We start from the raw sequence: 115,343 nt of genomic DNA, 5'->3' as shown, positions 1-115,343 counted from the left end.
TACTAAATCTGCACGTTCTACTTCAATCAAATGCCCTTTAGATAGTACGCCCATCTTCTGAAACAGCTTCGCGACAATTCTAGCGATGGTTGTTTTCCCGGTACCAGGATTACCCTTGAAGATCATATGATAAACGTGACTAGACTGACTTAATCCCATCTCCTGTCGCATGCGACTAATATGCAATAACGCATAGATCTCATAAACAATTGCTTTAACCTGCTCCATTCCTACCATGGCGTTCAATTGTTCTTCGAATTCCGCAAACAGATGATGTGTGTTCGTCTTCTCTTCTTGTATGGTACGCTCCTCCAGCGATGGAGGCTCAGATATGACCGGTGTAGGCTCAGGGTTACGCAACACAACATTAATTTGCCTTGATGGCCGAGAATGTATGATGGAATCGCTAGCTATCACTTTACTGCTCATAGTATGCATCACCTTTCCTTATAAAGCTGAGCAAAGAAATCGTAGTAAAAGTGTATTCTAGCTAGTACCAACATATTAAAAGATTCCGTTACTATAATGCAACATGACCTTCAGGGCATGATATCATAACGTAATTCCAAGTGGTATAAGCAGCTTATTAAGCTGCCACTTTGTATAAGCTAGCATTTCTCTCGTGTAATGATAGCCTTCATTCAGAACCTCCGTCTCGAAGCCTGCTGTTTGCACATGTCCAAAATCAACAAAGCTCGCAATATCTTCTGCACGCTTTGTATGGTAGTGATGTGTAATAATCATAACGGAATGAATGCCATGTAGATCAGCAACTCTTTTACTGAAGCTTAAATTCTCATATGTATCTCTAGAATGACTTTCTAACAGCAATCGGTCCTCTGGAATACCGCCGTTAAGCAAATAATTTTTCATGCCCTCTGCTTCCGTTAAGCCTCTGCTTTGTTCAGGCTTTCCCCCGCTTAATATGAGAGAATCCACATAACCGTCCTCATATAGCTGGATCGCATAATCTAATCTTTCCTTCAACGCCGGGCTCGGCTGGTTATTCCACATTGCTGCTCCTAATACAATACCCGCATCGGCTTTTACTAATGGCTTCTGTTCATTAAATACAATCATGTAATAGGCGAACAAGCACCAACTCAGAACAAGACATGATGCAACAATGATCAATTGCACTATCCTCGCTAGAGGACCACGTTTACGCTTGCCTTTGCTGCGCTTTGACTTGGCCTTGCTGCGTGCTACAGCAGCCTTTCTTGGCTTTGCTAACGACTTCGCTGACTTTGCTGTCGTCTTACTGTTAGCAGCTTCAGAACCAGCCGCAGCTTTGCCGTTTACAGCTCGCTTGCTCTGATTGCTTGGCTTACGAGACTGTACTGCTGCTGCAGCCTGTTCATCGAAAAACTCATCAAATTGACGACCAGCCTTCGCTTTAATATTCCCTTTATTATGCTGCGGCCTAGATTGCTTACCTGCGGCTGCTCGATAGGCAGCATGTTGATTTTTCTTTTCAGCAGGTGGTCGCATCGTCATGATTCACTCAGCTCCCACGCTTTATCATATAGGCGCTTATGCTTCATGCTTAATGTGAAAAACCTAAATTTCCCGTTGCGAATCATAGACATTACTCTTGATGCCGTTTTTTGCGCAAGTACAACATCCTTATAGGAAATATCCCCCGCCTGATAAGCTTCTTCTAGCTCATCCTCATCCATAAGAAATACTTCGCCACTTGGCAGCACAACTACATCCAAATACAAATCATCAAACCATGGCACCTTCTGCTCGGTTAGCCCCTGGTTTTTACAAACATCTATGTACCACTGTACCACTTTCCCATCCTGATCAAACATCGTTGTAACGACATAATGCTCTCCTTTGGGGAAATGCTGCATCCATACATATCCCTCATCAGCAAGACATAGCTCCTTACCTCCATACACTTTATATAACGGTTCTCTGAGCTCGTGGATACGATAAAAGGTAAGAAGGCCGTGGAATTCTTTCTGATCAACCGACATACAGGAGTAACTTTTGCGAATAATCCTTCTCCAATTTGCGCGATCTGAGAATTTTCTTTTCATAGTTTGCTTACCTTTCTTTTTGATCAATAAACATCATATTTAAAGCTTACCATAGTCAGAAGCAATATCCAACATTTACGACAAAGAGAGCGCCAGAAATTGTTCTGGCGCTCCTGATGAGTATTATTGTATAACATATTTCAGCCATTACTCTTTATTCCTACTTTATTGCTGTGCCTCGTGATTCCCTTCCATGTTCAGAAGCTCATCTATCAAACCACCGATATCATTACCTGAGCTTTGCCCTTCAGCGCCTGTATCTGTTGGCTCCGTAGGCTGTTCCGGATTATCGACTGGTGGTGTCGGTTCAGTCGGTGCAGTTTCCTGCGGTAATTCTTCAACTGGTGGTGTTGGCGTAGGATCTGTCGGCGGATAAGGATTTCCTTCCACCCATTCCTCATCCTCCGGTAATTCATTGTCTCCATCCATTGGAAGCTCCGGAACTCCAAAATCACCATCAGGAATATCAATAGATATCGTATTCGAAGGCGCGCTTGATATTTCGTTTTCTAGATCATGCGCAACAACATAATACTGATAGTTGTAGCCTGGGAATACACTCATATCTTGGATCGTAAGCGTTCCTTCCGTTTCTGCGAAATGTGTAAAGCTTCCACTATTTTGCTCCATACGGAACACTTCGAACGTTACGTCCCCTTCATAATTAATACTCCAATCAAGCGTTACGATACCATTCATCTCATCGTACGTATACGATAAAGGCCCCATTTCAATGGAAGGCGGCTCTACAACCTCTTCCTCAACGACTGTAAAGTTCTGTTTAGGAATGGAAGCAAGAGCTGGCTTCATCACTTTCGCAAACAACGAAGTAGCCTGTGAGCTTCCTTTCTTCAATAAGTGATCTTTATCGGTATTGTCATAGCCCATCCAAACAGCTGCCGTCCACTCAGGTGTATAGCCTACAAACCATACATCGCGGTTTTCGCTTCCTTTGTGACCTGGTATACCGTGCTGAGTCGTACCTGTTTTACCTGCAACTGGACGATCAATTTGAGCTCTCTTCGCTGTACCTGCCTCTACGACCGCTTGCAGCATTTGAGTTAGATACGCTGCTGTTGATTCCTTCATGAGGCGTTCAGCTTTTGGTGCAGAATATTCTTTTGAATAGTTGTTACCTTTAATACTGCGAATCGTATGAGGGTCAACACTCATCCCATCATTAGCAATGACACTATATGCTGTAGCCATTTCCAGTGGAGAGAAGCCTTGTTCTAGACCCCCTAATGCACTGGATAAATTATATTCATTCTCGTTCAGGCCGACGCCGAGCTTCGTTGCAAATTCATTGGCTTTCTTGAAGCCTACTTCATTCAACAACCAAACAGCTGCGAGATTTCGCGACTCCTGTAATGCTAATTGCATCGTTACAGGTGTTGCTCCCCATTTATCACGTGGACAATAATCTCCAAAGCAGGTGCGATCAATATTTAAGATGCTTGAAGGTGATAAATTATCATGCTCTAGTGCTGGTCCAAAAGCAATCAGCGGTTTATAGGATGAGCCCGGTTGTCTTTTCTTCGTGACGCGATTCCAGCCCTTCTTCACATAATCGCGACCAGCAGCCATCGCTTTAATCTCACCCGAGCTATGATCCATAATAATCATTGCTCCCTGTGCGAGCTGATCATCTACACTTTCCTCAAAGTTTTCAGCATTAGCAAATTCTGCATCCATAATATCTTGAGCCTTCGTATCTATCGTAGTATAGATATGAAATCCACCTACACGAAGCTCTTCCTCTGATAGCCCTGTCATCTCGATTGCTTCCTCGACGACATAATCAATAAAGGCAGTATATTTAGAATTCGAATACTTTTCCGCATGATCTGGCTGAACATATTCTACTGTCTTCGCCTCGTTCATTTGCTGCTCTGTAATGTAGCCTTGATCATACATAAGCTGAAGCACTACTGCACGACGTTCAAAGGAAGCCTCAGGATTGTTAATCGGATTATACCGATTCGGTGCCTTAGGCATCGCCGCCAGTGTTGCTGCTTGCCATAGCTCTAAATCCTCAAGCTCAGTATCAAAATAGTACTCTGCTGCAGATTTAATCCCGTGTATACCTTTCCCGTAATAAATTCGGTTTAGATACATCGATAAAATTTGTTCCTTGGACATTTGATTTTCGAGTGCTACCGCAATCGAAGCTTCTGTCGCTTTTCGGAAAATCGTTTTATCGGCACTTAAGAATACGTTTTTTGCAAGCTGCTGCGTAATGGTACTACCGCCTTCAACCGCACTTCGTGCAATAATATCCTTAACAACCGCACGTCCAATTGAGATAAAGTCAAGCCCAGAGTGCTCATAGAATCGTTTATCCTCTGTTGCAACGAATGCATCGAGCACGACCTTAGGAATTTCAGAGAACTCTGCTATTTCTCTATTTTCATTCACATCGACTAGTCGGGCAATTTCAATGCCCTCTGAATCATAGATAATCGATGCTTCACCAAAGTTAAGCTTATGACCATGCTCATCCAAAATTCTTTCACCATTAATGATAATGGCAGAATATCCAAGTATTGCGGCTACGATACCGAATACAATGGCGAAGAATAAACTGTAAAACCAAATTTTCCCTCTATTTTTCTTTTTCTTTCTGGGCTTTTGCTTTGTTTTTCCTGATTGCTGCCCACGGTCCTGAGCTTTACCGTTAGCATTGCCTTCGCGATATTCACTCATGCTGACCCCTCCTAATCCCATCAATCTCTCTAATTTGATGCCTAGTATAAACTTTAAAGCAAACAACTGACAACTTTTACAGCAAATACAACGAATAAGCAAAACAACATAACAACAACAATGAGGTGAAGTAACGACCAACGACAAAAGCAACCGAGCCTAGGCAAGGTTGCTCCTGCGAATCGCTATTAACATAGACGAAACAGTAAGAAAAAAAGTTTCAGTTAAATTAAGCCGCTCAACTATTGGCTCAGCTCTTGCTGCATAAGCGTAACGTTGCGTTGAGGTACAAACGTTGAGATCGCATGCTTATAGACCATCTGTTGACGTCCTTCGACTTCAATAATTATCGTAAAATTGTCAAACGCCTTAATAAGGCCTCTAATTTGAAATCCGTTAATAAGAAAAACGGTAACTTGAATTTGATCCTTACGCAATTGATTCAAAAATGTATCTTGAATATTGATAGATTTGTTCATGTGAACGTTACCCCCGTCTACTTAAAAGATTGATTAGTACTATATTCAAGATGGTCTTGAAACTTTCCTGCTATTATAGCATGAATTGATTGTAAAATCTCCTCAAAATTTTGATCCATGTCCACGAAGTGAAGTCCCTGCATATGACGGAACCAAGAAAGCTGGCGTTTGGCGAAGCGTCTTGTATCCCGTTTTAGTAGTTCTACTGCACGCTCATAGCTTATTTCCCCTTGCAGATAAGCGATAATTTCCTTATAGCCAAGCGCTTGTCTTGGGACAGCATGCATCGGCAGCTCTCTAGCCAGCAGCGCACGGACCTCATCAACCAAGCCTTCCTCTAGCATAAGATCTATGCGCTGCTCGATTCGTTCATATAGCTTGGCGCGATCACGTGTTAAGCCTAGAATAACTAAATTGTATGGACTTTCCTTCTCTTGTCCTCTTTCCTGACCACTTTGATGCTCGCTATAGGGCTTGCCTGTTAAATGTTGAACCTCTAACGCACGAATTATCCTGCGTGTATCGTTAGGGTGCAGACGTGCTGCAGCCTCGGCGTCAACTTGACTCAGTTTTAGATGAAGCGCTTCGTTTCCGTGCTGCGCAGCATATTTCTCCATCTCTGCACGGAACTTATCATCTGATCCATGATCAACAAAGCGAAACTCATAGCATAGAGACTCTATATATAACCCAGTACCGCCAACGACGAAGGGGAGCTTTCCACGTGAATGAATATCTGCAATGAGCGCTTTTGCCTTTGCTTGAAAATCAGCAGCAGAAAAAGATTCCTCCGGATTGCAAATATCAATTAAATGATGAACGATACCTTCTCGTTCTTCCTCTTTTATTTTAGCGGTGCCTATATCCATCCCGCGATAAACCTGCATGGAATCACCAGAAATTATTTCAGCATTGTACCGTTTTGCCAGCTCAATGCTTAATGCCGTCTTCCCGACAGCCGTCGGGCCAACAAGCACAAGCAGTGGCAGCTTACGATTGCTAGCCTCTTGCTGCATCTCATTACCTTGCTGCATTGTACGAATGATCTTCACTTCCTTCACCAATAACAGCCTGCACACAGCAGGCAGCTTACTATATGATTTGTATTTTACCGTAGGCTACCCGATGACCGCGTGCTTGCTGGCATCTTTCAAAGCCTAAACGCTCAAACTCATCACTCATACTGTGCTCCTTTAAGAGCACGCATTTACGAGCTACGCGCTTAGCCTGGTCAATCACAGCATGAGAAAGCGCGTGCTTATTCGCTATATTGCGAATTGAGCCTATGGCACTTGATTCATGCAGCGGCTGACGGAACATGGGATCAAAGTAGACAATATCAACACTTCGATCCGGTAGAGATGACAAATATTGCTCGTGATCAGCAAGCTTCAGCTCAATTCGCCGCATCGCCTGCTCAATGGCTGCTGGCTCAATCCTATAGTTTGCTAATCCTTCTCGAACAACGATATAAAGCAGCTGTTCACTTTCAAGTGCAATCACTTGACCGTCTGAGCCCACTGCCTGCGAAAAAAGCAGGCTATCACTGCATAGGCCAGCCGTACAATCTAACACTACATCTCCTTGCTCGCAGCCACTATATTTGATCAAGCTTTCCTCCGCACCGTGCAGCATCGCTTTAAGCTTTGGCAGCGCCATGCTCGGATGGTAAATAAATGGTTTATCTAGCTTGTCACGCTCATATAAACGTAGTTCATGTTCTGTAGCGACCAGCATAAAAGGAGCACCGCTGCGCTCCATTAGCTTACGCACGCTCATCTGCCTGCGCGGTATTAGCTGCGCATTCAGCTCCCGAGCCAAACCTTGCGCATATGCAAGCAATTGCTCGTGCGGCGCCTGCGAAGTCGTAACGATCAAGACATCACCCGCTTAAACATTTTTTCCAGCTGATAGGTAGAAAGATGCACAATGATCGGACGACCATGCGGACAAGTGTATGGCTGCTGACAAGCAGCAAGTCTGCGAAGCAGCATCTCGCCTTCCTCACGATTCATTCGATCATTTGCTTTAATTGATGCTTTGCAGGAGCACATGATCGCAGCCTCTTCCCGGAGCTTCGCGATATCAATTTGCTTTCTTTCCTGCAGCACGTAATCGATCATTTCTTCAACGACAACTGCTTCTTGCCCTTGCGGCAGCCACTCTGGATAAGCTCTCACCAAATAGGTTTGCTGACCGAAAGGCTCCATATATACGCCGGCCTGTTCAAGATAAGGCAGCAAATCCTTTAAGCTCTGCGCTTCACCTGGTGTAAATTCCAGCGTAAGCGGCACTAGCAGCTGTTGGCTAGCTGCTTGCGGCTGACCGAATTTCACCAAATAATACTCATAATTGATTCGTTCATGTGCTGCATGCTGGTCAATAAGATATAGTCCATCCTCTGACTGCGCAATAATGTACGTACCATGATGCTGTCCAATCCAGTGCAGCTCCGGAAAAGCATGCAACGATTGCTTCTGTTCAACTTCCTGATCGTTTGCTGCGGCATGAGCTGTAGTAGACCAGCCCTCCGATTGAGCTTCTGCAGTTGAAGGAGCGACTGTATTTATCGGAGACACGCCATAAGCAGGGGCGTCTGTCGCTGACGGTATAGACGATATATGTGAAGCTGTTGCTGCATATGCTTCACGTTCAGCTGTGTCATAGCGCTCATGAGCACTCTTCGTCGCTTCCGTCTCATATGCAGTTGCATTCTGCTCATTCAATGCGTTATGCTCCCGTCTCTCATCACGCCCTCCAGTATAGCTGCTGAAGCTATCAGGCTTACGGTATAACCGCTCTGCGGCATCCTTCGGAATGCTCAAGGAATCTCTCCCTGGTGCACCCATACCGTATTCTGATGCTCGTCCTTCAGAGTAAGCAGAGCTCTTCTGCTGAGCAGCCCCCCTCTCCCCCGCTCTATTAAACGAGAGGGGGGAGGTTCCAGAGGGAGCATGCTCGCCCTGTTTATAGGATATTCCACCATCATCCATATGGAATGAGATAGCTTCCTGCACAAAGGAAGCACCCTTACGCTCAGCAGGCTTGATCGAGTCGAGACCTGGCGTATAGCGCAAATTGCCAAGCTTTTCTCGCACGATCCTCTCTATTAAAGCCTTCAATTCCTGCTCTTTGCTAAAGCGTACCTCGAGCTTAGATGGATGCACATTCACATCTAGCAGCGCAGGATGCATTTGAATTTCAAGAATCGCAAGAGGAAAGCGATTGATAGGAAGCAAAGTATGATAGCCCTCAAGCAGTGCGTGATTGCAGGCAATGCTCTTAATATATCGACCATTGACGATAACCGTAATCCCATTGCGGTTCGCACGCGTAAGCTCGGGCTTTGAGATATAGCCTAGCACCTCATAATCGGGGTCCGAGCCATCGATGGCGAGCATTTGCTTAGCTGCACTCGTACCATAGATTGCTGCTAACACCTGTAGTCGATCTCCCGTTCCTAGCGTTCGCAGCAATACATTACCGTTATGCTTCAGTGTGATCGCAATGCCAGGATGTGCAAGCGCCATTCGGTTCATATAATCCGAGATATGACCGAGCTCTGTTTGCACTGTTTTCATATATTTTAATCGCGCAGGCGTGTTGAAAAACAGATCCTTCACCGTAATACTCGTACCTTTCGGCGCATTATACGGCTCATTCGCCGTTAACTTTCCGCCTTCAATGGCGATCCGATGGGCTAACCCCGATGCCTCAACAGAGGAGATACATTCTATTCTTGCGACCGCTGCAATACTCGGCAGCGCCTCACCTCGAAAGCCAAGACTCGCAATTCGGAACAGATCGCTGCTCGTAGAAATTTTACTAGTCGCATGCCTCTCAAAAGCTGTTAGCATATCCTCCTGCTCAATCCCATCACCATTATCGACAACACGGATGAAGGTTAATCCACCCTCTTCAATCGATACGTCAATCGTTGTGCTTGAAGCATCTATCGCATTCTCCACTAGCTCCTTCACGACCGATGAAGGTCGCTCCACCACTTCACCTGCAGCGATTTGGTTCGATAATTGCTCATCAAGCAGCTTAATTCTAGCCATCGTCTTCTCCTCCTCTCCTTGCATTCATCTCGTTGCGGCATATATTAAAGTATTAATGTAGCTTTTGTTTAAGCTCGTTCAACAAATTCATCGCCTGCATAGGTGTCATATTGAATAGATCGGCAGTCTTTAGCTGCTTCAGCACCTGTTCTTCATGCTGTGGCAGCTTTGTCTTCGTAGTAGGTGTTACAACTGGCTCCTCGAATATCGACAGCTGAACGACTTCACCCTGCGGTAAATCACCAGTCGTAGTCTGATTAGGCATCTCTGGCGCCTTGTCAGCATCCATCTCCTTTACAAGCACAGCCGTTCCAGCTCCCTGCAACGCTTCGTATGCCGCCTGTGCGACATGAGGTCGTAAGCCAGTCGTCACGGCCGCATCATTGTCTTCGCCTAGGTCAAATGGCAGATCGAATCGTTCCTCATCATGATCATCAATGACAGACAGCTTTGCAGCTAGCTCTGCCGAGTTTGATCCAGAGGCAACACTTTGTTGCTTCGATGAAGACCGCTCTTCTGCTTGTCCACCAATCTCAGAATCAAGCAGACCATAAGCACGCTGTATTATTTCATCTGGTAATCCTGCAAGCTGAGCGCAATATATACCATAGCTTGTATCAGCAGCACCTGGAACAAGCTTACGTAAGAAGGTAACCTGATCTCCACTCTCCTCAACCGCCATTCGCGCATTCGTTAACGTGCTTAACGAATCAGACAGATGGGCCAGCTCATGAAAATGAGTAGAGACAAGCGCCTTGCAGCCAATCGTCCCATGTACATACTCAATGACAGCCTGTGCAATAGCCATTCCTTCTGCCGTTGACGTTCCTCTTCCAAGCTCATCTATGATGACCAGGCTGCTTGCTGTGGCCTGCTCTGTCATCACTTGAATATCCTTCATCTCCACCATAAAAGTGCTTTGTCCGCCGATCAGATCATCTGCAGCACCGATTCGTGTAAAGATGCGATCCGTTAACGGAATGACCGCTGACTGTGCAGGAACGAAACAGCCGATCTGAGCCATGATGACGATTAAGGCAACCTGTCTCATATAGGTGCTTTTACCCGCCATATTCGGTCCAGTAATGAGCAAAATCGATTGCTCCTTGCGATCAAGATGCGTTGCGTTGGCAATAAAGGAAGCACTGTCCATCATCGCTTCTACGACTGGATGTCTGCCTTCCTCAATATTCATATGATAGCCTTCATGCATGGCTGGCTTTACATAGCGCTGCTCGGCACTAACAAGCGCGAGACTTTGATATACATCCAGCTCAGCGACAACGGCAGCGACCTTCTGTAATCTTGCCAGATGCTCCATAAGATGCTCTCGCAGCTCTAAAAATCTGCTGTACTCGAGATCAACCATCTTTTCCTCAGCCTCTAGGATCAGTCTCTCCTTCTCCTTAAGCTCAGGCGTTACGTAGCGTTCTGCGTTAGCTAGCGTCTGCTTTCGTTCATATCGGCCTTCCGGTAAGCTGCTAATGTTCGCTTTGGAAACCTCAAGATAATAGCCAAACACCTTGTTGAACCCGATCTTCAGCGTTCTAATCCCCGTTATCTCACGCTCACGATGCTCCAGATCAGCTAACCAGCGTTTACCGTTAGAGCTCGCTTCTCTTAACTGATCGAGATAAGCATCATAGCCAGCTCGAATTAAGCCACCTTCACGCAGCGATAACGGTGGATCATCGACAAGCACTGTATCAATAAAATCAGCAAGGTCCTCGCAGCAGTCTAGCGAGTTGACTACGCCAGTTAGAACCGAATGACCTGACTGCTGACAGAGCTCTACAAGCGACGGCACACGGCGCAGAGACAGCTTTAGCGCATGAAGATCCTTCGCATTCGCATTTCCGTATGAGATACGCCCTACTAATCGCTCCAGATCGTAGATCGGCTGCAGCTCTCTACGTAGATCGTCACGCAGAATCATATTTTTATATAGTATTTCAACTGCATCCTGACGCTGCTGTATTTCTTTCAAACTAAGCAATGGCTTATCAATCCAGCGGCGCAGCAGCCTCGTACCCATCGCCGTTTGCGTACGATCCAGCAGCCATAGCAATGAGCCCTTCTTGCTGCGATCGCGAACGGTTTCTGTAAGCTCCAGATTACGACGCGTATAATAGTCCAAGATCATATACTGCTGTGGCTCATAGCTTGTCAGTATCGTGAGATGCTTCAAGCTCCGCTTCTGTGTGTCCTCAAGATAGCTAAGCAGTACCTTAACCGCACGACGGCGAGCACCCTTCAGCTCACTAAGCTGAGAGGCAGAGAACTGCTGTTGTAGCAGCTCCTCATCACATTCTGGCCAGCCTGTTAGCGGCACATTGCGATTCCAGCTGCTGCCGCCCTTCAGCTGCTGCAGCACATGCTCATCACCAACGAGCTCGGAAGGACTATATAAATTTACTTCATCAAGCAGGGAGCTGAGTGACCCAGGAAAGGAAGTTACATACAACTCTCCTGTTGACAGGTCACTGCTAGCTATACCATATACGCCATCAAGCTCAACTACTGCTCCTATGAAGTTATTGCCTTTACCGTTCAATGTTTTTTCTTCCATCACGGTGCCAGGCGTTATCGTTCTCACAACCTCACGACGTACGACGCCTTTCGCCTGTGCAGGATCCTCTACCTGCTCACAGATCGCTACTTTGTAGCCCTTCTCAATTAATCTAGCGATATAGGTTTCGGCAGCGTGGTAAGGAACACCGCACATCGGAATTTTCTCTGCTGTACCTCCATCACGACCAGTCAATGTTATTTCTAGCTCACGAGAAGCATTAACTGCATCCTCGAAAAACATTTCGTAAAAATCACCTAATCGAAAAAAAAGAAAGGCATCAGGTACCCCTTTCTTTATCTCCAAATATTGCTGTATCATCGGTGTATAGGTTGCCACACGACTCCCCCCATTGCATTCCTATTATTAAAACGGAAGCTCTTGTCCTGCAGCTACGAGCTGCTCAATCCGTTTCGTTATTGCATACTCAGTTAACTCATTATCTAATATTCTTCCATACCATGCTTCCATCTCACGTCGCTCAAGCTCTATATGCTGTTCATTGTAATCGAATTCTACTTTGTTAATATTGCTAGCTGCCGAAAATAAGCATATGGCATTAAATAGCATCGTTATTTTTAGTTCATCCTCTTCGCCTTCAAGCTCATCATAAAATGATAGTGCTAGTCTTGTTGGCTCCTTGTCAGAAGTGAATCCTTGATTGGACACTTTGAAGCCTCCTTAATCGCTTCTTATAGATTCTACTATTTTATCATGAGTGGTGCATCTATTCGAGTTTTTTTGCAAAATAAAAGGATTGTCTCGCCTGGAATAACAAGGCGAAACAATCCTATGTATAAGCTTTATCTATCTCGCCAGCCTCTAATAAAGACCAGCGGTTGCGTATATCATCCTGTTCATTCCATGTTTTACGCTGCCTAATAGCATGCTGCAGCGGAGCAATAGCCTTCTCGAGCTTATACTCTGGTGTATTCGAGGCTAGCTTAGAGAGTAGCTGAAGCATATCTAGCGCCTTAGCGTGTAATTGTTCTCTGTCTTCCCCTGCATATGCATCATCTAGCCAGTCAGCTGACTTTAGCTGGATTGCCAGCTCCTTATTATTCTGTACAGCAATATAACAGCATGCTATGGCTGCTTTCGTTAACGCTGGCGAAACTAGCCAGCTCGGAAGCGTGCGGTATTCGAAGCCACCATGAAATTGCCTACGATAATCACCCAAGCCGCCAAATTTGCGAAGACGTCCAGCTCCATTTTGATCTGCAGCAGCTGCAAATGGAATGGCAAGTGCCGCATCCAATATACGCAAAACTCTTGGCGTAAGCTGGACACCGCTAATATGGAGATGTCCGCCAAGCGCAATGCCTCGTACCGGCATACCTCCAGCAAGCCATCGTAAGCGTTTATCTGTAATCGCTGTCGCTGTCTCCTTCAGCAGACGATACAGAGAAGCAAACAAACGGTTTGGATCGGTCTCTGGCGGCGGTCTAAGCTCCACAATTGGATGGATTAGTTTATTTCTATACCACAGTGCATCAATGCCCACATACATACTGTCGCTCTCAAGCAAGTATTCTGTCGCTGAAACAACGCGCTGCTGGTCATTGACGAGAATAAATTCTGGATCTGCTCCAAGCTGAATTCTTTCATTACGCTCGTTATGATCCACTGCTTCTGCTTCCCGCTTCCAACGCTTCAACCACGCTGTAATTGCCTCACTAAGCAGCTCTCTGTCAATAGGTAGCTGCTGCTTCGCAATAGACCATACACCTCTTATGGCCATGCTGCCCGTACCACTAACCGCGACAAGCACGGAACCGACATCTAGCCATAACGCGTACAATGCACGGCAGGCTGCTACCTCCAAAGCACGAAGCGTCCATTCAGACAGCTCAAAACCGGAATGCTCAATGAGATGCTCATCATTACGTATAGCAGGGTAAGCGGCTCCTAATGGCTTTAATGCTTCATCTACCCTTCTCCAGCTAAGCATCATATGGTCAATGCAATGGACAAGGTATAATCTCTCATCATTAAGTCTCTGACTGACTCTTAGCCTTGCTGACTTCCATCGAGACTGCATATCGGCTGCTGAATAGCTTTCATAACGTCTAATTCCAGCGTTGATCTTGTTATGCTTCAATGAATAATCGCTGCCGCTATTATGCTGTAGTACAATACACGGTGCATGCTCTGTATGCTCTAATCTATCTCCATCATTCAGCGAGCCTGCCAACTCAACTTGGTGCAGAGCTTGAGCATGCTCCATTGCCAGACTCCCATCAAACAGTCTAACAGGATCTCGCAGCACCATCAGCCGCCCATTACTGTCCACTTGAAGCAGCATGTGCATAAGCATTTCTTCCTTCTTATTGGAATTACATTCAAATAAAAAACGAAGAGGGCTTTCGCCCTCAAGTTTTGCCGCCAAGCGACATATGCTATCGATAACTAACGTTAGATCTCATCCTCGTCAAGTAGATCTTCCAGATCGTCGAATTCCTCTTCGGACTCATCAACCTCTTGATCGTAATCGAAATCCTTGCCATCAATATCTGGGCAACCACCAGGTACAACAGCGACAGAAACCTTCGTCTCAGCAATCATCTCAACTGCGAATTCGCGCTCAATGCGAACAACGACAGAATCACCGTTGGACGATATATTCGCCTCAATACAGTTTGGCTCCGTAATCGATTCTGCGGACACCTCCGTCGTTGAGGCGCGATGCTTAGGATCTAAGTAATATAAAGGTACATTTTCTACGAACTTTACACTTTCCTTTGCTACATCTGTTTGAGAATTGTTGTTGTACGAGTACCAAATATTAATGTCATAAGTACCGATAACTTCAACTCCACCATTTGACTTGACCGCCTCATACTTAGTGTTTATAACCCATGCACCAAGAATACTTGTTGGTCGATGCGGTGGGGTTACTGTATGAGTAGATGTACTAAACTTACGACCTTTCCCGCAAACAGCCTTTGTAATAATTTCTCTGCATCGGAGCTGTTTATTTGCTTTAGACATCGACTTAACCTCCTCCATACAATCATTCACTTAAGTGTATGCAAGTGCTAGGCGTTTGTTGATTACTGTAGTCCAACAATTGCAAACATTTTTTATTCAAGTATGTAATATGGAGTCGTAGCCTACATCTACGCCTATTCGATTCGACCCAAAACTCCTTTTACATGTTACTTCATGAATATGAAAGAAAAGCTTATTCTATGACACATCTATAAAAATGTGCACGAATAAGCTTTTTACCATGATATTTTTATTATCCTATTATATGAAGCCAACTATTTCAGCCTGTAAGATTAGACTTTTCTAGCAGGCTTTGATCTGTATTTCCTCTCTTTTTATAGCGTTTCGCTATATCCAGGTAGCGATTCATTTCATGCATCAGCATAAGCAGAGAAGCTCTGATCTCAAATTCATCACGCGTCTTTGGCAGCTCCATTGCACGGAATTTTTCAGCAAGCTCTTGCAGCTTAACTCTAACCTCTCCTACATATACGTCAGATTGCGTGTCTCGTCCAAGCTGCTCCAGCAGCTCTGCCACTGGCTCGGCATGCTTTAGTTGACCATGGACTCTCGCAACCATTTCCATCATTTGTCCTATCGTATCCAGCTGCTGTCTTCTCATCTCAAAATATGTAAGCCAATATCCTTCATTGCTCCACAGCTGGTTTTCCTTACTGCGAATAGCAATCGTTATTCCTTTTTCGATGTCACGATGTGCATCGAGCAGCTCTTCCCCGCTCCACACGTAGGTAGGCTCGCGAAGCGTCTTAGCCAGCGTATAACAAATTTGATAATAATTCGATTCAACCGCTTCTCTAAGCTTCATAAGCTCACGTTCAACATTAGGCATGTACAACATATTAATAATTGTCGCCGAGCCTAGACCTACTAGCAGTAAACAGACTTCATTCCATATAATACCGGTAGTTACTTCACCATAGGAATAAATATGAAACACAGTAACACAGCTAGTAACGATGCCTTCCTTAAGCTGGAAACGTGCCATGATCGGAAACGAAACGAGTATAAAAATCGCAACGGTCCAATGATAAAAGCCAAGTGTAACAAAAATAATCGAGGCAAAGCCTAATCCTAGCACCGAGGCAACGAAGCGAGAAGCTGTTTTCGTAAGACCTTGCTTTCGCGTTACCTCGACGCCAAGAATAGCTAATATTCCTGCTGATAATGCAGGCTCCAAATTAAAATAATGTGCGACATAGATTGCAACGATAGCTGCAATCGCTGTTTTAATGACTCGAATCCCCATACTCATGCTCCTAGCTGTTAAGATGTCATTAGTATAGCGATTGTTTAACGATCTTTCCAGCCAGAAGTCACTTTTCGTTCTAAGAAACTGACAGCCTGATACATAAATGTCGCAACAAAAGCAATAACGACAAGCGTTGACAGCACTAAGGTGAAGTTAAACACCTGGAAGCCATAAATAATGAGGTAGCCAAGCCCTACTCGAGCAACTAAAAATTCACCAACGATAACACCGATCCATGCTAAACCAACGTTCACCTTTAACGTGGAGATAATCACTGGAAAGGCAGCAGGCAGAATAACATAGTAGAAGGTTTGAAAGCGAGTTGCGCCGAAAATCGTTGCAACCTTAAGCAAACCTTCCTCCGTTTCTCGAAAACGATTATAAATATTAATGGTCGTTATAATGACTGTCACAAGAAGCGTAATGGCTACGATCGAGCCAAAGCCTGGTCCTAGACCTACAATAAGCAGTGGACCGAGCGCAACCTTCGGCATACTGTTCAGCACAACTAAAAATGGATCAAAGACACGTGCAACGAATGGAAACCACCATAATAGTGCAGCAATAAGGGTTCCAAGCAGTGTACCGAGCAGAAAGCCCGCAATGGTTTCCGCCACGGTTATACCGATATGCGGTAGAATGCTACCATCTAATAGTGAAGTATATAGATGATTAGCAATTTTGCTTGGCGAACTAAAAATAAGTGGGTCGACAATGCGGGCTTTACTGCTCCATTCCCATATCGCAATAAACCCAACGAGTAAAATCATTTGTGTTAGCAGCACTAGCATGCTTTTTCTACGCATACGATCCTTATATTGCTTATGAAGAGTTGTTAACGGCGCAATCATGTTATTCGACACCCCTTTCCACCCCTTTCCATCTCTTCATCGAGCTCATACCATATTTCATCGAAGCAGGCTTGATAGGAAGGATGCTTTCTCGCTTCGATAGGACCAGCAGCTCGCAGCTCACGTGGAATGGTCACGATTTTACGAATATGGCCTGGGTTACGTCCTAATACAACGACTCGATCACTTATCGCCACAGCCTCTGCCAAGTCATGTGTAACGAGAATAGCTGTTTTGCCTAGACGATCTAGCGTGGATTGAACAAGCTCCTCCAGCTGCATTTTAATATGAAGATCAAGTGCGGAAAACGGTTCATCTAGCAAAAGCAAGTCTGGATCGGTAATTAAGGTGCGCGCAAGCGCGACGCGCTGCCGCATCCCTCCTGACAGCTGATGAGGATACTTGTCTGCGGATTGCTCCAAGCCAAGCTCATCAAGCAGTGAAATTATTTTTTGCTTAGACTGCGCATTCGCTTCTTTGCGTATCTCTAAGCCTAGCATTACATTTTGCAATATGGTGCGCCAAGGATATAGATAATCCTGCTGCTGCATATAGCCTAATCGAGAAGAGGGCGAGGTGATCGCCTCGCCCAACATCGTAAGCTCTCCATAGGTTGGGGCTATTAGTCCTGCGATCATGTTAAGAATCGTCGTCTTTCCGCAGCCACTAGGACCGACAAGGCTAATAAATTCACCCTTATATACCGTAAGATCAATATGATCGACAGCAAGATGGGCACCAGACGCGTTGACATAAATATGAGACAGCTCCTTGAGCTCTAGTACCTTTTGTCTACTCATAATCAGATCTCCTTATCGACAGACTATTGGATTGCTTTCTCTGCAAATGTCGTATTTACAATGTCAGCATGCTCCGTACGCTCAGTCAGTTCACCTGCACTCGTCATTACATCGATTAGATTGTTCCATTCCTCTTCATCAACAATTGGATCCGTTGCGAATGATCCTTGAGCCTTGTAACGTTCAATGGAGCTAGCCATAATGTCTAGATCCACATTCTCAAAGTAATGTGCGACAACCTCTGCGATTTCCTCTGCTGAATGCTCCTCCACCCATTGCTGCGCCTTGAATACAGCATTCGTGAAGCTTTGGACAACATCGCTATTTTTGTCAATATAGCTTTGCTTCGTCATAAATACGGTATAAGGCAATAATCCACTTTCTACGCCAAAGGAAGCAACAACATACCCTACACCTTCTTTTTCAAATATCGATGCAGTTGGTTCAAACAGCTGAACATATTCACCCGTCCCTGAAGAAAACGCTGGTGCAATATTGGCAAAGTCAACATTTTGAATCAGCTCTAGGTCAGCATGTGGATCGATGCCGTGCTTTTTAAGTGTGAATTCACCTGCCATTTGCGGCATACCACCTTTGCGTTGGCCAAGGAATACTTCACCCTTTAACGACTGCCAATCAAAATTATCGATCTTTTCGCGTGATACTAAAAACGTCCCGTCCGTCTGTGTAACCTGGGCGAAATTGATGACCGGATCATCGCTTCCTTGCTGAGCAACATAAATCGATGTTTCAGACCCAACTAGTGCAACATCGATGACATTTGAAAGCAGCGATGTCATTGTTTTGTCCCCGCCTGGTGTCGTTATAAGCTCAATATCGATGCCTTCTTCAGCAAAAAATCCTTTCTCAATCGCTACGTATTGCGGGGCATAAAAGAGTGAACGAGTCACTTCCCCTATACGTACAACTGTATTTCCCTTCTTATTATTGCCGCAGCCTGCTAATATCGTGGCTGAGGCAAGTATAAGCGAGAGCAATACTAGTAACGTTTTACTCCTTTTCATTACTACTCCTCCTTGTATTGTCGTGCTATAGCTTATTCACTTCTCAATAATGTGGTGCGTACATTGTGCAGCAGACCACTAGTAATTAACAAAAAAAGCCTCTCACGACAACATACTCAAATGAGCAGATTGTGGTGAGAGGCTATTGTTACTTAAGAGAGCTTATAGATCTCTTCGTATTTTTCTTTCAGATAGTTTATCAAGTACTTAGGATTCAGAGGCTCATCTGTAATCCCTTCTACAAGCTCCTGAGGAGTTTTCATACGACCAAATTGATAGATGCGCTCAGTCAGCCACTCTTTAATGGGTAGGAGCTGTCCCTCTTCGACCTGTTTCCAAAGATCAGGCATGTGTTGCTCAAGCGTATGCGCAAACTGCGCCGCATACATATTGCCTAGAGAATATGAAGGGAAATATCCAAATCCTCCGCCTGACCAATGCACATCCTGCAGTACACCTTCTGCGTTGGTAGATGGTGTTATCCCTAAGTATTGCTCGTATTTTTCATTCCACACACGCGGTAAATCCTTAGCCTTTAAGCCTTCGTTGAATATCATTTGTTCGATTTCATAGCGAATTATGATGTGCAGATTGTAGGTCAATTCATCTGCTTCAATACGGATTAGTGACGGTTGAACAACATTGTTACCTCGGTAGAATGTATCTACTTCAATATCATTGAATTGTGGAAATCGTAACTGTAAATCTCGATAGTAGCGATTCCAGAATGACCGGCTTCTTCCAATCATATTTTCCCAGAAGCGAGACTGTGACTCATGAATCCCCATTGATGTGCCTGTCGCGAGTGTTGTACCTGTTAATGTATCGCTTATGTTTTGCTCGTATAACGCATGACCGCCCTCATGAATCGTTCCAAAGAGCGCACTCGTTACATCATCCTCTAGATACCGCGTCGTAATACGAACATCATTTACATTTAGGCCTGTAGCAAATGGGTGCACACTTTCATCTAACCGACCCGCTTCAAAGTCAAAGCCCATCTCTCTAAGTATGAATAAGCTGTAGTCCTTTTGTGCCGCAATATCAAAGCTACCATTAAGAAACTCAGTATTAGGCTGGTGCGGGCTAGCAGCAAGCTTCTCTGCAAGCGGGATAAGCTCCTTCTTCAGCTTACCGAACAATTTATCCAGCTGCTTCACCGTCATTCCTGGCTCGTACTGATCAAGCAGTGTATCATAGCGAGTTTCATGAACGCCCCATAGGTCAATCATTTCATTCGTAAGATCAATAATTTGCTGTAAATATGGCTCAAAGCTATCGAAGTCGTCCTTTTCCTTGCATTCCTCCCACATCGATTCGGCTTGCGTTGTTAGCATAACATATTTGTGATTAAGCTCAGGAGGGATTTTAACACTGCGATCATAATCCTTACGTGTTTCAGCAACGAGCCTTTGATCTACCTCAGATAGCTGACTCCACTGTTCCTTGCTTTCTAATTCAGTAAGTAAAGTGCCAAGCTCTTGGGAGGTAGATAGCCGAAACATCTCAGCTGATAGCGTTCCAATAACCTCGGAGCGGGTATCCATACCCTTTCGTGGAGCTCCAGTTCGTAAATCCCAATACAATACAGCTAATGCCTCATCATACTGTTTAATCGTTTTATTAATGCTGCGAAACTGCTCAATGAGTGTCATCTCGATCTTCCCTTCTAGTCATAATTGATCATACTAATTCGGCTTAGCTTGCTTCTAGTCAGCGATCATTCTATAATTTACTATATCCTAATCGGCATAATGAAAACAAAGGTGATGAACGAATGCGTATTACATTTACAACAGAGGCAGTACATAAACTGCAGCTACTGCTTAAGGATAAGAAGCTTAAATTTCTACATGATATTGAAGGCTGCGGCTGTGTTGTTAGCGGTGTGCCAACATTAACAACGATCGATTCACCTACTGAGGATGATCGTGCGGGGGAAGCAGATCCACTTCCTTTTTATTATGAGCCAAGGCATAAGGTGTATTATGAAGATCATATGAAAATCCACTATGATACAGATAAAAATGCCTTTAGCTTAAAAAGTGACGCTCAAATTTATACGTTGAATTTGCGATTTGTTCCATAAAGAGCTACGAAAGGAAGGCAGCTTTTGTATTGTTCATCAACATACGAAGCTGTCTTCTTTTCTTTGTAAGACCATACTCGTTGCAAACGCAATACAGTTTATTTTATGTAATCCATTACTTTCTATCCCTAGCCTTTGCTTTTAATGCTGCTTGGCGAGCTGCAATAACGTCACTTCGATCACGTAGCGTATGGCGATGAATAATAAAGTCCGGTACACTCGCACTCTCTTGACCCCAGCTAAGTCCTCTTGCTGCAGCTTCCTTCTTGCATAGCTCCAGCAGCTCCTTATCTAAAAACGGCAGCAGCATATCCTCATAGGCTTCTTGCTTCTCACAGGCTTCAATCCGTTGCTTAAGCATTACTGCAAGCTGTGTAGGATCCAGCCCAATTCGTTCGCTTGTCTCTTGCTGTAGCGCAGCTAACGCAGATTGATACATTCGATTTGCACCCCGCCGATTCTCTCTACGTTCATGATATTGTCCGACTGCCACCTGAATACACATGACCCATAGCTTGCCAAGCCCATCCTGTGGGTGTTCCTTCCAATATTCCTCTAATAGCTCATGACATTCAAAATAATCACGCGTAGTATGAAATTCTATTAAATAATCGATATATGTAGATGGATAATTCATCGCTTCACCTTCAAAATTTATTTAAATGATTAGGATTTTTTGAAACCAAACATTATAATAGACGTAATGTCTTACTATAGCAACATTAAGCAAAAAAAACAGGAGGGAATCAATTACATGAAAAAAGGCTTTTTTGTTATGCTGGCTCTAACAGTGTTTCTAGCACTGGGCCTTGGCTTCAGCGATACTGCTGATGCAAAGCGTGGTGGCGGCTTCAAATCGAACAAGCAGAGCTTCACGCAAAAAAAGGACAACACGACTCAGCAATCGAACAGCGGTGCTGCAGCAGGCACAACATCTGGTACTAAATCTTCAACAGGTTCTGCAGCTACAACAAAATCTGGCGGTCTATTCGGCGGCAGCTCCTTTATGAAAGGCTTAGCTTTTGGTGGACTAGCTGGTCTATTGTTCGGCGGTATGTTTTCCAATATGGGTGCTTTTGGAGAAATCTTCAGCCTACTCATCAATATCGCGGCAATCGTTGCCATATTCATGATTATTCGAGCAGCTTGGACTTATATTCGAAACAACAAGCCGGCTGCAGCAGGCCACAACAATCGCAACAACAATTATTACGATCAAGATCGTAATCGTCGTGATGAAGAAGATCGAAATGGAAGAGGTCAATTCTAATTATGCGAATCTACACGGATGAAATCATTAATGCGATTTGCCTGAATTTGGCAGATCGCCGCGGTGTAAAGCCAACGGATGTTGAGGTACAGCTTTCTTGGGAAGAGGAGTATGGCTATACAGCAGAGGTTTGGGTGAACGGTCGTTCACAATATTTGCTACAAGCGAACATTATGGAAGCTCTGGAGCAGTATTTTTACTCTGAATATCAAATCCGCGTATTTCGTTCAGATATTATTCTTGGCATTGATGAGGAAGCAGAGCAATTTTGGGCTGAAGCAAGAGCTTAAGCTCTACTACTCACTCGTTTAACAGCGCCATACGGTCAACCAGACCGTATGGCGCTGTTTTTTATTTTCCTTCCTTATTTACCTTCCTATATGCATTAGTGGCAATACTCTCCTATACTAGTTGAAAGCACCCTATATTCCTACTATTCTCATAAACTTCCACATTACAACACTTCTATATTCCATGTATACTAATGATAGATTCATATAAGGAGAGTGATGGTAATCTTGAAGCGTATGTGGAGATCCATGCTGCTATGCTTGCTCGTTGCAGTCTTGCTGCCCGTTGGACATTTTACTGCAGATGCAGCAAGTATGACACAATATCGTGTCTATCAAAACGACAAGCCATTAAAGGAATTTGCTAGGGTAAGTCAAGCCATTGCCTATGCGAAGTATTACAGCTACAGTCATGTAGAAAAAATTAGCAATCGCGAATGGGTGTGGCATAACCTTCCTAAGTATAAGGTGTACATAAACGGTGAGTCTTCATCGAAGCTTGAATATGCGACCTTAACTGAAGCAAAAAAGGCTGCTTCTTCTCATATTAATGCATATGTCCGTGACCTCGAAGGAATTGGCTGGGCTTATGAAAATTTTGCTAATTATGTGCTCTATCAAGGAGATAAAACATATGACCATTGGCAATTCTACAGCTTAGACGATGCTAAGAAGGAAGCAAAAAAGTGGACAAATGCGCACATCATGAACGTAAACTCTAAGCAATGGGTGTGGGATAATTTAACTGCACCGATGATTAAGGAACAACGTGATGCTACAGCAAAATACAGCATCTACAAAGATGGTGAGCTGGCTGCTGGCAGCAAATCGTACGCATTTCTGAAGGATGCGATCGAAGCTGCAAATAAGCTTAGCAATAGTGAGGTAATCAACACAGCTACGGGCAAATCAGTCCATCAAAATCTATTAAACTTTGAGGTGTACAGCCAAGGCAAGCTAGTTAAGCTTCATTCTACCCTTGATGCTGCTGTAAAAACAGCTAAAGGGCTGTATGCAGCCGAAGTGAAGCAAGATGACAAACTTCTTTGGAGCAGTGTTCATTATTTGTCTGTATATCAAGGTGAAAAGCTAATTAAAAGCTTCCACTCCATTAACGGAGCGCTCGCCTATGCGAAAAACTATAGTAACTCCTACATTATGAATCAAGACGGCCGCAAGCTATGGTCCTCCTCTAAAAATTTTGTTTTTATGGGTTGGAACGGCTCAAGCTCGGTCACTACAATTAAAAGTCACATTAGTAATACACAAGGCTTAGATATTGATTCGCCAACCTGGTACTACGTTGATAATGAAAACGGTGCTATGAATAGCAACGTTAGTGCAGCGCTAGTACACGAGATGAAGGCTCAGGGCATCGATATTATTCCGCTCGTTCACAATCAATTCGATAAAGAGCTTACAACAAAGTTTTTAGCGGATGAAAAGGCTCAGGATCGCTTTATCAAGGAATTGATAGACAGCCTTGTCTCAATTAAAGTCAAAGGTCTAAATCTTGACTTTGAAAACCTTGCTGCAAGCGACCGTAACCAATTTACAAGCTTTGTTCAGAAGCTAACGAAAGCGGCTCATGCAAAAAAACTAACCGTTTCCATTGATCTAATGCGTGGCGATGTTCGATGGAATCATCTCACAGCCTATGATTATGAAGAGCTCGGTAAAATCGTTGATACGGTCATTATGATGGCCTACGATGAGCATTGGACTGGCTCAGATACGCCTGGATCTGTAGGCAGCATCGGCTGGGTTGAGGAAGGCATTAAGCAGTATTTAGAATATGGAATACCTCGCAGCAAGCTAATTCTTGGAATACCGTTCTACTCTCGCGAGTGGCGCATAGACAGTAACGGCAAGCTCGTTGACAACCGTGCCATCCTAATGAAGGATATCGATAGCGTTGTTTCGAGCAATAAAGCAACCCGTACCTATGATGAGAAGGCTGGCCAGTACAAATATACGTATACAAAAGATGGATATACGCATGTGTTCTGGGCAGAAACAACGGAAAGTGTGCTTGCGCGTGTAAAGCTTGCTAAGGAGTATGATTTAGCCGGAGTTGCGGCATGGCGACTTGGCTATGAAGATTCTTCCTTATGGGAAGCGATGCTTAAAGTGAAAGAGCAATAATTATTTAATTATTTATTTTGTATTGTGCACGACAACCATTGCACTAGTTTCTAACCTTAATGCGCAAAAGGGCGGGTAATGAGCTTAACAGCTCACTACTCGCCCTTTTTCAATATTCGGTTTAAATGCTATCATTTGGATCATACTATTAAGCTTTAACTCATCGAACAAGGAGTGTGAATATGAGAAAAATAAAAATTACACGATTTGATAAGTTTATGCTTCTCACTTTTGCTTACGGAGGACTTGGATTCAGTTTGTACTCTCTCATTCGAAAAAGTACGTATTCAGATGATCTTCTTTCCTCTATCATCCGCATTGTACTATCAATCTCGTTGATACTAGCTGTGCATCATGGATTGAAAAAACATCGAAGTAATAATGACGAAGTAGAGTGAACAAAGCATTAAACTAAAATATTGATTTAAAGCAGTGTACTCTCGAAAATCGACAGACTTTAAGTGAAAATTAGCATCCTCTAACCCACATTTTCTTGATTATCGAATATATCAAAAAATGCTAATTAGTTCACTGCTGCTCGTAATGAGCAATTAACTGGTCTAACAGCTGCAGCTGCAGCTCATACTGATTATAAAGATTTTGGAACAACAGCTCCACTACTCCATCTACGTTCATGAATTCTTGTTTTACTTTAATCCCTGCCTTCTGCTGCTCCAGCTCCTTGGTCAATTGCTCGCGCTGAAGCTGTAAGCAAGCGAGTACCTCCTCACGACCAAGCTCCTGTATAAAGCTTAGAGCTGTATACAGCTGACTTGGCAGTTGTATAGATGAGGCCTGCAATGCTTCGCGAAGCAGCTCGAGAAAATGCTCCTCTCCTTGCTTCGTTATTTTATATATCGCTTTTGAACGATTCCCCGTCTGCTCTAGCGCATCAATCTCGACTAAGCTTTCGGATTCCATTTTTTTTAATGCGTGATAGATCGACCCTGGTAATATACCTGCCCAAGCATCAGTTTTGCTTTGAGATAATACCTGTTGAATCTCATATCCAGACATTGGCTTCATCTTAAGCAATCCTAACACCATCAATCTAGCCATATCATCACCTCAATATCAAATATTCAATATTGAGTATTAGTGTAGCATAAAGTATTCTCGTTCGCCAGAATCTGGAGCTGCGATCCTCTTATGCTGTACTTGATTTCAATATTACTTGATTCGTATCCCATCGGAACGTGATACTAGCGATCAGTATAGCAATCATAATATATATGACAAGGACGATTAAGCTAAGTATAGATATGGAACTACCAGCTGATTGCATCGTAGATATCAAATTCGTGTAATGCTCAAATGGTAGTAATCTACCTACAAATGCAACCCAATCAGGCGCACCATTCAACGAATAAAACGCACTACTCATGAAAATCATCGGCATTTGAAGCAAATTAGATAGCATATTAATTTGAGCTTCATTTCGCGCAGCATTGGCAATGACGAATCCGATGCTTGTAAAGCATATTGTCCCGATCACAATGACAAGCAGAGTAAGCCCGATAGACCATGCCGTTAACTTCATTCCAAAGCTTAGCATACCTATTAACCAAATACTCCAGTTCATTGCGACACCAATCACTGTTCGGGCAACAATCATTACAGCAATAAATTGCATTAATGGCATAGGCGTTAGCTTAAGCAGCTTGTATACGCCTCTACTGCGCTGCCAATGAACCTGAAATGCAATACCCTGCATCCCCCAAAACACTGTACTTATTGCCGTAATGCCGCAAATAATGCGAAGCTGCTGCTCCGGCTTATCAATATATATAGCTAGCCCAAACATAAGGACAATAGGCAGCAATAAAGAATAAAACAACGTAATTTTATCACGTAATGACGTAACGAGCATCGATCGCAATTGTACTTTAAGCATAGGATTCATCCTCCCTAGTCAATTTCATATACAGCTGTGTCAGGCTAGCTGCATCATACTTATTACAGAGCTCGGCAGGCTCACCTGCGGCAATGATTTTACCGTGATCGATGACCAGCACACGCGTTGCCAGCTGGTGCACCTCATCCATATCATGAGATGTAAATACTATCGTTTTTCCTTGCTGCTGTAGCTCAAGCATAAGATTATGAATGTCCTGTCGATTACGTGGATCGAGTGCAGCAGTCGGCTCATCCAAAAAGATAAGTGTAGGCTCATGCATGATCGCAACCGCAATTGCTAATCTCTTCTGCTGTCCTCCCGATAATTTTACTGCCTCTGTATGGGCAGCATCCTGAATACCACAAATCTCTAAGCAATTCATTGCCTCCTCCTTGGAAATTGACTTCTTATAAAAGGAGGCAAACAACAGTAAGTTTTCCATCGCACTCAGAGCCGGAAAAAAAGGAACCGCTTGAAGCTGAACGCCAATTTTCCCTTTAAAACCAGAATCCCAGTACCATATCGTTCCTGAGCTCGGCTTTTGCAGACCAATAAGCATTTCCAGCATCGTTGATTTTCCTGCACCATTTGGACCAATAATCGCTATAATCTCATTTGCTTGAATCGATACATCCATGTTGTTCACAATCGTTCGCAAACCAAACTGCTTAACCAAGGCTTTAGCTTCAATGTACATCCTTCATCACCCTTCAGTCATTGTTAATTAGTCAACGTTGAGTATTTATGTTTAATTATACAATATCCGATGATTAACACTTTGTAAAGTAGATTGTATTAGTTATTTTCAGTCAACAAAATAAGTAAGAAGACATGTGCAAGCTAACATATGATTAAATCCTTCGGCTGCCCTGTATCCTTCCACCAATAGCTAGAGCTATAAATGCCTAGCTCATACTCATCATCGATAAGCTGCTGTATCGCATCTGTAATCTCATATTCTCCTCTAGCTGAAGGATGAATCTTCGAAATAGCATCATAGATCGTATGCCGAAATAAATAAACACCATTAATCGCTAGATTACTTGGTGGATGTTTCGGTTTCTCTACTACTCTATGAATCGTATTACCGTTCATCTCCACAACACCAAATTGCTCAGGTGAATCTACTTGACTTACTGATATTAATCCATCAAGATTTTCCGACTGAAATTTCTCTATTAGGGGCAGCAATGAGCCATCTATTATATTATCACCCAAATACAATAGAAAATCGTCATTTTGAGTAAATGTCTGTGCTATACGCACAGCATCAGCTAATCCTTTAGGTTCATGCTGCTCAATTAATGTTATTCGAATGTTCCATGGTGCACCACCCTGCAATACTTCGTCAAAAACAGTTCGGAACAATGGCGCAACGACAACAGCAATATCCTTTATACCAGCTTGAATCATCCTTTCGATTCCATAGAATAATACTGGTTTGTTCATAAGCGGCAAAAGATGCTTAGGTCTAGAGAAGGTTAGTGGTCGTAATCGTGAACCTTTTCCAGCACACAATATCAAACCTTTCAATTATCCCCCCCCTTCTATTAATCAATGCTGGCATATAAACTGAAACTCTTCCAATTACTATATGTTAAACAAATGAAGTTGACACGGTATACGTCCTATTCTCATATATTCATTGCATAGTTGTTCTAACAAAATGAAAAAGCTGCCCTCTGTGCACGACAGAAAACAGCTTGTACAGTTTAAGACAAACGATGTTTCACATTATTGTATATGATTAAACGAAACAGCTTAGCGTCATTGACGTTCATTGTCTAAGCAAGGAGAAAAAAGCATTAGAGGTTGTACGTACAATCGAAATATCGTCCATCGTCTCCGCCAGCATCAGACTGCCCTCGAGGGAAGAAACAAATAAATAAGCACTTTGCTCTGGCGAAACCTTATTGCGAAACTCTCCACTAGCTATTCCTTGCGCAAGCAGCTCTGTAATGTACGTATGCAAGCATGCAAAAAATTGGTAGATGCGCTGATGAACCGCTTCTGCTTCGGCTGGACTTTGCTCATACATCGCGATGAACGGACAGTTCCCTTTATTGCCCCTATCTTCAATTTCCTTTTGTAGCAATTGAATAAAGCTCTCAATACGCAGCTGTGCACCTAGCTCACGTTGCCCAAGGGAAACCTCTAATGCGGATTCATACCGGTTGCCCCAGAAATCGACCACCGCATACAACAGCTCTTCTTTGCTTGCAAAATGATAATATAAATTGGAGCGGGATACTCCGCTTTGCTCCACTACGTCATCGATACTCGTATACTTAAAGCCCTTGCTTAGAAAAAGCCTTGCCGCAATATGTATTAATTGCTCTCGGTTTCTTGCTACCATATTCATTACACCTCACAAAACTAGGACTGAATAGTCCTAGTTTTATTTATATTCCTCATAAGCAGGCAATATATAGCGATGACCACAAAATTTACACTTCAGCATTATACTTTGTTCACCGAATGCGTAGCTAACACAGTCGTCATCTTCAATATCGAGCATCTCTCTGCCATGCTCATCATAGTCACTTGTTGCAAAAAAAGACGTTTTATTACCGCATTCACATTCAAAACGTAACATAATCTCAGACCCTTCTACTAAAAATATAGCTGGCTTCGTTGATTTTAGTATCGCAGCTTCGTTATAATAAGCGATGATATCATAACAAGAAGCGATTAGGAAGGAAACATCTGAATGTACATAGCTGATCAGTGGAAAGATTTTGAAGTAATTGATACAGGAGCAGGAGACAAGCTGGAGCGTTGGGGCAACTATATTCTTCGTCGCCCGGATCCGCAAATTATTTGGCCTATAGAAAAGGAAGACGAGCAATGGAGAAAAGCTGATGCTCATTACTTCCGCAGCTCCTCAGGTGGCGGTCAATGGCAAATCCGCAACAAAGAAATGCCTGAACGCTGGACAATTAGCTACAATGAACTTAGGTTTCATATTAAACCAACAAGCTTTAAGCATACTGGCTTATTCCCAGAGCAAGCGGTCAATTGGAGCTGGATGATGGATAAAATCCGTAAAGCCAATCGTCCGATCCGCGTGTTGAATCTATTCGCCTACTCTGGAGGCGCTACAATCGCCTGTGCAGCTGCAGGTGCAGAGGTATGTCATGTCGATGCAGCTAAAGGAATGGTTCAATGGGCGAAGGAGAATGCCGTGTTATCCGGTCTTGAGGAAGCACCGATAAGATACATTACCGACGATGTATTCAAATTCGTTCAACGTGAACAGCGTCGCGGCAGACAATATGATGCCATTATTATGGACCCTCCTTCCTACGGACGTGGACCAAAGGGCGAAACATGGAAGCTTGAAGAAAATCTATTTCCGTTTCTGCAAACCTGCATGACCATTATGAGTGACAACCCGCTTTTCATGCTCATCAACTCCTATACAACTGGACTTTCACCTACTGTTTTGCAGCATTTGCTAACGATGAGCATGGGTAGTAAGTACGGTGGGGAAATTAATTGCGGAGAGATTGGTTTGCCGATAACACGTTCTGGTCTAGCTCTTCCATGTGGAATATTAGGACGTTGGGAGTCGAAGTAGATGAAGCCGGCAATTCCGATATTGTATGAGGACAATCATATTATCGTTGTCGAGAAGCCACCAGGCATTCCTTCACAGGAGGATGATACTGGAGATGCAGATATGCTAACGTTGATTAAGGACGACATTAAGCTTCGCTATCAAAAGCCAGGCAATGTATTTCTCGGACTTGTACATCGATTGGACCGCCCTGTCGGCGGCGCGATGATCTTCGCTAAGACCTCCAAGGCTGCCTCAAGGCTTTCTGATGCTGTCCGTACCCGTACCTTCGGGAAAACATATATGTGCATCGTTGAGGGCATCCCAGTCGCTCAGGAGGCCGATCTGCTTCATTACATCCGTAAGGATTCAAAAAAGAATCAAGTGACCGTGTTTAATCAGCCCGTTGCTGAAGCTAAGGACGCCAGACTCAGCTATCGTGTCATCGCCTCGAACAATGGCACTAGCTTAGTCTCCATCCAGCTTCATACAGGAAGGCCGCATCAAATTCGCGCTCAAATGGCCTTTATCGGCCACCCGCTTCTTGGAGACGTTAAATACGGCAAAGCGGCAAAGCAGCGAGGTCACGGTACCATTGCATTGTGGTCGACAAGTGTTACAGCACCACATCCGACGTCAAAGGAAGTGATGAGCTTTACTTCCTTGCCGAACTCAGCTGAAGCTCCTTGGTCTCATTATACAGCCCAGCAGCTTCAACAAGCTGTACACTGGTACACGTAGCAATAAGCCGCTCAAGTGAGAATGTTTTACACATGAGCGGCTTATATACGTTCACTTGAGCCTCACGCAACATCTGAAGCTGTGTGCACGTCTTTATATTGGAAACTTAGCCTTTCTTACTATCTACTTTAATAGGACGTGATTATTTGAGACAAAAGCGACAATCAAAGCGAAAGCTGCTATGGATATTCAACAGTGTGCTGCTCATCTTTATAGCTGCGGGAGCCCTATTGATATTCATACTATTGAATTCAAAGGATGCAGCTCCACAAGACCCTAATAACAGCAGCCTTAACGAGCTATCAGCCCAGCAACCAGGCAGCAGCGTAGCTCCAACACCATCGCCTACTTCTACTCCAGAGCCTACGCCTACACCACCACAGTATACGGATGCTGTGTGGATCGGTGTTGGAGATATTATGAGCCACACCCCACAGCTCCCTGGTGCATACGACAAAGCGACAGACAGCTATAATTTTAAAGACGTCTTTTCACCGATTGCTGACATTGTTGCTGATGGTGATTGGGTAATGGCTAACTTAGAAGCACCGATGGCTGGCAAGGATTACGGTTATACTGGCTATCCGTTGTTTAACGCACCAGTTGAACTCGCACAGGCATTATGGGATAACGGCTTTAACATCCTCTCTACCGCTAACAACCATACGCTCGATAAGGGTGTAACTGGTGCAATGCTTACACTCGATCATGTTCAGCAGATTGGTTTTACAACAGTGGGATCAGCGAGAGATGCTGAAGAAGCAAATACGAGTGTCATCGTTGAGCATAATGGAATCGCGATGGGGCTGCTGTCTTATACGTACGGTACAAACGGCATTCCGATCCCTGAGGGTAAGGAGTATATTGTAAATTTGATTGATCAGGAACGTATCATTGAGGATATGAATCGACTACGTCAGGATGGCGCAGATGTTATTACGATTGCGTTGCATTTTGGTAATGAATATCAGACCCAGCCCTCAGAGGAACAGAAAACATTGGCTCGAGCTTTAATTGCAGCGGGAGCAGACATTATTGCGGGCTCTCATCCCCATGTATTGCAGCCTTACGAGCTAGTGACAACAGTGGATGAACTTGGAGCCGAACGACAAGGCCTAATCATATATTCCATGGGGAATTTCATCTCTAATCAACGTGGTGACTCTAAGGACTATGGTGCAATATTTCGCGTAGATCTTAGAAAGCACTACGATACAGGTGCTATCGAAATTAAAGATGTAACGGTCACACCAACCTGGGTTCATCGCTATAAGCCAGATCAATACTACAGATATCGTGTGTTACCAGTCGAAAGCACGCTAGCTGCACGTGATGACGTCTTGTTAAAGCAATCCGATTATGAAGCACTTGAAGCAAGTCATATGATGCTTACCGATCGTCTGTCCTCCATGCTTGATAACGAATAGATGATTGCATTGCCAGAACATAAAAAAGCTGCAGCCTAGAATCGAATCTAGACTGCAGTTTTTTTTATTCAACAAGAACAAAAAATTGATTAATTTTGTCCTCATCCTCTAAAAATTGTTGCATTAATTCTTGTAATTCATCCTCGCTAGTATACCCACCTAGCTCCATACCGTACCATTTTTGAACTGCCTGCTTCTCCAATTTATATTGGTAATCATCGCCAAAGATAAACGTAATCCAATCCACGTTTTGAATTAATGCAAATAGAAATGTTGCGTTATATAGGACCGTTTGCTTCACGCTCTTCTCTGACATTTCAGCATAATCACTATATGTTATTACTACCCCGTATGGTTCAGATTTCGTTATAAGCTCGAAGCGTTCTACTTCTTCTCCGCTCCGTAATTGTTGTAAAATATTGCCTACAGCACTATTATCACCAACATACGAGCCTTTGTAATGAAATAAATCCTCATTCGGCTTACTAGACTGACACCCACTTAAGACAAGTAACACACCTATTGACATCATTATAAAATTAATAAATTTCCGCACTCGATAACTCCTTTATGAACAGCTCATTAGATCAGTTGCTTTTGCTTTTTTAGATGTGTATACATCATAATGGACAATATTGCACACAGCAGTGCGCTTACACCAATAAACAAATATCCTGCTTGATATCCTCTAAGCACAGCAATCGCTGGTTCTGCACGATACATATGCTTAACCCCACTAATAATTAATCCGATTACATAATTACCTATTACTGTGCCGATACCCATAATCGTCACAATAAAGCTAATAACAACGTCACTGTCATTCGGATAGCGCTTAGCGATAAATGCCATAACTGTAGGATAGATCGGAGCTACACCAGCACCTGACAGGGCAAAAAATATGGCATAGCCTTCCCCTCCCAGGACAGCGAAAAACGTACATATTGCTGCAAACATTGACACGATAATTACCGAAAGAGTATAACCGATCCGATCAATAATAGGTCCAAGTAAAAGGCGAGCTAATGAAAAACCGATAAAGAAATACGACAGCATTGCCGATGCAGATAAAGTGCTCCACTCATAGCTTTTCTCAAGGTAGTTAACTAACCAGCCTCCGACTGACAGTTCGGCAATTACGCCGAATGTTAGTATGCCAACAAGCAGCCATAAGGAATAATCACTCGCTAACGTACGTAACGATTTACGATCCTCAGCCTTAATCTCATCTCCTGGAAATTTCCCTAGTACAGTTGGAATAATAGGAATAAGTGAAAAGGCAAGAACGATAAAATACATCAATCCCCATTCGACGGTGTAGCCCATAATCGTAATGCTCATTAGCCCCGTTGCTAATAGCGGAGCAACAATTGAGCTTAGCCCGTAGAAGAAATGTGCTAGGTTCATCATCGTACCTGTATTTCTAGTAAAAATACGCGCTGCGAGAATGGCCAGACCGATCTCCAGCATCCCGTTCCCAATATAGAGCAGGAAAGTCGAACCGATCAAGAAGGAATAGCTTTTCGAAATCCAAATCAATAATCCAGCAACGATCATTGACGAGAAAGATATGACCGAGGTGGCTTTAATTCCTATTTTACGAACAAGCAAACCAGTAAACATGCAAGCAATTAAATACCCTAGCGAATTTAATGACAGCAACGTTCCAATCTGCGCTTCATCTAAATCAAAAGACAGCTGTATGCGTGGTATGGCTGGTCCTTTAATATTTTCCGATAAACCAAAAATAATAAACCCTAAATAAACGGTTAGTAGCTGCCAAATATAATTTCGTTTTTTTCTTGGTGCTGGTATTGACGTCATCTGATTCTCCCTCTGTCATAAAATTCCCACGGAAAGACCGCTGCTCGTGCCAAAGCATGCCTTTAGCACGAGCAGCGGTCCTTTAACATGGTTCAATATATAGAATAGCTAGATTAGGATGAACTAGCAACCTTGCCTAGTAGATAGACAAGCAGCTGTTGGTTATGACTAGATATCCGGTCTAGTGATTGCTCGATGACTGATTTTCTTATGTTAGAGCCTCTTACAGCTTCCGCGAAACCCTTTTCAGTCACCTGAATCCATACTACACGTCGATCACGCTCATCACGCTCACGTGTAATCAATTCATTTCGCTCCATACGATCAAGTATTGTCGTAATCGCTGCAGGTGTTGTGTTCAAATACTGAATGAGGTCAGAAGGCTTCATCGCCTCTGATTCCAGCAATAGTTCTAAAATATGTAACTGTCCTTCTGTCAATGGTGCTAATTCCTGCTCTAAGGTAAGTTTCCAATCTCGTGACAGCTTGTTCCATAGCTTAGAAAAATCTTCGGCTACCATGCTCCACCAACTTTCTGACGTTCTTCTACTTTATATTATACTAATCCTAATTGTCGAAAGAAAGATTAATGCAATTAATAGTTTACGATAAAATATGCTGCATTGCGGAAGCTTTTCCTACAAATCAACATAATCGCCAGCATTCATTGTAGTATCTTGCGGAAAGGTTGGGAATTTTGCATGCGCCAAATAAATAAAAAAGCGCTCTGCATAGCATTTAGCTATGCTTACAATTCAGCTTTTGCTGAACAGTAAGCATATGACTAAAGCTCCTGAGCGCCACTTGAATCATAGTGTTTGTAGCTGGATTATTAGTTCTCAGCTTTCGGCTGCTGAATACGATCCGTTACTGAGAATAAAATTAACAGCTGCTCTTCCTTCTCTAGCTGGAAGATCGTTCGACCTGTTGATTTTCTTTCCTCGATGATTGTTTTCTCAGATTGAACAATTTGCATCAATCCTTTATCTGTAAAGCCAGCTAATTCAATGGGTTCACGGCAATAGAAAGCAGACAATAATCGTTGTCCGTTGCTTCTTACTCGTTTACCTTCCTTAAACTCAAACGTTTGGACGCCTTTACCACCGCGTCCTTGAATTGGATAATCAAGCAAGAGCGTACGTTTACCATGACCAGTATCGGAAACGACTAGTACTTCACCTTCATCATTCTCAACCCATAATGCGGCAATGATCTCGTCATCCTCCCGCAGCTGTATTCCTTTTACTCCACCAGCTGCACGGCCCATGGCATTTACCTCTGTTTCGTAGAAGCGGATCGACATACCAGAAGCAGTAACGAGCATAATTTGCTTGGACGAATCGCTAATTTTAACCTCGATCACCTCATCGCCTGCAGCAACCTTACAAGCTGCGATAGCGGTCGAGCGAGTTGTTGCATACTCTTTTAGCTCTGTTCGCTTCACCTGTCCTCGCTTCGTCACAAATACAAGGCTTTGGTCCATATTAAAGTCCTTCACCGGTATCACTGCAACAATGCTGTCATCCTTAGGCAATGGAATAATGTTGACAATTGCTGTCCCAGTATCCTTCCACTTAAACTCAGGTACCTGATGAACAGGCAATAAGAAATACTGTCCATTTTTCGTGAATAGAAGCAAGTTATCGAGCGTGTTCACCGACAAGCAATGGGTAATCACATCTCCGTCCTTCACCCCTGCACTATCCATCTCTCCGCCTGAACGTGTATAAGAAAGCATACTGGTTCGCTTCACATAGCCTTCATGGCTAAGTGTAAATAGCACATCCTCAGCATTAACTAGAACCTCGAGATTAACCTTCAGCTCTTCGATCTCAAGTTGAATGTCAGAGCGTCGCTCGATCATATAAGCTTCTTTAATTTCAAGCAGCTCTTTTTCAATGACTCCAATTAGCTTTTTGTCGCTCTCCAGAATCGATCGGTAATATTTAATCTTCTTTATCGTATCGGCATGCTCTTTTTCAAGGCTCGTTATTTCGAGATTCGTCAATCGATACAATTGTAATGTTAGAATGGCATCTGCTTGTCGCTCCGTAAACTGGAACTTCGCAATTAAATTATCGCTCGCATCAGCACGATTTTTTGAAGCTTTAATTGTTGCGATGACATCATCAAGCAGATTCAATGCTTTAACTAAGCCCTCCAACACATGTGCACGGTCTTCTGCTTTTTCAAGCTCATATTGTGTGCGATGTGTAACGACTTCCTTCTGATGCTCAATATAAGCTGAAATAATGTCAATAAGTCCTAGCTGCTTCGGTGCTTTGTTAACAATAGCTACCATATTAAAATTATACGTAACCTGCAGATCGGTTTTTTTAAGCAAATATGCGAGAATCCCGTTCGCATCAGCGTCCTTTTTTAGCTCAACAACAATACGCAGTCCATTGCGTCCACTCTCATCACGTACCTCGGCGATACCTTCAACCTTTTTTTCTAGTCGAATGTTTTCCATAGCGGTAACGAGACGAGATTTGACAACTTGATATGGAATTTCTGTAATGACGATTTGCTGCTTACCACCGCGAAGCGTTTCGATCTCCGTTCTGGAACGAATATAGATGCGTCCTTTTCCTTTTTCGTACGCATCACGAATCCCTTCTCCCCCCATAATAATGCCGCCTGTAGGAAAGTCAGGACCTTTCACTATATTCATCATTTCATCTAAGCTAATGTTTGGATTGCGCATATAGGCAACGCTTGCATCAATAACCTCTCCCAGATGATGAGGCGGGATTTCCGTTGCAAAGCCTGCAGATATTCCGCTAGAACCATTGACGAGCAGGTTAGGGTAGCGAGCAGGAAGTACAACCGGCTCCTTCACCGTATTATCAAAGTTATCTTTGAACAGCACTGTGCGTTTTTCAATATCACGCAGCAGCTCCATTGCAATCTTGGAAAGTCGTGCTTCTGTATAACGCATTGCAGCTGCCGGATCATCATCCTGTGAGCCCCAATTTCCATGTCCATCGATGAGTGGATAGCCCATTTTCCAAGGCTGTGCCATCCGTACCATACCTTCATAGATCGAGGAGTCTCCATGCGGATGATAATTACCCATTACATCCCCTACCGTCTTAGCAGACTTGCGGTAAGGCTTGTCCGGTGTATTCCCAGAGTCGTACATCGCATATAGAATACGACGCTGTACAGGCTTTAGGCCGTCACGCACATCTGGAATAGCACGATCTTGAATAATGTATTTGGAATAGCGACCAAATCTGTCTCCGACAACCTCTTCGAGAAATGCCGGTAAAAATTGCTCTAACGGTTCCATCTATTTCGCTCCTTACTCCTCATATTCTGTAAAGTCAACATTTTCAATGATCCAGCGCTTACGTGGGTCTACTTTATCCCCCATCAGCGTCGTTACGCGACGTTCTGCTTTAGCTGCATCATCAATATGCACCTGCAATAGCGTTCTCGTTTCTGGATTCATCGTTGTTTCCCACAGCTGGTCAGGGTTCATTTCCCCTAAGCCCTTATAGCGTTGGAGCTCGAAGCCTTTCATTTCCTTCGTATAGTTTTGCAGCTGCTCATCCGTCCACGCATAACGTACCGTATTCAGCTTGCCTGATTTTTTTGTAATTTTATAAAGCGGTGGCTGTGCAATGTATACCTTGCCACTATCGATAAGTGGGCGCATATACCGATAGAAAAATGTAAGCAGAAGCACTTGAATATGTGCACCGTCCGTATCCGCATCTGTCATAATAATAATTTTATTGTAATTACTTTCCTCGACAGAAAATTCCGAGCCGACTCCCGCTCCAATTGCTGATATAATTGCACGATATTCATCGTTTTTCATAATGTCAGCAAGCTTTGCTTTTTCAGGATTCATTGGCTTCCCTTTAAGCGGAAGAATCGCTTGATGCTTAGAATCTCGTCCTTGCTTCGCTGAACCGCCAGCAGAGTCTCCCTCTACGATAAACAGCTCATTGCGGCTGAAATCCTTTGACTGAGCTGGTGTTAGCTTGCCACCAAGATTCGAGGATTCACTTCTTTTTTTCCCTGATCGAATATCCTCGCGTGCTTTGCGAGCTGCCTCTCTCGCTTTAGCTGCTTGTACCGCTTTTTTAAGCAGTGATTGGCCAACCTGTGGATTCTCCTCAAGAAATACATTCATTCGCTCCGTGACAACTGCATCAACAGCACCACGAGCTGAGGAGCTGCCCAGCTGATCCTTCGTCTGACCGACAAATTCGACCTCAGCCATTTTGATGTTAATAACGGCAATCATCCCTTCACGGAGATCATTACCATCTAAATTCTTTTCCTTTTCCTTCAGGATGCCTGCCTTACGTGCATAATCATTCATAACCCGAGTGTATGCCGTCTTGAAGCCTGTCTCATGTGTACCACCACCGCGTGTCGGAATGGAATTGACAAACGAAACAATCGTCTCCGTATAGCCATCGTTATACTGCAGGGCGATCTCGACCTCGATATCCTCGCGCTCTCCAGTATAATGAATGACTTCATGCAGTACAGACTTTCCCTCGTTCAAAAACTCAACAAATTGACTCGCTCCGCCTTCATAATGAAAAACATCCGACGTATTGGTACGTTCATCCTTAATCATTACCTTAAGTCCTGAGTTTAAGAACGCAATTTCCTGCAGTCGATCTGCTAATGTATCATAATTAAAGGAAATGCCTTGCTGGAATACACGAGTATCCGGTTTAAATGTAACCTTTGTACCCGTACGATTCGTGTTCCCTATAATGTCTAGCCCAGTTACGGGCTCCCCGACATGCTCTTTTCCTTGCTCATCGATCCAATACTCAAATCGCTGCTTATAAATTTTACCTTCACGGAATATTTCTACTTCCAAATATTCTGATAGCGCATTCGTAACGGAAGCACCAACACCGTGTAATCCGCCTGATTTCTTGTATCCGCCACCGCCAAACTTACCACCAGCATGTAATATCGTAAACACGACTTGCGGTGTAGGTATACCAGATTTATGAATAGCTGTAGGTATTCCGCGTCCGTTATCCTGAATCGTAATCGAGCCATTTTTATGTATAGTGACATCGATATTTGAACAAAATTTCGCCAAATGCTCATCAACCGCATTATCAATAATTTCCCATACGAGATGATGTAGGCCCGAATTGCCGGTGCTCCCAATATACATCCCTGGGCGCTTTCGTACTGCAGATAAACCTTCTAATATTTGAATATCATCAGCGCCATATTGCTCTGATTTTGGAACGTCATTAAAAAGATCGATTTGCTCTGCCATGATCTTCCCCCAATCAACAACCAATCATTGTCACATCTTTTAGTATTTTAGTGTAATTCCTCGTCCACGTAAAGCTAACATATTTACACTATAAACATAAAACTGTAGTTTTAGCAAACGTATTCTAATAATGATACGCTTAATTGCACCTGCTATGATTCTCATCAGGCATTCGAAATGCGAACACACATTCTACTATAGAAGACTCTTTTTTGCAAGTTACGCAAGGTCTTGCACTATTGCAAATAAGAAAGCATGGCAAAGAAGCAAGTGCATGAGCTACTTACTGCCTTCTCACACTACTTGCTTCTCTTGATCATCATATATTACAACGCATTAGCTTTAACTCAGCTATAGGCGCTCTTCATCGCTTCAATAATAATAACATTTGCAGCACGTGATACAGACTGGAACTGTGACAGTGGTAATGGGTTTTGGCCTAGACCCAATTCAATGGTGAAACCTGGACGGCGCCAGTCCTGGATAAACCAATCCTTATAGCCTGCTGTACTGTTTACATAACGGATTGCACGGTAGCCGCTCGCCTGTGCCATTCGAGTTGCATAAATCTCAGACTCTGGCGGCTCCAAGCCCTCAAAGCCCCAATAAATTTCCTCGCCCTGTGTATGCAGCGCGAGAACACGATTAAAGCTACGCTCTCGCGTGAGCTGTGCGATCGCTTGAACCTCAGGCTCGGTAAGTGGAGCTGTTCCCGAAAAGTCTCTTGGCGCAGGCTCTTGTGGCCCTTTCACAGCATCCACCTCCCATAAAGCAGGAAATTGCTTATTCAAGTCAACGCCGCGTATGTTGGCTTTCCAGCCGGTAAAGTCGGTTGATCCGTTATTAATTCTAAGCACCTCTGAGCGGAAAGGCTCCTCCCATGGCGCCCCGTTTATGGCCAAATTAACTCCATCAGGATTAACCATCGGCACAAAGGACATCGTATTCATGGCATAGAGCGGAAACATAAACTGACCCTCAAGCGGGGTGCTATTCGTGACTGCCAGCATATAATCATTAATAAATGTCATTAATGCTCCTGTCGTGATCCATTCATTGGCATGAATCGCCGCATTTACATGAATCTCAGTTGGACCATTACCTACTCGTAGCTCGATAATATCTCTCCCCATTACACTTTTTCCAATAGTATGTGTGGAAAGATTAGGATAAATTCTGCGCAGCGTTTCCATATCCTGAAGCAGCTGCTCATATGTGTAATTTTTCTCTCCATTGATCACTCGACTTGTTACACGGCTTGGAAGTACAATCTTCGTACCGATTTGCAGCTGCTCGCTTTCCAAGGTAGGGTTGCTTTGCAATAGCAAATGTAACGATATATTGTTGCGTTTAGCAATTTGCCAAAGCGTATCCCCTGCTACAACCGTATATTCATTCCACGTATAGCCTGGTATATTGACCAGATCACCTACCTGTAATGTCGAGCCAAGTGAAGGATTACTATCTAATATTAGCTGCAAGGGGACATCAAACATTACACTAAAGCCCCACAGCGTATCGCCAGGACGTACGGCAATTTGCATCGTAATCACCCTCTCATAGCTTTCTCCACTAGTAGCCTATGACAAATGCCTATAAAACGTTCCTATAATATACGCAGTACAACAACGGCGCTCACGCTTAAACACATTGAAAAACAGCAATGAAGACGAAAAAAGCCGACTTTCCTAAGTTAACCGGCATCTTTCGCTCAAGTATTCCTTAGAAAAATCGACTTCCTTAACGCGCTCTATACGTTTATTGCTTATTTGTACTTGCTCCAGTTTGGATCGGAGTTCTCGAGCAAATAGTTAAAGTCATTCTCCAATCGTTTTCGTTCCGCTCTCTCTGCTTCAGCCTTGCGAGCCGCTTCCTCTTCCCTGCGCTGCTTCTCATTCTGCTCCATAGCCTCACTTTGTGCCTTAAGCTTCGCGAGTGTATCAGCATTTAACAGCTCTTTCAGACTAGCTCCAGAAGCTACCGTATCCTGACTTGCAGGCCGTGCAGCCTTTGTTCGCTGCTGTGACATCTTCTTTTGCTTCTTACCCATTTTCTCACCTTCTTATAATTCCTCTATCGATAGACTTGACGCTGCACGACTTGCCAGACTCCGTGCCTCTTCCACTGTACCTGCTGACGATAAAGCTACAGCCATCCTACGGCCAATCTTCGTCTCAGGTTTACCAAATACACGAACAGTTGTATTTGGAATAGACATCGCTTCCTCTAATCCACCGATTGCGAATTGCTTCAGCTCTGCATCAGATTTTAATGTATGCGTCGCTGCAGGCGTTAGCAAACGAATCGTAGGGATTGGTAGTCCCAAAATCGCACGAACATGAAGCGCAAACTGTGACCAATCCTGTGAAGCCATCGTGACCATCCCTGTATCATGCGGACGAGGCGATACTTCACTGAACAGTACACCATCCTTCGTTAGAAATAGCTCCACACCATAAATTCCATAGCCACCCAGCTCATCCGTTATGCTACGTGCGATATGCTCTGCTTGCTCAATCTGCACTTCACTCATCGCATGAGGCTGCCAAGATTCGATATAATCTCCGTCACGTTGAATATGGCCGATCGGATGGCAGAAGCTTGTGCCTGACACAGAACGAACGGTAAGTAGTGTAATCTCCGATTCAAACTCAACAAAGCCTTCCACGATGACACGACCCTTTTGCGTACGACCGCCTTCCATCGCATACGTCCAGCAAGCAGCGATCTCATCCTCGTTGTGGCAGATGCTTTGACCTTTACCAGATGAGCTCATTAATGGCTTAATGACGCATGGAAAGCCAAGCTTATGTGCAGCGGTTCGCAGCTCATCGAGTGAATCAGCAAAGGCATATGGTGCAGTTGGCAAGTCTAGTTTTTCTGCTGCTAACCTGCGTATTCCTTCACGATCCATTGTAAGTCTAGCTGCTCTAGCAGTAGGCACAACATGGAAGCCCTCTGCTTCAAGCTCAAGCAAAGTCTCTGTTGCAATGGCTTCGATCTCTGGAACGATATAGTCGGGCCGTTCCTGTTCAATTATCGCTCGAATAGCAGCCCCATCCTGCATATTCGTAACATAATGACGATGCGCCACCTGCATCGCAGGAGCATGCTCATAACGATCTACAGCTATCGTCTCAATGCCGAGACGCTGTGCTTCGAGTATTACTTCCTTGCCAAGCTCTCCTGAGCCTAGTAGCAGCATTTTTTTGGCATGCTGTGAGTACGGTGCACCATACATAAGAAAAGAACCTCCTTGGAATCATCGACCTCATCGGTCATTATTCTTCCATTATTGAGGTTCTTCTCTTAAAAATCAACTATACAAATCGATACTGCGCTTTAATTAAGCCGTGATAGACGCCTTGCTCCGCCATCAATTGCTCATGGTTGCCCTGCTCAACGATTCGTCCGTGATCGAGCACAATAATATCGTCAGCGTGTCTAATCGTTGATAGACGATGTGCAATCATAAACGATGTACGTCCTTTTAGCAGCACCTTAAGCGCTTCTTGAATCTTTAACTCCGTATCGGTGTCAATGCTTGCTGTTGCTTCATCTAGAATGAGTATCTTTGGATTCGACAGCAGCGCACGAGCGAAGGATAGAAGCTGCCGCTCACCCATTGACAGTACGTTACCACGCTCTTCGACCTGCGTATCGTATCCGTCCGGTAAGTTCATAATGAAGTCATGTGCATTAACCGCCTTCGCCACACTTACAATTTCATCATGCGTTGCATCAAGCTTACCATAGCGAATGTTGTCGCGAATCGTACCTGAGAATATGAATGTATCCTGCATCACGAGTCCAACCTGCTTACGCAAGCTTTCTAATGATACATCTCGAATATCCATGCCATCTATTAATACGCGGCCTTGAACAGGGTCATAGAAGCGACATAGCAAATTGATAATCGTACTTTTACCCGAGCCCGTATGACCGACTAATGCAATGGATTGACCTGCTTTTACATTAATCGAAATATTTTTCAATGCTGGACGATTCGGCTCATATTCGAACACAATGTTCTCAAAGGATACATCTCCGCGAATCTCAGGAAGTGGCTTAGCGTCCTCCTTCTCAAATACCGTCGGCTTCTCATCGATAAATTCAAAGATACGTTCAGAGGAAGCCATCGCGATCAACAGCTGCGAATAAAGCTGGCCTAAACGGTTAATTGGCTCCCAAAAATGCGCCATATAGGTAGAGTATGCGACGAGCAAGCCGACAGAAAACAGTTCTACGCTAATTAAATACGAGCCGTACCAGTACAAGATACATGCACCAAGTGCTGCGGTTACCTCAATGATCGGACCAAAGCTTTGGTTCATCGCCGATGCTCTATTCCAAGACTTAAGGTTAGAATCATTCATCTGCTCAAAAAACTTGATATTGTTTTTTTCCTGTACAAAGGCTTGTGTTACCTTCATCCCTTGAATGCTTTCATTCAAATGAGAGTTGATCCGAGAGTTTTTCATACGTACTTCCTGCCATGCAAAACGAATCTTTTTGCGCAAGGAGGTAGAAACGAAAAACATAATCGGTACAGTAACCATAACCGCTAAACCTAGCTTAAAGTTCATCACTAGCAGGATAACGATGATTCCCGCGAGCTGAATAATATCCATTAATAAGTTAACAACACCGTTAGTGAACAGATCCTGCAATGCATTTACGTCGTTCGTGACACGTACGAGCACTGAGCCTGCTGGGCGCTTATCAAAAAAGCGGAAGCTTAGCTTTTGAATATGTGTAAAAATATGACTGCGGATGCTTAATAGCACCTTTTGACCAATAATATTCGAATGCTTAATGCGATATTGGTTCGCGAACATTTGAATAATATACATACCTAGCATTGTCGCTCCCAGCAGCCACAGTGTAGACTTCTCTCCAGTTCCATCAACCGGATGGATAATATTATCGATTGCATAATAGATTAACAGTGGTACACCGAGCCTTGTTAGCGTTCCAATCAACATCATAATAAGAACTGGAATTAGCTCGCGATTATGAGGCTTCAAGTAAGTGTAAAGCCTACGCATTTGCTGCCAGTTAAAGCTTTTTTCTATCGCATCATCATCGGTGTAGACGAAGCGATCACGTTTTGTTGTTTCATTCGCTGCTGCTTTATTCGTTGCCAAGATCTCTCACCCCCTATTCCTGATTGCCCGCTGCAAGCTCAAGCTCGCCAGGAAAATCTGCATATTGAATTTGATACGTTTCACGGTATGGACCAGGCAGGTGCACGAGCTGGTCATGAGTTCCACGCTGAACAATATTACCTTCTTCAAGCACGATAATCTCATCAGCGAATCGCAGCGAGGAGATACGATGTGCAATAATAAACGTCGTTCTACCTGCCATTAATTGCTTGAAGCCTGCTTGAATCTCATGCTCTGTCTCCATATCAACAGCACTTGTTGCATCGTCGAGAATAAGAATTTTAGGATTTTTAATAAACGCGCGTGCAATAGCAATACGTTGCTTCTGGCCGCCGGACAATCCCATGCCTCGCTCGCCGACTACTGTGTCATAGCCAAGTGGCATCTCCATAATGAAATCATGTGCTTTGGCTAGCCTTGCTGCTTCCTCAATCTGCTCATGCGTCACACCCGAGATTCCGTAAGCAATATTATCGCGAATCGTTGCAGAGAACAGGAAGGTCTCCTGGAACACTGGTGCGATAATGGAGCGCAAGCTATGCACATCAAGGTGTTTAACATCAATACCATCGATAGTAATTGATCCCTGCTTCACATCGTAAGCGCGCATCAGCAATTGTATAATTGTCGATTTCCCTGCTCCTGTTGCCCCAAGTAATCCTATAACCGTGCCGGCAGGCGCGTGAATGTTAATATCCTTAATTGCTGGTTTTTTATCAGGGTAATTGAAGGTTACTTGGTTAAACGATACATCGCCTCTTGCTGTTCTTGGATCTAAAACGACAGCATTGGACTCACTTTTAATGTTAATCGGCTCGTTAAGTAGTGTTAACACGCGTTCACTTGATGCTTTAAACTGTGTGTAGTTGTTAATATGGAACCCTAGTCCCCATAAAGGACCGATAATGTACCATATCAAGCTAAAAAACGCTACAAAGTTGCCTAGTGACAGCTCTTTATTGATAACTAAAATGCCACCGACAATAAACAACACAATAACACAAAGGTTCGCAGCCGTTTCCATCGCTGGGAAAAATTTTGCCCACTTAGAGGAAGCCTCAATCTGATTCGTTCTGAATTGCTCGCTTCGTTCAGTAAATTTATGAACCTCATAGTCCTCTTGCGCATATGATTTTACTGTGCGAACGCCTGTAATATTTTCTTGCACAGCAGTCGTTAAATTACTCATTGCTTTACGCATCTCACGGAAGATCGGATGAATCTGTCCCTCAAAGCGAAACGCTAATAGTAATAGCAGCGGTATCGGCAGCAGCGTGATGAGTGTAAGCTTCCAATTCATCATAATCATTGCCGTGCCGCCAAGTACAACCATGAATAGTACATTCAAGAGCTGTGCAAAACCAAAGCCAATGAAATTTCGAATCGCTTCCAAATCTGCAGTTAAACGAGACATCAAATCTCCCGTTTTCGCTTTATCATAATATTGGAAAGATAACGTATTCAATTTCTCATACAGCGTGTTTCTCATTTTCGTTGCAACTCGGTTACCTAATCTGCCGCCGCAAAATCCGTGTAAAAATTGATTAATTGCCTTCAAGCAGACGACCCCAACAACCAAAAGTGAGATAGGTGCTACCAACTCGAAATTGCTAGGCATAATTACATTGTCGATCAAATAACTTACCAGGTAAGGCTGAACCAGTCCAATTCCAGTTGCAAGTACAAGAAAAAGTATTGCTCCGACAATAAACTTTTTCTCTGGTGCATAGAATCGCTTCAGCTGCCTAAATATTTCCAAAACGGTCACTCCTCACTTATTTTAGATATGAAGAATCTTATCAACTCGCTTGTTGTTGAGCAAACATCAATATAATGTAAATCTTTATTTTTTTACGGTTATTGTGGCAAATCAATGAACTAACCTCCCCTTTACTCTCAAATGATGGCATTCATTCGGCTTTATGTTCAAATTACTCCATTTTTGCACGTTTTCACACAAAAAGGCAAAAAAAAAGCTGCTATTTTCGATATCGAAAGCTAGCAGCTTCATCACGAACTCAGATCAATTATTTCGAAAGTTAATCAATCAAGCTCCATTGCTGAATTTTCTTATTTACAACCTCAAGCTTGCTTACATAGGATTCATCCTCAAGCAGCAGAAGTTGTTGCTTGCCATACTGAGTGATGCTGTGACCAAGCCTATCCAGCTGAGAAGCGAGAATAAGCTGCCACTGCTGCTCATAATGCTTCTGCCATTCACGCTGAACCTCGCTCATCCATTGCTGTAGACTTGGGAAGATTAGCTCCTCCAGCTCTTTTCTAAGCTTTGCTTTACCGTCCCCTTCAAAAAACTGCTTTGGAGACTTCATCCGTTGGCTAAGCCACTTCATCGTAATGCTGCGCTCCTGCCAATCAGTTGGCTGCTCAGGCTGCCCATATTGCGATTCTAATACGCCAGGTCTCTGATAGCCAGAAAGTCGTTTGGCAGCGAGCTCAGCAAGCTGATCTAACTGCTTGTGAACAGCCGCTTCAATCGCTCGCTCTACGCGCATGGTCGTAGCAAGCAGCTCTTGCTGAAGCTCTAGCGCTAGGGAACGCTGTAGCTCTAGCCATGCACTCCATACCGCTTGCGACATGGAGCGACCATCATCCTTCAGCAGTGCAGGATTGAACGCATAGTTATAAAAATCTCCGAAGCGGAATGATAGACGCTGTACAATATAATACATAAGCTCTTCGATTTCCTGCTTCATTGCTAGAGGCAGCTGAACAGCTGCTTCCTCCTCCAACGCTTGTGCTAAGGCATTCATGCTTTGCTTGATGCTAACTACCTGCTGCTCCGCATGAGCCTTAGCAGACTTCGCGTTATCCAGTAGCGCACTGACCATGTTAACCGCTCGTTGCAGCTCAAGCGATGCTGAGTTCAGCGCTAATGCACCAAGCTCATCATGTATAAACGAATGGAATACTTGCTCGAAGCTTGCAATGCCTGAAGCTTCAATAGCTTGGTCATCACTAGATTGTTTCGCTTCAAGCGCAAGCAGACTTGATATCGGAAACATTCTAGGTGACATGATGCCATGTCGATTTAGATTTGCCTCCACATGCTCCATAACGGAGCGCAGCTCCTGCTCGGTGGAAGCAAGATCCGCTGCATTAACAATAAAAAACATTTTATCCAGCTCAAACTGATCCTTTACACGTCCAAGCTGATCTAGAAACTGACTATCTGCATGTGAAAACGCATGATTATAATACGTAACAAAAAGAATAGCATCTGTACTTTTAATATAATTGAAGGCTACCCCTGTATGACGAGCATTAACTGAATCTGCACCTGGAGTATCAACTAAAATAATTCCGGCTTGCGTTAAGGTACAGTCAAAGTAGAATTTAATCTCTGATACAAAGCATGAGCGATGCTCCTGCGCAACATACGCCTCATATAAAGCATAATCCACCTCGCGATGTCTGCCGAGCCATTGCTCCTGCTCTGCCCAGCCTTCACGAGCCGCCTTAACGAAGCTGTAATGAGCTCTGCCACCGTTATGGATATGTTCAGGGACTAAAGCATCGATAAGCTTAAACAAATGCTGCTGATCCTGCTTCTGCTGCTCAGTCAGCTCTAAGCCTAGCAGCTTTAACGAATAAGCGATATCATCCAGCATCAGCTCCCGCGTCTTCATAAAGATTGTCGCGCTGTTATGCGGATGCTCCGAATCTGGCGGTAATAAGCTATTAATCGCTGCGGTAGTAGGATTCGGACTTACAGGAAGCACGCGCTCTCCAATTAGTGCATTTGCAAGCGATGACTTTCCAGCACTGAACGCGCCAAATAATGAAATGGTGTAGTTGCGACTCTTCAGCCGATCAGCCTTCACGGAAAGCTCTTCGACGACTTGCTCCATTCCATCAATATCTGACAGCAGCTCAGCACTTTGCAGCAGGGCTTCTGTAAGCTGCTGGGCATTATGTGCTGTTTGAACTGCTACAGCTCCTTCTTCACCAATACTTGATATAGCGCTTAGGTTGATCGCTTCTTGCTCCTCTACGAAGCTAACATCATTCCCAGTACGTAGATTAGCTACCTTAGGCAGTGTAGGTGCGTCGACTTTCGGTAATAAAAGCTGCTCAAGCTCCTTCCGATAGCTTTGTTCTTGCTGTATGACTGCACGATACTCCACAGCCTGCTGCAATTGCTCAGCAAGCTCTGTCATCTCACCCTTCAGCTTCGCCAGCTTGCTGTGCTCTTGCTCTGCGAACGATAGTGCCAGCTTATCTACAATCGTTAGTGCGTGTCTCCGATAATTTGATTTAATCGAAGCTGCTATATCCTTACAATAGGTTAGTGTATATTCATTACCAAGTACTGCACCGCTATGAATACTAGCTATAAGCTGCTGCTCGGTAGGTCGAGCCTGCTCCAGCAGCTTCAGTTCTTCCTCCAGCTGCTCTCGGTTATACGATATGCCTTCCCCAGCTTTTCGAAGCAGCGTTTGCATATGCCAGTGAATATTAGCTTCGGTGAGCTTCAATAGCTCAGAATAAAACGCTTGCAATCGTTCTTCTTGAACGGCAGCTGTTTTTTGCTTAGAGGCTAAAAATCCGGCACGAAAGCCTGGCTTGCGGCTGTCTAAAAATTGCTGGGCAAGATCTCGTAATGCCGCTGGCGTAATGTTCGCATTATCAAGCAGGCTTTCAATCTCCTTACGCAGCTTAACAGGATATTGCTCTACCGCTTCATTTCGCATATCGATTTGCCCTTGTGTCTGCTTCGCCACTTGCTCAAGATCTTCTAGCTTTTCTTGACCGCCAATCTGCACCAACAGCTGCTGCTTCAATGGCTCTGATGCTTGCTCCAGCTCAGTTAGATATGCTTTCGTCACATGCGCTAGAGAGCTCCAGACACTATAAGCTGTCAATTCACTTTGAGCATGCTGCAGGTCGTCGATGAGACGTAATACGCTTTCCCACTGATGATAGGGATGCTGAGGCTCACGAAGTGATAGATACATAATACCCGCAGGCTCTAAATGCCAAGCTTGGAAGCTGTCAGCTACGCTTTGCTGGTAGCTCTCGAAGCTCAGCTCTGCATCGCGATGCTTATCGATTTGATTAACGATAAAATATAATGGCTTGCCCCACTCACGTAATTCCTTTGCAAAGGTAAAGTTAATTTCAGACTGAACATGGTTGTAATCCATCACATAAAACACGACGTCAGCCATATGCAGAGCGGATTCAGTCGCCATTTTATGTGCCGCATCGGTAGAATCAATGCCCGGAGTATCTAGCAGCGTAATACCTTTACTCAATAATTCACTTGGATATTCGATATGTACAGAAATATATGATTCTCCGTCTTTACAATATGCATCCAATTGATCAATCGGTACTTCGTCGTAACGAATAATGCCATTTGACGATACCTTTACCTTTGCCTTGCTTTCCTCACCGTAAGCAATTGTTACAACGTTAGCACTCGTTGGTATCGGACTGGATGGCAATAATTTTGCACCGCATAACGTATTTAATAGAGTTGATTTCCCCGCAGAAAAATGTCCACATAAAGCAATAGTAAGCCGACCAGCAGTCAGCTTACTATTGAGCTCCTCTACCTTTTGAGCATGGAGATGATCGTTATGTGCGGACATTTCACTTGAGAATTTGTATAGCTTCTCTCGTAAATTGTCAGTCAGCATTGTCTATTTCTCCTTATTCACTAACCTCATCATCATCAGCCGATGGCAAGCAAATTTCAAACACATTTCCATGTTGCAGGATCATAATATCACGAGCTTTTTCTTTCATTACGACAACCTCTGGCTTCACACGCATACGCTCAATGTATTGCACGGGCACATGACCAGAGCCACTTACCGTAATTCCTTCAATGACAATATCCTCATTCTCCTGAGGTGCTGCTTCCAGCACTTGCTCGTAAATATCAGAAAACTGTTCAAAATTATTAGTGTACACGGAAATGCATTTCATCAATAATCATCCTCTTAACTTTTTGTAGTTTTACGTTTAGTTTTGGTTGAATCAGCAGCTTTCATACGCCGCTGGCCTTCTTTGCATATATCTAGCAGTCGACAGATGTCGCATTGAGGTCTTTGTGCCTTGCAATGATAACGCCCGAAGAAGATCAATCTGTGATGCGTGATTGTCCACTCCTCTCTCGGGACAAGCTTCATAAGCTTCTGTTCAACGACTAACACGGAGTCATCTGGTTTTGCAAATGACAAACGCTTCGAAACACGCTCTACATGTGTATCGACAGCAATTGCAGGTACACCAAAAGCATTAGACATGACGACGTTAGCCGTTTTCCGACCAACTCCAGGAAGCTCAACGAGTCCCTCGTGGGTATTCGGAACCTCGCCGTCATACTTATCAATTACAATACGACATAATTTCTGTATATTGGCCGCCTTGCTGCGAAACAAGCCTATACGTCTTATGTCCAATTCAAGCTCCTCTAAAGGTACTGCCAGGTAGTCCGCAGGCGTTTTGTACTTTTGAAACAAATCAACCGTTACTTTATTTACCGTTTCATCGGTACATTGTGCAGATAAAAGTACAGCAATCGTCAACTCAAATGGATTACTATGATTTAGCTCACAATGGGCATCGGGAAACATCTCTGCCAACACATCAAGAACATGCCTCATTTTATCCTTTGCTTTCATCTATAAGCCTCCTCTTCATAACCATCGTTCAAAGTTTAGCGAAAAACGAGTCTGTAGGCAAGTAACATTTCCCCAAAATGGAAAAAAAACTGCCCAAAACGGGCAGCTTTTCACAAAATGTTACTTAAAAGCAGCAAATTATTGTACAATGACTCGTAGTATGCGGTCTCCTGCGAAACTAACGATGACATTTTTATTAGATTTCAAATCGCTAAAGTTAATCACTTTACCATTATTGTCAACGAATTCAGCCTCGTCAAACAATACAGAATACGTATTGCCTTCTCGCTTGAAGGACACTTCCTTCGTTACATTGGATATGGAAGAGATCGACATGGAATGGATTTCATGTAGACGGAACTGAGTAATCGTACCATCTTCAGAAGATAAATCAACGGTTATCAAGTTGTCCTCTTTAATATCCAGATACGTTGGCTTTGATTTCGTTAAGCTTTCAATACCTGCGTTGTCATAGCTAAACTCAGCGATGACTCCATCAGGCAACTTAAGTTTTATCGTCTCCTCAAAATAATTGATATCTTCAACGTAACCACTAATTTCCGATATCATATCATAATAAACGACCTGTTTTTTTCCATTAGCCTCAACATAACGAAGCATTAGCCCTTTCCATTCCGTAGGATCCGTACTAATGTATTTTGGGTCAACTATAACTCCATCCAACAGGTATCTAGTGGAATCAGAAATAAATAGCGCTTCTGCACTCGTACCTGCCGCATCTAACACGGTAATCAACCCTTTAACATCATCGGAGCTTACGATCGTTGGCAAGTAAAGTGTCTTATATTCTCCTGATGGCACCGTAATAGAAACGACTTCATCTTTAGCATTCATTGTTAACGTTACCTTGTCCGCATTGACGATCAAGCTGTCCAGCGTTGCATGCTTAACATAAGGAATTGTTATCGTAGGCGTCTTCGTTAATAGCTTACTAACGAGTTGCCCATCTTCCGTTTTAACCGTAATCATATTACTCGAAGGCAAATAGCTAAAGTACGTTCCAGTTACAGAGGACACTGCTCCGTCACCTGCAGTAATGAGCTCGATTGAAATTACTTTTGGCGTACTACGGAAAGTGTCTGTCGTAATTTTAATTTTACTGTTTACTTTTAAATCATTAATTGCAAGTTTTTCTCCTGAAGAATCAATTATATTCGTTGTTTCATCATAGGCTATCGCTACTGGATTATTATCAACGACTACATAAATAATTTTTTCATTGGTGTTTAATATTCCAACAGGAGCAATTAGCTCTTCTGTGTAGATTTCCTCACCTAGCGTCTCAACGAATTTAGCTACGCCATCAATATGAATAAGTGATACGGCTGAATAAAGCTTAAATTGATCTCTCTTTACAGCTAGATCCGAATCGCTGCTATAGAAGCCAGTAGATTGATCAAAAGCATATGTCGTTTCCACATCATGCTCGTAGATCGTGATCGAATTGTCAGTCATATTCGTAATGACGCCATGCTGCTGATTAGCTACTTTTATTGGAAAATCCTTTTGTGCGCGACTAAGAATCGTAGCAAAGCTAGCACGATTAATCGCTGTTTTCGGAGCGAAGGTCGTTTCCGTATAGCCCTTCACAAGACCAAGCTCAACAGCAGCATTTACATACCCTGTATATTTGCTGTCAATTTTATCTCGATCGGCAAATGTAGACGGTGTTTCCTGTAGCTCTTTTGCTTTAGCTTGTGCACCAATCGTATGAATAATTAGCTTTGTAACCCATTCACGAGCTGCTGGCTTTGCTCCCCACTCTTCATCCGGCTCAGCGGCAGCAATTGCAAATTCTTGTTCTCGATCTAGCAATCCTTCATCAAATGCTAGTGATATGTAAGCCTTATAATCTTCTTTTACATCAAAGCCTTCTGGGAATATAAACACGCCATTTTTATCTACTTTGTGCTCAAGTCCGGCAAAGCGAATCGCCATAATAACCGCTTCCTGCTGACTAATTGTGTTATTGTATTTGAATGTAAACTCACCAGTCGCTTTATTCTCATATCCTTTTACAATTTGCTGCAAGGACAGACGGTAAATATGCTTCTCTGCATATAAGCCCGCTGGCACATCTGTAAACGGAGTTATTCCTTTTTCTGCAGCATGCACGATGGCCACCTGATTAGGAAGCACCGGTAAGGCTGCGCTGCTAACTAACGTAATAGCTACTGCTCCTGTAACTATTTTTTTCCAAGACTTATGTATAGGCAATTTTGTTCCCACCAATCATATAAGATTATCGCGGGTCTACACTTCCACTTAAGTGCGACCCGCGATTCTAGTAAACTATCAATATTATACCATTCTTCTTAAGCAAATTACCCAGAATTATTATTCAAGCTCTAAATATTTTTTGATCCCTTTTGTTAGCTCTTGTGCAAATTTCGTCTGAACATCGTTGTTGAACAGCACCTTTGCATCAGAAGCATTGCTTAAATATCCAACCTCAAGCAGCACGGCTGGCATCGTCGTTTCACGTATCACTTTGAATGAAGCTGTTCTAACGCCGCGATCATTCAATCCGACTGCTCCCAAGATGTATGGATGTAACGTATTGGCAAGCTTTTTACTATTTTCCCGAGTATAGTACGTTTCCGTACCGTTAATATTCGATGTTTTATAGCTGTTTGCATGGAATGAGATGAACAAATCTGCTTTTTTTCCTATGCCAGGTAGTTTCTCAGCGAAAGCTACGCGCTCAGACAACTCTAAGAACGTATCGTCCGATCTCGTCAAATGCACAGCAATTTGAGGATGCTTTTCCAGCTCAGCCTTGACCTTCAACACTGCACTTAAGTTGAAATCCTTCTCACGCAATCCGAGTGTTTTGTTAACGGCACCTGGATCCGAATCTCCGTGACCAGCATCTAGTACGATATGATAGATTGGTTTAGTGTCTTCAGTCTGATCAGGAGTTGTGCTTGGTGGTGTGGATGGGTTGTCCCCTGGTAAAGGCTCCTCTGTTGCCGGCGGAGTATCCGATGGCTCTGGCGTCTCAGTAATCATCCCATTAAAGCTAATAATTAATTCGCCTTCAGAATGAACAAGTGCGTAATTGGCTTGTTCATTCAACAAAACAACCACTCTTGCTGTTAACGGATTACTAGAAAACTGAGAAAAGCGATAGCCGGACAAATCCTTATAGCCATTAAGCGTTACTTCTGTTTGTCCTTTAATGAAGCTGTTCGCAAGCTCATATGTATAGCCGGTGTTATTGAGATCGACGACAAGCCTTGTTGGAGCTGTATCACTTGCAGGCAATAGCATCGTCTTCGGTTCAGTTAACACTCCTGTATAGGCAATATGAAGGTTGCCATCTTCACCTAAGTGAACCTGCGATACTGTGGCATCCTGTACTGGTGAAGGTGTAGGAGACGGCTCAGGCTCTTTGACCGGACTAGTTAGTAGCACTTCAGAGGTTTGCTGCTTCCATTCTACTTTAAGCCCTAACACTTCTGAGACAAAGCGTATAGGCACCATCGTTCTGTTTTTAACAAGACTTGGAGGCTGACTTAACTCATAGCTATCATCATTCACGTAGCCGACTTTTTCACCGATTGCAAGCTTTATCGTAAGCTCTTGATCCAGCACGGTAACTTGTTTTGCCTTGTTATCCCATTTCACTTCATACCCGAGCCCTGATGACAGTACGGCTAACGGTACTAAAGTAGTTCCTTGCTTAATAATAGGATCTACATCAGATACAATCTGTTTACCATCCATAAAAAGCTTGGGTGTGGTGGTTGAAGCATTAACATTACTTGCAAAACCTACCATTACGAATAAAACTGCGACAATAAACAAACTACTAAATATTTTCTTCATTTCCCACCCCGTTGATCAATACTTTCTAACAATCTATCATTTCATTAGACGTGATTTTCTAGCAAAAGTTGCGTTCATTCAACAACTATTTTTACAAGTGAAACATTATCACTATATTATCAAATTATCCTTTATTTTTGTACAATCTTCGCAATGTTTATTGTAAATTAATATCTAAAATTGCGATCATTCGTATGATCATAAAAAATAGAGTGCTCGGCAAATGCCTAGCACTCTATTACGTTCATTATTGATAGATAACAATCGTTTGGATGCCTAGTACGTTTACGAGATAGACTCCTTTTTCATTTAACTGGTAACGATGTGTGAACGAGCCATCGCCGTTAAAGGATTCCATATCGGAATAAGCGTTGCTTATACCTTCAACAGATATAGCAGGATTATGCATATCTCGACCAGTTACATTTAGAGAACCGTCTGTCGTTACAATGACATCAGGCACAACATCCATTCCATTCAATGCAACAAAGGACAGGCTTGAATCTGAGAACACTGTATTGTCGTCTACAAAGCTTTGCAGCTCAGCAGCTTGTTCTTTATTCATACTGCCGAATAGTCCCTTGTGGAAATAGGAGTCTGGATAATACAAGGATGCAAAGTCCTCAGCAAAGTTTTCTCCAACACGATTAGACCAGTCATTGGTAGCAGGCACATAATTAGAACGGTCACGAATAGCAAGATATTGCGAGTGATCGCCGAATTTGTGATCCCAGTTATGACCGAATTCATGTAGGAACGTGCCAATACCACCATTTACAACGTATGCACGATGTGTACCGCTTGCTAAGCCCGCATAATGATTGACCGTTACACCATCGTCCTCTGTAATTGTGAACGGCAATGAGAATACCTTTAACCCTTTCAACGCTTCAACTGGCAGGTCAGACATCGTTGCGATCGTCTGCTGAAGCTTTGTATCCTGCTCAATTAGGTCGCTATAATTATAGTCCTGAACGGTGTAGATCGAGCGGTGATATGGACTATTCAAGCTGGTGTCACTACTTTTATTCATTGCTGGATATTCATATGCCTTAGGCTCGTAAAGATGCATATATCTCGCTTCAAGAGCACGGCTAATTACATCCAGCTTTCCAGTTGTGAATGTGCTGTAGTACGTAATGTCGCGAATCTCTTTTCCTTCGCTTAATACGGACTTGTACTCCTTCATCAGCTCGTTCAATTCTTCACGAATCTTCTGCTCACTTACCTTTTTCTTACCTTGCTGCACCAGGCTCATATAATCCTCATCCTGCTTCGTCCAATTCCAGTATGGAAGCTTACCATGAACAGAAGCAACAGCAACTTGAGGCGCATCCTTAACTATCGTCGCATTTGTAATCGTTGGTGCCTCTACTGCGATAAGAAAATCATTAGGATAGAAAGTTAGCTTCTGCTCCAGTGCCTGCAATACCTCGTGTGCTTTAATATAGGGTTGTCCGTTCACAAAAATAACAGGCTCATTAACCTTAGCTGACGTATCCCCTATCCAGATCGTATCAGATCCGTCCTCCAGCTGAATGGTAGCACCTGCAACACTTGTCAATGTAAAGGAACGGCTTGTCAGCTCTTGTACAGCATAACCAAGACGTTCGAACAGCTCAATTGGAGCATACCAGCCGCTGCGTAGAACTAATGGTTGATCCAGACGAATGTACTGACCATTTAGTCTTAGATCATAGATTGTCCCTTCTGCATCGATGCCTTTATCCTCGAGTTTAAATGCCTCATTCATCGCACGACTCATAAACACGGCAAATTCTGCACGTGTTACGTTAGCATCTGGGCGGAATGTACCGTCAGAATATCCGCTTGAAATTCCGTTGCTAGCTAGTATTTGTATTTCCTTAAACGCTTTGTCTTCTCGCGTCACATCCTTGAATGTGCTTGCCTTGATCGAGTTTAGCTCAAAGGTTTTAACAAGGATCTGAGCCATTTCACCACGTGTTAATGGTTTATTCGGTTCGTACTTTCCTTCTGGCTTGAAAATGTCTAATTCGACTAACGTAACCATATCGTTATAAGCCCAGTGCGACTCTGACAAGTCTGGATATCCTGGATTTTCTTGTCCAGTAGCATTCCAACCAAAGTAACGCATAATCATCGTTGCAGCTTCTGCACGTGAGATTGACTTATCGTCACAGAACATATCTGTTGAACAGCCCTTAATGATCTCGCGATCAACTAAAAAATTTATTTGTTCCTTTGCCCAATGCTTGCTGGAAATATCCTTAAATGACTTAGCTTGTACCGACTGGGCACCCAGTAGCAACGTTAATGCAACCGTTGAAGCAATAATAGCTGACTTTTTCACAATGATGCACCCCATTCTATTGTTAGTATATGAATTATGTAATAAATGGTAGTAAACAAAAATAGCTAGCAAGCGAGCCTAATACTCACTTGCTAGCTAAGTTTACTAGCTGTTAACGACTAGCTGCGCACGTTTTTCCTCATATGCTGAAATCAAGTCTTCATGCTTAAGCGTTAGACCGATATCATCAAGTCCTTGAAGTAAGAATTGACGGCGATGCTCATCTAGATCGAAGGAAATATTTAAGCCGTGTTCATCAGTGATCGTTTTGCTTTCTAGATCAACATTAAGCTTATATCCTTCATGCTTAGCCGTACGCTGGAATAGCTCTTCAACCTGCTCTTCAGTAAGCTTAATTGGCAGAATACCGTTTTTGAAGCAGTTGTTGTAGAAGATATCCGCATAAGACGGTGCAATGACAACTTTAAATCCGTAATCAAGAATTGCCCAAGGCGCATGCTCACGAGATGAGCCACAGCCAAAGTTTGCGCGTGAAATTAGAACTGATGCCCCTTGGTAACGCGGTTTATTCGGTTCGAAGTCAGGGTTTACATTCCCTTCCTCGTCAAAACGCCATTCGTAGAACAAAAATTGACCGAAACCGCTACGCTCGATGCGCTTAAGAAATTGTTTTGGAATGATTGCGTCCGTATCCACGTTTACACGGTCTACTGGAGCGACAATGCCTGTATGTTTAATAAATGCTTCCATTCTCGTTACCCCTCTCTTATATGAGCTATTAGTTAGCTACTGGCTCTTTAATATCCCATTTGCGAACATCATAGAAATGACCTTTAATCGCTGCCGCTGCTGCCATTGCTGGAGATACAAGGTGCGTACGTCCACCACGACCTTGACGACCTTCAAAGTTACGGTTAGATGTCGATGCACAACGTTGACCTGGCTTAAGCACGTCTGGGTTCATCGCAAGACACATAGAGCAGCCTGCATCGCGCCATTCAAATCCAGCTTCCTTAAAGATAACGTCCAAGCCTTCTTTTTCTGCTTGCAGCTTAACGCGTCCAGATCCTGGAACGACAATAGCTGTAACTTTTTCAGACACTTTATAGCCACGAGCGATTTCTGCTGCTGCACGAAGGTCTTCAATACGACCATTCGTACAAGAACCGATAAATACATAATCGATTGCAATATCAGTCATTGGAGTGCCTGGTGTAAGGTCCATATATTCAAGCGCTTTTTCAGCTGCTTTACGTTCGTTTTCAGTTGCCATCTCAGCTGGGTTAGGAACAACCGCTTCAATGTTTGTACCCATACCCGGGCTTGTTCCCCAAGTTACTTGAGGGATTAGAGAGTCTACATCGAACTCTACAACCGTATCATACGTTGCGCCCTCATCTGTTTTAAGCTCAGACCATACTTTTACTGCTTCATCGTAATTCGTAGGCGCATATTGACGACCACGTAGGTATTCAAAAGTTGTTTCGTCTGGAGCGATCATACCAGCACGAGCACCAGCTTCAATAGACATGTTGCAGACAGTCATACGCTCTTCCATGGAAAGTTCACGGATTGCTTCGCCTGTATACTCAACAACATAGCCTGTTGCAAAGTCCGTACCATATTGAGCAATAACACCAAGGATCAAGTCCTTCGCCGTAACGCCTGGTTTGCGTTTACCTACGAAACGAACTTCCATTGTTTTAGGCTTTGCTTGCTGCAAGCACTGAGTTGCAAGCACGTGCTCAACCTCAGAAGTACCGATACCGAATGCCAAAGCACCGAATGCACCATGTGTAGAAGTATGAGAGTCACCACATACGATTGTTTTACCAGGTGCTGTTAGACCAAGCTCTGGTCCCATAACGTGCACGACACCTTGATCAAGTGTGTTAAGATCGTACAATGTAACGCCAAAATCTTTACAGTTTTGAGTTAGTGTATCGATCTGTTGCTTAGAGATAGGATCTGTAATGTTAAAACGGTCAAACGTTGGAACGTTGTGGTCCATCGTAGCGAAAGTCAAATCCGGACGACGAACTTTACGACCTGACAAGCGAAGTCCTTCAAAAGCTTGTGGAGAAGTAACCTCATGTACTAGGTGAAGATCAATATACAAAATGCTAGGTTTACCTTCTTCTGACTGAATGACGTGATTATCCCAAATTTTTTCGAACATAGTTTTTTTCGCCATCATACTCACCTCTATCGTTTCTAGCATTGCACCGCAACGCGTTCTTTAATTAACGTAATCATAACATGTCTTTTTTCACAATTCTAAGATATAATAACTATAGAGACTATAGGTAAAACCTATTAAGATTCTATTGTTTATTGATTTTGATAATCCTTCTCAATTAGCTATTGTAAACATGCATACATTTAATATTTTCTCTGAAAGGAATACTAGTTTATGGAATTACGCCAACTAAGCTATGTTATACAAATTGCAAAAGAAAAAAACTTTTCCCGTGCTGCTGAAAAGCTTCATATCGCACAGCCCTCTCTCAGCCAACAGCTCTCGAAGCTGGAGCAGGAGCTCAATGTTATGCTGTTCCGAAGAACGACTAATAGTGTAGAGCCGACCGAAGCTGGAGAGGTGTTTGTTGAGAAGGCTCAGCATATATTGGATGCTGTTGAGCAGCTGCGTCAGGAAATGGATGATATGGCACAAATGCGTAAAGGTAAGCTTGTCGTAGGTACATTACCCATTACAGGTGCTCATATATTGCCGCTCGTGCTCCCTCGTTTCGGCGAGCAGTATCCTCAGATCGAAGTTGTGCTTGTCGAGGATACAACATCGAAGCTAGAGCAGCTAACTGCTAGTGGCGGTACCGATGTCAGCTTGCTTACATTGCCGCTAATTGATGCGAATTTGAGCTGTGAGCCTTATATGGAGGAAGAAATTTGTGTAGCTGTGCCAAAAAATCATCGTTTAGCTAATGTAACAGAGCCGATTGAGCTTAGTGAGCTGAAGGATGAACCTTTTATTGCATTAAAGCGAGGACAAGGCTTTCGTCAAATAACAGTAGATTTATGTGCGGAAGCTGGATTTATCCCTAATATCGTATTTGAAAGTACAAATATTGAAACTGTGCAAGCGCTAGTCGCAGCAGAAATGGGAATAGCCTTTGTGCCTAATATGCTTATTAAAACAACAAGCAGTGATTATAGTCCCTTCTATCTTCGTTTGAAAAGTCATCCAACCCGCACGCTCGTTATCGCTAGAGGGAAAGGTCGATATCTCTCGAAAGCAGCGCAGGCTTTTATCGAAACATTAAAAGAAACGATTCAAGAACATACTCATTAAAAAAGCGAAGTTGCCCTTGCTGGCAGCTTCGCTTTTTATTATTCCCTATCTATCTTCTATTGAGTGCTACTTCTATCGAGCACTACTTCTATTCAATCACTCGATTGTAGAATTGTGGCCTACGATCCTCAAATATTGGAATGGTTGCTCGTACTTTCTCAACTATCGATAGGTCAATTTCTCCAGTTAATATCGTATCCTCATCCTGTGCTTCAGCAACGATCTCGCCCCACGGATCTATAACGATAGAATGACCAAAAAATTCTGAATCCCCACTCGTGCCCATTCGGTTGCAAGCTACGACATACATCTGATTCTCAATCGCTCTTGCCATAAGCAATGTGCGCCAATGATGCAGCCTTGGATTCGGCCATTGCGCAGGAACGAAGAGCACCTTAGCACCCTGCAGCGCTAACGAACGTGCTAGCTCTGGGAAGCGAATATCATAGCAGATCATCATCGCAGCTTGAACTCCGTCTATTTCCAGCTGTCCGAGTTTATCACCGGCTTGCAAATATTTCTCTTCTTCCATCAGACGGAACAGATGTAGCTTGGAGTAATCATTGATGAGCTTACCTTCACGATTAAAGGCAAAGATTGTGTTATATACTCCATCATCTTTTTTCTGAGCGATTGAACCGCCAATAATGTTAACATGATGGCGCTTTGCGAATTCTGAAAGCATCGCGACCGTTTGTTTCCCCTCCGGATCAGCTAATGTGTCAATTTCCGTTAACGCATAGCCCGTATTCCACATTTCAGGAAACAGTATGACATCAGGTTTTTCTGAACCATTGACTGCTTCATTGAGCTTTCCTTTCAGCACTTCTATATTATGTGCAACATCGCCAGCTTTTACATTCATTTGGATGATGGCAAATTTCAACTTTTGTGTCATGTGACGAATGCCTCCTATACTTTGGTACATTTCCCTAATCATACATCGTCATGACGACATGTCAAGATGGGTAAGCTAATGCACGTCAGGTTGATTTGAGCAGTTACTCATCTTGAATGACATACATTTCATATTGAAGGAGTGGTAGTAATGAAACGGTCTATTACAGCATTGCTCGTTCTGATGTCCTTCGTCATGATTGCGCCTGTAGCTTCACTAACAGCGTCAGCTCACGAGCCGCAGCAAGTATATGAAGACTACAATTGGGTAAGCATCCCTGCACAATTTATGATGGGCGAGTCGCAATCACAGGCACAACCAGTCAATAACAACATCCAAGTGTTTGATGTTGCGAAGGGAAAGGTTGTCCATGCGGTAGCCAATAATGAACAGTTTCAAAAAACCGCAGAGCAATGGTTAGGGCAAATCACAAGCTTAGCCCCTGAGATTCAACCAGATATGAAGGCGACTTATATCGTTCGTGTTCCGGTCGATCCGGCAAAACCATTGAATGTTGGACAGGTCACTCTAACGGTGAAGGAAATTTTTCTGTTTTATTATGCGGATCCGAACAAAGAACCGCTGCTGCTTATGTTTGATGACAATAAAAAACCGTATTTCTTCCACATTCATGAAGATATCACACCGTTCATTAAAAGCTTGAATATTCCTAGCTAGCCTGTTGGATTGGCATGTAATAGTTGTATAAAGCTCTTCATTTCTCCAACCATTCATGCTACATTAGTTCTATTGGTTAAGTTTAAGACTTGGAATTTTGAAGCGTGGATGGTGGAGATCATATGACAACAGAGCAACAAATTCATATTGAGCCAGCAGCTCGTATGACCGGGCTGCCAACTCAGTTTTTTTCTACTCTCGTTGCTAAGGCTAATAAGCAAATTGCAATGGGGAAAGATATTATTAATCTTGGACAGGGCAATCCTGACCAGCCTACTCCCTCTCATATCGTTGAAGCGCTGCAGCAGGCAGCGGCTAACCCTTTATATCATAAATACCCTCCGTTTAGCGGTTATTCGTTCCTAAAAGAAGCGATTGCTAAACGCTATCTTGAGGATTATGGTGTTGAGCTTGATCCAGCTACCGAGGTTGCTATTTTATTTGGCGGTAAAACTGGACTAGTCGAAATAAGCCAGTGCTTCTTAAATCCTGGGGATATTTGTCTCGTCCCTGACCCGGGTTATCCTGACTACTGGTCTGGTGTTGCACTTGCAGGCGGTAAGATGGAATTTATGCCGCTGCTAGCTCAGCATCAATACTTACCTGATTTTAAGGCCATCGCACCCGATGTTGCCGACCGAGCGAAGCTAATGTTCCTTAATTACCCGAACAATCCAACTGGCGCAACAGCAAGTACTGCCTTCTATGATGAAGCCATTGCTTTTGCACGCAAGCATAATATTATTGTAACGAGCGATTTTGCTTACGGAACGATTGGCTTCGACGGCAAAAAGCCGACAAGCTTTCTTCAATCGGCTGGTGCAAAAGATGTCGGTATAGAGGTATACACCTTGTCTAAGAGCTATAATATGGCTGGCTGGCGTGTAGGTTTTGCGCTTGGTAATGCCAAGATTGTAGAGCAGATTAATCTTATCCAGGATCACTATTATTGCTCACTGTTCGGTGGCATTCAAGAAGCTGCGGCCGTTGCATTAACGAGCTCACAGCAATGTGTGGATGAGTTAACGGCTACCTACGAACGTCGTCGCAATGCATTGTTCCAAGCATTGCATGAGATCGGCTGGAAGGCAGAAATGCCTAGCGGCTCATTCTTCTGCTGGCTTCCAGTACCAGATGGCATGACTTCATCTCAGTTTGCTGACATCGTGCTTGAGCAAGCAGGCGTCGTCGTCGCACCAGGCAATGGCTTCGGTACTTCTGGTGAAGGCTATGTGAGATTAGGTCTGCTTACGAATGAAGCAAGATTACAGGAAGCAATCTACCGTATCGGCAAGCTTTCCTTATTCAAATAGGCTGTGTCATTTCTTTACAGAGCAAGCCGATTCATGCTATTCTTAATACAATCAAATGATGAAACGTGTTGAAGGGACCAGTAAGAAGAAACGCTTTGTGCAGAGAGTAAATTCCACCGGCTGTAAGAATTTATCTAAGCCTCTTCTGAAACCTATCTCTAAGCGGCCGAGAAGATCGGACAGCGCCTCTGTTATCAGGCATTGAGCTGGGCACAACTGTGTCAACAAAGGTGGTACCGCGGGAGTTAACGACTTTCGTCCTTTATATAGGGACGAAGGTCTTTTTTATTATTTATCATAGGATACTAGGTGAGTATAATGGAACGTATTGTAGTTAAAATCGGCAGCAGCTCATTAACTTCTGCTGAAGGCGGTTTACATAAACCTAATATTGAATTTTTCGCATCAGAGCTTGCTCAGCTGCATCAGCAAGGCAAGCAAGTTATGCTCGTTACGTCAGGTGCCGTTGCAGCTGGCTTTCGTGAGATTGGGTATGAGAGTAGACCGAAGCTCGTACACCAAAAGCAAGCTGCTGCTGCTGTCGGTCAAGCATTGCTTATGCAGGCCTACCAGGAATGCTTTGCCCAATACGGTATTGTTACGGCTCAAATTCTATTAACTAGGCACGACTTTTCTAATCGCACGCGCATTAATCACGCATTAATGACGATAGAAGAGCTGCTCTCTCAGCGTATTGTTCCAATTATTAATGAGAACGATACAGTATCAACAGCCGAAATTGTACTGAAGTTTGGTGACAATGATCACCTCTCCTCTCTTGTTGCTACAATGACGAGAGCTAGTAAGCTAGTGATCATAACGGACATGGATGGCTTATACACTGCTGATCCTAGAAAAAATCCGGATGCAACAAAAATCGAACGCGTTGAGCAAATCTCTAATGAACTGTTAGAGCTTGCTGGCGGCGCGGGCAGTGCTGTAGGCACAGGTGGAATGCGTTCGAAGATCGAAGCTGCACGTATTGCGATGCGTGGTGGTGTTCCAACCTTTATTGGTCGTGTGCAGCAGCAAGGAGACTTAGTTTCTGCTCTTAACGGCAATGGACGTGGAACGTATTTTGATACGGTACAGAACTCTTTACCTATGAAAAAGCAATGGCTTGGCTTCCACTCCACTCCTAGCGGAACCATCGTCATTGATCAAGGGGCCGTCCTTGCCATGCAAGAAAAACATAAAAGCTTGCTTCCAGCTGGCGTCATTAGCTGCAACGGTGAGTTCCATCCAGGCGACGTTGTTGAAGTAATGGATGTTGACGGACGGATAGTCGGGCGAGGTGTCGTGAACTATGCTAGCTGGCAGCTCCAAGCAGCAGCTGGTCTATCAACAGAGGAAGTCCAACGGCGTCTTGATGTGCAGAGGATTGAGGTAATTCATCGTGATGAATGGATAACCCTTTAGGGGAAGTTTAAAAGCTGGGCTTTGATTACGATGTAACTCGTTGCAGCGTAATCGACAGCGAATATGTAACGCTACCGAAAACTCCGGTTCTCACGTACCTAAACCGTACGCTGCGATCCTCGTTCTCTAGTATCGTCCCATCTTCTTGGTACTGAAAGCTCAACTTTTAAACTCTTAACGGAATTGGGGACATTTAAAAGTTGAACTTTGATTACGATGTATCTCGTTTCAGCGTAATCGACGGCGAATAGCTCTTATTTATCATTTATTAATAACCAAACTTTTAATATAGGTAGTTATATCAAAGGAGGAATTGTAATGATTACTGAAGTGAAGCAAAAGGCGTTGCTGGCGAAGCAGGCGGCGGCGTTGACGAACAATGTATCGACGGAGCAAAAAAATGAAGCGCTACTTGCGATGGCTGATGCACTAATTGCTCATGCAGACCAAATTATAGCTGCTAACCAAATTGATCTAGATAATGGTCGCAGCAACGGAACAAGTGAATCCCTACTTGATCGGTTAGCCTTGAATAAGGAACGAATTGATGGCATTGCTGAAGGTCTGCGTCAGATTGTTGCATTAGATGATCCTGTAGGTGAAGAGCTTGCTCACTTTACTCGCCCTAACGGACTATCTATTACGCAGATTCGCGTACCGCTTGGTGTAATTGGCATGATCTATGAAGCGCGTCCAAATGTAACGGTAGATGCAACCGGACTTTGCTTGAAGACGGGGAATACGGTTGTTCTTAGAGGTGGTTCAGCAGCGCTAGAATCAAACAAAAAAATTGTTGAGATTATGCGTGATGCCTTAGCCTCTACAGCACTTCCAGCTGACGCCATCCAACTCATCGAGGATTCCGATCGCGCATCCGTTAACGAGATGCTAAAGGCTAATGGATTGCTTGATGTCGTCATCCCACGCGGTGGCGCATCGCTTATTCGTACGGTCGTCGAGAATGCAACAGTTCCTGTGATTGAAACAGGCTCCGGTATTTGCCATACATTTATCGATGAAACAGCACAGCTAGAAATGGCAAAGCAAATTGCTTGGAATGCTAAGGTGCAGCGTCCTTCCGTTTGTAATGCAATGGAAACATTACTTGTGCATAAGCAATTTGCCGCACAGCACTTATCAGAGCTGCTCGCTCCACTTGCCGACTCACAGGTAGAATTCCGCGGTTGTTCCGAGACAAAGGCTCTATATCCAGCAGCTGCTACTGCAACAGATGAAGTTTATGCGACGGAATACAATGATTATATACTAAATGTTCGTGTTGTTGACGATGTACATGAGGCACTTGCCCATATTAGTAAATTCGGCACGATGCATTCCGAATGTATCGTCACTGAAAATGAGCAGCACGCTGCTCTATTTCTACAAAGCGTTGATGCAGCCGCAGTATATCATAACGCCTCCACTCGATTTACGGATGGCTTTGAGTTTGGCTTTGGCGCAGAGATCGGGATTAGTACACAAAAGCTGCACGCAAGAGGACCTATGGGACTGCCTGCATTAACGAGCAGTAAATATATGATTCGAGGCAATGGACAAATTCGTAAATAATATAACCTAAAGAACATCAATGAGAAGCAATAGACAAGGAGGAAACCTAACGATGAACCTTCATGAGGATTCTAGTAGCATAGCCAAACAGCGTTTATGCTTTTATGGTGCAGGTGCGATGGCAGAAGCCATTGTGAGAGGAATTTTGAATCAAGAGCTTGTTCCAAGCAAGCAAATTGCCATGATTAACCGTTCCAACAAGGAACGCCAGCAAGAGCTCCATATGCAATACGGTGTACAGACTGCCATGCAAGGCAAAACCAATGAGCAATATTTACAGGAAGCAGACATCGTATTTCTTGCAATGAAGCCTAAGGATGCCGTTGAGGCAATTCGCAGCCTTAAGCCATTGCTGCGTCCTTCTCAGCTTGTTGTCTCCGTCATTGCTGGACTCAGCATTCAAGGCATGCAGAAGCTGCTAGGTAACGAAATACCAATTGTGCGTACGATGCCGAATACGTCAAGCACAATCGGTCTTGGTGTGACTGGAATTAGCTACTCTAGCACAGTGACTGAGCAGCAGCGATTTATGACAGAAACCATCTTCGATTCTACTGGTATTTATGCGGTAATTGATGAATCGATGCAGGACTCAATAACGAGTATTACTGGTAGTGGACCAGCCTACATTTACTATATTATGGAAATTATGATGAAGGGTGCTCAGCAGGCCGGCTTCACAGAGGAGCAGGCCTCTCAGCTTGTAACGCAAACCGTGCTTGGTGCAGCTTCAATGGTTGAACAAACACAGGAGGCTCCTGCAGACCTTCGTCGCAAAGTATCATCTCCAAATGGAACGACACAAGCAGCGATTGAGGCTATGGCAGAAAACGGTCTTGAGCATGCGCTATTGTCTGGCATTAATCGCTGTGCAGAACGCGCAGCAGAAATCGGACGTGCGATTGAGGAGGATATCTAACATGAGTATGTGTATTGCAACGTATCGTGCTTTTGATGAAAAAGCTGATTTTGATAAAAAAGCATTATCTATTGCAGTCGGCTTAACCGTTGGCAGCTGGACTGAGCTGCCAGAAGCTCAAAAGGCTTCAATGGAGAAGCATCTTGGCAAGGTACTGTCGGTAACCGTTCATGAACCAAAAGATGCAGCGCGCTATGCAGATATCGTTATCGGTTACCCAGATATTAATTTTAGTCGTGACATCCCTGCCCTGCTCGTTACAATCTTTGGCAAGCTATCGATGGATGGCCGTATCAAGCTCATCGATATTGATGTCAGTGAGGATTTTGCTTCCGCTTTCCCTGGTCCAAAATTCGGCTTGCAGGGTGTTAGAGATTTAGTTGGTGTGCAAGATCGCCCGCTGCTGATGAGTATTTTCAAATCCGTAGTTGGCTATGATCTTAATGGTCTACAGGAGCAGTTTTATCAACAGGCACTCGGTGGTGTAGATCTCATAAAGGATGATGAAATTCTGTTCGAAAACCCGCTTACTCCGATAGAGAAGCGAGCTGAGGTTTGTATGGAAGCAGCAAGAAAAGCTCAGGAGGTAACTGGACAAAAGCTCTTATATGCTGTAAATTTGACAGGGCCGACGAGCAAGCTAGCAGAGCAAGCGAAAAAAGCAATCGCAGCTGGGGCGAATGCTTTGCTTTTTAATACGTTATCCTATGGCTTTGACGTGCTGCATGAGCTAAGCAGCGATCCAGACATTAATGTTCCGATTGCTTCACATCCCGCACTAGCTGGCGCCATCTATCCTTCTGCATACTACGGTATGAGCCCTGCTGTGCTTTTAGGCAAGCTGAATCGATTAGCTGGAGCTGATCTTGTTCTCTTCCCTTCACCGTATGGTTCTGTCGTTATGCCAAAAGAAGAAAACTTAGCCATCGATGCAGCATTGAAGCAGCCGCTGCATCACCTAAAGCAAAGCATGCCTGTCCCTTCTGCTGGTATTCATCCTGGTATTGTACCGCTTATTTTGAAGGATTTTGGACATGACGTAGTCGTAAATGCAGGCGGAGGCATTCATGGTCATCCAATGGGTACTGCTGCAGGTGGACGAGCTTTCCATCAAGCCATTCAAGCCTGCCTTCAAGGCGTATCGCTCGAGGAAGCCGCTACAAAGCCGCAGCATGATGAGCTAGCTGCTGCAATTCAAGCATGGGGGATTAAGCAATCATGACAGCAAAGAAAAAAATCGTATTCTGTGACTTTGATGGAACGATTACGGTCAATGACAATATTGTTGCAATTATTAAGCATTTTCAGCCAGAAGGCTGGGAAGAGCTCGTAAATAAAACCATTTCCACAGAGATTTCGATTAAAGAAGGAGTCGGTTCCCTATTTCGCCTCCTTCCTACCTCGATGAAAGAGGAGGTCGTCCAATTCGGAATCTCAAACGCACGAATTCGTGAAGGCTTTGCAGAATTCGTTCAATTCTGTAAGGATAACGACATTGAATTTTATGTAACGAGCGGTGGCATTGATTTCTTTGTATACCCGATATTAGCACGATATGAGATCGCTGAGGATCATATCTATTGCAATAAAAGTGACTTTTCTGGAGAGCGTATCGAAATTCTATGGCCACATCCTTGTGATGAGCATTGCAGCAACGATTGCGGCATGTGCAAGCCAACGATCATGCGTCAATTCAGTGAAGAGCAATATGAACGGATCATTATCGGAGATAGCGTAACTGATTTCGAAGGGGCAAAGCTAGCAGATCAAGTATTTTCCCGTTCACATCTAACTGAAAAATGCCGAGAGCTTAGCATTGCTCATACAGAATTCGCTACCTTTTACGATATTATCGAGGCTATGAAGCAGAAAGGATAGAAGTTATGAATTTTAAAGATATTCCATTGCAGGACAAGCAGGAAGTGCTTATCAAGCTCCGTGAAATTAAGGATGCATTCGCTTCACGAAATTGGTTTCCTGGAACAGCAGGCAACCTGTCGATTAGAGTTGGTGATTACTCACCAGACCAATTTTATTTCGGCATAACAGCGAGCGGTAAAGACAAATATATCAATACACCGGAAGATTTTTTGTTCGTCGATCAGAATGCACAGCCGGTTGAAGCAACGAATCAACGTCCTTCTGCTGAAACATTAGTTCATTGCGAAATCTACCGTTTAACTGGAGCAGGAGCGATATTCCATATTCATTCTGTATTCAGTAACGTAATCTCTGAATATTTTTGGCATCGCCGCTCTGTACCTGTCGATGGTGTAGAGCTTATTAAAGGCTTGAATATATGGGAGGAAGAATATCAATTGGAAATTCCAATTGTAAACAACTTCGCTCATATTCCTTCAATTATTCCAGAGATAACAGAATCACTTGATCATAAGGTACCTGGTATCATTTTGCGTAAGCATGGTATTTATGCATGGGGCGCTAATGCATTTGAAGCTAAACGTCATCTAGAATCATTTGAATTTATATTCGAATATGTTTATCGATTAGAAATGCTGAAAAAAGGGCTTCCGTCCATATAATTAATAACTGTCATAGTAATGGCAACAAAATAGCCAGCTTACATGAGCGCTCTTCCCTCGATTATGCTAGGAAAGCCTCACTAAGCTGGCTTTAGTTTTCATTTATTAAATCTTAGCTTCTACTACAAGGAAGCTATTCACTCCGCACATCTTAGTCATCATAGCGATCATCATCGTCGTCATCATCGTCATCATCCTTGTCATCGTCATAACGATCATCGTCGTCATCATGATAATCAAGCTCTTTGGACAATACCTTACCACCATAAGCAGCGATTTCGATATCTGCTTCTAGTTCGCTATTAACAATTTCGATTTCGTACTTTAGAACGCCATCGTCTTTATCTAGCTCAACCTCTTCTACTTTTCCATCAACAATCTTAAGTGCGATAGCAATAGCTTGTTCCTTCGTAATACGCCCATCATTTGACTTCTTCGTTTGCTTCTCTACAGCTTTTACCGTTGAGGTTGTTGATTGATTTGTCTTGCTGCTTTGATTTTCAGCTTTCTTTTGTTTTACATCATCATCATAATCTACTTTAACAATACTACCAGTTACAGCATCGACCTTTACTTCAACATCGTCCTTACCATCTGTTTTAATTTCCACCTCATAGACAGGTTTACCCTTTTCATTGTCTAGTTCAATTTCTTCTACCTTGCCCTCTTGAATAGAAAGAGCTGCTTCCTTTGCTTTTGTGGAACCAATGAATTGCCCTGATTGTGCAGCCATGACACCACCTGTAATACTTAGTGCTGCGACAGATGCAATCGAGATCATCCAAAATTTTTTCATCATCATTTATTCCTCCTCTTTATTTCATAATGTAAGAATAACGTTCGAATCTAAGAGAAACATAAGAGAAAGATTAGAATTTGATGAGATTGTGCTGAGTATCTTTCAAAGTTTTCATTATTCGTCGTCGTCATCGTCATCGGTGCCATCATTATCCCAGCTAATTGACATTACCTTTCCTGAAACTGCATGAATTTGTACTACTGCATCTTGACCGTCAGTGGACTCAATTTCGATTAAATAATATCGCTGATCTCCCTTCGAATGAAGATCAATATCATCGATTTCTCCAGCTATCTGCTTTAGAGCAATCTCACTCGCCTTTTTCTCAGAGACGAGCGCTGTGGTAGTCGATGATGGTACAGGGGTAGAGCTATTAGCCGCCTTCTCATTTTGTTCAAGAGGAGCAACTTCACGGCTTGGAGCTTTGTTGGGCTTTGATGTGTTACTTGGGCTTTCAACTGAATTGGAATCTGTGTCCTTAGCTGTAGCTCCCGTATCAACTGATTCCGCTTGTTTTTCAGAACTGCTCGATGGTTTATCGTGATGCATGCCAGCATGCTTATTTTCTGAGAGAGCAGTATCTGCCTCAGCGACAATCGTTGAGCCCGTTAGACTTTCGAGCTTAGCAATACTTTCAATACCTCCACCGCGCTTAGGTACGGTTATTTCATAAGTACCTGCGGTTGTAGCTAACGTAACAAGATACTCATGCCCTTGCTGCTTAGCATCAATAACCTCTCCCGCATACTCTGTCTGCACGATCTTCAGCGCTTCCTCTTGTGTGAGACGTGGAGAAGCATTAACTGCTGCGTATACGATGGCCCCAGCTATGCAAAGTATCCCAAATGAACCTAGTATCAATAATCCCTTGTTTTTTCTTGTCATAGATTCGTCCCCTTTTTACTTTTTCACCTTAGTTTACAGGGGGTTTATTAAATTTCACTGAGAAGACACTGCATGATTAAAAATAATCGTAGCCGTTGTGCCTAAACCCTCCACGCTATCTAACTGAATATCTACCTGTATCGCCTCAGCAATTTCCTTCGCTAACGATAAGCCAAGCCCTACACTAACTTTATCCTCTGTTGTTTGCCTCGTCCTAGTCTGATCAACACGATAAAATCGCTCAAATATTCGCTCGAGCTCATCCTTTGGAATACCGATACCATAATCTTTTACAGTAAGCGAATATACCTCTGTCTCATCTTGCTTTAATTCAATTTGTATCGTCGATTCACTGTATTTGCGTGCATTGTCTAGCAATATAATCAATAGCTGTGTTAGCTTTTCTGGATCAGTCTGTACGACCACAGCCTCTTGAGCTGTACTTGAAATAATCGTAATCTCTCGTTGATATGCCTTCCTATAATGCTGCGCTGTTTTCTCAGTTAGCTCGAGGAGGTCCACATCTTTCTTGACGATGTTCCATTGTCGACTTGGCTTTGCAAGCAGCAGCAGCTGTTCTGTCATCTCCTTCATTCGAATCGCCTCTGAATGTATGGCTTCAATGGATTCTTCAAGAATCTCAGGCTGCTGTTTAACTCTTCGCTTAATCAAGCTTGCATAGCTCTCAATGACTGTAATCGGTGTTTTAAGCTCATGAGAAGCATTAGATACAAACTGCTCCTGCCTCTTATAGTTCGATTCTAACAGCTCTATCATCTCATTGAAGGTTTCCCCCATCTCATATAGCTCATCCTTCGATTGCTCCACTGATTGAAGCTTCACAAAGCTCCCGCTTCTTACGACCTCCTTCATCGTTCTAGTCATCGCTTTAATTGGCTTCATAATAAGCTCTCCGAGTAAACGACTAGAAAATATCGCAGGGATACATACACAGATCGCAACAACTACTAACACGAGACGAAGCAATCTCAGCATCGAAGTTAGCTCAGCGAGGTTCATCATAAGCTGAACATTCATGATCTGCCCGTTACTTGCGATATAAGGTACAGAAACGTAGCCATATTGCGAATCCTTGAACGAAACCTTCTCAATAATTAAGCTTGGAGAGAATGCAAACGTATACTCTTTCAGCTTAGCCTCTGAGGCCGATGTAACGATGATCGGGAGCTGATTCGGATCATCAATTAATGCGATTAATCCATTTACCGGTACGAAGGAGCGTAGTAATTCCTCTACAACGGCTTGATCACTTGCTTGCTTAAGCTCACTCGTCACATGAACTGCTTCAGCTCTTAGCTGCTGCAGCTCATTCTGCAGGGAGATATGACTAAATACAAAGTAAATCACGATGCTTGCTACACAATGTAGCACAATAAATAATACGGATGAGAACAAATATATTTTTTTACTTAGCTTCATGGCGTTTGCTCTCTTATGACGTACCCAATACCGCGAACGGTATGTATTAATGGCTTATCAAAGCTCGCATCTACTTTTTTGCGGACATAACGAATATACACATCAACGATATTTGTATCTCCTGCGAAGTCGTAGCCCCATACCTCAGTCAATATTTGCTCTCGATTCAAAACAATTTTTTCGTTACGCATTAAATATGCAAGTAAATCAAATTCCTTTTGCGTTAATTGAATAAGTTGCTCGCCGCGATATACCTCTCGCATCATTTCGTTTAAGCGTAAGTCCGCAACCTCAAACCATTGTTCAGTCTGAACTGGTACAGGGGTTGCTTTCGATGAAATACGAAGTGCTGCTCGTATACGTGCGAGTAGCTCTTCTATCTCGAACGGCTTAGTCATATAATCCGAGGCTCCAAGATCGAGACCAGACACTTTATCCTCGATCGAGCTTTTAGCAGTTAATAATATGACAGGCGTGTATTCATCAACCGTTCGTACTCTACGCAGCAGCTCTATACCGCTCATGCCAGGCATCATCACATCTAGAATAAGTAAATCAATGTCGCCCTCACGATAGAGCTCCAGTCCAGTTAACCCGTCACCTGCTACCTTAACGTGATAGCCTTCACTTTCTAGTTCAATTTGAAGTAACCTCGCAATTTTTCTCTCGTCTTCTACGACTAATATCGTATTACTCAAGCCAACACACTCCTTTATAACAACCATGGCTGTCAAGCCTATCATTTAATATCATTTCATTCATCTCATCTATTAATCTGCTTGCTTCCTTTCAATTATAGAACATTCATATTAACGAAATGTAAACTCGATGTGAAATTTCACGCAAACAAAAAAATGCAAGCGGAGAGAGCTCAAACTCTCCACGCTTGCATCGTCATTACTTCGCTCTTGATATTGTAAATTCAAAGCTTAGCGGCTGCTCGCTAGCAATATGATATTCTGGATGAACCGGCGCACCCCAGCTATCGTCTCCGCCTACGCCCATCTGCTTGCCTGCAACAGTTACGACAGTATAGTGTACATTAGGCAGCTCATAATGATGCACAGCATTTTCTAGCTCGAATGCGGTATAAGGAGCGATACGGCATTCAACTGGCGCTTCTGGAGAAGAATTGATAACAAGGCCTTGCTTCAGCTCATTCGTTATCGCCACTCTTCTTACGCCTGTACGGTTGCCGCTCTCCTGAGGGACAACATATCTAGCAACGTTATCCTGCGCTCGATTCTGGAACGTCATTAAGCGCGCACCGTGAACACGGTCAATATAGTTCTCCTCTGGTCCCATCGCATACCAATCAAGCAAATCATAGTCAGCTGGCACCTTGAAGGACAGTGCAAAAATTGGCAACGTCGGTAAGCCTTCCGCACCCGAGTAATCAGCTTTGACAGCGATATTTCCGCCCTCAGTTACAGTATAAGCTACTTTTACCTCTAGCTCAGGATGAATGCTGAATTTATACGTAAAGGTAACCGTCACGCTATATTCAGACTGTTCTAGCTCAAAGCCAACACATCTACGAGACAGGCTCGCTGCATACCAAAGTGCACGTTCGTAGCCCTGAGCATAGCCTTTATCGTTATCGGTAGTCGCTCTCCAGAACAGGACATGAGGCGGCTGTGCAATCATCTCACGACCGTCATAATTAACTGAAATTAAAGTACCTGCACCTTTACTGAACATAATGCTGAAATCACTGCCATGGACTCCAACGTTGACATCGCCTTCCGCCACGCGGAATGTACGCTGCTGCAATGGAGCTTCTTGCTTCGCTTCAATAAAGCGATGCTGGCCAAAGGCAACCTCATGACCGACTTCAGCCCATCGTGTTGCTTCTGCAAGCTGGACGGAAGCTGTTACTGTATATTCTCCAGCTGCTGACTGGTCAGCAGTCCAAGCTAGCTCATATTCGCGCTGCTCACCCGCAGGAACGTCTATAGTCAGCTGCTGCTGCTCCAGCACCTCACCATCCCTTGCAAGGGTAATCACCAGCTTGTAGTCGCCTGTGCCTATAAACAGATTATCATTACACACAAGTACTGTATTGCGCGATGGCGTAAGCTTTATATTCTGATAAAGAAACTTTACCTCTTGCATCTTTGGTGTGATTGTACGATCGGCATAGACGATTCCGTTGCCACAGAAATTGTTATCGTTAGAGCGATCATCAAAGTCCCCGCCATACGCAAGAAACTCTTTGCCATAGCGATCCTTCTTCACAATCATTTGGTCGATATAATCCCAGATGAATCCACCCTGATACATTGGATATTTATCCTCAAGCTCAATATATTTGTGCATACCGCCGAGCGAGTTACCCATTGCATGAATATATTCACAGCTAATATATGGCTTCTCAGGATTATTGTTTAAATATGCTTCAATATCTGCTGGCTTCGCGTACATACGAGATTCCATATCACTGCAGGCAGAGAAATTTCGATCATAGAACACACCCTCATAATGAACCAAACGCGTATGATCAGCTTTGCGGAAATAATTTGCAACATTCAATAGTACTTCTCCTACATACGATTCATTGCCGAGGGACCAGATTAGCACGGATGGGTGGTTTTTATCGCGCTCAAGCATCGAAATCGCGCGATCCATAACGATTGCTTCCCACTCCTTATCGTGAAGCGGAATGTTCCATGACGGATCTACTTTACCCATTTTTTGCCATGATCCATGTGTCTCAAGATTCATCTCGTCGATGAGGTAGATCCCGTACTCATCGCATAGCTCATACCATAGTGACTGATTCGGATAATGAGAGGTACGAACCGCATTTAGATTGTTTTGCTTAATCGTTTGAATATCCGATAGCATATCCTCTTTCGTAATAGCACGGCCACGACGAGGGTTAAATTCATGACGATTAACCCCTTTGAAAATAATGCGCTTGCCATTAATATGCATGACCTTGTCGATGATCTCGAAGCGACGGAAGCCGATCTTCTCATGCAGGACCTCAACAATTTCACCATGCTCGTCACGAACGATAACGTATAGGCTGTACAAATACGGTGACTCTGCACTCCAAGGCTGTACCACACCTGGCTCAACGCTAACTGTTGCTTGACCGGCAATATCCTGCTTGCTCTCAGCAACAAGCACTTGATCAGCAGTCTTCAGCAATAACTCAACCGAAGCGGCTGCGGCATCCTTTAGCTTAATATCGACTGATAAATTACCGTTGCGATATTGATCGTCTAGACCGGCTTGAACGAATAGATCCTCGATATGAAGCTTAGGTGTTGCATATAAATATACGTCACGGAAGATGCCTGAGAATCGCCAAAAATCTTGATCCTCTAGCCAGCTTCCTGTGCTGCGCTGATATACTTCAACAGCTAGCTTGTTTTCCCCTTCAGTAAGATAAGGCGTCAACTCAAATTCCGATGGCGTAAAGCTGTCTTCGCTATAGCCGACAAACTTTCCATTCAGCCATACATAGAAAGCAGACTCTACACCTTGGAACGATATAAATAATGGAAGATTCTTCATATGCTGCGGTACGTTAAACGTTTTTACATAGCTACCTACAGGATTGTCTTCCATATTAACCTGAGGTGGTCTAAGCTCATGAATACCATCCCATGGATACATTGTATTGACATACTGTGGCTTACCGTAGCCCTGCATTTGAATATGGCCAGGAACCTCTATAAAATCCCAACTATCAACACTGAAACCCGTTTCATAAAAGGCAACAGAACGATCAGCTGGTTTGCTACTATAAGAGAATTTCCAAGCACCATTCAGTGAGTGACGAAGACGCATTTCCCCTCTTGTCTCTGCTTCAGCCAACGTCTCATAATAGCGATGATCAGAATGTGCTTCCACACGATTTACTGCGAACACTGCTGGATCTGCGAGCCAATCCAACGTAGGGATTACTGTAGTCATAATTAAACCTCCATTATGATGAATTAGGTGTCTTATACATTCATACTATAAAAGCCAAGCATTGTCTAGAGCATTCAATGCATGGCTTCATATTTTTATTTAACCGAACCTGTCATACCAGCTACAAAATGCTTCTGCATGAAGAAAAATACTAAGGCTGTCGGAATCGTTGATATAACGATAGCGGTCATAATCATTCCGTAATCCGGAGAATAGCTCGAGCCTAGCTGTGAGATAAGCATCGGTATCGTTTGATTCTCTGGCGATTGCAATACGATTAGCGGCCATAAGTAGTTGTTCCAGCTTGCCATAAACGTAATAATGCCCGCTGCTGCATAGGTTGTTTTCATGGTAGGAGCATAGACTCGAATAAACAATCCAAGCTCACTTAAACCATCAATGCGGCCTGCCTCCAACAATTCCTTAGGAAACATTTTCGTGCTTTGCCGAAAGAAAAAGATTAAAAATGCAGTAACAACAGTTGGTAAAATTACACCTGACAGCGTATCAATACCGATCGCTGGTGCTACTGAACTTAATTTCGCGAACATCTGAAACAGTGGAATCATTATTGCTGCGAATGGAATCATCATCGATAGCAGCAATATCGAGAACACAACATCCTTCGCTTTTGAGCGATAAATCTCAAAGCCATAGCCTGCTAGCGACGCAATCACAAGTGAAAGCAACGTTGTTGTAATCGAAACCTTTGCCGAATTTAGCAAGGCTGTTCCAATATCGATACTAGAGAACAAATTTGATATATTATCAAAAAAATACGAACCTGGTATCAGCTTTCCCTTCGTTACATCTGCAGATGTATTCGTTGCGCTTATGAGCATCCATAAAAATGGGAATATAGAAATGAATGCTGCTAGAATTAAAAAGATATACGTTCCGGTCGTTTTCAGCTTATTCATTTCTTATCACCTGCCAATTTGAATTGCAAAAATGCGAGTATGATAATGATCACGACAATGGAGTAAGATACCGTTGCTGCGTATCCAAAATCAGACGTATACTTGAATGATAGGTTATAAATATAATGCGAAATCGACAGCGTTGCGTTACCTGGTCCACCCTGTGTAATGTTAACGACCTCATCGAATAGCTGTAGTGTACCAATTGTCGATGTAATAGACGTGAATAAAATGATTGGCTTCAATAATGGAATCGTAATACCAAAAAATTGACGCGTTGCGGACGCACCATCTATACGTGCAGCTTCATAGATGGATTGGTCGATATTTTGCAAGGCTGACAAGTAAAAAATCATATTGTAGCCAGTCCAGCGCCAAGTAATCGCAATAATTATAGTAACTTTGGCCCAAAACGGGTCCGTGATCCATTCAATCGGAGTCTGAATCAATTGTATACTCATGAACAGCTTATTGATCATCCCGTCCGTTGCAAATAAATACTTAAAGATAACCGAATACGCAACGAGAGAGGTTACTGCAGGCAAAAATATAGCTGTTCGAAAAAAACCTCTGAACTTCAGTTGTCTGCTATTTAACAATACCGATAAAAACAGAGCGAGAATAATCATTACTGGTACTTGCACGATAAGATAAATAAATGTATTGGTTAACGCCGTTGTAAACGTTTTGTCTGAAAATAAACGCTTATAATTATCGATGCCGACGTAATCAAGATTCATTCCTGTTCCAGATTTGAAAGAAAGCAACAAAGCCTGAAGCATCGGATAAAAATAAAATATAACGATCATTATGACGGCTAGACTAATAAACAGCCAGCCGGTAAGGTTTGCCTTGGTTCGAATGCTTGAGCCTCTAATACTTGTACGCCTTACCTCAGTTTTCATGATAGCAAGCCCCTTTCTACGGCTATAAGACGAGGCTCCTTTCACCACTCTATGGCCAGTGGTTTGGTAGGAGCCCGCCTGTGTTACGTGATGCAGCGATTATCTAATTTGAGTTTCAGCCTGTGTTTGCGCATTGTTTAGAACGGTTTCAAGCTCTGTACCGTTCATAAAGTTTTGCATTTCCACAACTAGAATATCTTCGACCGCATACGTATGCATACCGTAATTTACGTTAGGAATTTGCTCTGTCCACGAAGCAAGATCTGCGATTGTTGTTTGTCCGTTAAAAAATTCATCAGGTGCTGTATACGCTTCGCCTTGAGCGGCTGCTTTAAGTGTACCGATTGCACCAATTTCAGTTACAAGCGTTTGATAGAAATCTACGTTTGAGCCAAATGTTTCTTTTAAGAAATCTGCCGCTGCTTCCTTGCCATCTACATTCATGACATACCATGAGCTGCCGCCAAGGTTAGATGCATGAACAGAGCTCGCAGTGTTCGCTAATGTTGGGAATGGAACGATCGCCCATTTGCCAGATTGCTCAGCTTCTGCTTTTACTGAGGCAGTGATCCAGTTACCTGTTGGAATTGATGCAACGTCACCGCTGTTGAATGCACCTACAAACTGACTCCAGTCAGAAATGACTTTTACGATATTTGCATCCATAATGTTTTTGTACGTATTAAACGCATCTTCAAGTGCAGCATTATTTGCAATAAATGGTGTTTTACCATCCTCCTGCAAGTACCATGCTCCTGCGGATTGAATCATCATTCGAATTAATCCAAGATCATTCGGGTCTTGCGTCAGCATATCTTTACCCGTTTTTTCTTTAATCGCTTTACCGATCTCAATGTACTCATCCCAAGTAACGTCTTGCAAGTCGTCTACCGTATAGCCTGCTTCCTGCAAGTAATCAGTACGAACATATAAGCCTGCAACGCCGGAGTCGAACGGTACTCCGTATTGCTTACCTTCAAAGCTAGTCGGACCGATTTTATAATCTGCAAAATCTGCAGCATTGATGAACTCATCTAGTGCAAAGAATGAATCTGGATACGCTTGTAGGAAGCTTTGTGCACGATAATCTTCAATCAGCACAATATTAGGCAACGTTTTTGTCGTACCAGAGTTCAATCCAGCATTAAGCTTCTGTATAATATCATCCTGCGCATTTTCGATAACATTAATCGTTACATCAGCATTTTTTTGTGCGTAAATGCCTTTTGCAGTTTCCATTGCAGCAATATTGAATGCCTTATCCCATGCCCATACCGTAATTTCTTGCTTCTTCCCTGTACTTCCGCCGTTTGTTCCTTCATTAGACGCATTAGTACTTTTGTCACTGTTACTGGAGCATGCAGTTAACAGCATGAAGCTTGCTAATAAAATCGTCAGTAACTTTTTCATTCCATTCAGCCCCTTTTTGTTTCTATAACGAATTGAAAAGATTTGAAAGCGTTTGCCGGCTAACAATTACATTATAGCAATGGTAAAATACGGCACGTTAGCAATATCTTTGTTTCAATTTGTCATTTTTATAGCTTCTCAAGCGGCTGATGCAGTAAGCATAAAGTTGCTATAAATTTCTTTATGTTTTTGTAATATCTTTAGCTGATATGAATGGAATTGTAATAGTAATATGCGTCCCTTTTCCTGTGCTGCTGTTAATGTTCACGCCATAGCTACCACCGTATAGAAGCTCTATACGATCATTTACGTTGCGAATGCCAATCCCGGAGAAAAAGTGCGATGAAGTCTCACTTTTAATATGTTGATCTAGCTTTATCGGCTCAAAGCCAACTCCGTTATCTACGACCTCACATACTAAATTGCCACCATTACGTGAGATCATGACATAGATATAGCCATCGCTTCGTCCTTGAAACGCGTGAAAGAACGCATTTTCAATAAATGGCTGAATAATAAGCTTTGGCAATTGTGCTCGATGACACTGCTCATCAATGAAATAGCTTACATGAATGCTTTCACCATAGCGTACATGATTGATATACACATAGTTTTTAAGATTAATAAGCTCCTGCTCTACTGTAATCGTTTCACTTGCATTGCCTATCGTATTTTGCAGCAGCTCAATTAACGCATTTATGGTGGCAGAAGCCTTCTCTCTATTGCCTTGTTGTACTAATATTTTTACTGAAGCGAGCGTATTGTACAGAAAATGAGGATTGATTTGCATCTGAAGTGCACTAAGCTCAGCATTACGCTGCTCCTTCTGTGTTTTTAATAGCTCCGCGATATATTCATTAAGCTCGTCCAGCATGAGATTGTACGCTTTACCTACTTCAACAATTTCGTTGCTGCCCTTCACTGTAATGTAATTTCCAAAATTACGCTTCGTCACACGTGACATCTGTCGTGCTAGCAAGGTGAGTGATCTTGTAATACGTCTAGACATGATAAATACGATAATTAGTGACACAATAACGATAGCAACACATAGTAATGCTACTGTTTTGACATTAAGCATTTGTGATAAGACGTAACGCTTGTCAATCAGATTGACCAGATAGAGATCATAGTTTGGCATATACGCGGAGAGGATCATATGCTGGCGATTATTCCATTCTACGTTCAAGTATTCATCCTCCTGCTTATCTATCAACTGGGCGTAATTTAACAGCTCTAGTTCCTTCGTTCCCAGTCTTTCAGATAAATTTGATGATATGACAACACCATCACTGTTGATTAGCAGGACATCATTCCCTTTAGTCGTAAAGCCAGCATAATTTTTTCTGAATTCAGCCTCCTTCATTGCGAAGTACAGTACTCCATAGAAATCACCACTCACTTGCTCGACTAATGCTTTTGATGCAACTACAACTGCCTCACTGTTTTTCTTACCATCAATGGTGCTCTCATCTAATTGATAATGAAGCTTTCTTGGCTCCGTTAAGGTTTGCTTCGTTATGCTATGCTCCTGTAAGCCTTTATAGGTTGGTGGCCATATCGTTGTGTCCGTCGCATGACGATTGCCGTTAATTCCGGTGATCACCATCGCAATTGGATACGTCGCTAAGGTAGACTGGATTCGCCTCATTTCTTGGGTAACCTTATAATGACTGTTCAGTTCCTCTATTGTCGTATATTGACTGCTCGTTAAAAATCTTCTAATTTCGCCGCTTGTGTTCGCATTACTCGCTGTCATCGAAACAGCATAGTTCATATTTTCCATGCTTGTTTTAATTTGCGTCATAATTTTACTATTGGTAATACTAAATGTGTCGATAAACACTTGCTCTGACATGCGAAACATAACAATCCATGTTGATAGCGCTACAGCAATGATGCTAATGAGCATGATCGAAAACATCTTAATGAAGAGGTCATGATATTTCAGCTTGTCCGCGATTCTACGAAGCTTCATCGCTTGTCACTCCTCACTTGGTCAGACGGACTTTTCCGATACTGACTAGGCGATTGTCCCTTCAGCTTCTTGAATACTTTAGTGAAATAGCTATGGTCGGAATACCCTACCTTCAAACTAATATCTGAAATAGGCAGATCCGTCGTTATCAGTAATTCCGCAGCCTTATCAATGCGTACTCGGTTTAGATATTCACTAAAGCCTTCATCGTTATGGGCCGAGAATAAGCTTGATAGATACGTTGCGTTGAAGTGAAAGTGGCTTGCAACATCGCTTAAATTAATTGGTTCCATGTAATGCTGTTGAATATAGTCCAATATAAGCGACATGCTTGGATTACCAGTTGCACTACGACTTGCTGCTAACGCTTCTTCGATCTGCCATAAGCAGAAATTAAGCTCTTCGATTGCTTCACTCACGTGCTGTGATTCATTAATCGCCCGAATATATTCGTATTTTTTTTGCTCCAGCTGGTGAATGGAACGATCAAGCTTGCCTAACAGAATAAGCATATTGAATATGGCATTACTTAGCTGAGACTTGAATGCAAACACATCGATCGTATAATAATCGATGGCTGCATTGCCATATTGACGAAGCTGGTCTATCGCTAGGTCATAATTCCGACGCTGCAGCTGATCCATGAACATATTCATATCGAAAGCAGGCTCCTCTGCGCTTAGCTTGGGCAGCTCATGCCGAACAATTAAATTTTTGTGCAAGGGTAGAAAATATCGATATGCTGCAAGCTTTTTGAAATGCTCATGGTATTGCTCAGGCAATTGTTCCAGCTCTGAAAAGCTATCTCCTAATATCCAGCATGCGTTATATGCCTTCATTCGTGTTGAGTTCGACAATGCACGCAGCGCAGGCATAATAGTTCCCCATTCTCTTTCAAAGCCGTTCATCAACAGCACTGCATGTTGTGAGTCTGAGGGCATAACGTAAAAATGAAGCGTATTCACAAAAGGTTCAAGTGCTTCCTTCGCACTAAGCAGAACCTTCTCCTTCACATCTGCTAGCTCTTTCACATGACTCAGGTCAACACCATATATTCGAAAGCTAGGAAATGGAAAATTGGATCCTAGCTCCATACCGTCCATAGAATAACCAGACATTAGCCGATCCAGCAGCATCGTAACGGTCGAAGCTGTGTCTGTTGTCGCTGCAACCTGTAATGCTGGTATGCGGTTAACGATACGCTTTAGAATGGCAATCAGCTGATCCGCATCAAGCTTAGGCTTAAGCAAATAGTCAGCTACCCCTTGCTGAAAGGTTTCTCGCACATAATGAAACTCGCTGAAGCTGCTAAGAACAATGACCTCGATATGTGGATAGTTCTGCTTTATGTGGCTCGTAAGCTGTACACCGTCCATAATCGGCATCACAATATCAGTAATGACTACATGTGGGTTAAGCTGTTCAATCTGCTGCATCGCTTCTTGACCATTTGATGCCTCACCGACAATGAGAAATCCTTCACGCTCCCAATGCAGCAAATGCTTTATTCCTTGTCGAACAAGTATTTCATCGTCGACGATTAATATACGACAGTTTGCTTCCATTGCTATCTCACTTACCCTTCTGTAAAAACTAGTTGTTCCATTGTACATCATCAAAAGTGTAAATGTTAAGTGTTATTTAATCAATGTGGATTTAAATGCAAAAAAACCTTTGCATGCAATCACAAGGTTTTCGTTATTATCCGATATCCCTTACGGCACTCAAAGGTTTTTATTAAAAAATTGACTTTGATATTGTTTTAACTCTTCAGCATTGTGAACTCGATGTCTTGCCCAATCGATCAGGATACGATCGATGTATCGAAAGCTAAGCTTACCAGCAAACACAGCCTCCTTGAGAGCAAGTGTAATAAGCTCATCGGTATATCGATCATTATCGATCCAGCCGCTAATCGTTTCATATTCCATTGGCGAGAGCGGTCTTCCAAACTCTTGCTCAAACATATGAAACAGCTTGGAAGCATCAGCCTCCTGCTTTACTGCACGAAGCTTCTGACGATCGGCCTGCTTATTCTCTCTACGCATCTGAGCATGCCAGCTGCTAGCCTTCATATACCAGCCACTCCAGTTATAACGCTCGACAATGATGTCGTTCATTGTATCCTGTTCAATACTCAAAAATCCCGTATTAAGAAGCTGCTGCAGTAACCGTGTCACTTCATTGACTGAAACACCCATAACAGCTGATAGCTGTTCAGGTGTTGGGAAAGGGTGTTGATCAACAGTAGATGATTGCATAATGTGCAGCAAAAGCATTGCTTCAGCATGCGACAAGCCAAGCGCATGATAGCTGTTCAACAGCAATGAATGAACGTAAATTCCACCCTCACTCAGCATAACATTCATGCCGTGAGCATACGCCTTCCATATATGATCGCTCAATCCTTCCCCTCCTGAACCATCAATTATTTTACAAGATTAAACGTATCGCGAGCGATAAGAAGCTCCTCATTCGTAGGAACGACCATAACAGCAACTTTAGAGCCTGGTTTAGAGATAATTCTAGGTTCCTTGCTGCGGATTTTATTCAGTTCCTCATCAATTTCGATTCCGAAGTACGTTAATCCTTCACATACGGATTGGCGTAGAACAACGGAATTCTCACCTACTCCAGCGGTGAAGACAAGGACATCAAGTCCATTCATAGCTGCAGTGTAAGAACCAATATACTTTCTCACGCGATATACATACATATCGTATGCCAGTTTTGCATCTTCATTCTCATGCATTGCATCAGTAATTTCACGCATATCCGAGCTTAAACCAGAGATAGCTAGCAGACCACTGTGCTTATTAAGCATAGAGTTCACTTCATTTAATGTTAAATCCTCTTTGTTCATCACAAAAGGAACGACAGCAGGATCAAGATCACCAGAACGAGTTCCCATCATCAAGCCCTCAAGTGGCGTCATCCCCATACTTGTATCGAATGATTTGCCATCTAGAATAGCAGTCAAGCTACCGCCATTTCCGATATGACAAGTAATCATTTTAAGTGAAGCAAGATCTTTACCAAGCGTTTTAGCCGCAACATCACTTACATAAGCATGAGATGTGCCGTGGAAGCCATAACGGCGTACTTTATGCTTTTTATATAGTGTTCTAGGAATCGCATATAAGTATGAAGTTCTAGGCATCGTCTGATGGAACGCTGTGTCGAATACAACAACCTGAGGCACCTCTGGAAGATTGGCATCAACCGCCAAAATCCCCATCATATGCGCTGGATTGTGTAACGGAGCAAGCTCAAACAAACGCTTAATTTCAGTTTTTACTTCTTCCGTAACAATAACTGAGTTTTTAAATGCTTCGCCGCCATGAACGATACGATGTCCAACGGCGTCGATCTCGTTCATCGTTTTGACGACGCCATATTTCTCATGAGTCAGCATCTCAATAACACGCTTAACTCCAGCTACATGGTCTAATATTTCTTTTACTTCAACAACTTCTTCTTTACCAGTTGGCTCGTGAGTAACGATTGAAGAATCCATTCCGATTCGTTCAACGCGTCCGCTCGCAAGGACTGATTCATTCGTCATATCAAAAAGCTGATATTTAATCGAGCTGCTGCCTGCATTAATTACGAGTACTTTCATTAGATCGATCACCATCCGTATCATATTTGAAGAAGCCTACGCCTGTCTTTACACCAAGCTGCCCAGCACGTACCATCTTTTTAAGAGTAAAGGATGGACGGTATCTTAGATCACCATATTCACGGAACATGTTTTCAAGTGCTGCTTGTACAGAATCAAGTCCGAAATGATCCGCCATTTGGAATGGGCCGTACTTGAAGGAGTAGCCGTTGCGCATCGCTAGATCGATATCCTCAGCTGTTGCAACGCCCTCTTCCAGTACATGAAGTGCTTCGTTAATAAATAGGCAGATAAGGCGAGTCGTTACAAAGCCTGGTGATTCGAACACCATCACGGATTTTTTCTGAATCGCTTCAGCAAATTGCTTTAACGATTCCACGGTTTCATCCGAAGTTTTTAAGCCACGAACGATCTCAACCAAATCAACCTTCGATACAGGATGAATAAAGTGCATGCCAATAACACGCTCAGGTGAACGCGTTACACTAGCGATTTCTGTTAAGCTTAATGAAGAAGTGTTACTTGCCAAAATCGTAGACGCATCTGTCACTTGATCAAGCTGTTTAAACACTTCTTTTTTAGCTTCTAGATCTTCCGTAATGGATTCGATAATAAGATCACAATCTGACAATTCGTCCACTTTGTTAATTGGCTGAATTCGAGATAAAATTAATTTTTTCTCTGATGAAGTAATCGCCCATTTTTCTATTTGTTTATCAAGGCTAACTTCAATCATATGCATTGCATGTTCAAGACGATCGGCAGAATTTTCAAGCACTAAAACATCTAAGCTGTTTTTAGCTAGCATTTCTGCGATACCTTGACCCATTGTTCCTACACCAATAACTCCAACTTTCTTAATCATAGGTCTAGTTTCTCCCTTAGCTTTTAGTCTATATTATTATACCTCTTTTCAAGAAAATTTGCAGTTAAGGTAAGCGCTATTATGCATTTTGTTGCAAATTTATCGGAATTGCATTCGATTTTTCCATTAAAGTACGGAAGTTTTCACCGTTAATAACTTCCTCTTCCAGTAGAATCGGCAAGGCCTGTTCAAATATGTCAGAATGTTGACTAAGAAGCTGCTTCGTTTTTGCAAGTAGCTCATCAAGAACCTCATTACTAATTAAGCTCCAACGATCCGCAGTCATCATTTGTCCATTAATTATTCCTTGACTCGTTAAGCCTGATTCAACCATCGTTTTAACAATGTTCAGTGCTTGGTCAAAGTCACCTCTGGAGCCCGTGCTACGTTCACCATAGAACAGCTCCTCTGCAACTGCCCCGCCAAGCGTAACCATAATTTTGTGTTCAAGCTCTGATTTCGAATATAAATACTTATCAGCCATCGGAGTATGCCTTACAAAGCCAAGTGCTCCACCACGAGGTGCAAGTACAACCTGTGCAACTGAGCCGGGTGTCGTAAGCTCTGCCATAATAGCATGACCCAATTCATGTCTTGCTACACGAATTTTATCTTCTTTGCTTGCTTCACGATTAATTTTTTCACCAAGCAGTACTTTATCAATCGCCGCTTGGATATGCTCCTCAGTGATTGCATCTGCTTGATCACGCATCGCATAGATTGCGGCTTCGTTCATAACCGCTTCAAGCTGAGCTCCTGAAAATTGATACGTATCTCTTGCCAGCTCTTCAAAATTGACTGTAGCAACTATATTTTTGTTGGCTGCATGCAGCTCTAAAATATGCTTTCTAGATTTCTTGTCCGGTAATGCAACCTCAATATGGCGATCAAAGCGTCCAGGTCGAAGCAATGCTTCATCGAGCATATCCTTGCGGTTAGTTGCCGCGATGAGTAAAATCTGCACATCTGTATTGTGATAAATTCCATCAAGCTCAGTAAGCAATTGGTTTAGCGTTTGATCATATTCTCGCTGTTGACCACCGTCTCGCTTTCCGCCAATAACATCAATCTCATCAATGAAAATAATCGCATTTTTTTTGCCAGATGCTTTCGCTTCGTTGCGAGCTTTTTGGAACAGCTCGCGAATACGATTGGCACCTGTACCTACGTACATCTCAACGAACTCACTACCTGATGCACCAATAAACACACTATCCGTATAGCTTGCTGCCGCCTTTGCCAGCAAAGTTTTACCCGTTCCCGGAGGACCTGTCAATAGTATACCCTTTAGAATTCGAATACCGCGTTTCGCAATTTCCTCTCGGCGCACCAAAAAATCAAGTGCCTCTTGGAGCTCTTGCTTTACATGCTCCTGTCCACCTACTTCATCAAAGCTAATCTGCTTAATCGCAACACTTTTTTTGTTTTTCAAGCTTGCTAAGCTTTTAACGCCCTTGCCATTACGATTCATAACAAAAATAGCCGAAAACAACACTGTGACCAACACTGCTGCTCCTATATGAACAGTGTAACCAATCGTATATATTGCCGCTGCAGCCACGATACCAATAAGCAGCTCTTTCCAATTATTCTTCATTATTCCACACTCCCATCGTGCCTCCATCTAAAGGCAAAATTTGATCAAAGCGCTGATTATCAGCTACGAGTGAAATATACACATTTTGTTGATCCATGCTTGCCGAAGCCTCTACGTGCTCATGTGATGCTTCGATGCTATGCATCAGTTCGGGAAGCTTAGAATAGTTTTTATTCGCCATAATTTCTGCTATTTCGAATAAATGGTCTTGCCATACCTTCTCTAGGCTAGTAGATTCTTGCTTAAGCTGAATCGTATAACTTACTGGTTCAATCTTATAATCACTTAAAATATTTCTTGCTTCCTCAGCAGCAAGTGCTAGTGTATTCCCATCTATAACATCAAGCGTAACGATATATCCTTCATTTTTATTACCTGATAATTGAATATTAGAAAACTGTGCTTGCTCCAACGATTGCTGAAGCGGCTTCTCCTGTGCAACGTATTGATACGTAAAGCCGCCGCCAATAAGCAAAGCCAAGCAAACAATAAATGTAACAGCCATCGGTTTTAGCTTCATATCTTTCATGTTTACACCTCTATTATATAAATTTGATAGATCATTCGTATATCAATTAGTATATCATTTTTGCTATCAACTTTAATTATATAAAAAAAGGAAACAAGCCGTTTAAGGTCTTGTTTCCTTTGGTATCGTATATTCATCGATAAAATTACCATCTGTCATACGGTAGAATGCAATTTTAAGATGTTCCGTTGCGGTGTCCTTATACTTTATTTCCCATACTAATTGACCATACATATAGCCTGGCTGAAGCTTAATGTTCTGCGCATAAGGCTTTGATGCTTCTACATGAGCCAGCATCTCTTCTTTCGTCATCGCTTCTTCATAAGGAAGCTCAGCGAGCTGCTCCTGGGTTGACCAAGCAGAGTATATCATCTCTTCGCTTACATTAGATTGAGCAAGCAAGATCCAATACCGATCCTCCCATATGTACTTGTTAAGCACATATTGTTCATCGAGATTATAGAGTGAAGCTTGTTCAATCACTTCACGCATCTCGCTCGTTTCCTGCCAAATGCCCTTATGAATATAGCGATAGAAAAAGATGATTCCTACAATGATCAATAATATTAAGAAAAGGGTAAGCACCGTCCATTTTCGACGAGTCATAAATGGTGGTCGCTTTTTTTCTATCGCTCTCATCCTAGGTTAACAATCGCTCAAAGCTAGCCTGAGCTTCGAAACGAATTTTCTCCTCGTCCATCGTTAACAATTGTCTATGCTTCACGAGCTGTTTTCCAGCTACCCATACATGCTCAACATCTCTACCACTTGCAGCATATACAACATGCGACACAAGATCTGTACGTGGGAAGAAGTGTGGCTGATCGATATTAAGAGCAATAAAGTCTGCAGCTTTCCCAGCCTCCAGAACTCCAATATGATCATGCCAGATCGCCTCAGCACCACGAGAGGTTGCAAGCTCAAGGGCTGTATAAGCAGGTACTGCAGTTGGATCACCTGATACGCCTTTGTGCAGTAAGGCAGCAGCACGAATTTCTTGGAACAGATCCATATTGTTGTTGCTCGCAACACTATCCGTACCTAGCGACAGCTTAACGCCTGCACGTAGCAGCTCAGGCACGCGAGCGACCCCACTTGCAAGCTTAAGATTACTAATCGGATTATGAGAAATTGATGCATTTAGCTCAGCAAGCTTTGTGATTTCCTCATCCGTCAAATGCACAGCATGCGCCAGCAAAGCTGGGCGTGTGAAGAAACCAAGCTTCTCTAAATGCTCAACAGGACGTGCACCATACTCATCTACATTTTGCTGAACCTCAGCTGCCGTTTCAGACATATGCGTATGTAACGGCAGATCATAATCATGAGCTGCTTGCACAAAACGCTCGATATATTGAGGCGGACACGTATAAGGAGCATGAGGAGCAAGCATCGTACGAATTCTACCGTTTCCTGCACCATTCCATTCTCTAGCGAATGCAACAGAGTTGTTAAGCTTTTCGTTCTGCTCTTCCTCTGAACATAGTCCGATTACACCGCGTGTTAGAAAGCCTCGTAGTCCTGCTTCGATCGTTGCCTCTGCAATGATTTCCATGCGATCGTACATATCTACGAACGTAGTTGTACCGCTTAACAGCATCTCTGCAATGGTAAGCTTGCCGCCCACTCTCGTATCCTGCTCTGTATATTTGGCTTCCATCGGCCACATTTTTTCAGCAAGCCATACTTGAAGGTTTTGGTCATCGGAATAACCGCGAAGCAAGCTCATCGCTGCATGACCATGCGTGTTAACAAGACCAGGCATAAACAATAGACCTTGGCCATTCACAACCTCACTGCCTGCTTGAAGTTCAGCACTAGGCTCTGCAGCCCCAACATACTGAATGATGCCATCTTCAACGATCATATGTCCTTGCAGAACCTGTGGCTGCTGTGCAGACATTGTAATAAATGCTCCATCCTTAATCCATAGACGATTCATCTTGGTCCTCCTCTTTATTGTTCAAATAATAGCCAAGGCTTAGCAGCTCCTTTGTAAAGTCCGCATGCTGCACTCGTACTTCCTCTGGAGCTCTTAAAATGGTTGGTGCAAAATTGAGGATACCTTCTATACCACCAGCTATAAGCATATTTGCTACGTTCTGAGCTTCCTGTGCAGGAACTGTAATGATCCCAATTCGTATATTTTGCTGCTGAATTGTTTCTGCAAGCTCTTCCATAGGCTGTACCGTTAAGCTGTTAATTTTCGTACCGATTTTTTGCTCCTGTGCATCGAATACAGCAACGATCTGCATATTGTCGTTGCTGTATTTATTATAATTACACAAAGCATGACCAAGATTACCCGCTCCGACAAGTGCGACCTTTATCGTGCGATTGATTTTAAGTATGTGACGAATTTTATCAATCAAGTAATCCACTTCATAGCCAATTCCTTTTCGACCGAAATCCCCAAAATAAGCGAGATCCTTCCGAATTTGTGCAGGATTAAACTCCAAGCGCGAGCCTAGCTCCTGCGAGGAGATCGTTTTAATTTCTCGAGCCTTTAGCTCATTGAGCACTTGTAGATAAATAGGCAGACGCTTAACTACAGCATCTGAAATTTTCACTTGCTTCATTTATTCAACCTCCTTCAACCATTGGTCCATTCGCTGTACCATTTGATCCGTATGCATCGTTTCAATCTTAGGTCCAGGCAATGAATACAGGAAATGCTTTCCGTAATAGGATTCAATAACTCGTGTATCATAAAGAATAACAATGCCTTTATCCGACGCTGTCCGTACAAGACGACCGAATCCTTGCTTGAAACGGATCACAGCCTGTGGAATTGAAAGCTTCATAAATGGATTTTTCTTCTGACGAAGCAGAAGCTCCGATTTCGCTTCGATTAATGGGTGGTTAGGCGGTTGAAATGGTAAGCGCACGATCGCCAAACATTGCAATGCTTCTCCTGGTATATCTACACCTTCCCAAAAACTGCTTGTACCAAGCAAAATAGAGGATTGCTGCTGTAGAAAACGTCTGGTCAGTTTTGTACGATTGTTGCTATCAATGCCTTGTCCTAAAACGGTAATATGCTTTGGCTCTAACAGCTCCTTCAGTGGATCATATACTTGCTTAAGCATACGATAAGAAGTAAACAAAACGAGCATTTTTCCGCCTAGCAGCAGAGCGTTATCATGAATCGATTGCACTAGCTTCTCTAAATAATCACTCGGAACGTTGGCTCCCTTAAGCACCGGAAAATCGCGTGGTATAATAACGAGCGCCTGCTTACGATAGTTAAATGGTGATTCAAGTATCACTTCATTCAGCCGATGTTCTTCCTCGTCTCCGTAGCTATCTAGACCAAGCTGTTCCTTTATATAGGTGAAGTTTTTCTGAATGGACAGTGTGGCAGATGTCATTACGACGCTTTCCTTCACGTCAAACAAATACTTTCTTAACAAGCCGCTTACATCTGTAGGTGAAGACATAAGCTGCAGTGAACGATGCTTGTAAGCCTGTGTCCCCTCTAACCAATAGACATAATCGTCGAGCTCAAGCTTAATAAACTGACGCAGCTCATCCTTCAAACGTTGCAGATCTCTCACTACGCCGTTCAAATCCGTCAGTAATCCAGACAATACTAAATCCTCATCAAGTCGTTCCTTCATATCAGAAGACATTTTCTCCAGCGCCTTAGAGAACCGATTCAACTGTAGATATACCTCTTGCTCACTTTCTACGATCTTTGTCCATTGCTCTGGAAGGTCATTGCGGCTCAATCGAAAAACAAGTCCCCCAGCCTGTTCAGAAGGTGCATCAGACGCTTGCTGGGCATGTTGAACAACAACGTCATATAGCGCTTCGAACAGTTGATCCCAATACTCCTTAATCGTCTGTAAACCAGGATACGCACTGTCAATCGTTTCATTCCAGGCAGCGGTATGGTCATCGCCCTCTTCAGCGATTTTCACACGTAGAGATGGAAGCAAACCGGTACGAGTATCTTTAAATAGCGAGCTCATTGCATGAATATACGAGAAATAGCTTACTTGGTTTCCAAGATGCTTGCTTGCTACCTCCTCAAGATGATGTGCCTCGTCCAGTACAAGGTAACGGTATGATGGCAATAGACGATGGTCCGCTTGAATATCTGTAAAAATCATCGAGTGGTTCGTAATGCAAACATCGGCAATATTAGCCTCATGCTTTGCACGATGATAATAGCAGCGCTTAAACCAAGGACAAGCGCGATTTAAGCATGAATCTGCATCACTTGATACCGTTCCCCAGAAATCCTGCCCTCTAAGACCAAGATTTAGCTCTTCCTGATCGCCATTCTCTGTTTCCGTCAGCCATACAACCATTTGTGCAGCAGTGATAGGATCATCAACTGGTGCAATAAAATCAAGCAAGTTAAGCTTGTGCTCAAATTTCCGCATACATAGATAATTGCTTCTACCCTTTAGAAGCGAGGCACGAATGGGAAACGGCAGTACTTCATTGAGCAGTGGAATGTCTCGATTGCGCAGCTGCTCCTGCAGGTTGATCGTATGCGTGCTTACGACGACCTTTTCTTCGGCCTGTATACCGTAATATAGGGAAGGAATGAGATAACCAAGTGATTTCCCTGTTCCAGTCCCTGCCTCAATTAGCAAATGCTTTTGCTTACTAAGTGCTTCATAGACCTCATCAAACATTTGCAGCTGTGGCTTTCTTTCCTCGTAATGCTCATAAAGCTCCCGAAAGCGCTCCTGCACATCGTTCATGTAGTCCTCAAAGCTTTTATTCTGCTCGAAGTAATCGTTGGCATGCTCGGCATCACGAACGGATGTCTCTTCTTGCCAAGGCTTCGCTTTCAGTGCAAATTGGCGATGATAATCGAACTCAGCAGATTCGAATACAACCCCCTGCTCCACGAGTCCCTCATTGTATCTCATAAACCACCCAATATCTTTACTCTCATCAAAAAATGAAGATAGCCGCTGCAGGGTGAGCAGCGGCAAGGAACGTAGCTTCTGAACACATTGAATGAAAATTTCAGCGGTTGCCATAGCATCAGCATCCGCCTGGTGGTGCTGCTCGTGGACAATGCCAAGCTGTTCAGCTGCAGTTCCGAGCTGATAAGAAGTAATCGATGGGAATAATATACGTAATAATTCCATAGTGTCTAACCGTCTTCCTGAGAAAGGCAGATAGCCACATTGATCTAAGGCATGATTTAAGAAGTTGGCATCAAAGCCAACATTATGAGCGACAAGAACGGCATCGTCGATTCGCGGAATGACCTCGAGCAAAGCGTCATTAATATCCGGTGCATCCTGCACATCCGCTTGCTGAATTCCTGTCAAATTCGTTATAAACAGAGGAATTTCAACAGTAGGCTTTACATATGTGCTGAATGTATCAACAATCTCTAGTTCGTCCGATACAACCACTAACCCAATTTGTATAATTTGGTCCAACACGCTATGGCCCGTTGTTTCCAAATCCAAAATGGCATATTTCATTCCTTTACCGTTCCTCTCACATACAGCACAGCTCTGTGCTTCCAAAATATAGTGATAGCTGTTTGAGCGATGCTTGCCTGCAGCTTTGCAAATTTTTAAGCGGATCCTCAAACTGTGGATACAGCTGATACGCTTTATTGAATAATAATTCAGCCTGATTCATATTCAGCTTAATTGCCTGAATACAGCCTAGCGCGTTGTAGCTTAGCGCGAGCCATTTGGGAAAGTCGCTTAATACAGAAAGCAGCTGAAACTGTCTTTGCGCTTCATTCCAGTTGCGCAGGTGCATTAAGCTCATTCCATAATATAGCCTTGCGATATTGCATTCAGGCTGCTCAGTAATAATCATATTCAATATTGAAGCTGCTTCTGCAAACATGAACAGCTTGTAGTAACCCTGAGCCTGATCAAGTGCAAGCTCATGCTCAGCGGAAACAAATAAATCACATTCATTACATAGTATACCATCGTTCTGCTGATCAATCGAATAAACATTTACATATGGCATTTCCTGCTCATGAACGTGCTCTTGCTCAGCTTGGATAGCCTCGTACAATAGTTGTTGTAGGCTTGTGTGATGCTGTTCCTGAGGCATTATGCTGGAAGCTGCAAACGGGCTGCTGCTAAGCTTTTCCTGCCTAACCTCATCTTCTGACTCCTCCTGCTCTTCAATGTCTCGATAAAGCTCGAAAAACAGAGCAATTTTCTCTTCGACAGCAACGTAATGATCCAGTATCTTGTCATTCGTTTCCTTAAGCTGTCCAATGGAATCACAGTAATCTTCTCTTTGATCTTCATCAGCATCCTTATAATGCTGTGTAATGTGGTCAAGAAGCTCATGCATGGATGAAAACAGTTCGTTGATCATACCGCATCCCGCCTTCTTTGATTAGTTGGAGTGTACGGTCATTTTTTGTTGAAAGCACTGTTTTCATTCAGCATGGCAGCTGTTACATAATGAAGGGATTAACTTGGTTACACGATTGTTGAATGAATTTCCTCATTCATATAATGAATGGGTTTATTGTCGCCATCCAGAACAACAATCGTTGGCTTATAATTATGCGCCTGCTCTTCCGTCATTAAGCTGTATGAAATAATAATAACTTTATCACCAGGCTGCACGAGACGTGCTGCTGCCCCATTCAAGCAAATAACACCACTGCCACGTGCACCTTTAATGACATAGGTTTCAAGACGAGCACCATTATTGTTATTAACGATCTGCACTTTTTCATTTTCGAGCAAGTCCGCAGCTTCCATAAGCTCCTCATCAATCGTAATGCTTCCTACATAGTTTAAATTAGCCTCTGTCACTGTCGCACGGTGTAGCTTCGATTTCATCATCGTTCTATACACGTTCGATCACCTCTTCTACTTGGAATAACGCATTGTCAATTAATCGTGTACTTCCGTATTTAACGGCAAGTGCAACGATAAAGCGTTGGCCGCTTGGTAGCTCCTGGAGCCTTTGACCTTTGGCAATAGGATGCAAGCTTGGATATTCTAGCAGCTCAACATAATCAATTTCACCAGTTGTTTGCTTTATATTATTCGTAATAAGCTCGATGCACTGTGCTGCTGTCATCACTTCGTTCAACTTAAGTGATTGAGCAAGCTCGCTTAACGATTGACTTAATACAGTAGCTTCAGTGCGCTGATTTGCATTCAAATAAACATTTCTCGAGCTAAGTGCCAATCCGTCCGGTTCACGTACGATTGGACATGGAACAATCGTCACATTCATATCGAGATCATTGACCATTTGCTCAATAACAGCAACCTGCTGGGCATCCTTCATCCCAAAATAAGCATGCTTCGGCTCAACAAGATGAAATAGCTTACTGACAACTAATCCTACACCATCAAAATGTCCAGGACGAGACGCGCCGCATAAGCGCTCTGTAACACCAGCTACCTTAATCGATGTAAGAGGCTTAGTTGGGTACATCTCCTCTACACTAGGTATAAACACGATATCGGTATGACATGATGCAGCTACCGCTAAGTCTCTTTCCTCATCACGAGGATATTTTTCTAAATCCTCATTAGGACCAAATTGCATCGGGTTAACAAAAATGCTTAATACGACAATATCATTTTCTTCTTTGGCAGCACGCAAGAGGCTGGCATGGCCATCATGCAAATACCCCATCGTCGGAACGAAGCCGATCGTTTGACCTTGCTCCTTCGCTTTTTTAATTGCCAGCTTTAGCTGCTGCTTTGTACGACATATATTCATAACCAGCTTACTCCTTTTCCGTGTCTGCAGCAGTTTTTCCGCTCCCATACAGTGAGTCTAGCGTACCTGCATCAGCTTGAAACACATGTGAAGCATCTGGGAAGTTTTTATTTTTAACATCACTAACATACATACCGATCGCTTCACGGATCGTACTGCCAATATCAGCATAAGTTTTAACAAATTTTTTAGGGAAAATTGGTGAAGAGTATTGCAATATATCATGATAAACAAGCACCTGACCATCACATCCACGGCCTGCACCAATTCCTATCGTTGGAATGTGCAGCTGCTCACTAATAAGTTTTGCAAGCTCTTCTGTTACAAGCTCAAGCACGATTGCAAACGCTCCTGCCTCCTGCAGTGCTAATGCATCATCCAGCAGTCGCTTCGCATCCCCTTCCAGCTTACCCTGAACCTTGTAGCCGCTTAGCTGATGAACCGATTGAGGAGTTAGGCCAATATGTCCCATCACTGGAATGCCTGCCTGCACCAGTGTACGGACATGCTCGCTAATACCGACGCCACCCTCTAGCTTAAGCGCCTGTACATGACCTTCCTGCATTAAACGCGCAGCATTGCTGCACGTATGCTCAAGGCTGACGCCATAAGTCATGAACGGCATATCTGCTACGATAAATGTATGCTCTGCAGCACGAGCTACAGCTTTTGAATGATGGATCATATCATCTATTGTGACTGGAATCGTTGTATCATATCCAAGTACAACATTACCTAAAGAATCTCCAACTAAAATAACATCTACTCCCGCTTCTTCCGCAAACTTCGCTGATGGGTAATCATACGCAGTAATGACAGAAATCGGGTTCCCTTCTGCTTTCATCTTCGACATGGCAGAAATGGTAAGTCTTTTTTTCAATTTTTTCAGCTCCTTTAGTTGTTGGTCACAGCAAAAAAACCTTTTAGCCATCGCTAAAAAGGTCCTCGAACGTAAAGGAAACGATTGCTAGTAATGCTTCCTTCTGTCTCGGTCCCTTCGGCTCTGAGCAGAGTGTGCATTCTAAAATTCAGTTTAGATACGTACACAATTACTAGTGCAGCTTCGCAATGAATACCGCCTAGTAGACCTAGTTTATCAGAAAATGTTTTATCCGTAAATTACTGCTTTACTTCACCCATCTCAGCAGAAAAAATTTCACGTTGTTCGCCATCCTCAAGCTCGACGATAATGGAACCGCGTTCCGTCAGCTTCAGAGGTATTGCATAGTAGCTTTCCTGTGAAGTTGTAATTAAGATAGACTGTCCTAAGGATATAGCATAGCTTTCCCACAGCTTAGCGATTGGTTCAAAGCCTTCGCTTTCATATTGCTGGAATAGCGCTTCCCATCTAAGCATGAAGGCTTGAATAAGCTTTTCTCGATCAACGGACTTGCCGAGCTCTATACGAAGGGAAGTCGCTTTTGTTAATAGCTCTTCGTCATAATCTTTCTCACTCAAATTTACATCTATACCCGTTCCGGCGATGACATATTTTAGACGCTGATCCTCAGCAACTGATTCTAGTAGTATGCCACACAGCTTTTTACCTTTATATAATATATCGTTAGGCCATTTAATTCCGACCTCAAGTGAAGTTATCGCACGAATTGCCTCCGTTAACGCAACAGCCGTTAATAATGTAAGCTGTGGTGCAAGCTGAATTGGCGTTAGCGGTCTTAGTATGGTACTCATCCACACACCCTTCCCATAAGGGGAATGCCAAGGTCGACCTAGTCGTCCCTTCCCTTGCAGCTGCTGCTCGGCAAGGACAACCGTCCCTTCAGGTGCTCCCTTCTCAGCTAGCTCGCGTGCCAAATGCTGCGTAGACGTTACAGCATGATGATATTCGATCGTATGTCCGAATCGATGCTTAACTAATGACTGTTGAACGTTTATAGCCTGTATAGGCTGTGGTACGAAAAGCAACCGATAGCCTTGCTTCGTCACTGCTTCAAATTCGTAGCCTAACGCTTCCAGCTTCTTGATCTGCTTCCACACGGCTGTTCGGCTTATGCCTAACGCCTCGCTAATTTTCTCCCCAGATACAAAGTCCTCTGAGGAGTTAAGCAGCTCAACAAGCCGTTCATGATTACTCATTGTATCGTCCACCTTCGAATTGATTTAAAACATATGTACGAATAGCTTCCTTGCTGTTAACCAGCCTGCCGCTCGCGACTTCAATGAATATATGCTTAAGGCATTCATTAATCCACGGTCCGGAGGGTTGACTACACCACGTGACAAGATCGTTTCCGCGTACAGCGAGTTGCTTTACATGTTGAATTGGTAGTTCTTCATGAAACTTTGCAACCTGACCGACCGCATCATACTCATTCATATACATGTGAAGAAATAGTTCTAAATGATGCATGGGATAGTGCAGCAGCTTGTCCAGCCACTGCTCCTTCCATGCTAGAAGCTCGCCCTTAGCAACACTTAGCTGCAGCTGATCCGCTTCGGCAATCCCAAGTTCAAGCTGATTGCCTGAATTCATACCCTGCATTGGCTGCAGAACCTGCTGCAGCCATTCATGAAGCTGCAATATATGATAGCAAGCCGCCTGAAGCTGCTTGCTTGTCCTAAGCGCCCGCATATCTTCTCTTGCTTGTTCACTGGATACAGCTAGGCTATGAAACAACACGGCCCAATTCATGCTTGTATCTCGATGATTCGGTAGCTTAAGCTCATCCTTTAGCGTTCCAGCAGCTATATGTAACCTATCCTTCGTATGCTGTAGCAACGAGCTTTCCGATAACAGCACAATACCATATATCGGATCATCGGCTTGTAGCAATCGTTCTAATTCATAAGCGACTCTTTCCATCGCAATATGCTTCATCAGCCCTGCTGCTTGCAACATCGCATCCCAGCATTCTTGATCAATACTTAGTTTATATGTAGTAGCAAAGCGAATCGCACGCAGCATTCGTAAAGCGTCTTCTTGAAATCGCTGCTCGCTTGAGCCCACCGTTTTCAAGATCCCTGCTTTCATATGCTCTAAGCCGCCATATGGATCATGCAGCTGCCACGTTCGATCAATAGCCATCGCGTTCATAGTAAAATCTCTCCGCATTAAATCCTCATGCAGATCATCAACGAAGGCGATGTCCATCGGACGTCTGTAATCCGTATAGCCCGACTCTTTGCGAAAGGTCGTTACCTCATAGCTTACGCCATCTACCCTAACGGTTACGGTGCCATGCTGCAAGCCAGTAGGTATGCTATTCGGAAACAGCTCCATTACCTGCTCTGGTCTTGCATTCGTTGCAATATCTATATCATGTAGTGGTCTCTCAAGTACCGTATCTCGTACAGCACCACCTACGAAAAAGGCAGAAAAGCCTGCTTGCAGAAGTCTATCTAGAACTAGACAGGCTTCCTTCATTGCAGGCTGAATAAGATGGAGTTGCAGTTGCAGCTTCATAGAGCCTCACCTTCTATGCACGACACATCGTAGACGTAAATGGCTTGATCTCTGATTCAAGCCCAAGTACTTTATAGTATATACTTTCGTATTCGTGCGTAATCCGATCATTACAGAATTCATTTCTAGCTCGTTCGATGCAAGCCTCAACGACTGAACGATATCGCTTTTCATCCTTCAACAATTCAATCGCATATTGACTCATCGCATCAACATCACCAATAGGCGCAAGATATCCTGTCTCGCCATGAGTGACAAGCTCAGGTATTCCTCCTGCTGTTGACCCAATCGTCGGTACACCACAAGCCATTGCTTCTAATGCAACTAAGCCAAAGCTTTCTTTCTCAGACGGTAGCAGCAGAATATCCGCCATAGATATGACTTGAGCGACATCCTCCTGTTTTCCTAAAAACAGCACCTTATCTTCAAGGCCTAAAGCTTTAACCTTACACTGAATTTTCGTTAGTTCAGGTCCTTCGCCAACAAGAAGCAGCTTTGCAGGTAGCTCCTGCTGTACTTTATCAAATATATCTAAAACATCTGACACACGCTTAACTGGCCTAAAATTAGAGATATGCATCAATATTTTTTCATGTGGTGCTGCATAGTCTCCTCTAAGCTGTGTTACTTCGCGAGGATAATATACACGCTTATCTACAAAGTTGTAGGTTAACTCAATCGGCGTTGTAATATCAAGCAGCTGTCTTGTTTCTTGAATGAGATCTTGCGATACGGCAGTTACGGCATCACTTTGGTGAATCGCTAGTCGGATTAGATCCTTTAACGACTCATCTTGTGCTAGCACAGTAATATCCGTACCATGAAGTGTCGTTACCGTTTTTAATCCATTATTAAGCATTTGCTTAGCAAGGTATGCACAGACAGCATGTGGTATAGCATAATGAACATGTATGAGGTCTAACTGCTGCATTTGTGCGACCTGTGCCATTTTACTAGCTAGGCTTAGATCATAAGGTGGGTAGCGGAACACATAATAATCATTGACCTCTACCTCATGGAAAAACACATTTTTATGAAACTTTCCTAGTCTAAAAGGCATGCTATGTGTAATAAAATGAATTTCATGACCACGCTCTGCGAGTAGCTTACCTAGTTCCGTCGCTACGACACCAGAACCGCCTAATGTTGGGTAGCATGTAATGCCAATCTTAAGTTTACGCGTCAGAGTGACGCACCTCCTGATCTGTAATTACTACAACGTCGTAATAGGATACGGTCCTTTAACGGTAAACCCTTCAGCATATTGCCAGCCCTTGGATTGAGCTAAAAGCGAGTCTCTAGCCTGAACACGCTCAATATACCCATTCGTTAAAGGTGTTGCTACTCCGTCACTCGTTGCAGCGACATTAAATTGAGAAGAATACGCGCGAAGAGCCTTCTCCTTCAGCTCGCTTTCCTCACTTATATTTATCATTAAAGATACGTTATGTACATCATTAATATAGTAGAACATCGTTTGCTCTACTTGCCAAGCTGATAGCTCTGGCATATATTTACGAAGCTTTGCGTTAAATACTGCCTCTTCTACAAGCTTGCTACACATCACATGATCGGGATGTCGGTCCTCCCAGTAAGGCGCAAAAACCAGTCGTGGTCTATAGGTACGAATCATAGCGACGATGGGGTCGATATGCTCTTTCGCTAGCCGTAGTCCTCGATCGGGCAGGCGTAAGCACGATCTCATAGATAGACCAAGCACCGCAGAGGCTTGGGCAGCTTCCTGCTGCCTTAGCTCTACGGTGCCGTTAGAGGACATTTCAGCTTGCGTAAGGTCACATATTCCAACTTTATAGCCGATCGATGTATGCTTAGCAATGGTACCACCCATGCCGATCTCAGCATCATCGGGATGAGCACCAAACACTAAAATGTCTAATTGCTCCATTATTGATCTACTCCCGGCTTATATTTGTGAACAAGCTCACGCCAAGAAAAATCCCCTCGCACTAGCGCCTTCACTAATAGCTCAGCAGTAGCTATATTCGTAGCGACAGGTATGCCTTGTACATCACATAAACGCAGTAGTGCAGTAATGTCTGGCTCATGCGGCTGAGCCATAAGCGGATCACGTAAAAAGACAATAAGATCCATTTCATTTTGCGCTACTAAAGCACCGATTTGTTGGTCTCCGCCTAGTGGACCGGAGCAAAAGCGCTGAATCTGCAAATTGGTTTGCTCCATAATTCTTGTTCCTGTTGTTCCAGTTGAATACAGCTTATGTGAAACAAAAGCCTGTTCATATGCAATAACAAAGTTAACCATTTCATCCTTTTTACGATCATGTGCAATAAATGCAATATTCAACATAATAATTCCTCTCTTCTGCTCCGAGATATAATGTTAGTCCATAATATGTTCAAACCCGTATACTAAACCGGTATAAGTCATTACTTTTTTAACGGCATGGTTAACGCCTGGCATATAACCAGCACGATCATACGAATCATGACGAATTTTCAATGTTTGTCCATCCCCGCCAAAGATAACTTCCTGTTGAGCAAAAACGCCTGGCAAACGTACACTATGAATACGGAAGCCTTCATAATAACCTCCGCGTGCACCTTCAATCGTTTCCTTCTCATTAGGGTTACCTTGACGCATCTCTTGTCTCGTCTCAGCAATAAGCTCTGCTGTTTTAATTGAAGTACCGGATGGAGCATCGAGCTTCTGGTCACCGTGATATTCAATAATTTCCACATGCGGCATATATTTTGCAGCTTCCTGTGCAAATTTCATCATTAAGATAGCTCCGATGGAGAAGTTTGGTGCAATGAGCCCACCTAGCTTATACTGCTCGCATAGCTGCTCTAGCTCTGTAATTTGTTCAGGTGTGAAGCCAGTCGTACCCATGATCGGTCGGATTCCCGCTTCGATCGAACGCTTCGCATGTGCATAGGCCAAATGAGGCGTTGTAAAGTCAACCATGACATCTGCCTGCACGCTGTCAATGACATCCTCGAATGAAGCTGCTACCGTGACACCCAGCTTGTTTACCCCGATGAGCTCTCCAGCATCCTTACCTGCATTGGAAGGAGAAACCGCTGCTACTAACTGAAGCTCTGGGTCGCCAGCAACCATCTTCACAACTTCCTTACCCATTCTACCGCTTGCTCCAATTACTGCTACTTTAATTGTCATTTGCTATTCACCTTTATTCCTTTTTAGTCCAGCGATCAGCATCGCGTGTGTTGAATTTATGCATCACTTTATCGTGAGCTTCAGTCAAATCAATATTTAGCGAATTGGCGAAGCAGTTCAAAATGAACAATATATCTCCTAGCTCCAGCTCGATGGAATTAGGTGCTTCATCAGCCTTCTTAGGCTTCTCACCATAAGAATGATTGACTTCTCTTGCTAGCTCGCCAACCTCTTCAGCAAGTCTTGCTACCAAGGCCAGTGGGCTAAAATAACCTTCTTTATATTGTGATATGTATTCATCAACTTCACGCTGAATTTGCGCGAGCGTTTTTTCAGCCATCGACTTCAGCATCCTTTCATTGCACATTCCAATTCTTATGTTACCGTAACACTATTAAGAAAACAATGTTTTTTGAAGCGAAAAGTAACGTATACTACAAGTACCAAAGCTAGAAAAGGAATGAACATCATGAACATTAAATGGGTTTCCGTTTTGAAGCAAATCCTCCCGATTACGATCGGTGCCGCACTGTATGCATTTGGATTGCAATGCTTTGTTATACCAAATCAACTCATGGAGGGCGGTGTTACTGGGATTGCTGTGCTGCTCAATTACGTTTTTCAGTTCCCGATGTCTGTTACAACACTTGTCATTAACATTCCGTTGTTTCTGATCGGTTGGAAAATACTCGGCAGCAAAAAGATGATTTATACAATTTATGGTTCTGTGGCCCTCTCAGGATTTTTGGCTATCTTTGAAGCTTACTCGCAGCTTACTAGCATCATTTCGTTCGAAAATGGCTATGATCCTATGCTCATCGTCTTATATGCTGGTGTAACGCTAGGCGCCGGCTTAGGTATCGTTTTTCGTTTTGGAGGGACTACTGGCGGAATAGATATCATCGCTCGCATATTGTCTCGCTGGAAGGGCTTCAGCATGGGACAAATTATATTAGTCTTTGACGCCATCATTATTGGCATCTCCATTTTTTATATTTCCTTAGATAAAATTCTCTACACATTAGTCATGGTGTTTATCGCTTCTAAAATGATCGATTTTATACAAAACGGCGCTTATTCAGCCAAAGCGTTTTCCATAATCACGGAGAATGGTGAGCGTATTGCAGAACGAGTAACGCAAGAAATGGATCGAGGAGTAACCATTCTACCTGCGAAAGGGGCTTACTCTGGTTCAACAAAAAAGGTCGTATACTGCGTAGTCGCTCGCTCTGAAACTCATCGTCTCAAGCAGCTCGTACGAAATATCGACCCTAAAGCATTTATTGTTATTCATGAAGTTCAGGATGTTCTTGGTGAAGGATTTAAAGAAGAGGATTAAATTCTCCAGTTTTTAACACCAAATGGCTCTTGCTTGTACTTTCGATAGCCAGCAAACGCAAGGAATGCTGAGATGATTGCACCAATGAATAACGCAAAGCTTGTTGCATTAGCATTGGCTGGAGCGGTTACTGCTGGAACAGTAATCGTTTCCTCAGCCATAGCGAAGAGCGCGTGAACAGTAAGCTCCATTCCATCAAGTAAGGTAACTAAGCTTTTATGCTGAGATTGATTCCATCCATCCTTATGTGAGGATATAAAATGCTGTAGCATATCAGAGCGCTTTAACAGCTGAGACATAACCTTCTCATCCCCGACCATGTAAGCGGCCATTTCCATTCTTTCAATACGCTCCATCAGCTTTTCTACATATATATTCGTTAGCTCTACTTTATTTTCCCGTTTGGATTGACTTACTCTGCGAATGGATTGAATATCATCTAATAATAATGCCTCATATTGAAGCCACGGACCTTGCTCAGCCTGCATGAGAGAATCGACGGCCAAGCGCAGTCGATTAATCGGCTCTCGCCAAACAATGCCAGACTCCTTATTAACAAGTGCCTTTTCCACGGTTAACACATCTTCTCTCATCATCGTCCATGCATTAACTGTACCTTGCTGTAGAAGCTCTGGCTCATTCAACTGGTGCTTTAAGCTCTGAACGAGCCTGTACACCTCTTGTTTATGTGAAGCATTGCCTTGCTCATATAGCTCGGCAATTGTTTGTTCCAGCTTAATTAAGCGAGTGTTGCCTTTGTTATGCTCATCGCCCTTCGCTTCAACTTTACCGAATACAGTTGCCATCAAAGCTAACAGACATATTACACTTATACATGCCATAATACCAATACGAAATTTCATAGCCGTCCCTCCCAGTATCATACTATGGGAAGGAAGGACAAGTTATGCCTGTTTTCTAAACAATTTCCAGCTAATTAACCCAACAATAAGACTGCATATGGAAAGTAAATAGGTTAGGATCATGACGGTATCAACATGCGAATGAAGCGTTGACGGCAGCCATGGATAGATGCCGAACGTATAATCCATTGTATCATTCAACAGAAGCCATGCTGTTGCCGCCACAAAGCTCGCTAAGCTAAGCTTCATAAATCGGGCATATAGCATCACCTCTACAGCCATCGCTATATGCGAGGTCATCAGCATATAGCTTTGCCAGTTAAGAGGGTCGCCTTGCGCTGCACCTGCAATAATAACAGCTGTCGCCCATATCCCATATTTGAAGGAGCATACGACTGCTAATGCGTTAATAAACCGCACTATACTGCTGACGATTACATTTGTGCCCTTTGGTGGAAACAGTAGAAATAATACCGAGATGGAGAAAAATAAGCTCGCAGTTGGTGAATCCGGTACGAAAGGCAGCATCCAGCTTTCCTTCTGCTCGATTGTCCAGATTAGCTGGTTTTCATACCATATGTACCCATAAATCGTTCCTGCAAAATTTACGATAAAGAGCAGCCACAGGAAGCTGCGATTAAGCAGCAAAGCTGGACTGAGTAACAATGAAAATGATAATTTCATAAATGTATCCCTTCTTTGAAAAAAGACCCCGCCGCTAATGCGACAAGGTCTTTACAATTAAGACTGTGTTTGCTTTGCTAGCCATTCAGCTAACTGATTAATTTCATCGGTTGAGAGTGTACCCTCAAACGCTGGCATGCTGCCATTGTTTTTACCGTGAATAATAATATCAGCAATTTCTTCGGAAGTCATACGATTTCCGATGCCTAGAAGTGAAGGACCACCTGCGCCGTTAAGGTCTGCAGCATGACAACCGATACACTGTGCCTCAACTACAGACGCGAAGATAGGATCCTCAGGCTCGATAATCGCTGGTGCTTCTGCCGTTTTCAGGAAGCTTGGACGCTCTTCTCCGCGTTCTAATGCTTCACGAACCTTATCAGCACGCTCATGGTGCTCAGGTACGATACCCTTTTCTTCAAGCTGGTACTGGTAATGATCCCAGGATACAACCGTTAGATAAACTACTGCTGCAATGGAAAGAAACATTAAGGAAGATGCGATTGGACGGCGATAGAAACGACGCTCTTTACCTGTATCAAGGAAAGGAGCTAGCATTAATGCGCCGAACATGATCCCCGGAATACCCAATGTACCAAGCAGTATGTAATCTTGCGAAACGTACGGATATTTCAAGAACTGATACAGAAACAAGAAATACCAGTCTGGCATCGGAATAAAGGATGCGTTCGTTGGATCAGCTGGGTAGCCAAGTGGTGCAGCTTCTGCCATAACCCACACAAGAAAACCAACTAATACAACACAGCCTACCATCCACTCTTTTAGAAGAAAGTTTGGTATGAAGGCTTCCGATTTACCAGGGAAAGAAGTATAGTCTGGCGGTGTGCTGTCTCTGCGACCAGATTTTTTCACACGAGAATCGCCAACGTATACAATTTTTTCGTCTGATTTATGACCGTGTGCCATCTTTACTGCCTCCCTTCTATTATAGTGGACCAGAAATACCTTGTCTTCTAATCATAATAAAGTGCGCCGCAAGCATTGCAATGAGTGCTCCCGGTAAGAAGAAGACGTGAATTGCGAAGAATCTCGTCAGCGTCTGCGCACCTACTATGTCTCCACCATATAAGAAGGATGCAATATATTCACCGATATATGGAACAGATGCCGCAATCTCTACCCCTACTTTTGTTGCATAGTAAGCTTTGTTGTCCCAAGGCAACAGATAGCCTGTAAAGCCAAGTCCCAACATAATAAAGAAGATAAGCATCCCTACTACCCAGTTCATCTCACGAGGCGCTTTATAAGAACCTGTGAAGAAGACGCGTAGTGTATGTAAGAACATCATAACAATAACTAAACTCGCACCGAAGTGATGCATCCCGCGAACAATTTTACCAAACGGTATTTGATGCTGCAGGTAATCCACACTTGCATAAGCGTGAATAATGTCTGGAACGTAATACATCGTTAAGAACATTCCAGATAAAATTTGAATAACTGTAATAAAGAACGTCAAGCCACCAAAGCAATAAACAAATGCTGAGAAATGATGTGCTGGGTTAACATGCTCCGGCACCTCATGGTCCGCAACATCTCTCCAAAGCGGCGTAATATCGAGACGTTCATCAATCCAGTTGTAAACCTTTTTAAACATCTAATTTACGCCCTCCTATGCTCGAGTGTTGGCAATAATGCCGCCAAGATACACAAAGCCATCTTGAATTTCAACAACGTATTCATCTAATGGCAAGTTTGCAACGGTAATGTTTTTACCGTCTCTGGAATAACGGGCATCGTGACATGGGCAATCATATTCATTTCTGCCGTGTGTGTTCCAGAATACTGTGCATCCTAAATGCTTACAAACTGGGGAAAGTGCAAAGATTGCTCCAGATGCATCTCTAGAGATCCAAGCTACCTTTTCCGTTTCACTTTTGTACCAACCATCAACCTGGCGAACCTTGAATTTTACTTCTTGCGGCTCAGCCGTAACTTTACTTTCTTCAATAACCTTTACTAGCGTGCTTTCGCCACCTTTTGCTAGCAATGGATCTACTGCAAAGCGAACCATCGGCAACACCGTGCCGCCTACCATAAAAGCTGTTGTTCCGCCAAGTGTATAGGATAAAAATTGACGACGGGACATCTCTTTTCGTTGGACCGGCTGGTGCTTCGAATCCTGATGTTCATGGTTACTCATTTTCTGTTCTAACCCCCTTTGCCAACCAATTCTGCCGTTTTGCGTAAAAGCAAAACCATATGACGAACTAGGACATAAATATAATAGCCCAGCTACCAAATACCGTCAAGAATTTGGCAGGACATATGTAACAATTAGGCAATGTCGTTCAACAATTTGTTATCATTTTGTCACAATTGACACAGAATTGCAAATGTTTCACCCTTTTTTCGCCCATTTGATGCGATTACTTTATAAAATATAGCAATATTATGAATGCCACAGTTCACGTATTTTTCTACTTATTTCCACATCACTTGGCAAATTACCATCCTCAGTCGGTGCGATCCATAGATCTGCTTCATTTATTTGAAACATGATATCGCTTTTAGACGTAATAAGGATGATATACTTGTAGCCCTGACTTTTTAAGTTAGCGCAGCACCTCGCTATTGCTTGCTGGCTCCCCTCGTTACCGTATACATAATGGTAAGCAGGGTAGGTTACGATTCTACCTCGGTACGGTATCTCAACCAGATCCATCACATCACGTAGCTGCTCTAAGTAATTTGTAGCCTCTGATGGCGTTTCTGTTCCATCAAGCCCGGTAATTGGCAAGAGACATGTATCAACATACGGCTTTAGTTCATCCCACTGTTCAGCTTCAATCTCGCTAAACTTCACATAGATCTCCTCCTTCTTGTATGTCTAGTCTACATCTTACATAACAAAGCCGCCAAATGCTATAGGTCCGGCACCGGCGGCAAGCTTATCTCTTAGAATTCCAGTTCACACAGGAAGCTATACTCTGCCCTAACCTATGAAGATTCCAGCTGCTGAAGTTTTTTGGTTAGCTCATAGAACTGCTCCTCATTGCCTGTTGCAAGAGACTCATCAATCGCCTGCTGAAGCTTATCTCGCTGGTAGCTGCGCAACGATTCATCAAGAATCAGCTCTGCAGTTAAACCAAGCATTGCTTCATATTGAATATTCATCTTATCGATACGAAACACCTCCACTTGCGGTGCTAATTATTCCTATACTCGTATCCTTTGAATACATAGCTTTCCATTGTTCTTTTCATTCGTTCAAGGTCAGCATCATTAAGCTCACGAACAACCTTAGCTGGTGTTCCTAGCGATAAGGTATAGGCCGGAATTTTACTATTTTCCGTAACAACAGCACCCGCTCCTATTAAAGCATATTCACCTATTTCCGCTCCGTTCAGGATTATAGCGCCCATTCCTACTAGGCTGCCTTGTCCAATGGTGCAGCCGTGAATAATCGCACTGTGTCCAACAGAGACTTCATCCTTTACGATTAGCGGCTGATCTGTGTTGACATGCCCAACGACGCCATCCTGAATGTTACAGCGATTCCCAATCTGAATCGGTGCAAGATCTCCTCTTAACACAGCATTGAACCATACGGTGCTTTCATCGCCAACCGTTACATTGCCTACAATTTTTGCTCCTTCCGCAACATATACACATTGTCCTAGTCTTGGACGAAAAGATTGATATGTAATTAGCATTAGACCAGCTCCCCGTTAAATGTAGTGAAATTTTAACAATGGAGCTATGTATTGTCAATGTGTACTAACGTTATGGATAAAGCTCAGATAGCAATCGCTTTGCAACTGGTGTGGCTTGCAGCAATCGACCAGACTCCACGTCATCACTCACCTGAAGTAATCCAAAGTGCTGCATAGGCTTTACTAATCGTTTATGTAAAATCTGTGAAGCTGAATCAAAATAGTATGGCTTGATGAACGGCAGCAATACCCGCTCAATGGATTCGAGCGTGCACCAGCTGCTTGATAACATCGTTATCCAGTACATCAGTGCTCGAATATTCGGAATTGGCGTCCGATACCGTTTCATCCAATGGATGACAACCGTTTTAAGCTCTGAAGCTTCAATCTGATTCGGTATCATCGTTGCATTAACTACGATCCGATCTTCCTGAAGCAAGATCCATCGTTTACTCCATAAATAGTCATAAATAAGTGTCATACGATCTGGGAGCTCCCCAAATCCTTTACCGTAGCCAAATTTCCATGCCCCCTTGCTCGGGAGCTCTTCTTTAATTGAACTCGCTTCATTAAGCTGCAGCACTGCTCTACGATGCAGCACACCGTCCAGTGCAGCATTGGGATTGTTCTTCGTTATATATTCAATCATCATACTCATATCAAGCAGCAGCTTTCCGCTTTCATCCTCATAGTTAGCCGGTGCTTCTACATAGCTGGCTTCCTTCTGTAGTCTTCCGAGCAAATGCTGCCTGAATCTAAGCTTAAAATCTGCCGGTACATGAAACATGTAGCGCTCATGCCCACGATATCCATTAAACAGCCAGCCTTTACTTTTGAAGCGTGCAATCATCTCTCTTGGTGCGGCCACCTCAGTCGCTTCTACTGTTTTCTTTCTTTTTTTCACTTGCTTCCTAGTTGTTGCTGATTGAGCAACTGCTTCCTTACGATGTAATGCGTTTGTAGGCTGCATATCAAATCGACATTGCTGAAGTAGCGCTATTAAATCCTCTAAGCTATATGCTTTCAAATTTTCGAACAACAAAAAATTCAAAAATCTAAGCTCTTCCAGTCGCAGTCGATCGATACTTTGATTAATAACCTCCTTTTGATGAGCATTTGCTAAAATTGCTTGTATGAGCTCATGCTTTGAATGACCGTTGCATTCGCAGCCATATTGCTCTGCGATTGAGGATAGCTGCGAAATGTCCGCGTAGCTAAGCATATCTGATAAATTCATCGATGATCCTCTCCTGCCTATTTGTTATCCTGCTTCAATGTGTATGTATTTGTAGTATTGGTAATTTTTAAGGTTTCATACTATTTTCCACAATTTTTCATCCCGTTCAATGCATAAAAACATCAAACTTCTTAGCTCTCAATAAGCAAATTCATTCCTCTTTGTTTTGCAGCATGTCATTACCTTATCCACTCAGGTCGCATTTAAAACAAAAAGGGAACAAACAGATGTGCTTCGCGGAGCTGTTCCCCACATTTATCACATCGTTTGTTCCCTTAACCTTTAATAACTTTTATCTGATAATAGCTAGTATGATCACCTTGATAGCTTGTCCATTTGCTAGCCTAGATTACATAACGCAAAAAACGTATGATGAATAATTCTAGTCATTATCTACGCGTTCATGCAGCATTTTTTATATTTTTTCCCACTACCACAATAGCATAAATCATTGCGTCCAAGATTAGCTTTATTTACTTTTGCATCTTGTTCAGCTGGCTCCGTCGTACCATGCGTAAGTTCATTGGCACTGTGCCCTTTTAAGCACCATTGCGGTGTATTGTTATACATAATAATTAAACGAGGAAGCAGCATATTCAACGCATCCTCAGTAAGCTTCATTTCACGATTCATATAATCGACCAAATCCTGAAGCTGCAGCCCTGCTCGAATTCCAAACTCGGATTGATCTGCTACAAGGTTCGCCTCGAATTTAGGCAGTTGAAAGTTTTTCATGAGCATGTCAACAAGCATCTGGTGTGCTTGTGTACGCAGTACAAATTGTTCCTCACCAGCCTGCTGTAATTGAAGTGCAGTAAACATCGCGTGCGGCACGTCCTCACGCTTGCTCTGCTCTTTAATAATCAATGTTGGATCTGGAATAGCGTTATGATAAACATAGCTATCATTGACTCCAATATCGCTACGATAGTGGCGATAGTTTACGATGATATGCATATAGGGTGCTTGAAGCTGCTCAAACATAGGGTATCGATCACTTAGTTCCTTTACCTGCTCATGCGTGAGCGCACCGTAATAGTACATCATGCCTTTGATCGTCTTTAGGAATATCGAATTTCTCTCGATGATTTTACGATCTAGCTTCGTTAAAACCTCTTTTACTACTGGAATAAGCTCAACAGGCATCGCCATTGCTTCCCGTCCGGCAACGGTGTGCTTAAACATTAAGCCAAGCTCTTGCCAGTATTGCGTCATCTGTTCAGTCCAATCCTCCGTAACAGCAACGATACCGTTTTTAGACGCGGCGTATTCCAGCAAAGTGATGCGTTCATCATCCATCACATATAAAAGAGACATTAACTCCGTTTTATAAACGATTGGCAATTGCTCAATTAACGCTTCTAGCAACTGCTCCCGATTTAGCTTACTTACATTTTTTACAGATGCATTTCTACGAATAATCGTTAGCGCATCCTTAGATAGATTGCTCAATGCATCGCGAATCAACAATTCGTCCTGCATCACACGAACCTGTTCCAAACTTACAGACATTGTAAATCCTCATTTCATCATGATTGTCCAAACATTAGGCATAACATTAATCATATCTTATTTCTCTATATGCCGCAACTTCATTCATGACAAGCAATTGCTTACTGCTATCGCAAAGCTCAAGCCTAAACACATGTATCAAGCTCTAGATGCTTGGTACAATTGTGCAGCATCAGCTGCCAAGACTCACTATCACGCTTCAAGATAGAGTAAGACAAATTGTTGATTCGTTTATCCTCTATAGTCGGAAAAAGCTCTAGTAATAGCTCTGCAATAAAGCTGCCATGTGTGACACATAGGATGTTCTGTTCCGGGTAACTAGCATATAGCTCATTCAGCAGCGTCAAGCCTCTCGATCTCATTGCCTCATCAGTTTCAGCTCCTAGATCAAGCTCCTTCCAGCCTTCTCCCCAGCGCTCAACACGCTCCTCTAGCGTTGTACCTTCGATTTGACCGAAGTAACGCTCTCTTAATCGTGAATCGGGGGAGAGCATTGGAATTTGCAGAGCTTCTGCAATATGCTGTCCTGTAGCCATTGCTCGCTGTAAATCGCTCGTTATTAGATAGTCCCAATGCTGGTCCTCACGTTCTCCTTGCAGCCTCTGTGCAAGCAGCTTCGCTTGCTTAATCCCGTTCTCGTTTAATGGGATATCGGTTTGTCCTTGAATTCGCTTGACAGCATTCCAGCTCGTTTCACCATGACGAATCAATCCTATCTGCATGCTCCATCCACCTTCCAATTATTGTCTAGTTCTCGTAAACCAGCCCATCACCAGCAGCGTCATAACGATACCGACGAATGATAATGCCACGTAGTATTGAGGGAACGTTGGTACAACCTGTAATACAATAGGATCGCTTATACTTGCTACTGGAATGGATCCTGTATAAATTGAAGTGTAAACACCTTCGTTTGCAGATGCATTAGCTACGTCTACGATTCCAGAAACCTTGGCTGTAGGCATCGCAGTTGTATTCTTATAGTAGTCAAAAATAAATAAAAATAATGCAATTGAAAACATAGCGAGGCAGCTGGCAATTGCAATCGCAGCATTCCGGCGAAAGCTTTTGGTAAACTGATACCGCTTGCTTGTAATTGGCATGTACCATGCTTCTTCCTCATATATTCGCTTCATCACATTTTCACTAATATTCGCCGAGCTATGTAATGCACTGTTGCCAAGCAAGGATTCCTTTTCATCCAGGACAGGAAATGCAATTGGTTCTAAATCCAAATTAGCAGCGCAATGCTCACAGTCGAACAAATGCGCTTCAATTTCAATTCGCAGTGGATTTTCTTCATCTAGCTGCCAGTACGTGTGTAGAAGCTCATCTACTTGCTTACAATTCATTTCCGATTCATCCTTTCTAAGTCATGACTGCCAGTGTCTTGAACAATATAAGGCTCTAGCTGACCCTTGATACTCGCTCTTGCTCTAAACAGCAATGACTTCACTGAGCTGACTGTCTGTCCTAATATATTCGCAATTTCCTGATAGTCTAATTGTTCGTATTCTCGTAATATAATGGCCGCACGCTGCTTTTCAGGCAATTGATCAATAGCTTTTCTAACTAAATGCATTCGTTCAGTTAGCAGCAGCTGTTGCTCAGGCGTTGCTTCAGTAGATACGATAGGTTCGATATTAACTTCTTCAATCGATACCGTAGCTGCTTTCTGTTTTCTAAGCTCACTTAGCACTGTATTTTTAGCAATCGTATAAAGCCATGTTGAGAAGGTAGCATCGAGCTCACGAAACGTATGTAAGCTTTTATAAGCCTTATAAAACGTTTCCGATGTTAAGTCTTCTGCTATAGATTCAAGCTTGGCGCTTTTCAACATATGATAAATAAATGATAATATTCTTCGCTGGTAGCGATTCATCAGCTCGGTGTAGAGCTCGACATTGCCATCCTTGATTTCACGTATAAGCTGGGAATCAGTCATAACAGGCGAACCTCCTCCACCTGCAATTTCACCCAAGGATGTATATATTCATATACTTCACAAAGGTATAAAAGTTGCGTTTTCGATACTGCTATCGTAATGAACCTATAAAAAGTAATCGTTATAACCAATATAAAGGCAATAAAAAAGTAACACTCCTCTTTAGAATAACATATCTCTGAAAAAAGAGGCAAAAAAAAGACCACTCAATGAGTGGTCCGTGTTCATCTTGAACACAAATGTTATTGGATAGGAGTGGAGAGAAACCATACTGTACTTTTATTATATGTATACGCTTCCACTTTGTCAATAAGCGCTTTCATTTTAAATAAATTTAATTTTTCATATGAAAAAGAGATAGAAAAGGGAGCAGACCAGTTATAGCCCCTCCCTTTTAACGTACTACATTAAAAATTTATAATTCTACGTGATAGCCTTTGCTTTGAAGTAGCTTGATTGCGTCATCCAGCTGTTCCTGTGTACGAAAGCTAAGTCTCAAGACACCAGGAATTTGCTCACGACTTTCAATAATCTGGATATTGCTAATATTGATATTTTCCTTACCGAGCTCTGAAGCAATCGAACCAACTATACCCGGATGGTCAGGAATATCTACAAAGCAATCAAATACGGAATGGATAATTCCTTTTCGTCTCTCTGGCATTCTTGAACGGAACTGCCCAGCTGAAGCGAAGGCGTCCACGATTGCCGGTCCATCACTTTGCTCAAGCATCGTGCGAAAATGTGACATCTGCTGCTGCCAGTCGTCAAGCAGCTGAAGCAGCACTTCCTTGTTGTCCAATAATATATCACGCCAAAGTGGTGGATCGCCCGAAGCAATTCTTGTAATATCACGGAAACCACCCGCTGCTAGAAGCTCGTATAGTCCATTGCTATCATTATAGCTTCTCACCTGATTAACTAGTCCAACAGCAATGATATGAGGCAAGTGACTGATCGCTCCAACGATCGTGTCATGTGCTGCTGCATCTACCT

Annotated in this window: 104 protein-coding genes (2 of these 104 running past the window's edge); 17 read left to right on the top strand and 87 right to left on the bottom strand. The window is 43.1% G+C overall.

Annotation, left to right across the window (positions count from 1 at the left end; all coding sequences use genetic code 11):
- From NSQ99_RS09895 to NSQ99_RS09815, 17 genes are all read right to left on the bottom strand, one after another.
- Nucleotides 1–429, bottom strand: partial view of an AAA family ATPase gene (locus NSQ99_RS09895; RefSeq protein ID WP_251666382.1) — the 5' end (the start) only. It extends 540 nt beyond the left edge of the window; 429 of the gene's 969 nt are visible here — the first part of the coding sequence; it begins with the start codon at nucleotides 427–429; its stop codon lies beyond the left edge, outside the window.
- A gap of 123 nt (nucleotides 430–552) precedes the next feature.
- Entirely contained in the window at nucleotides 553–1,497 is a 945-nt protein-coding gene (locus tag NSQ99_RS09890) for a YdcF family protein (RefSeq protein ID WP_340836373.1), read from the bottom strand.
- A complete protein-coding gene (locus NSQ99_RS09885) occupies nucleotides 1,494–2,048 on the bottom strand; it encodes a DUF402 domain-containing protein (RefSeq protein WP_251666384.1) in 555 nt (184 codons plus the stop codon). The genes NSQ99_RS09890 and NSQ99_RS09885 overlap by 4 nt, the downstream gene beginning before the upstream one ends.
- 165 nt (nucleotides 2,049–2,213) lie before the next feature.
- Nucleotides 2,214–4,754, bottom strand: coding sequence for a transglycosylase domain-containing protein (locus tag NSQ99_RS09880; protein WP_340836372.1), 2,541 nt, complete (start codon nucleotides 4,752–4,754; stop codon nucleotides 2,214–2,216).
- 242 nt (nucleotides 4,755–4,996) lie between these two features.
- Nucleotides 4,997–5,233, bottom strand: a complete 237-nt coding sequence (hfq, locus tag NSQ99_RS09875; RefSeq protein WP_251666386.1) for an RNA chaperone Hfq — start codon at nucleotides 5,231–5,233, stop codon at nucleotides 4,997–4,999.
- A 17-nt stretch (nucleotides 5,234–5,250) separates the two neighbouring features.
- The gene (miaA, locus tag NSQ99_RS09870) at nucleotides 5,251–6,294 is read right to left on the bottom strand and encodes a tRNA (adenosine(37)-N6)-dimethylallyltransferase MiaA (protein WP_445670501.1); all 1,044 of its coding nucleotides are present in this window, start codon (nucleotides 6,292–6,294) and stop codon (nucleotides 5,251–5,253) included.
- 31 nt (nucleotides 6,295–6,325) lie between these two features.
- Nucleotides 6,326–7,111 carry a class I SAM-dependent methyltransferase gene (locus NSQ99_RS09865; RefSeq protein WP_340836371.1) on the bottom strand — a complete coding sequence of 262 codons (786 nt, stop codon included), beginning with the start codon at nucleotides 7,109–7,111 and terminating at the stop codon, nucleotides 6,326–6,328.
- Nucleotides 7,108–9,294, bottom strand: a complete 2,187-nt coding sequence (mutL, locus tag NSQ99_RS09860) for a DNA mismatch repair endonuclease MutL (RefSeq protein WP_340836370.1) — start codon at nucleotides 9,292–9,294, stop codon at nucleotides 7,108–7,110. The genes NSQ99_RS09865 and mutL overlap by 4 nt, the downstream gene beginning before the upstream one ends.
- 52 nt (nucleotides 9,295–9,346) lie before the next feature.
- Complete coding sequence (gene mutS / locus NSQ99_RS09855) at nucleotides 9,347–12,202, bottom strand: DNA mismatch repair protein MutS (RefSeq protein WP_340836369.1); 2,856 nt, start codon at nucleotides 12,200–12,202, stop codon at nucleotides 9,347–9,349.
- A gap of 27 nt (nucleotides 12,203–12,229) precedes the next feature.
- Complete coding sequence (locus NSQ99_RS09850) at nucleotides 12,230–12,532, bottom strand: hypothetical protein (protein WP_340836368.1); 303 nt, start codon at nucleotides 12,530–12,532, stop codon at nucleotides 12,230–12,232.
- A 121-nt stretch (nucleotides 12,533–12,653) separates the two neighbouring features.
- Entirely contained in the window at nucleotides 12,654–14,174 is a 1,521-nt protein-coding gene (locus NSQ99_RS09845; protein ID WP_340836367.1) for a putative amidoligase domain-containing protein, read from the bottom strand.
- A gap of 104 nt (nucleotides 14,175–14,278) precedes the next feature.
- The gene (locus NSQ99_RS09840) at nucleotides 14,279–14,854 is read right to left on the bottom strand and encodes an outer spore coat protein CotE (protein WP_251666392.1); all 576 of its coding nucleotides are present in this window, start codon (nucleotides 14,852–14,854) and stop codon (nucleotides 14,279–14,281) included.
- A gap of 280 nt (nucleotides 14,855–15,134) precedes the next feature.
- The gene (locus NSQ99_RS09835) at nucleotides 15,135–16,121 is read right to left on the bottom strand and encodes an aromatic acid exporter family protein (protein WP_340836366.1); all 987 of its coding nucleotides are present in this window, start codon (nucleotides 16,119–16,121) and stop codon (nucleotides 15,135–15,137) included.
- A gap of 44 nt (nucleotides 16,122–16,165) precedes the next feature.
- A complete protein-coding gene (locus tag NSQ99_RS09830) occupies nucleotides 16,166–16,987 on the bottom strand; it encodes an ABC transporter permease (RefSeq protein ID WP_340836365.1) in 822 nt (273 codons plus the stop codon).
- Nucleotides 16,972–17,775 (bottom strand): ABC transporter ATP-binding protein, encoded by an 804-nt coding sequence (locus tag NSQ99_RS09825; RefSeq protein WP_340836363.1) that lies wholly within the window; start codon nucleotides 17,773–17,775, stop codon nucleotides 16,972–16,974. The genes NSQ99_RS09830 and NSQ99_RS09825 overlap by 16 nt, the downstream gene beginning before the upstream one ends.
- Nucleotides 17,776–17,798: 23 nt before the next feature.
- Complete coding sequence (locus tag NSQ99_RS09820) at nucleotides 17,799–18,800, bottom strand: ABC transporter substrate-binding protein (RefSeq protein WP_340836362.1); 1,002 nt, start codon at nucleotides 18,798–18,800, stop codon at nucleotides 17,799–17,801.
- A gap of 152 nt (nucleotides 18,801–18,952) precedes the next feature.
- A complete protein-coding gene (locus NSQ99_RS09815) occupies nucleotides 18,953–20,455 on the bottom strand; it encodes a carboxypeptidase M32 (RefSeq protein ID WP_340836360.1) in 1,503 nt (500 codons plus the stop codon).
- Nucleotides 20,456–20,577: 122 nt separating this feature from the next.
- Between NSQ99_RS09815 and NSQ99_RS09810 the strand changes: the two genes are divergently transcribed.
- Nucleotides 20,578–20,889, top strand: coding sequence for an iron-sulfur cluster biosynthesis family protein (locus NSQ99_RS09810; RefSeq protein ID WP_251666489.1), 312 nt, complete (start codon nucleotides 20,578–20,580; stop codon nucleotides 20,887–20,889).
- A 115-nt stretch (nucleotides 20,890–21,004) separates the two neighbouring features.
- Here the strand turns inward: NSQ99_RS09810 and NSQ99_RS09805 are convergent, their stop codons facing one another.
- Nucleotides 21,005–21,526, bottom strand: a complete 522-nt coding sequence (locus NSQ99_RS09805; protein ID WP_340836359.1) for a DUF309 domain-containing protein — start codon at nucleotides 21,524–21,526, stop codon at nucleotides 21,005–21,007.
- Nucleotides 21,527–21,643: 117 nt separating this feature from the next.
- Here NSQ99_RS09805 and NSQ99_RS09800 point away from each other — a divergent pair, with 117 nt between their 5' ends.
- From NSQ99_RS09800 to NSQ99_RS09790, 3 genes are all read left to right on the top strand, one after another.
- Complete coding sequence (locus tag NSQ99_RS09800) at nucleotides 21,644–22,159, top strand: hypothetical protein (RefSeq protein WP_340836358.1); 516 nt, start codon at nucleotides 21,644–21,646, stop codon at nucleotides 22,157–22,159.
- A gap of 2 nt (nucleotides 22,160–22,161) precedes the next feature.
- Nucleotides 22,162–22,449, top strand: coding sequence for a YxcD family protein (locus NSQ99_RS09795; protein ID WP_251666492.1), 288 nt, complete (start codon nucleotides 22,162–22,164; stop codon nucleotides 22,447–22,449).
- Nucleotides 22,450–22,668: 219 nt separating this feature from the next.
- Nucleotides 22,669–24,594, top strand: a complete 1,926-nt coding sequence (locus tag NSQ99_RS09790) for a glycosyl hydrolase family 18 protein (protein WP_340838768.1) — start codon at nucleotides 22,669–22,671, stop codon at nucleotides 24,592–24,594.
- A 528-nt stretch (nucleotides 24,595–25,122) separates the two neighbouring features.
- Here NSQ99_RS09790 and NSQ99_RS09785 read toward each other — a convergent pair.
- The 6 genes from NSQ99_RS09785 to NSQ99_RS09760 form a co-directional block, all read right to left on the bottom strand.
- Entirely contained in the window at nucleotides 25,123–25,653 is a 531-nt protein-coding gene (locus NSQ99_RS09785; RefSeq protein ID WP_340836357.1) for a PadR family transcriptional regulator, read from the bottom strand.
- A gap of 88 nt (nucleotides 25,654–25,741) precedes the next feature.
- Nucleotides 25,742–26,488 (bottom strand): ABC transporter permease, encoded by a 747-nt coding sequence (locus tag NSQ99_RS09780; RefSeq protein ID WP_340836356.1) that lies wholly within the window; start codon nucleotides 26,486–26,488, stop codon nucleotides 25,742–25,744.
- Nucleotides 26,481–27,188, bottom strand: a complete 708-nt coding sequence (locus NSQ99_RS09775) for an ABC transporter ATP-binding protein (protein WP_340836355.1) — start codon at nucleotides 27,186–27,188, stop codon at nucleotides 26,481–26,483. Before NSQ99_RS09775 ends, NSQ99_RS09780 begins: the two co-directional genes overlap by 8 nt.
- A 143-nt stretch (nucleotides 27,189–27,331) precedes the next feature.
- Nucleotides 27,332–28,024 (bottom strand): sugar phosphate nucleotidyltransferase, encoded by a 693-nt coding sequence (locus tag NSQ99_RS09770; RefSeq protein ID WP_340836354.1) that lies wholly within the window; start codon nucleotides 28,022–28,024, stop codon nucleotides 27,332–27,334.
- A gap of 244 nt (nucleotides 28,025–28,268) precedes the next feature.
- Nucleotides 28,269–28,847, bottom strand: a complete 579-nt coding sequence (locus NSQ99_RS09765; protein WP_340836353.1) for a TetR/AcrR family transcriptional regulator — start codon at nucleotides 28,845–28,847, stop codon at nucleotides 28,269–28,271.
- A 42-nt stretch (nucleotides 28,848–28,889) separates the two neighbouring features.
- Nucleotides 28,890–29,087: a hypothetical protein gene (locus NSQ99_RS09760; protein WP_251666509.1), complete on the bottom strand. Its 198-nt coding sequence runs from the start codon at nucleotides 29,085–29,087 to the stop codon at nucleotides 28,890–28,892.
- A 114-nt stretch (nucleotides 29,088–29,201) separates the two neighbouring features.
- On the opposite strand from NSQ99_RS09760, the gene NSQ99_RS09755 reads away from it, so the two are divergent.
- The 3 genes from NSQ99_RS09755 to NSQ99_RS09745 all read left to right on the top strand — a co-directional run bounded on the left by NSQ99_RS09755 (nucleotide 29,202) and on the right by NSQ99_RS09745 (nucleotide 32,218).
- Nucleotides 29,202–30,071: a class I SAM-dependent methyltransferase gene (locus NSQ99_RS09755; RefSeq protein ID WP_251666510.1), complete on the top strand. Its 870-nt coding sequence runs from the start codon at nucleotides 29,202–29,204 to the stop codon at nucleotides 30,069–30,071.
- Nucleotides 30,072–30,791: an RluA family pseudouridine synthase gene (locus NSQ99_RS09750; RefSeq protein WP_251666511.1), complete on the top strand. Its 720-nt coding sequence runs from the start codon at nucleotides 30,072–30,074 to the stop codon at nucleotides 30,789–30,791.
- A gap of 146 nt (nucleotides 30,792–30,937) precedes the next feature.
- Nucleotides 30,938–32,218: a CapA family protein gene (locus NSQ99_RS09745; RefSeq protein ID WP_251666512.1), complete on the top strand. Its 1,281-nt coding sequence runs from the start codon at nucleotides 30,938–30,940 to the stop codon at nucleotides 32,216–32,218.
- 64 nt (nucleotides 32,219–32,282) lie between these two features.
- On the opposite strand, the gene NSQ99_RS09740 is transcribed toward NSQ99_RS09745, so the two are convergent.
- The 18 genes from NSQ99_RS09740 to leuC form a co-directional block, all read right to left on the bottom strand.
- Entirely contained in the window at nucleotides 32,283–32,774 is a 492-nt protein-coding gene (locus NSQ99_RS09740) for a DUF4825 domain-containing protein (protein ID WP_340836352.1), read from the bottom strand.
- Between the two features lie 26 nt (nucleotides 32,775–32,800).
- Entirely contained in the window at nucleotides 32,801–34,042 is a 1,242-nt protein-coding gene (locus tag NSQ99_RS09735; RefSeq protein ID WP_340836351.1) for an MFS transporter, read from the bottom strand.
- A 113-nt stretch (nucleotides 34,043–34,155) separates the two neighbouring features.
- Nucleotides 34,156–34,563: a MarR family winged helix-turn-helix transcriptional regulator gene (locus NSQ99_RS09730; RefSeq protein WP_251666515.1), complete on the bottom strand. Its 408-nt coding sequence runs from the start codon at nucleotides 34,561–34,563 to the stop codon at nucleotides 34,156–34,158.
- A 311-nt stretch (nucleotides 34,564–34,874) separates the two neighbouring features.
- On the bottom strand, nucleotides 34,875–37,337 hold the full coding sequence (gene gyrA, locus NSQ99_RS09725; RefSeq protein ID WP_340836350.1) for a DNA gyrase subunit A: 2,463 nt from the start codon (nucleotides 37,335–37,337) through the stop codon (nucleotides 34,875–34,877).
- A gap of 12 nt (nucleotides 37,338–37,349) precedes the next feature.
- Nucleotides 37,350–39,314: a DNA topoisomerase IV subunit B gene (parE, locus tag NSQ99_RS09720; RefSeq protein ID WP_251666517.1), complete on the bottom strand. Its 1,965-nt coding sequence runs from the start codon at nucleotides 39,312–39,314 to the stop codon at nucleotides 37,350–37,352.
- A 347-nt stretch (nucleotides 39,315–39,661) separates the two neighbouring features.
- The gene (locus NSQ99_RS09715; RefSeq protein WP_251666518.1) at nucleotides 39,662–40,858 is read right to left on the bottom strand and encodes a M14 family metallopeptidase; all 1,197 of its coding nucleotides are present in this window, start codon (nucleotides 40,856–40,858) and stop codon (nucleotides 39,662–39,664) included.
- A 221-nt stretch (nucleotides 40,859–41,079) separates the two neighbouring features.
- On the bottom strand, nucleotides 41,080–41,364 hold the full coding sequence (locus NSQ99_RS09710) for a YqkE family protein (RefSeq protein WP_251666519.1): 285 nt from the start codon (nucleotides 41,362–41,364) through the stop codon (nucleotides 41,080–41,082).
- A 12-nt stretch (nucleotides 41,365–41,376) separates the two neighbouring features.
- Nucleotides 41,377–42,555, bottom strand: coding sequence for a formate-dependent phosphoribosylglycinamide formyltransferase (purT, locus tag NSQ99_RS09705; RefSeq protein WP_340836349.1), 1,179 nt, complete (start codon nucleotides 42,553–42,555; stop codon nucleotides 41,377–41,379).
- 79 nt (nucleotides 42,556–42,634) lie between these two features.
- Entirely contained in the window at nucleotides 42,635–44,464 is a 1,830-nt protein-coding gene (locus NSQ99_RS09700; RefSeq protein ID WP_445670545.1) for an ABC transporter ATP-binding protein, read from the bottom strand.
- A 10-nt stretch (nucleotides 44,465–44,474) separates the two neighbouring features.
- Complete coding sequence (locus NSQ99_RS09695; protein WP_340836347.1) at nucleotides 44,475–46,241, bottom strand: ABC transporter ATP-binding protein; 1,767 nt, start codon at nucleotides 46,239–46,241, stop codon at nucleotides 44,475–44,477.
- Nucleotides 46,242–46,521: 280 nt separating this feature from the next.
- Nucleotides 46,522–50,145, bottom strand: a complete 3,624-nt coding sequence (locus NSQ99_RS09690; protein ID WP_340836345.1) for a dynamin family protein — start codon at nucleotides 50,143–50,145, stop codon at nucleotides 46,522–46,524.
- Nucleotides 50,146–50,158: 13 nt separating this feature from the next.
- Nucleotides 50,159–50,437, bottom strand: coding sequence for an NAD/NADP transhydrogenase alpha subunit (locus tag NSQ99_RS09685; protein ID WP_251666524.1), 279 nt, complete (start codon nucleotides 50,435–50,437; stop codon nucleotides 50,159–50,161).
- A gap of 14 nt (nucleotides 50,438–50,451) precedes the next feature.
- Nucleotides 50,452–51,135, bottom strand: coding sequence for an endonuclease III (nth, locus tag NSQ99_RS09680; protein WP_340836342.1), 684 nt, complete (start codon nucleotides 51,133–51,135; stop codon nucleotides 50,452–50,454).
- Between the two features lie 138 nt (nucleotides 51,136–51,273).
- The gene (locus NSQ99_RS09675) at nucleotides 51,274–53,373 is read right to left on the bottom strand and encodes an S-layer homology domain-containing protein (RefSeq protein ID WP_340836340.1); all 2,100 of its coding nucleotides are present in this window, start codon (nucleotides 53,371–53,373) and stop codon (nucleotides 51,274–51,276) included.
- A 120-nt stretch (nucleotides 53,374–53,493) separates the two neighbouring features.
- Entirely contained in the window at nucleotides 53,494–54,987 is a 1,494-nt protein-coding gene (locus tag NSQ99_RS09670) for an N-acetylmuramoyl-L-alanine amidase (protein WP_340836339.1), read from the bottom strand.
- A gap of 247 nt (nucleotides 54,988–55,234) precedes the next feature.
- Entirely contained in the window at nucleotides 55,235–57,319 is a 2,085-nt protein-coding gene (locus NSQ99_RS09665; protein ID WP_340836338.1) for an S-layer homology domain-containing protein, read from the bottom strand.
- Between the two features lie 105 nt (nucleotides 57,320–57,424).
- Nucleotides 57,425–58,030: a 3-isopropylmalate dehydratase small subunit gene (gene leuD, locus NSQ99_RS09660; protein ID WP_251666529.1), complete on the bottom strand. Its 606-nt coding sequence runs from the start codon at nucleotides 58,028–58,030 to the stop codon at nucleotides 57,425–57,427.
- 28 nt (nucleotides 58,031–58,058) lie between these two features.
- Entirely contained in the window at nucleotides 58,059–59,474 is a 1,416-nt protein-coding gene (leuC, locus tag NSQ99_RS09655; RefSeq protein WP_251666530.1) for a 3-isopropylmalate dehydratase large subunit, read from the bottom strand.
- 219 nt (nucleotides 59,475–59,693) lie between these two features.
- On the opposite strand from leuC, the gene NSQ99_RS09650 reads away from it, so the two are divergent.
- Nucleotides 59,694–60,590: a LysR family transcriptional regulator gene (locus NSQ99_RS09650; protein ID WP_340836337.1), complete on the top strand. Its 897-nt coding sequence runs from the start codon at nucleotides 59,694–59,696 to the stop codon at nucleotides 60,588–60,590.
- A gap of 88 nt (nucleotides 60,591–60,678) precedes the next feature.
- Here NSQ99_RS09650 and NSQ99_RS09645 read toward each other — a convergent pair whose 3' ends face one another.
- Nucleotides 60,679–61,488 carry a carbon-nitrogen family hydrolase gene (locus NSQ99_RS09645; RefSeq protein ID WP_340836336.1) on the bottom strand — a complete coding sequence of 270 codons (810 nt, stop codon included), beginning with the start codon at nucleotides 61,486–61,488 and terminating at the stop codon, nucleotides 60,679–60,681.
- Nucleotides 61,489–61,638: 150 nt separating this feature from the next.
- Between NSQ99_RS09645 and NSQ99_RS09640 the strand changes: the two genes are divergently transcribed.
- The 8 genes from NSQ99_RS09640 (at nucleotide 61,639) to mtnB (ending at nucleotide 69,929) form a co-directional block, all read left to right on the top strand.
- Complete coding sequence (locus NSQ99_RS09640) at nucleotides 61,639–62,166, top strand: hypothetical protein (RefSeq protein ID WP_340836335.1); 528 nt, start codon at nucleotides 61,639–61,641, stop codon at nucleotides 62,164–62,166.
- Between the two features lie 122 nt (nucleotides 62,167–62,288).
- Nucleotides 62,289–63,479, top strand: coding sequence for a pyridoxal phosphate-dependent aminotransferase (locus NSQ99_RS09635; RefSeq protein ID WP_340836334.1), 1,191 nt, complete (start codon nucleotides 62,289–62,291; stop codon nucleotides 63,477–63,479).
- Between the two features lie 315 nt (nucleotides 63,480–63,794).
- Complete coding sequence (proB, locus tag NSQ99_RS09630) at nucleotides 63,795–64,898, top strand: glutamate 5-kinase (RefSeq protein WP_340838767.1); 1,104 nt, start codon at nucleotides 63,795–63,797, stop codon at nucleotides 64,896–64,898.
- Nucleotides 64,899–65,216: 318 nt separating this feature from the next.
- A complete protein-coding gene (locus NSQ99_RS09625; protein ID WP_340836333.1) occupies nucleotides 65,217–66,467 on the top strand; it encodes a glutamate-5-semialdehyde dehydrogenase in 1,251 nt (416 codons plus the stop codon).
- Between the two features lie 52 nt (nucleotides 66,468–66,519).
- Nucleotides 66,520–67,386 carry a pyrroline-5-carboxylate reductase gene (gene proC / locus NSQ99_RS09620; protein ID WP_251666537.1) on the top strand — a complete coding sequence of 289 codons (867 nt, stop codon included), beginning with the start codon at nucleotides 66,520–66,522 and terminating at the stop codon, nucleotides 67,384–67,386.
- A 1-nt stretch (nucleotide 67,387) separates the two neighbouring features.
- Nucleotides 67,388–68,608, top strand: a complete 1,221-nt coding sequence (locus tag NSQ99_RS09615) for a 2,3-diketo-5-methylthiopentyl-1-phosphate enolase (protein WP_340836331.1) — start codon at nucleotides 67,388–67,390, stop codon at nucleotides 68,606–68,608.
- Nucleotides 68,605–69,264: a 2-hydroxy-3-keto-5-methylthiopentenyl-1-phosphate phosphatase gene (locus NSQ99_RS09610; protein ID WP_340836330.1), complete on the top strand. Its 660-nt coding sequence runs from the start codon at nucleotides 68,605–68,607 to the stop codon at nucleotides 69,262–69,264. Before NSQ99_RS09615 ends, NSQ99_RS09610 begins: the two co-directional genes overlap by 4 nt.
- 5 nt (nucleotides 69,265–69,269) lie before the next feature.
- Nucleotides 69,270–69,929: a methylthioribulose 1-phosphate dehydratase gene (gene mtnB / locus NSQ99_RS09605; protein WP_251666540.1), complete on the top strand. Its 660-nt coding sequence runs from the start codon at nucleotides 69,270–69,272 to the stop codon at nucleotides 69,927–69,929.
- Nucleotides 69,930–70,080: 151 nt separating this feature from the next.
- Here mtnB and NSQ99_RS09600 read toward each other — a convergent pair whose 3' ends face one another.
- The 30 genes from NSQ99_RS09600 to NSQ99_RS09455 all read right to left on the bottom strand — a co-directional run bounded on the left by NSQ99_RS09600 (nucleotide 70,081) and on the right by NSQ99_RS09455 (nucleotide 103,430).
- Nucleotides 70,081–70,731, bottom strand: a complete 651-nt coding sequence (locus NSQ99_RS09600; RefSeq protein WP_340836328.1) for a PepSY domain-containing protein — start codon at nucleotides 70,729–70,731, stop codon at nucleotides 70,081–70,083.
- Between the two features lie 111 nt (nucleotides 70,732–70,842).
- Complete coding sequence (locus NSQ99_RS09595) at nucleotides 70,843–71,613, bottom strand: PepSY domain-containing protein (protein ID WP_340836326.1); 771 nt, start codon at nucleotides 71,611–71,613, stop codon at nucleotides 70,843–70,845.
- Nucleotides 71,614–71,667: 54 nt separating this feature from the next.
- On the bottom strand, nucleotides 71,668–73,053 hold the full coding sequence (locus tag NSQ99_RS09590; protein ID WP_340836324.1) for a HAMP domain-containing sensor histidine kinase: 1,386 nt from the start codon (nucleotides 73,051–73,053) through the stop codon (nucleotides 71,668–71,670).
- Nucleotides 73,050–73,751, bottom strand: a complete 702-nt coding sequence (locus NSQ99_RS09585) for a response regulator transcription factor (RefSeq protein ID WP_251666544.1) — start codon at nucleotides 73,749–73,751, stop codon at nucleotides 73,050–73,052. Before NSQ99_RS09585 ends, NSQ99_RS09590 begins: the two co-directional genes overlap by 4 nt.
- 199 nt (nucleotides 73,752–73,950) lie before the next feature.
- Nucleotides 73,951–76,980: a glycoside hydrolase family 2 TIM barrel-domain containing protein gene (locus NSQ99_RS09580; protein ID WP_340836322.1), complete on the bottom strand. Its 3,030-nt coding sequence runs from the start codon at nucleotides 76,978–76,980 to the stop codon at nucleotides 73,951–73,953.
- A 95-nt stretch (nucleotides 76,981–77,075) separates the two neighbouring features.
- A complete protein-coding gene (locus tag NSQ99_RS09575) occupies nucleotides 77,076–77,900 on the bottom strand; it encodes a carbohydrate ABC transporter permease (RefSeq protein WP_251666546.1) in 825 nt (274 codons plus the stop codon).
- A complete protein-coding gene (locus NSQ99_RS09570) occupies nucleotides 77,897–78,805 on the bottom strand; it encodes a carbohydrate ABC transporter permease (RefSeq protein ID WP_251666547.1) in 909 nt (302 codons plus the stop codon). The genes NSQ99_RS09575 and NSQ99_RS09570 overlap by 4 nt, the downstream gene beginning before the upstream one ends.
- A gap of 99 nt (nucleotides 78,806–78,904) precedes the next feature.
- On the bottom strand, nucleotides 78,905–80,215 hold the full coding sequence (locus tag NSQ99_RS09565; RefSeq protein ID WP_340836320.1) for an ABC transporter substrate-binding protein: 1,311 nt from the start codon (nucleotides 80,213–80,215) through the stop codon (nucleotides 78,905–78,907).
- 181 nt (nucleotides 80,216–80,396) lie between these two features.
- On the bottom strand, nucleotides 80,397–82,193 hold the full coding sequence (locus tag NSQ99_RS09560; RefSeq protein WP_251666549.1) for a sensor histidine kinase: 1,797 nt from the start codon (nucleotides 82,191–82,193) through the stop codon (nucleotides 80,397–80,399).
- Nucleotides 82,190–83,758 carry a response regulator transcription factor gene (locus NSQ99_RS09555; RefSeq protein WP_340836319.1) on the bottom strand — a complete coding sequence of 523 codons (1,569 nt, stop codon included), beginning with the start codon at nucleotides 83,756–83,758 and terminating at the stop codon, nucleotides 82,190–82,192. The genes NSQ99_RS09560 and NSQ99_RS09555 overlap by 4 nt, the downstream gene beginning before the upstream one ends.
- A 159-nt stretch (nucleotides 83,759–83,917) precedes the next feature.
- Nucleotides 83,918–84,598 (bottom strand): DnaD domain protein, encoded by a 681-nt coding sequence (locus NSQ99_RS09550; RefSeq protein WP_251666551.1) that lies wholly within the window; start codon nucleotides 84,596–84,598, stop codon nucleotides 83,918–83,920.
- Between the two features lie 23 nt (nucleotides 84,599–84,621).
- The gene (locus NSQ99_RS09545; RefSeq protein ID WP_251666552.1) at nucleotides 84,622–85,815 is read right to left on the bottom strand and encodes an acetate/propionate family kinase; all 1,194 of its coding nucleotides are present in this window, start codon (nucleotides 85,813–85,815) and stop codon (nucleotides 84,622–84,624) included.
- The gene (locus NSQ99_RS09540; RefSeq protein ID WP_251666553.1) at nucleotides 85,796–86,680 is read right to left on the bottom strand and encodes a 3-hydroxyacyl-CoA dehydrogenase family protein; all 885 of its coding nucleotides are present in this window, start codon (nucleotides 86,678–86,680) and stop codon (nucleotides 85,796–85,798) included. Before NSQ99_RS09540 ends, NSQ99_RS09545 begins: the two co-directional genes overlap by 20 nt.
- A gap of 79 nt (nucleotides 86,681–86,759) precedes the next feature.
- Nucleotides 86,760–88,277, bottom strand: a complete 1,518-nt coding sequence (locus tag NSQ99_RS09535) for an AAA family ATPase (RefSeq protein ID WP_340836315.1) — start codon at nucleotides 88,275–88,277, stop codon at nucleotides 86,760–86,762.
- Entirely contained in the window at nucleotides 88,267–88,806 is a 540-nt protein-coding gene (locus NSQ99_RS09530) for a hypothetical protein (RefSeq protein ID WP_340836314.1), read from the bottom strand. Before NSQ99_RS09530 ends, NSQ99_RS09535 begins: the two co-directional genes overlap by 11 nt.
- 102 nt (nucleotides 88,807–88,908) lie before the next feature.
- Complete coding sequence (locus tag NSQ99_RS09525; RefSeq protein ID WP_340836313.1) at nucleotides 88,909–89,445, bottom strand: hypothetical protein; 537 nt, start codon at nucleotides 89,443–89,445, stop codon at nucleotides 88,909–88,911.
- Nucleotide 89,446: 1 nt separating this feature from the next.
- Nucleotides 89,447–90,748 carry an amidohydrolase gene (locus tag NSQ99_RS09520; protein WP_340836312.1) on the bottom strand — a complete coding sequence of 434 codons (1,302 nt, stop codon included), beginning with the start codon at nucleotides 90,746–90,748 and terminating at the stop codon, nucleotides 89,447–89,449.
- Complete coding sequence (locus NSQ99_RS09515) at nucleotides 90,729–91,385, bottom strand: redox-sensing transcriptional repressor Rex (protein WP_251666558.1); 657 nt, start codon at nucleotides 91,383–91,385, stop codon at nucleotides 90,729–90,731. The genes NSQ99_RS09520 and NSQ99_RS09515 overlap by 20 nt, the downstream gene beginning before the upstream one ends.
- On the bottom strand, nucleotides 91,386–94,265 hold the full coding sequence (gene dinG / locus NSQ99_RS09510) for an ATP-dependent DNA helicase DinG (protein WP_340836311.1): 2,880 nt from the start codon (nucleotides 94,263–94,265) through the stop codon (nucleotides 91,386–91,388).
- Between the two features lie 16 nt (nucleotides 94,266–94,281).
- Nucleotides 94,282–95,133, bottom strand: coding sequence for a hypothetical protein (locus NSQ99_RS09505; protein WP_251666560.1), 852 nt, complete (start codon nucleotides 95,131–95,133; stop codon nucleotides 94,282–94,284).
- 107 nt (nucleotides 95,134–95,240) lie between these two features.
- Entirely contained in the window at nucleotides 95,241–95,624 is a 384-nt protein-coding gene (panD, locus tag NSQ99_RS09500; RefSeq protein ID WP_251666561.1) for an aspartate 1-decarboxylase, read from the bottom strand.
- Nucleotides 95,617–96,507 carry a pantoate--beta-alanine ligase gene (gene panC, locus NSQ99_RS09495; RefSeq protein ID WP_251666562.1) on the bottom strand — a complete coding sequence of 297 codons (891 nt, stop codon included), beginning with the start codon at nucleotides 96,505–96,507 and terminating at the stop codon, nucleotides 95,617–95,619. Before panC ends, panD begins: the two co-directional genes overlap by 8 nt.
- 7 nt (nucleotides 96,508–96,514) lie before the next feature.
- Complete coding sequence (gene panB, locus NSQ99_RS09490) at nucleotides 96,515–97,438, bottom strand: 3-methyl-2-oxobutanoate hydroxymethyltransferase (RefSeq protein ID WP_432806909.1); 924 nt, start codon at nucleotides 97,436–97,438, stop codon at nucleotides 96,515–96,517.
- Between the two features lie 188 nt (nucleotides 97,439–97,626).
- Complete coding sequence (locus NSQ99_RS09485; protein WP_251666563.1) at nucleotides 97,627–98,604, bottom strand: biotin--[acetyl-CoA-carboxylase] ligase; 978 nt, start codon at nucleotides 98,602–98,604, stop codon at nucleotides 97,627–97,629.
- Nucleotides 98,597–99,931 carry a CCA tRNA nucleotidyltransferase gene (locus tag NSQ99_RS09480; protein ID WP_340836310.1) on the bottom strand — a complete coding sequence of 445 codons (1,335 nt, stop codon included), beginning with the start codon at nucleotides 99,929–99,931 and terminating at the stop codon, nucleotides 98,597–98,599. The genes NSQ99_RS09485 and NSQ99_RS09480 overlap by 8 nt, the downstream gene beginning before the upstream one ends.
- Before the next feature lie 13 nt (nucleotides 99,932–99,944).
- The gene (bshA, locus tag NSQ99_RS09475; RefSeq protein ID WP_251666783.1) at nucleotides 99,945–101,117 is read right to left on the bottom strand and encodes an N-acetyl-alpha-D-glucosaminyl L-malate synthase BshA; all 1,173 of its coding nucleotides are present in this window, start codon (nucleotides 101,115–101,117) and stop codon (nucleotides 99,945–99,947) included.
- 27 nt (nucleotides 101,118–101,144) lie between these two features.
- Nucleotides 101,145–101,837, bottom strand: a complete 693-nt coding sequence (bshB1, locus tag NSQ99_RS09470) for a bacillithiol biosynthesis deacetylase BshB1 (RefSeq protein WP_340836308.1) — start codon at nucleotides 101,835–101,837, stop codon at nucleotides 101,145–101,147.
- The gene (locus tag NSQ99_RS09465) at nucleotides 101,837–102,259 is read right to left on the bottom strand and encodes a methylglyoxal synthase (protein WP_340836307.1); all 423 of its coding nucleotides are present in this window, start codon (nucleotides 102,257–102,259) and stop codon (nucleotides 101,837–101,839) included. The genes bshB1 and NSQ99_RS09465 overlap by 1 nt, the downstream gene beginning before the upstream one ends.
- A gap of 33 nt (nucleotides 102,260–102,292) precedes the next feature.
- On the bottom strand, nucleotides 102,293–103,090 hold the full coding sequence (gene dapB / locus NSQ99_RS09460; RefSeq protein ID WP_251666567.1) for a 4-hydroxy-tetrahydrodipicolinate reductase: 798 nt from the start codon (nucleotides 103,088–103,090) through the stop codon (nucleotides 102,293–102,295).
- A gap of 13 nt (nucleotides 103,091–103,103) precedes the next feature.
- Nucleotides 103,104–103,430 carry a nucleotide pyrophosphohydrolase gene (locus NSQ99_RS09455; RefSeq protein WP_251666568.1) on the bottom strand — a complete coding sequence of 109 codons (327 nt, stop codon included), beginning with the start codon at nucleotides 103,428–103,430 and terminating at the stop codon, nucleotides 103,104–103,106.
- A gap of 129 nt (nucleotides 103,431–103,559) precedes the next feature.
- Here NSQ99_RS09455 and NSQ99_RS09450 point away from each other — a divergent pair, with 129 nt between their 5' ends.
- The gene (locus NSQ99_RS09450; protein WP_340836306.1) at nucleotides 103,560–104,429 is read left to right on the top strand and encodes a YitT family protein; all 870 of its coding nucleotides are present in this window, start codon (nucleotides 103,560–103,562) and stop codon (nucleotides 104,427–104,429) included.
- On the opposite strand, the gene NSQ99_RS09445 is transcribed toward NSQ99_RS09450, so the two are convergent.
- The 14 genes from NSQ99_RS09445 to NSQ99_RS09380 form a co-directional block, all read right to left on the bottom strand.
- Nucleotides 104,426–105,292: a sporulation protein YpjB gene (locus NSQ99_RS09445; protein ID WP_340836305.1), complete on the bottom strand. Its 867-nt coding sequence runs from the start codon at nucleotides 105,290–105,292 to the stop codon at nucleotides 104,426–104,428. The genes NSQ99_RS09450 and NSQ99_RS09445 overlap by 4 nt on opposite strands.
- A gap of 42 nt (nucleotides 105,293–105,334) precedes the next feature.
- Entirely contained in the window at nucleotides 105,335–105,976 is a 642-nt protein-coding gene (locus NSQ99_RS09440) for a DUF1405 domain-containing protein (protein ID WP_340836303.1), read from the bottom strand.
- 57 nt (nucleotides 105,977–106,033) lie between these two features.
- On the bottom strand, nucleotides 106,034–106,903 hold the full coding sequence (locus tag NSQ99_RS09435; RefSeq protein WP_340836302.1) for a c-type cytochrome: 870 nt from the start codon (nucleotides 106,901–106,903) through the stop codon (nucleotides 106,034–106,036).
- 19 nt (nucleotides 106,904–106,922) lie between these two features.
- Nucleotides 106,923–107,594 carry a menaquinol-cytochrome c reductase cytochrome b subunit gene (qcrB, locus tag NSQ99_RS09430; protein ID WP_251666573.1) on the bottom strand — a complete coding sequence of 224 codons (672 nt, stop codon included), beginning with the start codon at nucleotides 107,592–107,594 and terminating at the stop codon, nucleotides 106,923–106,925.
- Nucleotides 107,595–107,609: 15 nt separating this feature from the next.
- Nucleotides 107,610–108,140, bottom strand: a complete 531-nt coding sequence (locus tag NSQ99_RS09425; RefSeq protein ID WP_251666574.1) for a Rieske 2Fe-2S domain-containing protein — start codon at nucleotides 108,138–108,140, stop codon at nucleotides 107,610–107,612.
- A gap of 249 nt (nucleotides 108,141–108,389) precedes the next feature.
- Nucleotides 108,390–108,803, bottom strand: coding sequence for a DUF2487 family protein (locus NSQ99_RS09420; protein WP_251666575.1), 414 nt, complete (start codon nucleotides 108,801–108,803; stop codon nucleotides 108,390–108,392).
- Between the two features lie 134 nt (nucleotides 108,804–108,937).
- Nucleotides 108,938–109,114 carry an IDEAL domain-containing protein gene (locus tag NSQ99_RS09415; protein WP_285855646.1) on the bottom strand — a complete coding sequence of 59 codons (177 nt, stop codon included), beginning with the start codon at nucleotides 109,112–109,114 and terminating at the stop codon, nucleotides 108,938–108,940.
- A gap of 32 nt (nucleotides 109,115–109,146) precedes the next feature.
- A complete protein-coding gene (locus NSQ99_RS09410; protein ID WP_251666576.1) occupies nucleotides 109,147–109,653 on the bottom strand; it encodes a gamma carbonic anhydrase family protein in 507 nt (168 codons plus the stop codon).
- A gap of 70 nt (nucleotides 109,654–109,723) precedes the next feature.
- The gene (locus NSQ99_RS09405) at nucleotides 109,724–110,890 is read right to left on the bottom strand and encodes a hypothetical protein (RefSeq protein ID WP_340836301.1); all 1,167 of its coding nucleotides are present in this window, start codon (nucleotides 110,888–110,890) and stop codon (nucleotides 109,724–109,726) included.
- A gap of 393 nt (nucleotides 110,891–111,283) precedes the next feature.
- Entirely contained in the window at nucleotides 111,284–112,402 is a 1,119-nt protein-coding gene (locus tag NSQ99_RS09400) for an SEC-C domain-containing protein (protein ID WP_251666578.1), read from the bottom strand.
- Between the two features lie 125 nt (nucleotides 112,403–112,527).
- Nucleotides 112,528–113,124, bottom strand: a complete 597-nt coding sequence (locus NSQ99_RS09395; RefSeq protein WP_251666579.1) for a histidine phosphatase family protein — start codon at nucleotides 113,122–113,124, stop codon at nucleotides 112,528–112,530.
- Nucleotides 113,125–113,142: 18 nt separating this feature from the next.
- Nucleotides 113,143–113,754, bottom strand: a complete 612-nt coding sequence (locus NSQ99_RS09390) for an anti-sigma factor family protein (protein WP_340836300.1) — start codon at nucleotides 113,752–113,754, stop codon at nucleotides 113,143–113,145.
- Nucleotides 113,751–114,347 (bottom strand): RNA polymerase sigma factor, encoded by a 597-nt coding sequence (locus NSQ99_RS09385; protein WP_251666581.1) that lies wholly within the window; start codon nucleotides 114,345–114,347, stop codon nucleotides 113,751–113,753. The genes NSQ99_RS09390 and NSQ99_RS09385 overlap by 4 nt, the downstream gene beginning before the upstream one ends.
- A 415-nt stretch (nucleotides 114,348–114,762) precedes the next feature.
- On the bottom strand, nucleotides 114,763–115,343 hold the 3' portion of the coding sequence (locus tag NSQ99_RS09380) for a prephenate dehydrogenase (protein WP_251666582.1). 511 nt of this gene lie beyond the right edge of the window; 581 of the gene's 1,092 nt are visible here — the last part of the coding sequence; its start codon lies off the right edge, out of view — the gene reads right to left on this strand; it ends in the stop codon at nucleotides 114,763–114,765.

The sequence above is a fragment of the Paenibacillus sp. FSL W7-1287 genome (genome assembly GCF_038004245.1).
Classification (GTDB): Bacteria; Bacillota; Bacilli; order Paenibacillales; family Paenibacillaceae; genus Pristimantibacillus; species Pristimantibacillus camelliae.
Note: the sequence above shows the minus strand (reverse complement) of the source record. Positions and strands in the feature narration are given on the sequence as shown.

What these genes read in the sequence shown, in the direction of transcription:
- hfq (WP_251666386.1), bottom strand. Translation starts at nt 5,233, where the DNA reads ATGAACAAATCTATCAATATTCAAGATACATTTTTGAATCAATTGCGT.
- NSQ99_RS09560 (WP_251666549.1), bottom strand. Translation starts at nt 82,193, where the DNA reads ATGAAGCTTCGTAGAATCGCGGACAAGCTGAAATATCATGACCTCTTC.
- NSQ99_RS09385 (WP_251666581.1), bottom strand. Translation starts at nt 114,347, where the DNA reads ATGACTGATTCCCAGCTTATACGTGAAATCAAGGATGGCAATGTCGAG.
- gyrA (WP_340836350.1), bottom strand. Translation starts at nt 37,337, where the DNA reads ATGGAACCGTTAGAGCAATTTTTACCGGCATTTCTCGAAGAGGTTGTC.
- NSQ99_RS09445 (WP_340836305.1), bottom strand. Translation starts at nt 105,292, where the DNA reads ATGAAATTTCGTATTGGTATTATGGCATGTATAAGTGTAATATGTCTG.
- dinG (WP_340836311.1), bottom strand. Translation starts at nt 94,265, where the DNA reads ATGAAATATGCCATTTTGGATTTGGAAACAACGGGCCATAGCGTGTTG.
- NSQ99_RS09650 (WP_340836337.1), top strand. Translation starts at nt 59,694, where the DNA reads ATGGAATTACGCCAACTAAGCTATGTTATACAAATTGCAAAAGAAAAA.
- NSQ99_RS09625 (WP_340836333.1), top strand. Translation starts at nt 65,217, where the DNA reads ATGATTACTGAAGTGAAGCAAAAGGCGTTGCTGGCGAAGCAGGCGGCG.
- NSQ99_RS09410 (WP_251666576.1), bottom strand. Translation starts at nt 109,653, where the DNA reads ATGCTAATTACATATCAATCTTTTCGTCCAAGACTAGGACAATGTGTA.
- dapB (WP_251666567.1), bottom strand. Translation starts at nt 103,090, where the DNA reads ATGACAATTAAAGTAGCAGTAATTGGAGCAAGCGGTAGAATGGGTAAG.
- NSQ99_RS09890 (WP_340836373.1), bottom strand. Translation starts at nt 1,497, where the DNA reads ATGACGATGCGACCACCTGCTGAAAAGAAAAATCAACATGCTGCCTAT.
- NSQ99_RS09480 (WP_340836310.1), bottom strand. Translation starts at nt 99,931, where the DNA reads ATGAAGCTGCAACTGCAACTCCATCTTATTCAGCCTGCAATGAAGGAA.
- NSQ99_RS09595 (WP_340836326.1), bottom strand. Translation starts at nt 71,613, where the DNA reads ATGACAAGAAAAAACAAGGGATTATTGATACTAGGTTCATTTGGGATA.
- NSQ99_RS09820 (WP_340836362.1), bottom strand. Translation starts at nt 18,800, where the DNA reads ATGAAAAGGAGTAAAACGTTACTAGTATTGCTCTCGCTTATACTTGCC.
- NSQ99_RS09815 (WP_340836360.1), bottom strand. Translation starts at nt 20,455, where the DNA reads ATGACACTCATTGAGCAGTTTCGCAGCATTAATAAAACGATTAAACAG.
- NSQ99_RS09450 (WP_340836306.1), top strand. Translation starts at nt 103,560, where the DNA reads ATGAACATTAAATGGGTTTCCGTTTTGAAGCAAATCCTCCCGATTACG.
- NSQ99_RS09580 (WP_340836322.1), bottom strand. Translation starts at nt 76,980, where the DNA reads ATGACTACAGTAATCCCTACGTTGGATTGGCTCGCAGATCCAGCAGTG.
- NSQ99_RS09485 (WP_251666563.1), bottom strand. Translation starts at nt 98,604, where the DNA reads ATGAGTAATCATGAACGGCTTGTTGAGCTGCTTAACTCCTCAGAGGAC.
- NSQ99_RS09425 (WP_251666574.1), bottom strand. Translation starts at nt 108,140, where the DNA reads ATGAGTAACCATGAACATCAGGATTCGAAGCACCAGCCGGTCCAACGA.
- NSQ99_RS09755 (WP_251666510.1), top strand. Translation starts at nt 29,202, where the DNA reads ATGTACATAGCTGATCAGTGGAAAGATTTTGAAGTAATTGATACAGGA.
- NSQ99_RS09670 (WP_340836339.1), bottom strand. Translation starts at nt 54,987, where the DNA reads ATGAAGAAAATATTTAGTAGTTTGTTTATTGTCGCAGTTTTATTCGTA.
- NSQ99_RS09880 (WP_340836372.1), bottom strand. Translation starts at nt 4,754, where the DNA reads ATGAGTGAATATCGCGAAGGCAATGCTAACGGTAAAGCTCAGGACCGT.
- NSQ99_RS09400 (WP_251666578.1), bottom strand. Translation starts at nt 112,402, where the DNA reads ATGTCTGTAAGTTTGGAACAGGTTCGTGTGATGCAGGACGAATTGTTG.
- NSQ99_RS09405 (WP_340836301.1), bottom strand. Translation starts at nt 110,890, where the DNA reads ATGAATTTATCAGATATGCTTAGCTACGCGGACATTTCGCAGCTATCC.
- bshB1 (WP_340836308.1), bottom strand. Translation starts at nt 101,837, where the DNA reads ATGGAGCAATTAGACATTTTAGTGTTTGGTGCTCATCCCGATGATGCT.
- NSQ99_RS09615 (WP_340836331.1), top strand. Translation starts at nt 67,388, where the DNA reads ATGAGTATGTGTATTGCAACGTATCGTGCTTTTGATGAAAAAGCTGAT.
- NSQ99_RS09600 (WP_340836328.1), bottom strand. Translation starts at nt 70,731, where the DNA reads ATGATGATGAAAAAATTTTGGATGATCTCGATTGCATCTGTCGCAGCA.
- NSQ99_RS09435 (WP_340836302.1), bottom strand. Translation starts at nt 106,903, where the DNA reads ATGGCACACGGTCATAAATCAGACGAAAAAATTGTATACGTTGGCGAT.
- NSQ99_RS09440 (WP_340836303.1), bottom strand. Translation starts at nt 105,976, where the DNA reads ATGAAATTATCATTTTCATTGTTACTCAGTCCAGCTTTGCTGCTTAAT.
- panC (WP_251666562.1), bottom strand. Translation starts at nt 96,507, where the DNA reads ATGAATATATGTCGTACAAAGCAGCAGCTAAAGCTGGCAATTAAAAAA.
- NSQ99_RS09805 (WP_340836359.1), bottom strand. Translation starts at nt 21,526, where the DNA reads ATGAATTATCCATCTACATATATCGATTATTTAATAGAATTTCATACT.
- leuD (WP_251666529.1), bottom strand. Translation starts at nt 58,030, where the DNA reads ATGGAAGCATTTATTAAACATACAGGCATTGTCGCTCCAGTAGACCGT.
- NSQ99_RS09520 (WP_340836312.1), bottom strand. Translation starts at nt 90,748, where the DNA reads ATGAATCGTCTATGGATTAAGGATGGAGCATTTATTACAATGTCTGCA.
- NSQ99_RS09540 (WP_251666553.1), bottom strand. Translation starts at nt 86,680, where the DNA reads ATGATTAAGAAAGTTGGAGTTATTGGTGTAGGAACAATGGGTCAAGGT.
- NSQ99_RS09750 (WP_251666511.1), top strand. Translation starts at nt 30,072, where the DNA reads ATGAAGCCGGCAATTCCGATATTGTATGAGGACAATCATATTATCGTT.
- qcrB (WP_251666573.1), bottom strand. Translation starts at nt 107,594, where the DNA reads ATGTTTAAAAAGGTTTACAACTGGATTGATGAACGTCTCGATATTACG.
- mutL (WP_340836370.1), bottom strand. Translation starts at nt 9,294, where the DNA reads ATGGCTAGAATTAAGCTGCTTGATGAGCAATTATCGAACCAAATCGCT.
- NSQ99_RS09645 (WP_340836336.1), bottom strand. Translation starts at nt 61,488, where the DNA reads ATGACACAAAAGTTGAAATTTGCCATCATCCAAATGAATGTAAAAGCT.
- NSQ99_RS09710 (WP_251666519.1), bottom strand. Translation starts at nt 41,364, where the DNA reads ATGGGTAAGAAGCAAAAGAAGATGTCACAGCAGCGAACAAAGGCTGCA.
- NSQ99_RS09685 (WP_251666524.1), bottom strand. Translation starts at nt 50,437, where the DNA reads ATGAAATGCATTTCCGTGTACACTAATAATTTTGAACAGTTTTCTGAT.
- leuC (WP_251666530.1), bottom strand. Translation starts at nt 59,474, where the DNA reads ATGGCGAAAAAAACTATGTTCGAAAAAATTTGGGATAATCACGTCATT.
- NSQ99_RS09785 (WP_340836357.1), bottom strand. Translation starts at nt 25,653, where the DNA reads ATGGCTAGATTGATGGTGTTAGGATTGCTTAAGATGAAGCCAATGTCT.
- NSQ99_RS09760 (WP_251666509.1), bottom strand. Translation starts at nt 29,087, where the DNA reads ATGTTACGTTTTGAATGTGAATGCGGTAATAAAACGTCTTTTTTTGCA.
- NSQ99_RS09545 (WP_251666552.1), bottom strand. Translation starts at nt 85,815, where the DNA reads ATGAAAGTACTCGTAATTAATGCAGGCAGCAGCTCGATTAAATATCAG.
- NSQ99_RS09535 (WP_340836315.1), bottom strand. Translation starts at nt 88,277, where the DNA reads ATGAAGAATAATTGGAAAGAGCTGCTTATTGGTATCGTGGCTGCAGCG.
- NSQ99_RS09515 (WP_251666558.1), bottom strand. Translation starts at nt 91,385, where the DNA reads ATGAAGCAAGTGAAAATTTCAGATGCTGTAGTTAAGCGTCTGCCTATT.
- proC (WP_251666537.1), top strand. Translation starts at nt 66,520, where the DNA reads ATGAACCTTCATGAGGATTCTAGTAGCATAGCCAAACAGCGTTTATGC.
- NSQ99_RS09690 (WP_340836345.1), bottom strand. Translation starts at nt 50,145, where the DNA reads ATGCTGACTGACAATTTACGAGAGAAGCTATACAAATTCTCAAGTGAA.
- NSQ99_RS09840 (WP_251666392.1), bottom strand. Translation starts at nt 14,854, where the DNA reads ATGTCTAAAGCAAATAAACAGCTCCGATGCAGAGAAATTATTACAAAG.
- NSQ99_RS09790 (WP_340838768.1), top strand. Translation starts at nt 22,669, where the DNA reads ATGGTAATCTTGAAGCGTATGTGGAGATCCATGCTGCTATGCTTGCTC.
- NSQ99_RS09800 (WP_340836358.1), top strand. Translation starts at nt 21,644, where the DNA reads ATGAAAAAAGGCTTTTTTGTTATGCTGGCTCTAACAGTGTTTCTAGCA.
- NSQ99_RS09555 (WP_340836319.1), bottom strand. Translation starts at nt 83,758, where the DNA reads ATGGAAGCAAACTGTCGTATATTAATCGTCGACGATGAAATACTTGTT.
- NSQ99_RS09715 (WP_251666518.1), bottom strand. Translation starts at nt 40,858, where the DNA reads ATGCAAATTGCCGTACGTCCTGGCGATACGCTGTGGGGCTTTAGTGTA.
- NSQ99_RS09735 (WP_340836351.1), bottom strand. Translation starts at nt 34,042, where the DNA reads ATGACGTCAATACCAGCACCAAGAAAAAAACGAAATTATATTTGGCAG.
- NSQ99_RS09835 (WP_340836366.1), bottom strand. Translation starts at nt 16,121, where the DNA reads ATGGGGATTCGAGTCATTAAAACAGCGATTGCAGCTATCGTTGCAATC.
- nth (WP_340836342.1), bottom strand. Translation starts at nt 51,135, where the DNA reads ATGAAAGCAAAGGATAAAATGAGGCATGTTCTTGATGTGTTGGCAGAG.
- NSQ99_RS09775 (WP_340836355.1), bottom strand. Translation starts at nt 27,188, where the DNA reads ATGTACATTGAAGCTAAAGCCTTGGTTAAGCAGTTTGGTTTGCGAACG.
- NSQ99_RS09730 (WP_251666515.1), bottom strand. Translation starts at nt 34,563, where the DNA reads ATGGTAGCCGAAGATTTTTCTAAGCTATGGAACAAGCTGTCACGAGAT.
- NSQ99_RS09810 (WP_251666489.1), top strand. Translation starts at nt 20,578, where the DNA reads ATGCGTATTACATTTACAACAGAGGCAGTACATAAACTGCAGCTACTG.
- NSQ99_RS09610 (WP_340836330.1), top strand. Translation starts at nt 68,605, where the DNA reads ATGACAGCAAAGAAAAAAATCGTATTCTGTGACTTTGATGGAACGATT.
- NSQ99_RS09465 (WP_340836307.1), bottom strand. Translation starts at nt 102,259, where the DNA reads ATGTTGAATATTGCATTTATTGCACATGATCGTAAAAAGGATGAAATG.
- NSQ99_RS09415 (WP_285855646.1), bottom strand. Translation starts at nt 109,114, where the DNA reads ATGAATATTCAATATGAAGCAATGCTTGGTTTAACTGCAGAGCTGATT.
- NSQ99_RS09795 (WP_251666492.1), top strand. Translation starts at nt 22,162, where the DNA reads ATGCGAATCTACACGGATGAAATCATTAATGCGATTTGCCTGAATTTG.
- mtnB (WP_251666540.1), top strand. Translation starts at nt 69,270, where the DNA reads ATGAATTTTAAAGATATTCCATTGCAGGACAAGCAGGAAGTGCTTATC.
- NSQ99_RS09525 (WP_340836313.1), bottom strand. Translation starts at nt 89,445, where the DNA reads ATGAGAGCGATAGAAAAAAAGCGACCACCATTTATGACTCGTCGAAAA.
- NSQ99_RS09635 (WP_340836334.1), top strand. Translation starts at nt 62,289, where the DNA reads ATGACAACAGAGCAACAAATTCATATTGAGCCAGCAGCTCGTATGACC.
- panB (WP_432806909.1), bottom strand. Translation starts at nt 97,438, where the DNA reads ATGGCTAAAAGGTTTTTTTGCTGTGACCAACAACTAAAGGAGCTGAAA.
- NSQ99_RS09765 (WP_340836353.1), bottom strand. Translation starts at nt 28,847, where the DNA reads ATGGTAGCAAGAAACCGAGAGCAATTAATACATATTGCGGCAAGGCTT.
- purT (WP_340836349.1), bottom strand. Translation starts at nt 42,555, where the DNA reads ATGTATGGTGCACCGTACTCACAGCATGCCAAAAAAATGCTGCTACTA.
- NSQ99_RS09395 (WP_251666579.1), bottom strand. Translation starts at nt 113,124, where the DNA reads ATGCAGATAGGATTGATTCGTCATGGTGAAACGAGCTGGAATGCTGTC.
- NSQ99_RS09575 (WP_251666546.1), bottom strand. Translation starts at nt 77,900, where the DNA reads ATGAATAAGCTGAAAACGACCGGAACGTATATCTTTTTAATTCTAGCA.
- NSQ99_RS09780 (WP_340836356.1), bottom strand. Translation starts at nt 26,488, where the DNA reads ATGCTTAAAGTACAATTGCGATCGATGCTCGTTACGTCATTACGTGAT.
- NSQ99_RS09590 (WP_340836324.1), bottom strand. Translation starts at nt 73,053, where the DNA reads ATGAAGCTAAGTAAAAAAATATATTTGTTCTCATCCGTATTATTTATT.
- parE (WP_251666517.1), bottom strand. Translation starts at nt 39,314, where the DNA reads ATGGCAGAGCAAATCGATCTTTTTAATGACGTTCCAAAATCAGAGCAA.
- NSQ99_RS09825 (WP_340836363.1), bottom strand. Translation starts at nt 17,775, where the DNA reads ATGAGTAGACAAAAGGTACTAGAGCTCAAGGAGCTGTCTCATATTTAT.
- NSQ99_RS09845 (WP_340836367.1), bottom strand. Translation starts at nt 14,174, where the DNA reads ATGCACATGCTGCTTCAAGTGGACAGTAATGGGCGGCTGATGGTGCTG.
- NSQ99_RS09455 (WP_251666568.1), bottom strand. Translation starts at nt 103,430, where the DNA reads ATGGCTGAAAAAACGCTCGCGCAAATTCAGCGTGAAGTTGATGAATAC.
- NSQ99_RS09565 (WP_340836320.1), bottom strand. Translation starts at nt 80,215, where the DNA reads ATGAAAAAGTTACTGACGATTTTATTAGCAAGCTTCATGCTGTTAACT.
- NSQ99_RS09885 (WP_251666384.1), bottom strand. Translation starts at nt 2,048, where the DNA reads ATGAAAAGAAAATTCTCAGATCGCGCAAATTGGAGAAGGATTATTCGC.
- NSQ99_RS09570 (WP_251666547.1), bottom strand. Translation starts at nt 78,805, where the DNA reads ATGAAAACTGAGGTAAGGCGTACAAGTATTAGAGGCTCAAGCATTCGA.
- NSQ99_RS09530 (WP_340836314.1), bottom strand. Translation starts at nt 88,806, where the DNA reads ATGAAAGATATGAAGCTAAAACCGATGGCTGTTACATTTATTGTTTGC.
- NSQ99_RS09640 (WP_340836335.1), top strand. Translation starts at nt 61,639, where the DNA reads ATGAAACGGTCTATTACAGCATTGCTCGTTCTGATGTCCTTCGTCATG.
- NSQ99_RS09390 (WP_340836300.1), bottom strand. Translation starts at nt 113,754, where the DNA reads ATGAATTGTAAGCAAGTAGATGAGCTTCTACACACGTACTGGCAGCTA.
- NSQ99_RS09505 (WP_251666560.1), bottom strand. Translation starts at nt 95,133, where the DNA reads ATGATCAACGAACTGTTTTCATCCATGCATGAGCTTCTTGACCACATT.